Here is a 96,421-nt window from a genome sequence, read left to right as displayed (position 1 = left end):
GGGCCATGCGCGCCGACAAGGCAGCGCGCACGGCCCGCGAACAACAATCCCTCTCGCTGGCCGCTTGACATAGAAGCGTCAACGCGAGAGAGGGGTGGGGCGGGGCGCCGGACCGCTCGCGAGGGGGAGGGTTGTCCACAGGCGGGGAGAACGGTCCGCCGCTGCGGGGACGGCGGGCGCACAGTCGTGGCATGCGCATACGAGAGACCGAGATCAGCAACGTCATGACCACGGCCGCCGCCCAGTACGGGCTGATCAGCCACCGCCAGGCGCTGAGCTGCGGGCTCGACGACACCCGCATCCACCGGCTCCTCCGCCGGCGGGAATGGGTGATCGCCCTGCCCGACGTCTACGCGGTTCGCTCGCTGTCGGCCGGGGCCGAGGGGGCGCGCGGCGCGGACGGCGTCCGGCTGCGGCGGGCGGTCAAGGCCGCGCAACTCGCCCTGGGGCCGGCGGCGGTGGCCTCGGGGCCCACCGCGGCGCGGCTGTGGGGGATCAAGGGGCTTCCCCGCTGGAACGGGCGGGAGGTGCACATCACCCTGCCCGCCCCGTGCGGGGCGCCGGACCTGCCCGGGGTGCGGATCGGCACCCGGCTCGTCGGCCGGCACGAGGCCGCACGCAAGGACCGGCTGCGGGTCACCGCCCCGGGCCGGACCCTGCGCGACACCGTGCTGTGCACCGACCGGGCCACCGCCGTCGCCCTCATGGACTCGGCGCTCAACCGGGGGCTGCTGCCCTGGCGGGAGCTGCTCGCCCAGCCGACGCTCAACGCCTGTCGGCCAGGCGCCGAGGCGTCCGAGCCGTGGTGGAGGCTGGCCGATCCGCGGGCGACGACCCCGCTGGAGACCCGGATCCGCCTGCTGTGCACCGACGCCGGGGTCCCTCCCGACGACCTGTACCCGCAGGGGCCGGCCGAGGGCGGCGACCCCCTGCCGGGCAGGGCGGTACGGGCCCCGCTGTGGTGGAGGAGGGGGCCGCTCATCGTCGACCCGGTCGGGGCCGTGCCGCCCCGCCTGGCCGAGGAGCTGGAGGCGGCCCGTCCGACGGCGACCGTGCTCCGGCCCACGTGGGACGACCTGGCGCGGCCCGAGGTCCTGGTCGGCGCGGTGGCCGGTGCCCTGGGCACCGGGCCCGGGCCGTGACCCGCACCCGGCTCGGGCCGTGCGGGGGGGGGCGACGCCCCGGGCCGGTCGGCGGGGTGCTTCGCCCCGACTCGACCGCCCGCCGCCGCCTCGTCGATGACCGAGGCGGGAGCGCGGTCGTCCTCGCAGGAACGGCGGCGAACGGCAGCGAACGGCGGCACGTTCGCCTGGATCATCGTGCCGGGGGGCTTCGACGCCCCCCCTGCCCGACGGTGTCCGCCGGAGTGGTCGAACCTCCCCGTCCGGGCCGGGACGGGTGCCGCGCCTGAGGTCGGGCATCGTCGGCCACAGGCCGGGTCGACCAGGGATCGCGCCTCCGTCGGGCCGCCGAAGGCCTCCCGGCGAGGGCGGTCGCGCTCGCGGGAGGTGACGCCGCTCCAGCGGACGCGGCCCCTGCTCCGCCGATGCCCTCTCAGCCGCCGGCCTGCACCACCGCGTAGCTGCCACTGGTGCGCCAGCCGATGCCCCCGGCGTCCAGCTCGGCGGCGACCACCGGGTCCAGCCCGGCGACGGTGTCGGACTTGACCGTGCGCAGGGCGACCACAGGGGAGGGGAAGCCGCCCACGGCCTCGGCGAAGGGGGTGGCCGGGTCCCACCAGCGGTCGCCGACCAGGCGCCGGTAGTTCAGGTCGCCCTTGAGCACGGTGAGGGAGGCGGCGCCGAAGTCGGTCTCCAGGTCCTCGGGCATGGCCGAGTACGGCAGGGGCGCACAGGAGAAGGGGTGGGCGCGCACGATGAGCGCGCCGGTGCGCAGGGCCTCGCGGAGCCGCTCGCCGCACGCCGCCGCCTCGCCCCCGGCGCGGCGCAGGCGCCCGAGCGCGGCCAGGACGTCGGCCATGGTCGCGTCGGAGACGAAGTAGGGGTGCGGTTTGAGGTGCAGGACGACCGAACCGGCGCGCCGGGTGGAGAGCAGGAGGTCGATCAGGGCCAGGTCGGGCAGCAGCTCACGGGCGGCGTTGTCGGCGACGAAGCAGACCCGCTCGGCGTCGCCGAGCAGGTCCCACAGGCGCCCGCTCTCGTCGGCGATCAGCCCCGCCTCGGGCCTGCCCGCGTCCGCCGCTCCCGCGGCCTCCGACTCGGTCCCGCCCTGCTGGGACAGGGCGAATCCGAGGTCCGCGCGGTTGCCCCAGAGCGAGGAGAGCAGCAGGGCCCGGTCCCGCTCCTCCTCGGGCAGGCCGGCGACGGTGTCGAGGGCGCGCAGTTCCTCGTCGGCCTCTTCGGAGCGCAGCTCGGCGCTCTTGGAGGGTTCGAAGGGGTCCACCCCCTGCCAGGGCCCGGGCGCGAAGTAGCCGACCGCCCCGAGGAGGCGCCGGTAGAAGTAGCTCTCGGCCCAGAGGAAGGGGAGGTCGGTCCAGGGGACACCGGTGTGCTCGTCCATCCCCCAGGAGACCCACGCCGCGCGGTCGTGGGCCTCGGGCCGCAGGGGCTGGACGTTTCCGGAGGTGATCTCTTCGAGCAGCAGATCGAGGCGGCCCCGCTGCGCCGGCGTATAGGGGTGGGCGTCGCGGACCTTGGCGATCAGCGCGGGGTGGCGCTCGGTGAGCACACTCCGGGCGTAGGACCCCGGCTCCCCGCCCATCACCACGGGTGCGCGGTCGGGCCCGTTGAGAGAAGTGTCGGCCATGCCCCCGGTCTACCGCTCGCGGCCACTCGCCTGCCACCCGCCGCGCGACGTGAATCCGGTCGCAGACGGCGGCCCGGGGCCCGCGCACCCCCTGCGGCCGTCCGTCCGGAGAACGGCCCCGGCCATCGATCGTGGTGGAATCGCCACGCGATCGCACATCGCGTGGCGATTCCACCACGATCGATCGGGGCAGCGGCCTCGTCCGCCGCGAAAGTCGGGGGTAGGGCCTGCCCCCTCTGTAAAGCTCAGTCGTCGACGTGGTGCGGCTCGGCCAGCTCCCGCAGGCGATCGCTCAACGCGTCCTCGTAGCCGTGGAGCACGTCGTCGTAGAGGCCGAGGGCATCGGTGGCGAGCCGGGCGGCCTCCTCCCCGTAGCCGTAGTCGGCGAGGACGTCCAACGTGTCGATCGCCCGCCGGAGACGGTGCGTTCCGCTCTCCTCGGTGTCCCAGCCCTCGTCCGGGGTGAATTCCACGATGGCCTCTTCGAGCTCCGCGTACGCGGTCTCCAGGGCCTCGGCCATGCCTCCGGCGGCTTGCAGGCGGGCCAGCACGACCGGGTCGTCATCGGCGAAGTCGAGGAGTTGATCGACGAGCCATTCGGGTTCCTGAGCCGAGAGGAAGTCCTTCAGAGCCGGACCGGTCCCCCCGGTACCTCCTGTTGCGGGCTCGGGGAGGTCGGGCTGTTCGGCATCGATCCATGCCAGGGCCGTGGCGATGGCGTGCTTGCACCAGGGGGCACCGTCCCGGCCCAAGGGGCAGGTGCAGTCCGCGTGAGGGAGCCCTGCGCCGGTGGGGCGGAGGGTCACGCGGTACGGCCTGGTACCCGAGACGATCGCGGTGACCTGGCCGGGGGCGGTGCGGAGGCGTTGGACGCGTCCGGACTCGAAATAGCGCAGCCCGCGCGTGAACCGGGCGGGGTCGGTGGCGGAGCGGAGGTCCTCGGGGGAGAAGCGGGATCGCGTCACGACGCGAGGCTAACGCGCGGGGCGGAGCTCTCGCCCGGAGGCAGTGGAGAAGAAGGAGAAGAAGGAAAGGGGGACGGTGAAGGCGGGGCCCGCTCAGGCGGTGGTGGGCCTGGGGAAGAGCGGGGATTCGAAGACGGCCCAGACGGTGGTGCCGCCGCGGTCGTTCGGGTCGTATCCATGATGGGCAGGGCTCAGTCGGCGGCATTGAGCCCAGCTGGTTCACTTAGCCTGATCGACAAGGTGATCGAGTCCCTAGAAGAGTGAGCCGAGTGATTGAACGGCGCGGGTGGCGCAAGAGCAGCTGTAGCGGCGCCAGCGAGAACTGCGTTGAGGTCTCCAAGCAAGCCTGGCGCAAGAGCAGCTACAGCGGTGGGCGTGAGAACTGCGTCGAGGTGGCCGACCTCCCCGGGGCCACGGGGGTCCGCGACTCCAAGTTCCCTGAGGCCGCTGTCCTAGCCTTCCCGCCCGCCGAGTGGAGCGCCTTCCTGGCTGGAGTCCGTGAAGGCTGACGCCCCCGGCCCCGTGCGCGCTGAAGGCCCCGCCTGCGCCGGTGGTCCCAGGGGCGGTGGCCCCCGACGGCCGCCGTCCTCCGGTGGGCCCCATCGGTGATAGAGAAGGGTCCGTGAGCATCTCATCCATGCAGGACCTTCTCGCCGACTTCGCCGAGCGCCGGGACTGGGGGCGCTTCCATACGCCCAAGAACCTGGCCATGGCCCTGGCCGGGGAGGCGGGCGAGTTGGCCGCCGTTCCAGTGGCTGGAGCAGGACGAGGCCCGGCGCGTGATGGAGGACCCCGACAAGGCCCATGCGGTCCGCATGGAGATGGCCGACGTCCTCAGCTACCTGCTGCGCATGTCCACGGTCCTCGGCGTGGACCTGGAGGAGGCCCTCAAGGAGAAGGTCGCCATCAACGAGGAGAGGTTCCCCGAGAAGTCGGCCTGAGGCCCCTGCCGGGCGGCCGTGTCGGCGGGGCGGGCAGCGGGGTGCGGTCGGGCGGGCCGTCGAGGCCGTGGGCGGTGTCATGGGCGGCGTCGTCCGCCGTGACGCCGAGGTCTTGGCGCATGAGGGTGCGCAGGACGTCCAGATCGCCCCACAGGTTCTGCAGCTCCCGCTGGGCGCGCTCGACGGACTCCTCCTCGTGTTCGAGGCCGTCGTTCAGTCGGCGGACCATCCCGTAGAGCCAGTTCAACTCGGAATTGACGTCGCCCGCGGCGACCAGGACGCGGTCGGGCGCCGTGAGCTGGATCTCGGAGTAGTCCTCCACGAAGGCCTTCCGCGCCTCGTCCAGGGCCGCCCACGGGTCGTCCGGGCGCTCCTGGCCGTGCAGGGCGTGCGTGCAGTGGCGGATCTGGGCGTGGAAGTGGCGCGCCTCGGCGTTGAAGGCGATGTAGGACGCGCGGCGGGTGGCCATCGCCGCGTCGGCCTGCTGGCGCTCGTGGTCGGCGGCGCGGGCCTGCTGCTCCCGGTCGATCTCCGCCAGGCGGGCCCGGGCCGCCAGGATCTGCGTGAACACGGCCGACCCGAGGGTGCCGGCGATTCCCAGGACGGCGACGATGATTCCCACGTACGGTTCGGACACGGCCTGCGACGGCTCCCTGTTGCGGTGCGGGGCGAGGGCGCTTCCACGGCGCCTCGCATGTGCGGCGAGAGACCCTATAGGAGGCGGGTCGGCGTTCAGCGGCCGACCCAGTCCGGAAGGGGCTCGGCGCGGTCGCGCCACCGGTCGGGGATCCCCTCGATCCCGGTGCGCGCGGCGGCGACACCGCCCGCGATTGCCGACGTCGTGTCGCGGTCGCCCCCGGCCTCCGCACAGGTGCGCACTGTCGCCTCGTAGTCGTCCAGCCGGGTCGCCGCCGTCCACAGCGCGAACGGGACCGTGTCGGGTGCGCTCACCCTCGACCCCGTGCCCAGCGCCCTGGCGGCGGTGTCGGACGGCGCCTGCATCAGGTTCCGGGCGTGGATCAGCCCCTCGCGCACCTGGCCCCCGGGCGTCTGCTCGATCGCGGCCTCCAGGAGCTGTTCCCCGTCCAGGCCCCGGATCCCCGCGGCCGCCGACGCGGCGACCGCCACGGCCACCGCCCCGGCGACCCCCTCGTCGTGGGTGTGCGTCACTCTGGCCGACCGCGCCGCCTCGTCTCTCGCGCGCGCGAGGTCGCCGGCGAAGTACGCCCCCAGGGGCGCCACCCGCATCGCGGCCCCGTTCCCCCAGGAACCGCCGCCGCCGAACTGGGCGTCGGCCAGCTCCTTCCAGTCGGCCCCCTCGCGGACCCGCTCCAGCAGTTCCCGCGTCGCCGCGCCGTACTTGCGCTCCGGGTCGTAGTGCTCGGCGAACGACCGGGCGAGCACATCGCCGTCCACCCGCCCCGCCCGCAGCAGCACGTCGGCGATGGAGCACGCCATGAGGGTGTCGTCCGTCCAGCGCCAGGGCGCGGGGGGCAGCTCCCCCGCGGCGTTCCGTGCCACCGCCGGGGAGAAGTGCCACTCCCCGAAGCCGTCGCCGATCGCCAGGCCCACCAGGGACGAGCGCAGGCGCCCGCACGCCGTCCTCCCGCCGGGCGCGGCGTCGTCCGGCGGGAACGGCACGGCCTCGCCGTAGGCCTGCTGCCGGGTGCCCCTCTTCCTGCTCTGGCTGTGCCCGCTCATGTACGTCGCCTTGGCCGCGCGCGCCGTGTCGTCCGTGCGCGCGCTCCTGGCCAGCAGGTCCAGCTCGGCGATCTGGTCGGCCACCTGGCGGGCGAGGGCCTCGGGCGCGGCGCCCATGTGCGAGCTCAGCTCCTGCCGTGCGCCCTCCAGCTCGGCCGCCGCCCCGCCGCGGTCGCCCCGCCGCAGCGCGTCGCTCGCCCGCCGTTTCGCCTCCTGCGCCTTCTGGTAGGCCTTCTCGGTGCTCACGGCGGGGTCGGCGATGCGGGACGCCGCCTCGTCGCCGGGCACGGCGTTCACCGGCACCGGGAGCGTCACCGTGTAGGTCTCCAGCTCCGCCGGGTCGACGTAGGTGACCTCCAGGGCCGCCACGGTCGTCGGCCCCGGGTCGGTGATGCCGCCCACGTCCATCCGCAGCAGCAGCCGCCGGTGCTCCCCCGAGTAGAAGTCCCCGAGCTCCACCACGACGTCCCCTCCGGGGAGCCGGTCGGAGGGCAGGCCGCCCAGCGGCTCGACCGACCCCACCCGGGGGCCGACCCGCACCCGCAGCGACGCGGCCTGCGCCGTCTTGGCCAGCAGGTGGTCGACCTCCCCCTGCAGCAGACCCAGCGCGGTGTCGGGGTCCTCGGCGAACAGGGCGTCGCCCGCCCCGCCGTCGGCCACCGCCCCCAGCAGCTCCTCGTCGTACCCCAGCCCGTAGCCCACGGTGGTGGTGGCGACCCCGGAGGCGTAGGCGGTCCGGGCGATCCCCGCCAGCCGGTCGTGGTCGGTCACCCCCTGGTTGGCGTGCCCGTCGGAGATGAGCAGCAGCGTGGCGCCCCGGTCCGCCGAGGCCCGCCGCGCCTCCTGCACGCCCCGCAGCAGCCCGCTGGACAGGTCCGTGGAGCCGCCGGCCCGAAGACCGCGGATCCGCTCCTTGACCGCGGCCTTGTCGGTCAGCGGCGCCGCCGGGACCAGCGCCTGGGCCTGGTCGGAGAAGACCACCACGCCGAAGCGGTCGGCCGGGTCCAGGCGGTCCACCAGCGCCATCAGCGCCCGCACCGCCCCTTCGAGCTTGCGCCCGGAGTGCATCGACCCGCTGCGGTCCAGCACCACCTGCAGTGTCGAGGGCGGGCGGCGCCCGCCCCCGGGGCGCTCGGGGGCGGTGATGTCGAGCAGGACCGTGACCTCGTCGCCGGTGTCCAGGGGGACGGCGTCGAATTCGAGGAGGGCGGAGACGTGCACGGCTCGTCCTTCCGGTGGGGCGCTGCCAAAGGGGACGTCACCGACCATCGTGCCCCGGCTCGCGGCCCCCTCGCGCCCGCCGCGGTGGCACGAACCGGCCAGCTCGGCCCTCCGGGCCGCCCGGCGGGCGCTCCGCACCGCCGCGGCCGTCCGCGGTGCGCGCCAGGGGAGAGGAAGGCGAAAGGAGGTGCAGGAGCGCACTTCCGTCCGGAGAAGGAAATTCGGGGAGGGAGGAAAGCCTCTATAAATGAATCGTTCCCCCGGTGCTACGATGCGTCTCCGCGAATCGGCGAGGAGGGTGCATGCACAGCGCTCAAGCGGAACTCGTGTGGCAGGGCCGCATTCATCTCGGGGACGAGCCGGGTGTTTACGGGGACGCGGCGTACTCCGGCCTCGCCATGGAGCTCCCGCTCACTCTGGCCAAGACCGACCCGAGCGGCCCCGACACCACCGCACTGCGCCTGAGGACCGAGGACGTGGCGACGTTCGCCGGATATCCGGGGCACGCCGTCACCGTGATCCTCTACGAAGAGGACCAGCCGAACCACTTCACCGAGACCCTTCTTTCGAGCGCTCTTCTGACGAGTGCCGACAATAATAAGATCAATGTTCCCGTCGATCTTTCCGGTGTCGCGTTTCCGGCGCGGGTGAGTGTCCGGGTGCGCGTCGACACCGAGGTTCCCCCGGGCCTGTACGACGATTTCGTGGTCGTCCGCCTGGAGAACAGGTCGCCGCAGTTCACATTCGTCGCTTCCCTGGGATTCACCGCCTGAGCGGCGGCGGAGGGGAGCCGGCCGCGGGCCCGGTCCCGTATGCCCTGGTGCACACCCACGCCAGCTCGTGGCACGACGGGGGCGCGGCCCTGCTGGACCCCGCAGGGGAGATCACCGCGCTGGCCTCCGAGCGCGTCGGCGACCGGCGCAAGCACAGCTGGGACTCCCGCCTGGCCTACCGGCACCTGCGCTCCCTGCCGGGCTACCGGGCGTTCTTCGGCGGTCCCGGCGACCGCGCGGTGGACAACTCCGGCGGTCTGGTCCGCGAGGGGCACCACCTCTTCCACGCCGCGAGCACCTTCTACGCCTCCGGTCTGCCCGACGCGGCGGTGCTCGTGGTGGACGGCCAGGGCGACTGCGGGGGCCTGCTCACCGGGACCTCCCTATGGCGGGCGGGACCGGACGGCCTGGAGCCGGTGGAGCGGCTCTCCACCGCCGACGGGGGCTTCGTCGCCGACTCGCTCGGCCACTTCTACACGGCGGTCGGCGCGCTGGCCGGTGCGGGCCGGATGCACGAGGAGGGCACCACCATGGCGCTGGCCGCCCACGGGCGGCCCTCGCGCTTCACGGAGCTGGTGCGAGAGTGGGCCGGGACCGCCGCCGACGGCACCTACCGGGTGGACCCGCGCTTCACCCGCGCGGTGCTGGCCAACACGATGGGGCGGTGGTACTTCGGGTGGCCCGCCCCGGCCCCGCGCGAGCAGGCCGTGTGGGACGCCTTCGCCGCCGCGCGCGGGCGGCCCGTGCAGGCCGGGCGGTTCGGACGGGACGACATGGACATCGCGCACGCCGGCCAGGCCGTGCTGGAGGAGATCCTGCTGGGCCTGGTCCGCCGGGCGCACCGGCTGGTCGGCGGCGACCGGCTCTGCCTGGCCGGCGGGGTCGCGCTCAACTGCGTGGCCAACGGCCGGATCGTCCGCGAGGGGCCGTTCGGCGAGGTGTTCGTGGTGCCCGCGCCGGGCGACGACGGCCAGGCCCTGGGCAAGCTGATGCACGAGGTGCGCCGGCGCGGCCTGCCGGTCGACACCGCCCTGCGCACCGCCTACCTGGGGCCGCGCTATGCGCCGGAGGCGGTCGATGCGGCGCTGCGCCGGTTCGGCGACCGCGTGCGGCACGTCCGGCCGCCGGAGGCCGATCTGGTCGAGGAGGCGGCGGAGCGGCTGGCCGCGGGCCAGGTGCTCGGCTGGTGGCAGGGGCGGTCCGAGCTGGGCCCCCGGGCGCTGGGGCACCGCAGCATCCTGGCCGACCCCCGGCGCCCCGGCATGAGCGCCCGGATCAACGGGTCGGTGAAGCGGCGCGAGTGGTTCCGCCCGCCGGCCCCGATGGTGCTCCAGGAGCGGGCCGCCGACTTCTTCGACCTGGACCGGCCCGCCCCCTTCATGGAGCTCGCCGTCCCGGTCCTGCCGGAGCGGCGCGCCCGGATCCCGGCGGTGACCCACGTCGACGGCAGCGCCCGGGTGCAGACCGTCCGCCGCGACCAGGACGAGCGCTGCGACCTGCTGCTCCGGTGCTTCGCCGCGCGCACCGGGGTGCCGGTTCTGCTCAACACCTCCCTCAACCGCAGGCACGAGCCGCTCGTCGAGACGCCGGACGACGCCTGCCGCGCCTTTCTCGCGATGGACCTGGACGCCCTGGTGCTCGGCGACCGCCTGGTGGTCAAACGCGGCTGAGCCGGGGCGCCCGAGTCGGCGGCCCGGGTACTGCGGCCCGGCCGGGGCGGGCGTCGACCGCTCGTGGCGGTCCCCGGAACGGTCCGGGACGATCGCGGGACACGACCAGGCCGCGAGGCCCGGGAGGCCGACTTCGCCCCGCGCCTGTGCGGGGGCTCACGGGGCGGCGGTACCGCGAGGGGCCCGGAGGGCTCCGGCGTGTCCTATCCCGCTGGGGCGCCGATCAGTGAGCGGCGCGCGTCGGACCAGGAGCGCAGCCGCTCGGGCGGCAAGGTCCGCAGGACCAGGGCGTCGGCGTCGGCCGGGGCCGACACGTCGGTGCCGTCGGGCAGGAAGATCGCGCTGCGACCCAGGTAGACGGTGCCGTCGGGGTCGGTGCCGTGCCGGTTGCAGAAGACGCTGACCACCTGGTTCTCCACGGCGCGCGCCCGGTGGAGGATGCGCAGCAGGTCCACCGACACCGCCGACGGGCTCAGGACCGCCGCGGCGCCCTCGGCCGCCGCGGCCCGTGCCGGGCCCGGGTCGGCGATGTCCATGCAGATCTGCACCGTGCAGGGCAGCCCGGCGACGTCGACGACCCGGTGCCGGGCGCCGCCGGCGGTGAAGGCGGCCCGCTCGGGGCCGAACAGCCGCACCTTGTCGTGGACGGCGGACGGCCCGTGCGGACCGATGGCGACCGCCCGGTTGACCCACCCCCGGGAGCACCGCACGGGCAGGCTGCCGACCAGGCGCAGGTGCCGGTCGGCGGCGGCCTCGGTGAGCGGGCGGAGCAGGTCGGCCAGCCCGTCGGCGGGGAAGCGCTCGTCCGGACTCCGGTAGGGGCCGAGGAAGAACTCGGGGAGGACGACGACGGCGCCGTCGAGCCCGTCGGCCGCCTCCGCCCCGCCATCGCCGTAGGTGTCGAGGGCCGTGCGGACGGCGGCGATGTTCCCCCGCGCGCTGCGCGCCCCGGGGGCGAACTGGAAAAAGCCGATCCTGATCGCGGAGGCGGGGCCGCCTGCGGGATCGCTGCCCGGAACATCGGCAGGCCCGGTGGAGCGGCCGGCTGCGGGAGGGGGCTCGGGGTCGGACGTCACGGTTGTCGGGGCCTCGGGGTCGCGGTGCCGGTGTGCGGCACGGGACCGCGGTCGCCGGTGCCCGCGCCCATGGGGGCGCGGAAGGGCCGACGGCGCGGTGGGACGGGTGCGGGACGATGCGGGGATGCGGTCGGGACGGCATGTGCGAAACGGACACCGAGCAGGGCCGTGCCGAGTCGCACCAGGCCGTTCCGGGCCGCCGAGCGGTCGGTCCGCGGCCGGAACCGGCCGTACGGTCGGTAATGCTAGAGCCATCCCGCACCGTGGGCCACCTGCGCACCGCCGGGGGCGCCGGACCGGGCGTGGCGTGGGCCCCGGTGCAGGCTTGCCGGAATCCCCCGCGGGTGCGGGAGCAATCCGGCACACTTGGGCCGGTGCGGACAGATGGTGAAGCCGATACCGAGGCCGAATCCGCCCTCGCCTTCGGTCGCGCCCTGCTGGGCGCCTCAGCAGAGCAGCCGGGAACGGGCGCGGTCGCGTTGCGCCATGCCCGGCTCCGTGTCCTCGGAGTGCCCGCGACGGTCTTCTTCCGGGCGGATGCCGGTGAGCTCGACAGGCGGGCGAGAACAGGGCAGCCGCCGATCCTGAGACTGGGCGTGCTCGAAGCGCTGATGGGCCTTCCCCTGGGGGAGCCGGTTCCGGAGAGCGCCCTGAGCGAGCGGGAGCGCTGTCTCTTGCGGGCCGCCCCGGCGACGGCGGTGAGCAGGCAGGGCGGGTACGTCGTCCGCCGCGCCGCGACGCCCCTGCGCGTAGAGCTCGCCGTGGTCGAGTCGCCCCACTGGCACACCGCGCTCCGCCGTGCGGGACGCTTCCCCCCGACCTGCGCGCGCGCCGCGATCGCCGGTCGCCGCCCTAAGGACGAGACCGTCGCGGCCGCCGAGGCCGACTACTACGGAATCGGCCTCGGGACACGCGGGTGCGGTGCGGAGGGCAGCGGCACGGACGGGGGCGGTGCGCACGCCTGCGGCCGCACCGGATGCACGGGGGTGCACCTCCTCGTCCCGCCGGCCCCCGCGCGGCGCCGCTGGACCCCCGTGGCCTGGAAGCTCGCCGAAACGGTGCTGGGGGCGTCGGAGCGCCGGGGCCTCCTGGCCTCAGAGGCGTCCGCGGCGCGGCTCGCCTCCCGCCCAGACGCGTAGCGCGGCCGAGGGCCCGAACGTGCGCCCGGGGCGTCCCGCGGCCTCATTGAGCCCTGCGATCTCGGTCAGGGCCCGCCGGCAGTACTTCTGCCACCGCTCCTTGGCATCGGCCTCGTCGGCGGCGCGCATGATCCACTCCCACAGCGCCGACCAGACCGCGTGGTTGTGCCGGTGGGCGCCGTGGGTGTCGACCGCGTCGGTGAACGTGGTGAGCGGGCGCCGGCCGTCGGCCGACCCGTTGGCGGCGCCCCACTCCAGGCACGCCCCACAGGGGCACAGGGGGGCCTCGGCGCCGTCGAACGCGGTGGCGATGGTCTCGCCGTAGTGGTAGCTCAGCGCGCGGGGGAGCAGGACGGCCGGGTCGCGCCTGCGGGGGCCGGGGCCCCGGCGGTCGGGGGTGGGGCCGTGCCGGGCGGAGGCGGAGTCGCCGATGGAGGCGAAACCGGCGCCGTGGACCATGGCGTCCAGGGCGGCCAGGTCCGAGCGGAGCAGGCCGATCCCCGGGACCGACGAGACGACCTCCCTGAGGTTGGCCGCCGCCTCGGCGGTCGAGAGCGGGTCGTGGGTCGCGCACAGGACGAGCGCCTTGGGGAGGGGGACCTGGCGGAGCATCGAGATCAGGTCGTGGTGGTGCGGGGCGCGCAGCCAGCGCGCGTCGACGGGCAGGGAGAGCAGCACGTCGTCGTCGCTGATCTCCAGTGCCCGTTCGGCCACGGCTTCGAGCGATGCGAGGTCGCCCGCCGAGAGCAGGGCCGTGGGGGTGACGGCCATGGTCGCCCCCTGCATGCGCTGGCGTTCCAGCTGCTCCTCCAGGCCGTCCGCGGCCATCAGGGAGGCCTCTCCGGCGTCGAAGGGGCGGTCGGGGGTGGCGACGTGCTTCTCGTACGCGGACGGATCGATCAGGACGGGGCCGGTGAAGGGCCGATCGCGCAGGACCGCGGCCTTGTTCTCGGCGGCCTTGAGCCCGCAGAAGACCAGGCCCCCGTCGACGGGGGAGACGTCGTCGAACGGGGCGGGGTCGACCCTCTTGACCTGGAGCATGAGGTGCCCGTCCAGCGCGTGCGGGACGGAGCCGGGGGCGTGGGCGCCGTGCGGGAGAAGGGGCATCAAGGCCTCCTCGCGGGTGCGGGCGGAGGGAGGGCACACGGAGCGGGGGACGGCACACGGAGACGGCACGTGGAGGAGGTTCGGAGGTCGCGTGAAGGGACGGCACAGGAAAGTCGGTCGATGAGGTGATGCCCGAGCGCGCGCGGAAGCCCGGCCGCTGGCGCGATGCGGTCACGACCCGCGACCAAGGTGTGCCTCCGAGGTAAGGTCGCCCTGGATTCCCGGCCGATGCGGCCATTGAGGCGGAATCGGTGCCATGCCCCAGCGGAGGACCCCCCGAAGGAGCGCTATGCGGCAGGGTGGCGAGGACGGGCCGGAGGGCCTCGACGACCCCACGGCGCGCGAGGTGCGCGAGGCGCGCGAGGCGCAGGGAGAGCGTTCGGACGAGCGCACGGGTACGCCCGCTGTGCGGAACGAGCAGTCGGGCCGTGCCGAGAACGTGGTCCAGGTCGGCGCGGTGTACGGAGACGTCCACGTCGGTGCGGGCGGTTTCGGAGGCAGGTCCGAAGGCGGGGACGGTGGCGGGCCCGGAGGCCGCAAGCGCCGTCCCGCCAATGTTCCGCCCGCTCCCGGTGTGTTCGTCGACAGGACGAGCGAGCTGGACGGCATGACCCGCATGTTCGAGGGCTCCGCGGGATCGGGGGTGCTCGTCTACGAGGGGCCGCCCGGGGTGGGCAAGTCCTCGCTCCTCAGGCAGGCGGCGCACCGCCTCGAGCACATGTTCCCGGGAGGACGGGTGTACTACGAGTACCCGCCCGCGGGGACCGGCGCCCGGTCCGACCCCGACCAGGCCGTGACGGAGTGCCTACGCGACCTCGGCGTCCGGGACCGGTTCCTCCCGGACACCTTCGAGGCGCGGGTGGCCGAGTTCCGCGCCCTCACCGCCGAGGCCCCGGTCCTCGTCGTCGTCGAAGGGGCGCAGGAGCCGGCACAGGTCCGGCCCCTCATCCCCGCCGGGCCCGGAGGCGCGCTTCTGGCCAGCAGCGACGGGCCCTCCCTCGCCGAACTCGAATTCGGCCCGGAAGGGGCCGTCCACATGGTGCTCGACCCGCTGGGAGCGGAGGCCGCCCGGGAGCTGCTCTGCCGGGTGTGCCCGGGGCTCGACCCCGCCGACCCCGACGTCGACCGGCTCGCCGAGGCCTGCGACGGCCTCCCGCTCGCCCTGGTCATGGTCGGCGCGCGGCTCCGGAGGTCGGGCGACACCGCCGGGCTCCTGGCGGAGCTCGGCGACGAGAAGCGCAGGCTGGCCGCGATCGGTCTGGGGGCGCACACATTGTCCGCGGCTTTCGGGATCTCCTACGAGCGCCTGTCGGATCGGGCCGCCGCGCTGTACCGGGCCCTGGGCGAATGGCCGGGGGAGGACTTCGAGGTGCCGACCGCCGAAGCGGTCGCCCAGGGCGGCGATGCCCGGCCCCTGCTCGCGGAACTGGTGGATGCCAACCTGCTGGTCTCCGAGCACGTCGGGCGGTACCGCTTCCGGCACCCGCTCATCGCCGCCGACGCGCGGGACCGGGGAGCGGAGTCGGACGGCACACGGAGCCGGCGTGCGGCGCTGGAGGCGATGGCGGAGCGGTTCCTGGCGCGCCTGGCCTTCGCCGACCTGGCCGTCATGGGCACGCGCACCCGGGCGACCGATGTCGACGCTCTCACCGCAGGGAGGGACGACCCCTTCGGAGGCGACGGCAAGGCCAAGGCGCGCGCGCTCGCGTGGCTCAAACACGAGCGGCGCACACTGACCGGGCTCGTCCGGCGCGGAGTCGAGGCAGGGCGCGACGGGCTCAAGGGGCCCGACGGGTTCGACGGAATCGTGTGGCGGACGGCGGAGATGGCGACCGCGCTGTACATGAACGTCCGCTTCGTGCAGGACTGGGCGGAGACCGGCCGGGCCGGAGCCGACGCCGCCGCTAGGGCGGGCGTCCCCGCGGCGGAGATGCGGCTGCGGACCGTCGTGTCGCGCCCGCTCACCGACCTGGGCGACAGGGAGGAGGCGCGGCGGCAGCTGGAGCGCGCGCTCGCGCTCGCCCCCGACGTCGGCGACGTGATGCTGGAGTCCTCGGCGAACGAATTCCACGGTCGCCTCCTCGAAGGGAGCGACCCCGGTGCCGCCGTGTCCGCCTACGACCGGGCGGAGGCGCTGTGCGCCACTCTCGGCGACGACCACAACGGGCGCCGGGGCGGCGCGCTCGCCGTGTACTTCCGCGGCTGTGCCCATGCGGCGGCGGGCCGCGAGGAGCGTGCCCGTGCGGACATGGAGGACGCCCTCGCGCGCTTCCTGGGCCTGCCCGATCCCGACGTCCGCATGGCGGGGCGTGTGCAGGCGAGCCTGGGGCGCCTGCACTTGGGGGCGGGGAGGGTTCCCGAGGCGGTCGGCGTCCTCACGGAAGCCGCCGAGTCCCTGAAGAAGCTGGACGCCACCTACTACGAGGCCGAGGCCCGCGAGGACCTGGCCCGGGCGATGGAGCGGATGAACCTGCGGTCCGAGGCCGAAGGCCAGCTGCGGCGGGCGCTGGAGATCTACCGCGAAGGCGGCTCGCCGCGGGCCCGGGAAGTGGAGCGCCGGCTGTCCGACGAGGACTGAGCCCCTGTCGTTGATCTCGGGGAAGTCGGCCTTAAGAGGACGTTTTTAAGGCCGACTTCCCCGAGATCAACGCGGGGTCGGGTCGCCCCGTTCACCTCCGCGACGTGTGGGCCCGCCACGTCCTCCGCCCGTCGCTGACACGGGTTTCGCCGGTGCCTGCGCCCCTGACGACCGTATAGGCGACGGCCGCCGCGATCCCCAGGGGGACGGCGGCCGACGTGCGGACCGACACGGAGGACCCGTCCCGGAGATGGGCCGTGTACGCGTGGCGATCTGCCGGTACCCCGGCCTCCGCCCCGGTGAGGGGAGGGGCGGCCGACACGGCCATGAGCGCCCCCGGATGGCGCATAAGGGTGTCGGCCGCCCATTTCTCACCGGTTCCGGTCCCGGCCTGCCAGGTGTCCCCAGCGAATCCGGGCCGGGCAGAGGTGTCGGAGCGCTCCTGGCGTTCGGAGGTCGGTGAGCGGAGGATGACGGACGCTGAGCGTGCCAGTGCCTCATCGGGTTCGGCCTCAGAGACGGCGAGATGACGCAGCCGACCGTCACCCGGATCGGCCGGTCCGGCGACCGCGGCAGGGAAGCGTTCCACCGTGATGAACCGTGTGTCCCCGGCCGCCGTGTCCTCCACGTGCTCCACGTCCTGCACGCGCGTCAGCACCTCGAAGGCGGTGACCTCCCGCCACTCCGGCTCCGGTTCGGCGGGCCCCGGCATGGGCGTACGCCGTTTCCTCTCTGGGGGCGGTTCGCCGCCCGCTCCCGGGTTTCCCGAGTCCGAGCCGTCGGAGGTTCCGAAGGGCGTTCGGGTGCGGGGCGTCCTCCCTGCGGCCGGGGGCTCGGGCGGCGTCAGGCCCAGTTCCCGGTACAGGAGCGCGCGCAGCCGGTGCGTCGCGGCGCCCTGGTACGCGAAGGCCTGTTCCGTCGCTCCGTGATGCCTGCCCGGTGCGTGCCCGTCGATCGCGGCGTCGATCTGGCCCCGCAACGGGAGCGCGTGGTCGAGCCGCGGCGCGCTCTCGGCGAGTGCGCCGATGGCGGTTCCGGGAACGGACTCCTCGCCGAACGCTCCGAGGAGCACGGGGGTCCCCGCCCCCGCCGCGTACAGGGTCACCGACCCGTGGTCCCCGATCACGCAGTCGGCCGCCGTGATCGCGGCCTCCCACCCCCGTTCCGGGGGAAGGAGTCGGAGGCCGGCGTCAACGGCGGGTTCGAGGACCTGCCGTACGCCCCAGGGGCCGTGCGCGGTCCAGATGTTGGGGTGGAGGGCGGCGGCGACCCGGTACCGGTCCAGGGGCAGCTCGGCGAGCAGGCGATGCGGGAGCAGCGGCGAGGAACCGAGGAGCCCCTGCTCGCCCCAGGTCGAACTGAGCACGATGAGGCGGTCGCCGGGGCCGGCGTGCAGGCGCTCCCGGTGCAGCGGGCGCCGCCGCAGTCCGGCCACCACGCGGTCGTGCACGTGGTCGCCCACGGCCTCGGCGCGGTCGGCCAGGACGGAGTCCTGCCCGCACGCCTTGCGCAGCTGGTCGCGCTGCGCCGGATGGGTCAGCACCGTGATGACGTTCGGGCGGTCGGCGAACTCGTCGCGGACGACGCCCGACAGGCGGCGCCGGCCGCTTTCGGAGTCCGGAACGTACTTCTGGAAGCCGATGCCGTGCGGGAGGACGACCACGGGCGCGTCCAGGCCGGTCAGGTCGACGTTCTCACTGGCCGTCAGGACGAGCGAGGCCGGGACCCGCCGGGCCTCGTCCCCGTCGACGAGGACGGCCCCCGACTCGGCCAGCAGGCGGCCGGTGCGGCCGCTGAAGGCCGAACCGTCGTCGCAGGTGAAAACGGTCTGCACCCGCGGATCGCCGCGGAACAGGGCCAGCGCGTCGATCAGCCGGATCGTCGAGGTCAGAGTGCGGGCGACCGCGAGGACGATCGCGCCGCGCCACGTGGTCCAGCGCCGGATCTCCTCAGGGGCACGGGCCCAGAGCGAGAGGCCGCCTGGCGGCCCGGTCGTCCGGTCGGAGGGCGGAGACGCGGGGGCCGAGGGCCTGGGGCCTGGGGCCTGGGGCCTGGGCTCATCTCTGATGCTAGTCGGGCCGCGCGCCCCTGTCTCTGAAAAGGGCGAATCCGCGGAAGGGTTGCACATCGGGGCGAGTGTAGCGACCGGACCCCGTCGGAGGCGCCCCGACGGGTCTGTGCCCGCCCCTCGCCGCTGACGGGCGGCCTGCACGCATGAGGACGAGCCCGGCCCCCGAAGGTCGGGCCCGTCCTGGTCCGTGCGGAGCCGTGGGGCTCGGCGCACGCCCTTCGGCCGGCCGGGACCGCGATCAGCGAGCGGCCGCCGTCCTTCGTGCGCCCCCGCGCCTCCGCCGGGCCGTGGCCCCTCGCGCCTCCTTCCCGGCCTCAGAGGAACTCAGGAGCCGACGGCCTCGGGGCTGCCCTCTCCGCAGGCGGAGCACTCCGCGCGGCGGCGGATCGCGTAGGCCGCGGTCGCCACCGCCAGGGCCGCGCCCCACAGCAGCATCGCCGCGAACGCCGCCTCGTGCACCAGGTTCGCCCCGCCCGGGGCCTGGGCGGTGAAGAACGAACCGGTGAGCCAGGCCGCCGGAACCACCTTGCCCAGGGAGACCAGCGCCAGCGCCACCAGCGATGCGGGCACCACCGCCAGCGGGACGGGCACCCTGCGGCCCGCCAGGCCGACCATCCAGCGGGGGAACCGCACGCCCCAGCGCTGCACCAGGCCCAGCATGAGCACGGCACCGCCGACCGCCCCCGAGGCCAGCCCCAGCCCGATGGTCAGCGTCCCCGGATCGGGGGTGAACCCCTGGCCCCCGTCGAGCCCGGGGTAGACGCCGAAGATCCACGGGACCCGGATCGCCGGGTAGACCAGCGAGGCCGCGACCGCCACGGCCACCGCGATCCTGCCCGTGCGCAGCGCCGCCGCCCGCACGCGCTCCTCACGCTCGGCGCTCCAGTCCCCGGTCCTGCCGCACGCGCCGCAGGCGCCGCGCTGGGCGCGCAGGCCGGCCAGGCCGCTCACGCCCCACAGCACCGCCCCCAGCGCCGAGTAGAGCAGGAAGAGGCTCTCCGCCGAGGTCACGTACTCCAGGTAGCTCGCCGGCAGTCCCGGGACCGCCCAGCCCGCGGCGATGACGACCGGGGTGTACCCCAGCAGCGTCAGCAGCGCTCCGTGCAGCGGAACCAGCACGATCATCCCCGCCAGCAGCAGCGCGGTCACCGACGCGGCCCGGGCCGCCACCCCCGAGGGGGCCCGCACCAGCACCGTCGCGCACACGGCCCCGAGCGCCCCGAGGGCCAGCATGAACGCCGAGCCCACCGCCGGGTCGAACGCGTTGAGCACCGCGCCGATGCCCACCCCGTCCTCCCGCGAGAACGGGTGCGGCAGTACCCCCGCCGACCAGGCCAGGGCCAGCAGCGCCGCCCCCGCCGACCAGGCCAGCGCCGCTGGGAACGCCCACCTCCCCATGTCCGTGCGCGCCTTCGCCGCTACCGCCATGGCCGCCTCCCCGAATCCCCGGGTCACCGTCCGGCGGGCCTTCCGCCGGACACCCCCGACACTTCCGGGAACGCGGCCCGGGTGCCTCCCGCCCGGCGGTGAACCGCGTCCCCCGGGAGGGGGAGGCGCATCCGCGGCCCCGCGTGCCACGATCATGGCGTGGGGATCCTCCGCGCCGCCGTCGCGCCGTTCGTCTCCGCCCGGACCTACACCCGATGGGTGTACCTCGTCCTCGGCGGGGCGCTGTTCATGCCCTTCTTCATCGGCGTCCTGGTCCTGATCAGCCTGCTGTCGCCGTGGACCCCGGAGGAGGGGTTCGGCGTCCCGGGCCTGGCCGGGACGCTCGTGGCGGCGGCCCTGGGCGGGCTGACGGGGTTCCTGCCCGGCGTGCACGCGCTCCAGGCGCAGATCGCCCGCAGCCTGCTGGGCGGCCCCCTGGCCGATGAGCCGCCGCTCGCCGGGGCCGACTGGCGCACCCGGGCGCGGGGCTGCTGCTGGCTGGCGCTGCTGTTCGCGGTGGGCCTGGCGGTGTGCGTGCTCACGATGGTGGTGCTCACCGACGCGGCCTCGCTGGCCCTGGTGGCCCTCCTGGGGCAGGCACCGGACATGGGCCAGCGCGTCATCCTGGTGGACTGGGCGCCCCAGGGGAGCCGCCGCTGGCTGTCCCCCCTGGTCGGCGCCCTGATGCTGGCGGCCCTGATCTCCACGATGGCGCTGCTGGGCGCGGGCGCCGCCCGGCTGGCCCGCCCCTTCCTCGGCGCCTCGGCCGCCGACCGCCTCGCCGCGGTGCGGGCGCGCGCCGACGACCTCGGCGAGCGCAACCGGCTCGCCGCCGAGCTGCACGACTCCATCGGCCACGCGCTCTCGGTCGTGGCGCTGCAGGCGGGGGCGGCCTCCCGGGTGATCGACCGCGACCCCGCGTTCGCCCGCGGCGCCCTGGAGGCCATCGCCGAACAGGCGCGCACCGCTACCGCCGAACTGGACCACGTGCTCGGCCTGCTGCGCGAACGCCCCGGCGAGCGGGCCCCGCAGCGCACGCTGGCCGACGTCCCGCACCTGGTCGAAGCGGCCCGGGCCGCGGGCACCGAGGCCGACTACGAGGCGCGCGGGCCGGTGGGGGAGCTGCCCGCGGTGCTCGCGCGGGAGCTGTACCGGATCTGCCAGGAGGGGGTGACCAACGCGCTGCGGCACGGGTCGGGCGGGCCCGTCCGGGTGCGGGTCGACGTCTCCGAGACCGCGGTGCGGGCCGAAGTCTCCAACCCGTGCACCGGGCGCGGCGCCCGGCGCGGGGAGGCGCGCGGGGGCCGGGGGCTGGCGGGCGCCCGGGAGCGGGTCCGCCTCCTGGGCGGCGAACTGCGCGCAGGGGCCGATGACGGGGTGTGGCGCCTGGCGGCGGAGATCCCGTGGACGGGGGGCCGGTGAGGAACGGCGGAGGCTCGGCGGAGGAGGCGGCGGTGATCTCGGTGGCGCTGGTCGACGACGAGGCGCTGGTACGTGCGGGGCTGGGCGCGCTCATCGGCGCCGAGCCCGGCATGGAGGTGGTGGGCGAGGCCGACGACGGCGACGCGGCCCTGGACCTGGTCCGGCGGACCGCGCCCGACGTGGTGCTGATGGACGTGCGCATGCCCCGCCTGGACGGGATCCAGGCCACCGCGGCGCTGGTGCGCCTCGACCGGCCGCCCAAGGTCCTGGTGGTGACCACCTTCGAGAACGACGACTACGTCTACGGCGCCCTGCGCGCGGGAGCGGCGGGGTTCCTGCTCAAGCGCAGCCGGCCGGAGGACATCCTGGCGGCCGTGCGGGTGGTGCACTCCGGCGACTCGCTGCTGTTCCCCGAGGCGATCCGGTCACTGGCGGCCGCGCACGCCGGCGAAGAGGGGCCGGCCGCCCGAGCGGTGGCGGGCCTGACCACCCGCGAGGCCGACACCCTGAAGCGGATGGCCCGGGGCCTGTCGAACGCCGAGATCGCCGCCGAGGCGTTCGTGGGGGTGGAGACGGTCAAGACGCACGTGTCCAACATCCTGGCCAAGCTGGGCGTTCGCGACAGGACGCAGGCGGTGGTCGCCGCCTACGACTCCGGACTGGTCCGCGCAGGCCGACGCTGAGTCCCGGCCCGAGCGGCCGGTCCGCCGCCAGGCGCTCCTCCAGGCGCCCTACCGGGGCGGTGTCACGGGCGCTCGGCCGGCAGCAGGGGCTCGACCGCGGCCAGCACGTCGAGCAGCCGTGCCCGGAGCCCCCGGCCCCGTTCGGCGAAGGCCTTCTGCGCCTCCAGGTACTCCGCCTTGCCCTCGGCCGTCTCGATCCGCACCGGCGTGTACCCGTGCGCCTCGAGCTCGTAGGGGGAGGCCCGCATGTCCAGCTCGCGGATGTCCTTGGCGAAGACGAAGCAGTCGGCGACCAGCTCCGAGGGCACCAGCGGGGACAGCTTGTAGGCCCACTTGTACAGGTCCATGTTGGCGTGCAGGCACCCCGGCTGGTCCAGCTCGGCCTGGCCCTCGCGGGTCGGCCGCAGCCGGTTCAGCGGCCGCGCCTCCTCGGTGAAGAACCGGAACGCGTCGTAGTGCGAGCACGTGATCCGGTGCGACTCCACCACTTCGTCCGTGCCCTCCGCGCCCAGGCGCAGGGGCACCGACGCGTGCCGCACCTGGTCCTGGCCCAGCCGGTACACCATGGCCCACTCGTGCAGGCCGAAGCACCCCAGGTGGGCCTGGCGCCCCTGCACCGCGCGCAGCAGCCGCAGCACGAAGGCGACGGTCGGCCCCTTCTTCTCCAGGAAGGCCGGCACGTCCAGCTCAGCGGCGTCAGGGGAGTCCGCGTCCGACGGGCCCTCCGCGGACCTGTACCAGCGCAGCCCTTCGGGAGACAGCCCCTCCAGGACCACCCCCGCCCCCGGGTGCCAGCGGCGCAGCTGTGCGGGCTTGTGGCTGTAGTAGGTGAACAGGAAGTCCTCGACGGGGTGCTTGATCCCGGCCGCCCTGCGCTCCAGGTGGGCGGAGACGAGGGCGTCCACGCGCGCGTGGTGGCGGGCCTCGCGCCCGCGCCACTCCTGCTCGGGCAGCACGCGGGGGGCCGCTTCCGTCGGGGTTCCCATGTCTACCGAGGGTACGAGTGCTCAGTTGGTGCCCTGCACGGGCAGGTGGCGGCCCAGATAGCCGATGTAGATGCGGTTGGTGGTGCCCGGCCCGAGGTCGCTGTAGAAGTACAGGCGGGGGCAGATCCCGTACTCGCTGTCGAGTTTGATGTGCGCGAACATCGGCACCTCCCCGTCGGGGGAGACCTCGCGCGGGACCTTGAAGACCCGCTTGTCGCTGAGCTTGTCCCGGTTGCGCACGGTGTCGCTCTCCCGGGAGGCCAGCCGCTTGACCGGGACCGCCCGGTACCCGTCCGGCGGCTCGCGCAGGTAGTCGTGGAAGCCCAGCCCCGACTCCGGGTTGGCCAGCTGGTAGCGCGCGTAGTCGTCCAGCGCCAGCAGCGCCTCCCACGCGCGCGTGACCCACAGCTTCTCCTTGCGGCTGCCGGTCAGCTCCCGCACGGTGTCGCGGTCCTCGATGGTGAAGTACAGGTTGGGCAGGTTGCTGCGGTCGGTGATCCGCTCCAGCAGCTCCTCCACCGTGCGGGGCGGTCCCAGGGGCCGGTCGGCCGGGGGGTGTTCGGCGGCCAGCCGGTACAGCCCCTCCTCGTTCAGCCGCTCGCGCAGCCACGCCAGCTCACCGGTGGCGGTGTGCAGGGCGGACCGCGCGTGGTGCAGCTCCTCGGTGACCTCGGTGAGCTCGGCCGCCAGCCGTTCGCGCTCCTTGGCCTGCTCGGTGCCGCGCACACTGAGCCGCTTGGCCTCCGCGCGCAGCCGCTCGGCGTCCCGCGCCTGGTCGGCCAGGCGGGCCTTGAGCATCGGCACCAGGTCGGTGCCGTGCGGCCCGGTGGTGGCCGGTGCGACCGGGGCGGAGCCCGACCCGTTCTCCTGCTCGCGCAGGTAGGCGTCGAGCTCCTCCTCGTTGAGCAGGGTGTCGATGGCGCGCAGCTCCGCGGGCAGCGGGGCGTCGACCGCGTTGTCGCGCACCGACCGGGCCAGCGCCCGGCTCACCCAGGGGCGCACCCGCCCCTCCTCCCGGGCCGAGTCCAGGGTGTGGGCCGACATGCGCGGGTGGCGCTGGGCGTCGGCGCCGTCGTCGGGGTCGACGCCGGGAAGGAAGGTGCGCACCCCTCCGGCGGGGACGTCGGCCCCCCGCGGCAGCAGCGCCGCGAGCCGCTCGTGGGCGGCGGCGTCCAGGACGTACCCCGCGCACATGCCGGCCGACCGGGCGAGCACGGCCGCCATGGTGTCCCGCCAGGCGGCCACGGTCGTGTCGGTCGGCGGGCCGAAGACGACGACGGCGAGTCTGCGGGCCGGGTCGGCGATCGCCGCGGCCAGCGCGCGGACCGCCTCGGGGTCGCGGCCGCGCACGATGGCCGGGTCGGGGCCCAGCCGCTGCCCGCCGTCGCGGCAGGGGAGCCGCTCCAGGAGCATGCGCACCGCGTCCGGCGGCACCACGTCGAGCCGGTCGGGGCCGGACAGCTCGTGCCGGGGGTCGGCGGTCATGTCCACCCAGCTGTAGCCGTGCGGCAGCCGCTGGGGGTCGGAGACGATGGTGGCGGTGGTGCGCCAGCGCCCGTCGGCCTTGTCCGACTCGGTGGTGAGCCGGAGGAAGGAGATGCGGTCCTCGCGGTTGTCGTGGCGCACCACCATGGCTCTGGACCGCCTGCTGAGCTCGTAGGAGCCCGACCGGGTGAAGTCGACCCGCGCACCGGCCGGACCGCGGCGGCTCAGCCAGGCGGCGAGGGCGGCCGCGGCCTCGCCGGTGATGTCGCGGTCCAGGTCCACGGTGGCGATGCTGCGGTAGACGAGCGACACCCTTGCTTCTCTCCCGGTCGGTCGGGCCGGACGCGGGGGTCCGGTCACTGGCCTGTGAAGCGCCGGTGTTCGGGCCTCTGTCCCCCACTTTGGCCCAACCAGGGCGTGCACACCAGCCGTCCCGTCCGATTCGGGACCCCCGGTGAACAGGCCGGTACCGTCCGGAACCGAACGGCGGGCCGACGCGGCCGGGGCGGGCCGCGCCCTCGGTGCGGCGGCGGGCGGGGGAACGGCGGCGGCCCCGCGGACCGGACCGTCCGCGGGGCCGCCCCGGCCGTCACCGGTCTCAGCAGGTGCCGGCCCAGGTGCACTCCCGTCCGCCGTCGGAGGAGTCGGGGCCGGCCGGGGCGGGCGCGTAGGCGGGCGCCGGCGCGGACAGGCGCTGCATCCCCCCGCGCGAGAACTCCGCCAGCCGAACGGCCACGGCGTCCTGCACGTGGCGCGGCGCCGGACCCGTGTGGCCGTTGTTGACCACGGCGAACACCAGCTCCTCGCCGTCCGCGCTCTGCACGTACCCCGACAGCGCGCTGACCCCGGTCAGGGTGCCGGTCTTGGCGCGCGCGTTCTCCTGCGCCGCCGTGTCGCGCATCCGGAACCGGAGGGTCCCGCCGACCATCCGCTCTTCGGCCCCGGCCAGCGGCAGGGAGTCCTCGAACTCCGGCCACCACGGCTCGCCGCGCACCGTCTCCAGCAGGTCGGCGATGCCGTCGGCGGTCATCCGGTTGCTGCGGGCCAGCCCCGACCCGTCCGTCTGGCGGTAGGCACCGGGGTCCAGCCCCATCCGCGCGGTGGCGACCTCCACGGCGGCGGCGCCCGCCTTCCACGAGCCCAGGCCCGCCTCTTCGGCGCCCATGGCCTTGAGCAGCATCTCGGCGTGCCCGTTGTTGGACAGCTTCATGTACGGCACCAGCAGCTCGCCCAGCTCCATGGAGGAGCGCTCGGCCACCGGGGAGGTGCGCCGCGGTGCGGTGCCGAAGTCCACGTCGCCGACGACCTTGACCCCGTGGTCGGCGAGCGCGTCGGCGAACAGGTGGGCGGCGTGGGCCGTGGGGTCGTCGACGGTGCGCAGCGTGGCGTAGTCGCCGCCCCCGGCCGGGAGCGAGCCCGAGAAGGTGAAGGTGTTGGTCCCCCGTTCGCGGGTCACCTCCAGCGAGGGCTCGGACCCGGGCGCACCGGTGACCGCCTCGTTGCGCACCTCCAGGTTGTCGGCCATCGGCTCCAGCCCGGCCTCGACCGGGTCGCCCGGGGCGTTGCCGGGCTCGGCCGAGGCGGTGACGACGCCGGTGTCGTAGTCCTGGTTGGCGGCCACGGTCAGCGCCGAGATCTGCGCCGCGTAGTAGTAGGGCTCGTCGCCCTCCTCCCAGTCCGGGTGCAGCCGCTCGTCGTCGAAGTAGGTGTCGTCGGCGACCAGGTCCCCGGTCACCCTGCGCACCCCGGAGTCGGCCACCTCGGCGGCCAGGTCGTCGTAGGCGTCCGCGGTGAGCGTGGGGTCGCCCCCGCCCACCAGGTACAGGTCGCCGCGGACCACGCCGCCGGGGTTGGGCGCTGTGTCGGCCTGCACGTCGGTGGTGAACCGGTGGCCGGTGCCGAACACGTCCAGGGCGGCGGCCGAGGTCAGCAGTTTCATGTTGGAGGCGGGCAGCAGCGGCGTCCCGCGCTCGTGCCCGTAGAGCGCCTCGCCGGTCTCGGCGCTGCGCACCACGACCCCGGAGACCGCGCCCTCCAGGGCGGGGTCCTCCAGCAGGGCGTCGATGTCGCGGCGCAGCTCGTCCACGGGGTCGTGGGCCGCCGCCGGGGGAGCCGCGGCCGCCAGCAGTGCGCCGGCCATGAGCGGTACGGCCGCGGCGCGCAGGGCGCCGCGGGATCGGAGGATCGCCATCGGGTCGGGTCCCTTCCTTCTCGACGGGGGACGGACGGGGGAAGGAGGTCGGTCGGGAGGGCGGGGCACGGGCGGGGGGATCGTGCGTGACGGCCGGGCGACGGTGCGTAGGCAGGCTACCCCGGCGCGGCCGGGGCGCACGAGAGGCGCGGCCGGATCCGGGCCGCCCGCAACCGGGGAAAGCGGTGGTGGTGGAGGGGCGGGTGCGGCGCTACCCTCGTGGCACCGCAGCCACCGCCCCCTGACAGTCTGCGAGCGACGCCGTGACCGAGCGACCCGACACCGCCCCCGGGTGCCCCCTGCACGAGGCGCCCTTCCCGCTGTACAAGTACGCCGAGCACGGAGAGGCCGAGCACGTCTGGGAGACGCTGCGCGAGCGCTACGGCCAGGTGGCGCCGGTGGAGCTGGAGCCGGGCCTTCCGGTATGGCTGCTGCTGGGGTACGAGGAGAACCTGGAGGTCATGCGGGACTGGGGAGGCTTCTCCCGGGACACCCGCCGCTGGTGCGACGTGCGCGACGGCAAGCGCTCGCCCGGCGACGACCTGCCGATCGGCATGGGGCACAGCAGCAGCGCCCTGTACGCCGACGGCGCCGAGCACGCCCGGCTGATCGCCCCCGTGGCCGACGCGCTCGCCCGGCTCAGCGACGCCCGGCTGCGCGCGGACACCACCCGCGCCGCCGACCGCCTCATCGACGACTTCTGCGCCCAGGGCGACGCCGACCTGATGGCCGACTTCTGCACCCTGATCCCGGCCATGGTGCTCAACCGCCTCTTCGGGCTCGACGACGACTTCGGCTACGCCCTGGGCGACCTGACCGCCGCCATGTGGTCGCACGACGGCGACCGCTCCGCCGAGGCCGCCGCCCGCATGCGCGACTACTTCGCCGGGCTGGTCCGCCACAAGCGCGCCGTCCCCGGCGAGGACCTCACCAGCTGGATGCTGGGGCACGGGCAGCAACCCACCGACGCCGAGACCGCCGACCAGCTGGTCACCATGGCCGCCGCCGCCCACCTGCCCACCGCCAACCTGCTCGGCAACGTGCTGCGCGAGCTGCTCGCCGACGACGCCCTGGCCCGCGACTACGCCGGCGGGGGCCTGCTGCTGGGCGAGGTGGTCGACCACGTGGTCTGGACGGCCCCGCCGGTGCAGGTGCTGCCCGCCCGCTTCGCCACCCGCCCGGCCGTGGTCGGCGGCACCCGGGTGGCCGAGGGCGAGCCGCTGGCGTTCGGCCTGGCCGCCGCGCACGCCGACCCGCGGCTGCGGCGCGGGGACCGGGACGAGGCCGCCGTCCCCTCCGGGCACAACCGGGCCCACCTGATCTGGGGCGCCGGGGAGCACCGCTGTCCGGCGCGGGCGGTGGCCGAGCGGATCGTGGAGATCGGGGTGGAGCGGCTGCGCGCCCGGCTGCCCGGTCTGCGCCTGGCGCTGCCGGCCGAGGAGCTGTGGTGGGCGCCGTCGCTGTTCTACCGGGGCCCGGCCGCGCTTCCGGTGGAGTTCGAGCCCTCGGCGCCGCTGCCCGCCCCCGAGCCGCCGGCGCCCGAACGGGCGGTCGAGGGCACCGGCCCGGAGCCGGCGCCCGAGCCGCCCTCGGACGCCCTGCTGGTGCGGGTGCTGCGCTGGTGGCAGGGGAGCGGTCGGCGGGCACGCCGGAAAGGCTAACTCGGGCACCGTGGTTTGGACGTGAAGGACAACGCCGGGCCGCGATGGGGGCACTAGCGTCACGGACATGTCTACGCGTCCGTTCTGGCTGGCCGGGGAAGCCGCGACCGGCGACACCGAGATCCAGGTGACCGACCCCTACACGGGGCAGAGCGCGGGGGCCGCCGCCGTGCCCTCGCCCGAGCAGATCGAGCAGGCGGTGGCCGCGGCCGACGCCGCGGCGGCCGGGTTCGCCGCGCTCCCGGCGCACGTGCGCGCCGAGGCGCTGATGCACGTCTCCCGGCGGATCGGTGAGCGCGCCGAGGAGTTCGCCGCGCTCATCACCGCCGAGAGCGGCAAGCCCATCACCTGGTCGCGCGCCGAGGCCGGGCGCGCGGTGTCGGTCTTCCGGCTGGCCGCCGAGGAGGCCCGGCGCGACAGCGGCGAGCTGCAGCGCCTGGACACCGACGCCGGCGGTACCGGCCGCGTCGCCCTGGTGCGGCGGGTGCCCAAGGGGCCGGTCCTGGGCATCTCCCCGTTCAACTTCCCGCTCAACCTGGTCGCCCACAAGGTGGCCCCAGCCCTGGCCGTCGGTGCCCCGATCGTCCTCAAGCCCGCCCCGGGCACCCCGCTGACCGCGCTGCTGCTCGGCGAGATCCTGGCCGAGACCGACCTGCCGCGCGGGGCGTTCTCGGTGCTGCCCATGCCCAACGACCGGGCCTCGGGCCTGATCACCGACCCGCGCCTGCCGGTCGTCTCCTTCACCGGCGGCCAGTTCGGGTGGGAGCTGCAGCGCCGGGCCCCGCACAAGCACGTCACCCTGGAGCTGGGCGGCAACGCCGCGGCCGTGGTCCTGGCCGACGCCGACCTGGACCGGGCCGCCGAGCGGATCGCGCTGTTCGGCAACAACCAGGCCGGGCAGGTGTGCATCGGGGTGCAGCGCGTGGTGGTGGACGAGCGGGTCTACGACGACTTCGCCGCCCGCCTGGTCGCCCGCGTCGGCGAGCTGGGCACCGGCGACCCGGCCGACGCGGCCACCCAGGTCGGCCCGATGATCGACGAGGCCGCCGCCGAGCGGGTCCAGGGGTGGATCGCCGAGGCCGAGAAGGCCGGGGCCGCGGTGCTCACCGGCGGCGGGCGCGACGGGGTGAGTGTGGAGCCCACCGTGCTGGCCGACGTCCCCGCCGACGCCCGGGTGGTGCGCGAGGAGGTCTTCGGCCCGGTGCTGGTGCTGCAGCGCGCCGCCGGCACCGACGAGGCGTTCGCCGCGGTCAACGACAGCGACTTCGGGCTGCAGGCGGGGGTGTTCACCTCCGACATCGCCACCGCCTTCCGCGCCCACCGGGAGCTGGAGGTGGGCGGCGTGGTCATCGGCGACGTGCCGACCTTCCGCGCCGACCAGATGCCCTACGGAGGGATCAAGAACTCCGGTGTGGGCAAGGAGGGCGTGCGCGCCGCGATGGACGATCTGACCTACGAGAGGGTGATGGTTCTCACCGGCGTGCAGTTGTGAGCAGGTCCATACGGAGTGGCCCGGCTCTCGTGAGAAGGGCCGCACACCAGGGGACGCGGCCGCGGCCGCGTCCCCGGGGCCGTCCCCGCGCACACCTCCGGGACACCGGGCGTCGCCCCGCCCGGCGTCCCGGGGGTTACCAAGGGGTATCGGAGCGATGGCACACTTTCCGTTGACGATGACTTTGGCCGGTTTTCTACCGGTTTGAGCTTCTTTGGGGCGTTCCCGGCCGCGTCGCGGTGCGGAGCCCCCGGCGCGGGTCCGGCACGGCCCGGCGCCCTCACAGCCACGGCGCCCGAGAACGGGTCGCCCCCCGGGGTCCGCCCTCCTCGCCAGGGAGGGGCGCTTCAGGGTGCGCTCCCCCCGTTCGCGGGCGCGCTCATGCTTCAACGGAGAGGTAAGAGATGTCCCCCGACACCATTGGCCTCGCGCTCCTCCTCCTGGGGGTGTTGCTGCTGGTCGCGAAGTTCGTACGGGTGAAGTCGAAGCTCACGCAGAAGCTGTTCCTGCCGAGCTCGATCATCGGGGGCGGCATCGCGCTGATCCTCGGGCCGGACATCCTCGGCCGCTTCCTGGACAGCAAGTACGCCGAGTATCTCGGCGTGAAGACCGACGCGTTCGCCGGCGGCGGCCTGTTCGGCGAGAACGTCATCGACGTCTGGTCCGCGCTGCCCGGCCTGCTCATCTCGGTGGTCTTCGCCGGGCTGTTCCTGGGCAAGCCGCTGCCGAAGTTCCGGGACGCCGCCCAGCTGGCCGGGCCGCAGCTGGCCTTCGGCCTGACCCTGAGCACCGGCCAGTACGTGATCGGCCTGCTGCTCGCCATTCTGGTGCTGGCGCCGGTGTTCGGCATGCCGCTGCTGACCGGGGCGCTCATCGAGATCGGCTTCGTGGGCGGCCACGGCACCGCGGCCGGTCTGGGCGACACCTTCGAGAAGGCGGGCTTCCCCGAGGGGCAGGACCTGGCCGTGGGCATGGCCACCGTCGGCCTGCTGTCCGGGATCATCCTGGGCATCATCCTGATCAACTGGGGCGTGCGCCGCCGCAAGACCGCCGTGCTGGACTCCAAGGCCGAGATCTCCGACGCCGAGCAGGCCGGGCTGATGGTCGGCGAGAAGCGCGGCCCCGGCGCCATGCTGACCGTCCACCCCTCCTCGCTGGACCCGCTGGCCCTGCACTTCGGCCTGATCGCCATCGCCGTGCTGATCGGCCAGGTCATCCTGTCCGCCATGCAGGCCGTGGAGCAGGTGCTGTGGGCGGACACCATCGAGATCTTCGCCTACGTGCCGCTGTTCCCGCTGGCGATGATCGGCGGCATCCTGCTGCAGATCCTCATCGACCGGTTCGACAAGAACGCCATCGTCGACTCCATGATGATCGAGCGGGTGCAGGGCTTCTCCCTGGACATGCTCATCATCTCGGCCATGGCCACCCTGTCCCTGCAGGTGCTGGCCGAGAACCTGCTGCCGTTCCTGCTGCTGGCGGTCGCCGGCATCGTCTGGGTGGTCTGCGCCTTCCTGTTCCTGGCCCCGCGCATGATGCCCTCGCACTGGTTCGAGCGGGGCATCGGCGACTTCGGCCAGTCCCTGGGCGTGACCGCCACCGGCCTGGTGCTGATGCGCATCGTCGACCCCGAGCTGAAGACCCCGGCCTACCCGGCCTTCGGCTACAAGCAGCTGGTCTTCGAGCCGTTCTTCGGCGGCGGCCTGGTCACCGCCGCGGCCATCCCGCTGATCATCAGCCCGCACGTGGGCGCGGTGCCGTTCCTGATCATCATGGCGGTGGGCCTGGCCGCCAGCCTGTACGCAGGGCTGTTCATCTTCGGCCGCAAGCGCGGCAAGGCGGCCCGCCAGGCGGAGGAGAACGCCGCGGCGAGCGCCTAGCGCAACGGGCACCACCCGCAAGGGGCGAGGGCCGAGACGGCACAGAGAAGCCGGAGGGGGAGGGGCGCACGCCCCTCCCCCTCCCGCGTTCCCGTCTCAGTGCTCCCGGCCCTGCGCTCCCGCCACCGCGTTCCCACTGCCAGGGGCGCGGCGGCCCCGTACAGATCCGTTCACAGCCGCTCAGATCCGCTGGGCCTCGTCGAAGACGCGGTGCTCGGAGGAGCCCAGGACCGGCCCGTACTGAACGCCGGACTCCGAGGCGTACTTGAAGCTGATGACCGAGACCACCGTCCCCCGGCCCGAGTCGGCGTCGAAGCCCGCGAGCCACGGACCGCCGCTGGAGCCCTCGGTCATGTCGCAGTCCATGCCGCGCGCCGAGGTGCCCCCGTGGTCGGGGCGGGTCGGACCGGCGCAGTAGCGCAGTTCCCGGCCGTCGTAGGGCGCGCGGGCCGGGTACCCGAACGCGTGCACCCGCCCGGTGTGGTCGCCGGAGAAGTCGATGCGCTGGGCCCCGGTGCTGTGCTGGACCGGCCCGTCCTCGCCCTCGCGCAGCACGGCGGCGCCGAAGTCGCGGCTGTCGTCGGTGTGCCGCGCCCACTCGGGCGTCACCAGCATCTCGCGCGCGGTGTAGCGGCCGCGGGGCTCCGCGCCGTCGTCGTAGCCGGGGACGAACACCCAGTTGGAGGCCCATGCGCCGGAGCCGTCCTTGAGGCAGTGCCCGGCGGTCACCACCGTGGAGGCGTTGCGCGCGCGCACCACCGAGGCGGTGCAGGTGAAGTCGCGGCCGTCCATGCTCAGGAACACCCGCCCGGTGGCGCGCGTGACGGCCCCGCCGCCGGTCCACGGGCGCGCGTCGCCCCCGTCGGCCTGGTGCCGCACCTCGCCGGGGCGCCCGGTACCGGGCAGGTCCGGCAGGAGCCCGGCGGCGCCGCCGAGCAGCCGGCCGATGGGCCGGGCGGCGGCCATCCGCTCGGCCGTCCAGTAGTCCAGCACCGCCGAGGGCTCCTCGGCCGAGGTGTGGCGGACGGCGCCGGGGCCGTGGTCGGGCGGGGCGGGAGCGGGTGCGGTCGCCGCGGAGGCCCCGGTCGCGGCGGCCACGAGGGCGGCCGAGACCAGGGGTGCGACGAGCATGCGCAGGAGGGGCCGTGTCATGGCACGCGATCCTGCCATACGGAGCGTGTTCCTGTGGCCACTTTCGGTTGAACGACGTGTCGCGGGCGCGGTGTCCGAAACCCCTCCGGAGTGCTCCGTGGCCCTCTCCGCGCCCGCCGGGGTCCGCCTTCCGGGCGCCCTGTCGGTCGGGGCCCGCCTCACGGGGAGTCGCGCCTGCCGGGGAGCGGGCGCTCCCCGGCAGGCGGCGGGGCCTCAGGCCAGGTCGCCGGGGGCCGGGCCGGTGGGCACCGACAGCGCGGCCGGGGCCTGCTCGGTCGAGCCGAACTCCACCCGGTCGCCGCGGGAGCCCGTGTCGGTGTAGCGGGCGTCCTCGGTGTCCACCACCAGCGCCAGGCGGTGTCCGGCCGGGACGTCCCAGACCACCGGCTCCATGCGCACCTCCACCTCGGTCGGCGCGCCCGGTTCGGCGTCGCGCAGCGTGTAGGGCTCGTGCGTGACGAGCGCCCCGTTGCCGTACCGGTCCACCGCGTACAGGTAGAAGTACAGCGACTGGTCGGCGGTCTCGGGGGTGACCACCACGTCCACCTCGGGCGACCCGCTCACCCGGGTCTCCTCGGGCAGCCTGGGACCGGTCCACACCCCGGCGTAGGAGCGGTTCACCAGCGGCAGGGAGACGCCGGTGGGGATGTCGGCGAACTGCTGGAGCGCGCCGCTGAGCAGCAGTGTGCCGCTCTCGGCCACGGTGCCGCGCCCGGCGCCCACCCCGTAGTCCCAGCCGGGCTCGGGCTCCCCGGTCAGCCCGCCGGTGCGCTGCCAGTTGTCCCAGGTGCGGGTGGGCTCGCTCAGTCCGTAGTCCAGGGAGCCGTCGGAGACCGCGTCCCAGTCCGGGAACGAGGCCCAGCCCCCGCCGCCGTTGTTCGGCTTGACCCGCACCGGGTCCTCGGTGTCCACGCCGTTGTCGGCGCCCTTGAGGTGGTGGTCGAACCAGCGGTTCAGCTCCGACCAGGTCTCGTTGGGCAGCCCGACGGCGCCGAAGGCCTCGGGGGTGGCGTGGTCGCCGGCCGAGAGCATCATCCGCTTGGGCCCGGTCAGCTCCCCGTAGAAGTCGGTGAGCTGGCCGGGCGGGAAGATGCCGTCGTTCCAGGCGTGGCCGATCATCACGGCGGTCCCGTTGGCGTTGAGCGCGTCCACCTTGGTGGAGACCGAGCGCTCGGGCGCCAGGTCCAGCGCGGGCTGGACGTTGCCCTTGCGGTACTCGCGCTCCATCTCCAGCAGCTCCTCGCCGGGGGTCCCGGTCAGGTGCCCGGCGGCGATCAGCAGCTCCACCGCCTGGTAGCTGATGGTCTCGTTGGCATAGATCGACTCGGCCAGGTCCGCCCAGCCGCTCATCGCCCCGACCGCCTTGACCCGGTCGTCCTCGGCGGCGGTGAGCATGCTGATCCCGGCGCCGTAGGAGATCCCCGCCATGCCGATGCGGTCGGGGTCGGCGTCGGTGTTCTCCAGCGCCCAGTCGATGACGGCGCGGGCGTCGGCCACGTCCTCGGGGCCGGCCACCTCGATCGCGCCCCCGGAGTCCCAGAAGCCGCGGGAGGTGTAGGAGACCACCTGGTATCCGGACTCGTGGGCGAGCCGCTTGGCCGCGCCCACGTAGAGGAGGTCGTTGGTGGCCCAGGCCGAGGGCATGACCAGCAGCGGGCGCGGGCCCTCGTAGCCGGTGGGCGTGATGACCTTCGCGGGGATGTCGATGCCGCCGTGGCCGGTGATCGTCTCGTGGGTGACGCGCGCTCCCGTCCCGGCGTGTGCGGGGGGTGCGAGCAGTGCCACCATGAGCAGCGGGGCGAGCACGGCGGTGCACAGGGTGCGGAGTCGGCGCATGGCGTCCTCGTTTCCGGCCCTCGGGGGGCCGAGGGGGTGCGGGGGATGCGGCGGCGGTGCCGCGGGCCCCTCGGGGTCGCGCCGTGCCCGGCCGGCCAGGGGGTGCGGCCGGGCTCCCGTCGGGGCCGGGTCCGCCGGAGCGGACCGGTCGTCTTACTGTGAAGTAACTTACATCCCGGTAACTTAGACGCGCCCGGGACGGATGTAAAGAGGGGTGCGGCGCGCCGCCGGACGCGGAACCCCGCGGACCGCCTGACCGCGCCCGTCATGCGCGACAATGGCCGGGTGCGAATCGCTGAACGACTCCTGCAGAGCTCGCGCCCCACCGACACGCGCGAGGTGGTGATCCTCGGCTCCACCGGCTCCATCGGCACCCAGGCGATGGAGGTCGTGCGCGCCGAACCGGGCCGCTTCCGCGTCCGGGCGCTGGCCGCCGGGGGCGGGCGCGCCGGGCTCCTGGCCGACCAGGCCGCCGAGACCGGAGCGGAGGCCGTCGCGGTCGCCGACCCGGACCGCGCCGCCGAGGTCGCCCGGCTGCTGGCCGAGCGCGGCAGCACCGCCAAGGTGCTCGCCGGCCCCGAGGGGGTCGCCGAGGCCGCCTCCTGGGAGTGCGACGTGGTGCTCAACGGCATCACCGGCGCCCTGGGGCTGGAGTCGACCCTGGCCGCGCTGCGCGCCGGACGGCTCCTGGCGCTGGCCAACAAGGAGTCGCTGATCATCGGGGGGCCGCTGGTGCGCGCCGCCGCCCAGCCGGGCCAGGTCGTGCCGGTCGACTCCGAGCACTTCGCCCTGGCCCAGTGCTACCCCCGCGTCCCCGCCGGCGAGCTGGCCTCCCTGGCCCAGGGGCAGGTCCAGGCGCGGGTGCAGGACGTGCGCCGGCTGGTGATCACCGCCAGCGGAGGGCCGTTCCGCGGGCGCGGCCGCGACGCGCTGGCCGGGGTCGGCCCGGAGGACGCGCTGAACCACCCGACCTGGAGCATGGGCCCGGTGATCACGGTCAACTCGGCCAGCCTGGTCAACAAGGGCCTGGAGGTGATCGAGGCCCACCTGCTCTTCGACGTCCCGCTGGAGCGGATCGAGGTGGTCGTGCACCCCCAGTCCGTCGTGCACTCCATGGTCGAGTACACCGACGGCTCCACCCTGGCCCAGGCCAGCCCGCCCAGCATGCGCATCCCCATCGCCTACGGCATGTCGTGGCCGCACCGGGTCGGCGCCGCCGCGCCCCCGGTGGACTGGACCCGCGCCCAGAGCTGGACCTTCGAGCCGCTCGACCACGAGGCCTTCCCCGCCGTCCGGCTCGCCTGCGAGGTCGGGGCCGCCGGGGGGACCGCCCCGGCCGTCTACAACGCCGCCAACGAGGAGGCCGTCGACGCCTTCCTCGGGCGCCGCCTGTCCTTCCCCGCCATCGTGGACACCGTGGCGCAGGTAGTCTCAGAGCGGCACGCGGCGGACGAACCGGAGGAGCTGACCCCCGAGGACGTCCGCGCGGCCGATGCATGGGCCCGGAGCCGCGCCCGGGAGCTGATCGCCCGGGGCGCTTGAGGAGAGGAACATGACCGCACTGCTCACCACCGCGGGGATCGTCCTTTTCTTCCTGGGACTCCTCTTCTCCATCGCCTGGCACGAGCTGGGCCACCTCGGCACGGCCAAGATGTTCGGCGTCCGCTGCACCCAGTACATGGTGGGCTTCGGGCCGACGCTGTGGTCGCGCCGGATCGGCGACACCGAGTACGGGGTCAAGGGCGTCCCGCTGGGCGGCTACGTCCGCATGGCCGGGATGATCCCGCCGGCCGCGCCCGACCTGTCCGGGCGCCCCATGGGCCGCCTGCGGCGGATGATCGAGGACGCCCGCGAGGCGAGCGCCGTCGAGGTGGAGCCGGGCGACGAGGACCGCCAGTTCTACCAGCGCGCTCCCTGGAAGCGGATCATCGTCATGTTCGCCGGGCCCGCGATGAACCTCGTGCTGGCCGTGGGGCTGTTCGGCGTCCTGCTGATGGGCATCGGCGTCCCGCAGCCCTCCACCACCGTCGACTCGGTGGCCCAGTGCGTCATCCCGGCCGACGCCACCGACACCTCCTGCCCCGAGGACGCGCCGCCCACGCCCGCCGCCGCGGGCGGCTTCCGCCCCGGCGACGTGATCGTGGGCGTCGGCGGGGAGCGGGTGGCCGGCTGGAACGACGCCAACGTGCTCATCCGCGAGTCGATGGGCCCCACCGCCTTCACCGTCGAGCGCGGCGGCGAGGAGGTCGAGCTGGAGGCCGACCTCATCGAGAACACCGTGGTCGCCCGGGACGCCGAGGGCGAGATCGTGCTCGAGACCGGGCCCGACGGCGAGCCGCTGACCGACTCCCAGGGCTACCGGATCCCCGAGACCGAGAAGGCCGGGTTCCTGGGCATCACCTTCCAGAACCAGCGGGCGCCGCTGAGCGCGGGCGAGACCGCGGTCTTCATGGGCGACACCATCGTCGGCGTGGGCGAGGCGCTGGTGGCGCTGCCGACCAAGGTGGACGACGTCTTCCGCGCGGCCTTCCTGGGCGAGGAGCGCGGGGTGGACTCCCCGGTGGGCATCGTCGGGGCCTCCCGCATCGGCGGCGAGGTGCTGGCCCAGCCCATCCCGCTGATCGAGCGGGTGTCCTTCCTGATCAACCTGCTGGCCGGGGTCAACCTCTTCCTCTTCGCCTTCAACATGCTGCCGATCCTGCCGCTGGACGGCGGGCACATCCTGGGCGCCCTGTGGGAGTCGGTGCGCCGGGCCTTCGCCAAGGTGTTCAAGCGCCCCGACCCGGGACCGTTCGACGTGGCCAAGCTGATGCCGGTGGCCTACGTGGTGGTCGCCTGCTTCCTGGTGTTCAGCGTCATGCTGCTGATCGCCGACGTCGTCAACCCGCTGCGCGTCATGCAGTGAGGCGCGCCCGGTGACGCCCGGGTGTCGCGCGGGTGTCGGGGGCGGGGCGCCGCCCCCGGCCTGGACCCGGGCCCGCGCGGGGGAGGGTAGCCTAGTCAGCGCATGCGGACGGCGGCGCCACCGCTCTCCCAGGACCCGGTCCTCCGGTCCCGGTGCGCCCGGCCGCCTCCTGCGCGGCGCCCGGTGCGGTGCCCCGAAACCTTCGACTTTTCAACCGAAGCCGCCGGACCACCCCGGCGGTACGCGAGGTGAGACCGTGACCGTCGATCTTGGAATGCCCGTCGCCCCTGCCCGCCCGCTGGCGGAGCGGCGCAAGTCCCGGCAGATCATGGTCGGCAACGTCCCCGTCGGGGGCGACGCCCCGGTGTCGGTGCAGTCCATGACGACCACCGTCACCGCCGACATCAACTCCACCCTGCAGCAGATCGCCGAGCTCACCGCCAGCGGCTGCCAGATCGTGCGGGTGGCGGTGCCCAGCGCCGACGACGCCGAGGCGCTGCCGATCATCGCCAGGAAGTCGCAGATCCCGGTGATCGCCGACATCCACTTCCAGCCCAAGTACGTCTTCGCCGCCATCGAGGCCGGGTGCGCGGCGGTCCGGGTCAACCCGGGCAACATCAAGAAGTTCGACGACAAGGTCGGCGAGATCGCCAAGGCCGCCTCCGACGCCGGGGTGCCCATCCGCATCGGCGTCAACGCCGGCTCCCTGGACAAGCGGCTGCTGGCCAAGTACGGCAAGGCCACCCCCGAGGCGCTGGCGGAGTCGGCGCTGTGGGAGTGCTCGCTGTTCGAGGAGCACGGCTTCCGCGACATCAAGATCTCGGTCAAGCACAACGACCCGGTCGTGATGATCAACGCCTACCGGCTGCTGGCCCAGCAGTGCGACTACCCGCTGCACCTGGGCGTGACCGAGGCCGGCCCCGCCTTCCAGGGCACGATCAAGTCCTCGGTGGCCTTCGGCGCGCTGCTGGCCGAGGGCATCGGCGACACGATCCGGGTCTCGCTGTCGGCGCCGCCGGCCGAGGAGGTCAAGGTCGGCAACCAGATCCTGGAGTCGCTGGGCCTGCGCGAGCGCGGGCTGGAGATCGTCTCCTGCCCCTCCTGCGGGCGCGCCCAGGTGGACGTGTACACCCTGGCCGACGAGGTCACCGCGGGGCTGGACGGGCTGGACGTGCCGCTGCGGGTCGCGGTCATGGGCTGCGTGGTCAACGGCCCCGGTGAGGCGCGCGACGCCGACCTGGGCGTGGCCTCGGGCAACGGCAAGGGCCAGATCTTCGTCAAGGGCGAGGTCATCAAGACCGTGCCCGAGTCCAAGATCGTGGAGACGCTGATCGAGGAGGCCATGCGCCTGGCCGAGGACATGAAGGAGGACGGTACGCCCTCCGGCGAGCCGTCCGTGGCCGTCGGCGGCTGAGCCGGCGCCGCTCGACGGGGGCGGGGTGCCACCGGCACCCCGCCCTTTCGCGTGTCCGGGGTGGATGACGAGCATTCGTTGTGCATATTCGGACAGCTGCGCCACAGAGGTGCGTGACGGAGGTCATCAGGGCCGAATCTGTGAAATGACCCACACGATGCGGCGTTTCATTGCGCGACACCGCAAAGAAAACGGGGAATGCCGGAGCAAGATGCAACGTTCATCGGTTCTGTAGCCCAGGTAACATCGCTACTGTTGCCGAGGCGCGTTTCCCTCCTGTTCGTGGTCCGTACGGAACCCGGTCAGACGCGCGCCCAGAACCTGTCGCCTGACATCCCCCGAGGAGCACGTGGTGGTCGACGAGAAGACGGCCGGCGCCCCCGCGCCGCCGGCGCCGCAGAGGACGGTGAAGCAGCGGCTGATGCGGCGCAAGCCGGTGGAGCGGCTGACCGAGGAGGCCGGCCACGGCGAGGGCGGCAGCCTGCGCCGCACCATGGGCCTGGCCCAGCTCACCATGATCAGCATCGGCGCCACCCTGGGCACCGGCATCTTCGTGGTCCTGGGCGAGGCCGTCCCGGTGGCCGGGCCCGCGGTCGTGCTCTCCTTCGTCATCGCCGGCGTGACCGCGCTGTTCTCCGCGCTGGCCTACGCCGAGCTGGCCGGCATGATCCCGGCCTCGGGCTCGGCCTACTCCTACTCCTACGCCACCATGGGCGAGCTGGTCGCCTGGGTGTGCGGCTGGTGCCTGATGCTCACCTACGGGGTGTCGGTGGCCGCGGTCGCCGTCGGCTGGGGCGAGTACATCAACGAGCTGCTGCGGCTGGTGACCGGCGTGGTGCTGCCCGCGTCGCTGAGCAGTCCGCCCGGCGCCGACGGCGGGATCGCCAACCTGCCGGCCGCCGTCGTGGTGGTGCTGGCCATGGTCGCCCTGCTGGGCGGCGTGCGGGAGAGCGCCTGGCTCAACGGGTTCATGGTGGTCGTCAAGGTCGCCGTCATGGTCATGTTCGTGGCGATCGCCGCCACCGCGGTGCAGGACGGCAACTTCGCCCCCTTCATGCCGCTGGGCATGGCCGGGGTGAGCGCTGCCGGTGCGACGCTGTTCTTCTCCTACATCGGCTTCGACGCCGCCTCCACCGCCGGCGAGGAGGCCAAGGACCCCCAGCGCGACCTGCCGCGGGCGATCATGCTCTCGCTGATCATCGTCACCGCGATCTACTGCCTGGTGGCCTTCGTCGCGGTCGGCGCGATGCCCTGGACCGACTTCGCCGACACCGAGGCCAGCCTGGCGCACATCCTCACCGTGGTGACCGGCACCCCGATCTGGTCGGTGGTCTTCGCGATCGGCGCGGTGATCGCCATCGCCAGCGTCGTGCTGGTGGTCCTCTACGGCCAGACCCGCATCCTGTTCGCGATGTCGCGCGACGGGCTGATCCCCAAGGTCTTCTCCAAGCTGGACCGCAAGGGCAACCCGAAGGCCAACATCCTCATCCTGTCCGTGGCCATCGCGGTGCTGGCGGCGGTGGTGCCGCTGGGCCACCTGGCCGACGCGACCAGCATCGGCACCCTGTTCGCCTTCGGGCTGGTCAACGTCGCGGTGATCGTCCTGCGCAAGCGGCGCCCGGACCTCCAGCGCCGCTTCAGCATGCCGCTGGCCCCGCTGACCCCGGCCCTGGGCGTGCTGTCCTGCGCCTACCTGATGCTCAGCATGGGCGTGGCGACCTGGGTGACCTTCATCGTGTGGATGGCCGTGGGCCTGGCCGTCTACTTCGGCTACTCCATGCGCCGCTCCACCCTGGAGACCGACCCGGCCCCCGCCCTGGACTGACCGGGTCCACCCAGCACGACGAAAGGGGCCGTGCCGCACATGCGGCACGGCCCCTTTCCCGTCCCTGACGGCGGCGCGGTTGTCAGGAGGCGAGGACCTCGTCTGTGCTGTCGGCGGTCACCGCCCGCTTGGTCCAGCGGAGCAGGAGGTCGGTGTCGGTGCAGGAGGTGATGCGCTGGCGCTGTTCGTCCGTCACGTCGAGCCCCCGGGTGGCGAGCACGGCGAGCATGGCGTTGGCTTCGCCTCTCGCTTCGCCTTTCGCTTCGCCTTTCGCTTCGCCTTCCCGGTACCCGGACTGGTGGTGGTAGCGGGCGAATTCGCTTTTGAACGTGTAGGTGCCGGTCGTCATCAGGGTCTCCCAGAAGGCGCGGGCCGTCTTCGACAGGCCGTCGACTACATAGTCATGATAGATCGGTCCGCGGTCGGCGGGCAGTACGCATAGCGACTCGGCGAAGGCGAGCAGGACGTCTTCGCCCGTGTCCTTCCGGCCGCCGTGCGCCAGTGCCGACAGGGCCGAAATCTCCGGCTGGGCCCGCGCCCGGTCGGGGTCGGTCACCACGGGGACCTCTTCGGGGCCGATCACCAGGGGCTTGAGCGCGTACTCGGGGTGCCCGGTATCGATCGGGAGGCGGGCCCACTCGGCGGTGGCGAGGTTCGGGCAATCACCATGAGCGCCGTCGGGCACTCCAGGCGTGCCCGCACCGTGGCGTGGTAGACGGGCCAGGAGAAGCACTTGCGCGAGTCCAAGTCGCGTTGCACCTCGAACACCACGGCGAAGACGTTCCTGCCGTCCCGCTTGGCGAAGCACACCACGGCATCGCCGCGGTAGTCCTTGGGCGCCAGGTCGGCACAGTCGCCGGAGACGGTCTGGACGGTGTCGTAATCGGGGAGTTCGACGTTGTGGGCCTCCTCCAGAAGAACCGCGGTCATCTCGGGGTTGTTGCGGACGAACTCAAGGGGGAGCTCATGCTCTGCGCTGGGCATGGAGGAGAAGCTAACGGTATGTGAGTTGACGCGTGCACACTGTTCGGGATTCCCGGTGAAACGTGCGGACCGATACCGCTATCGCAGCCCTGTGTCGTCTGAGACGCTACGGGACCGCTCATGTCAGGCCAGCCGGAAGAGAAGCGCACCGACCAGTGGTCCGTTCACCGCCTCCGGCCGCTCAGGCAGCGTTCCAGCCGTTCTGCTGACAGGTATCCTTCCTCCAGGGCCCTTGACCAGCCGTCCTGCAGGCGCCGATAGACCCGTTCGACGCCGTGCACGTTCGGCGTCCTCAGCAGCCGGTGCTCCAGGGGCGGCGGTGAGGTGAGGCAGCCGTGGCAGCTCACGGCTTCTTGGGCTGCGAGTGGGCTACGAGGGGGGACGGCCCTTCCGTGCAGTGGATTGGCCACGCAGGGGCGTCCCGGAGGTGTGCCAGGTGCCGCCAGGGCCGCTCGTCGTTCGCGGATCATGGCGATGGCGCAGACGAGCGCGCTGCGGGGCTGGTCAACGCGTTGGCGGATCCGGTTGGCCAGGTCGAGGATCCGAAGGCTCTCCGGGTCGCCCGAGGACTCCTTCTCCAGAGCCATCGCCTCAGCGACCAGGGTCCGTGTCAGCCAGCGTGGTTGGGGGACGGCGGGTGCCCGTCGGGCCCGCACAGGGCCGGGGACGTTCCCGCCGGGGGTGGCGCTCCAAGGCCGCCGAGCAGGAGGACGGGCAGGGAGTACGGCCCTCCGGCCACCTCTCAGGGGCGATAGGAGCGCACTGACCGCCATTCCGGCGACAGCGCAGGGGAGCACGGCGGCCAGGCTTAACGGAAGGCCGATGTACAACGCCGTCTGTACCACAGCGCTGTCGGGTTCATCCAGGCCTGGCGCGTTGCCGGACGCGAATGCATGGGGATCGGGGGTGGGAACCGGGACGGACGGGTCGGCCGCGTCGGCTTCATCGAGAGTGTCGAGGACCTTCTCGATGCGGAAGCCGACGCTTCCGGCGTGATTGCCCGACCCGTTCCAGCGCCCCTCGGTGAATCCGGGGTCCACGGGGACGTCGAAGGGGACCACCGCCATCGGCCCCGACTCCGAGAGTGCGATGTAGACGCCGGGCTCGCTCGTCCGGTCGTACAGGGCGTGCAGGAAGACCGTGGGGTGGCCTGCGCTCTCGTCGGTGGGCAGGGCGGACACGACGGCGACGCGGACCGGGGTGGCGCTGTCCTCGAAGCCGGCGATCCGCTCTCGAAGCTCGTCGACCTCGTCGAACGCGAGCGCGTTGTACTGCTCGGCGTCGATGAACAGCGGGTCGTCCTCCAAAGCCGCCGCCACGCGCTCGATGCGTCCGGTGTCCACGATCTCATCGGGGCGGACGGGCGGCCCGTCCGTCTCTTCCGCGGCTGCCGCAAAGGTGAGCGAGGGGCCAGCGGCGAGAACCGCCGCAGCCAGGGCGGGTGCCAGCGCCCGAGCCAGGGAACGGGGCACACTCAACGGGCCCACCCCCGGCGTCGGTACATACGGCGGAATACCACGGCCCCTGTGACGGCGAGGACGACCGCCACGCCCGAGGCGACGCCGGGAACGAGGGAGCGGTCGAGGACGCCCACGCGCTCACGAGTCGGATCGAGAAGGAAGAGGAATTCCCATGGCTCTCCCTTCTCGATGGCCTTCCGGTGGGCCTGGTCGTCCAAGCGCGCCCGGTTTGCGGCGGCCCTCAGTTCCTCGTCTTCCATACCGGAGACGTCGGCGAGAGCGCGCACGATGTCCGCCGGGCGGTCTCCCGGTAGTGCGAGATTGCGTGCGTAGGTGATGGCCCGTCCTCGCACGGGCCCGTCGTTCACCGCGGCGCCGTCCTCGTAGTATGCGCCGCCGACCGGGCCGGTGACGACCGGTATGACGAGGTAGAGCCCATCGATGCGCAGACGGGAGTGGAGGACGGAGGGCATGTCGATCGCAGTCTGGTCGGGCCAGCCCGGCACAACGAGGATCACGGTGTTCTCCGCGTCCAGTTCTGCGGCCGCCTCGCGAAGATTCAGGGCGGTCGTGCCCCGGTCGACCGTTCCGGCGAGTTCGTCGCTGACGTAGATGTACTCGCTCTGTTCCAGCAGCGATGCGTACACGTCGCCGCGCGAGGGGGCATCATCGTCGGCGTCCACAGGGGCGGCCGGGGCCAGGACCAGAGCGCACAGGAGGACGGTTACGAGGGGAAGGGGGATGGCCATGGGGACGCTGATAGGCCGTCGGGGCACTGGCGGTTCGCCTCCTTTCACGGGGGATCAGGGCGGTCGTTTCAGGGGGTGCCCAGCAGGAAGGGCGGAGCAAGTGTGGCCGCCTGGAACGCTCCGAGTATGAACAGCAGGCGGCCGAACGGAATCGCAATCCATTCGGTCGGCGGGCAGGTTCTCGGACACTCGTGGTCGTCCATATAGAGCAGTGCCGTCCTGATGACCTTCCGGTGCGTCGGATACTTGACCAGCTCACCGATGGGGGCGCCTCCGTACTCGATCGCACCGAACGCCTGCCCGTCTTTCGTACGGATCACGAACTGACGTGAGCGCGGTTCAGCTACTGATACGACAGAGCACCAGGGGACGAAAGCCTCGCTGAAGATGTTGGTGAACCTCACGCCGTCCTTGCTGAAGCCGACCCGTGAATGAATTCCGACCAGCCACATCATGATGAAGGCCGAGGAGAAGACGGTGGCCCCGAGTGTCCCCGCGGGGATCTCGTCAGGGATGGAGATCGGAGCGTCGAATACGGTCCAGGTCCAGGAGGCCCCGGTGAAGTACAGGGTGGCGAGTGCGAATCCATTGAAGGGCTGACGCCGCATGACACGCACGCTTCCGAAACCGACCTGGCGTTGTCGGGGCCCTCGGCCTCGGCACCTCACGATTCGGGCCGGTCCGGGCGATTCCCCGTCTGCGTCGGGGCGGCGTCCAGAACGCTGAAAACGGCCGCGTCGTAGTCCCCGATCTTCTCGGTGCTGAACACCTCCTTGATGGAGTGCTCCGTACCGTCCCGCATGACGATCTTCGCCCGGAGGCCGGTCCAGCGGGGGTTCCAATCCACCGCGGCGATCTCCTCCCTCGGCAGGAACAGCGCGCCGCGCTTGTCCAGCAGGTCGGAGGCTCCGCTCGACGCCTGCAGTTCACGCGCCACCCGTCGCCCCGGCTTTGCCGGGACGAGGAATCGGTACGGCACGACGATCAGACCGTCCCGGGAGGTATAGACGTCGCACCTGCGGCGGTCGAACTCGACCAAGCCCGCACCGCCCCGGATCTCGATGTCAGTGGAGGACTCCAACACGGACTCACCGGTGGTGGCGGCCCAGTCCACACCGGCATCCTCAAGGCGGGCGAACGCCTTCTCCACGGCATCGAGAGGGCCTTCGAGGCAGGCCTCGGCCACCGCGTCGAACGCCGCCTCGAATTCCTCACCGGATGCGGTGCCTTCGGCGGCGACCGTCCGGGCCGGGGGATCGTTCTTCCAGTCGTGCTCGAAGGCGATCGCCCCGCAATCGACGGCCGCGATGGTGGCCATGGCACGGAACGCCGTGCGTGTGGCTCCGGACTCACACAGGGAGTCGGCGAATGTGTCGGGGGCGCTCCGGAACCCTTCCAGGAGATCGCTCATAGAAGGGGACGGCGTCCCCAGCGCCCGGGCCAGGGAGCGGTAGCCGGCGGCCGCTTCGCGGCGCAGTTCGCGTATGCGGACCTCCGACGTGAATTCGTCCCAGGTCACCCGGGGACTGTCGGAGGAGAAGAAGTCCGACTCGGCGTCGGCCGCGATCGCCGGGAAGCCGATGACGGCCTCATGTGCGGGGTGGTCGCCGTCCTCTGGTGCCGGGAACTCGGCGGGCCCCAGGGCGGAGCGGCGCTCGGACGCCGTCGGGGTCGGGTCCCAGGTGGCCGGGTCGGCGGGCTCGGCGTCCTCGGTCAGCTCCTCGCCGTTCTCGGCCAGGGCGGTGGCGAAGGCGGTGCTGACGCCCTGGGGCACCGGTTCTCCCGGGTCGATGTCGCCCAGGTAGGAGTGGTCGAACACGTCGAAGGCGTGCTCGATGACGGGGAAGCGGTCGATGAACGCGAGCGCGTTCTGTGTCCCCGCCTCACGGGCGGCGAACGCGTCGGCCTCCAGCGCCACCCGGCGGCTGTGCGGGCGCTGGACGGCGAGGAGCAGGCGTGCGTAGGGCCACATGAGCAGCAGGGAGATGCCCGCCCCGCCCGACGCGGTCCTGCGCATGAGGTCGTGCAGGGCACGCAGGGACCGGTGGCAGTACGCCTCCATGCGAGGAACCTGCGGGGACTCCTCGGCGAGGGCGCGCGCGACGGCGGCGCGCAGTTCGCCGCGCGTGGCGACCGCCATCAGCGGCGCCCCGACGGCCAGGCACCGCTCGCCGCGGACCAGGCCGCCGAGGCGGAACCGCTCGTCCATCTGCACCGTGGTGTGGATGCCGATCCGGACGGTGTCGGGCGGGGCGGCGCCGAGCCGCTGCGCGATCGTGTGCACTTCGGCCCACAGGTCGGGGGCCTCGGCCTCGCTTACGGCACGTCCGGGGATGCGCGGCCCGGAGGCGATGAGGGCGGGCAGCATGCTCCACAGCAGGACGATCGCGATGAAGAGACCGGCGTAGATGTTGCCCAGGGCCCACAGCGCCGCGACCGCGGCGGCGGAGAGGACGAACGGGTACAGGACGACGCCCGGGAAGAGCAGGGCGCTGAGGTAGGGGCGGGATCTCGGCATGGGGCGGCTCCGGGGGGCTGTGGGGGCGTGTCAGCGGAAGGCGGGGCAGGGAAAGGGTGCGCGGTACGGCCGGAGCCGTGCCGCGCGGGTGTGCGGGGGAGAGGGCGGTGACCGCCGGGGCCTGAAGGGCCCGGGGTGTCGCGCGGGTGCGCAGGGAGGAGGGGCATCCGTCCCGTCAGGCCGTGCGGCTCTCTCCGCCGTTCGTCGCCCTTCTGCTGCGCGAGCCCTGGAGGGCCATCGCGCCCACGGCCGCTGCCGCCGCGCCCACGACCACGAGTCCGGCCAGGGCGACGCCCGTCATCGGGAGTGTCGAGCCGTCCGCGGCCGAGGATCCCCCGTCGGAGGCGTCGCCGGTGCTGTCATCGGCGCCATCGGCGCCGTTGTCCGAACCGGCGCCGGGTCCTCCAGCGGAGTCCTCGCCGCCGTCACCGGAGCCGGCGCCGGGGGTGCCGTCCTCGTCGGTCGCGCCGCCGTCCTCGCCGTCCTCGCCGTTCTCGCCGTTCTCGCCGTCAGGGCGGCCGTCCTCGTCGTCCCCGCCGGTCCCGTTCTCTCCGCCGTCGTCACCGCCGTCCCCGGAGCCGTCCTCGTCGGAGCCGCCGTCGCCGCCGGGTTCGGGGAAGCCGCGCGTGTTCGTGTAGGTCTCACCGAAGTCGAGCCAACCGATCTTCTGGCCGTCGGCGAGCACGATGACGTGCACGCCCGCCTTGGCGATGGCGACGTCCTTCTCACGTTCGCCGATGTCCTGGGTGGAGCGGTAGGTGGAGAAGCGGAGGGTGATCTCCACCGCCTCGCCGTCGACCTCGACCTCCGTGCGGGCCCGGCCGTTCTCGGCGACCTCCTCGCCGAACGCGCGGATGCCCTCCACGGTCAGCTCGCTCGACGCCTTGCCGTCCGTGTCCACGGAGGTGGCCGCCTCCAGCCCGGTGACCTCGACGTCGATCACCGGGGCGCCCTCCCCCGCCTCGGGGGCGTCGGGGGATTCGCCGGCCGGGGCGCCGAGGTCGGCGAGGTCGCCGGTGGTCACCAGGATGTGCGCCTCGTCCAGGGTCACGCTGGTGCTCCCGGACTCCTCTTCGGACAGGACCGAGGTCCGCCCGGTCACGTCCATGTAGTCGGCGAACGATCCCCGGGCGGTGCCGTCGGCGCTGTCCGAGCCGAGTTCCGAACCTGCCCCGCCTGCGACTCCGCCCTGGGAGGAGGTGCCCAGGACCTCGTTGGGCAGCAGGTCGGCCTCGGCAAGGGCGGCGGAGGCGTAGGTCTGGTAGCTGTCGTACTCGTCGGCCGAGGCCGCGGGGGCGGCGGTGAGGGCGGTCGCGGCGGTCAACGCGGCGGCGCCGACGGCGGTGAAGGGGCGTCGGGGGATGTGCATGGCGGAGGCCTTTCAGACACGGTCACCTGGGAGTACGCCCTGACGGCGCCCCGGTCGTCCGCTTCGTCCCGGGTGATCCCAGCAGTCCGAGGCGACGTTAAAGGCCTGACATGAAGCCGACATAACGGTCATAACTATTCGGTTTCCGCGCTGGCCGGGTGCGGACACATGTTTCTCAGGGGTGGGGTGTGTGCAGCTGGGAGGGGTCACAGGTGCCCTGGTGAGGCGGGGGCGGCGGGCACGGGAAAGTTTGTTGGTGATGTGTGCCACATCGTGGCGTCCGGGGGTTCTCTGCGGGATCCGGGTTTGGGCGTGCTGGCGCACGGCTCCGAGGGCGTTCCGTGGGCCCGCGCTCCACTGTCGCCGGGTGGGCGCCTGTCGGGGTGATCGTACCGGCGATGTGCAACGAAGAAGCGAGTCCGCGCGAAAATGCGCAAGATATCGCCGGTATTTATGCAACGAATCGCCGGATCAGTGTGCCTACAGTGGTGAAGTGCTGCCGGACACAGTGGAAGGGGTGTGCATGCGGCCCACCGAACCCGCCCTCAGGGTCGCCCTGGACCAGGGCACCGGGCGCAGCGGCGACGCCGCCGACGGCCTGGCGCGGCTGGAGCGCGTCGCCCGCGCGGCCGCCGACGCCGGGGCCGACCTGCTCATCGGCCCGGAGTGCTCGCTCACCGGCTACAACCTGGGCCCGCGCACCGCCGAGGCGGCCGAACCCCTGGACGGGCCGATCGGGCGCCGCGCCGCGCGGATCGCCGCCGAGGCCGGGATCGCCCTGGTCCACGGCCAGCCCGAGCGCGACGGAGAGGCCGTGTACAACACGGTCCGCCTGGTCGGCGCGGACGGCGCGCCGCTGGCCGCCTACCGCAAGGCCCACCTGTTCGGCGACCTCGACCGGGACGCCTTCCGGCCCGGCCGCGACGCGGTCGTCCAGGCCGAGGTGCGCGGCGTCCGGGTGGGCCTGCTCATCTGCTACGACGTGGAGTTCCCCGAGGCGGTCCGGGCGCACGCGCTGGCCGGCACCGAGCTGCTGGCCGTGCCCACCGCGCTCATGCACCCGCACACCGGCGTGGCCACCGCCCTGGTCCCGGTCCGCGCCATGGAGAGCCAGCTCTACCTCGCCTATGTGAACCGCTGCGACACCGAGGGCGCGCTCGACTACTGCGGGCTGAGCACCCTGGTCGCCCCGGACGGCACCGAGGTGGTGCGGGCCGGGGCCGGCGAGGAGCTGCTCGTGGCCGACCTGCACCGGTCGGCCCTGGAGGCCGCCCGCGACGCCACCGCCTATCTGCGCGACCGCCGGCCCGATCTGTACGGCTCGCTCGCCGTGTGAGCCCCGGGCCCCGCCCCGCGGGGCCCGTCCCGCCGGCCCGCCTTGCCGACCCCGTCCCACCCGTCCCGCACCGCATCGGCCTCGCCCTTCCGGCGCCGCCGGCCCACCGCCGCCATCCCGAGGAGGACCCCCGCATGACGTCCGCCGTGCCCACCGCCGTCCCGGAGGAGCGCACCGAGAGCCGCCCGCTCACCATGTGCGGCCCCGACTTCCCCTTCGGCTACGACGCCTACCTGGAGCACCCCGCCGGTCTGGGCGCGGTGCCGCCCGAGGCGCACGGCACCGAGGTCGCCGTCATCGGCGGCGGCCTCTCCGGCCTGGTCACCGCCTACGAGCTGATGAAGATGGGGCTGCGCCCCGTCGTCTACGAGGCCGACCGGCTCGGCGGACGCCTGCGCACCGAGCGCTTCGACGGCCACCCCGACGACGTGGTCGCCGAGATGGGCGCCATGCGCTTCCCGCCGTCCTCCACCTCGCTGTTCCACTACATCGACCGGGCGGGGCTGGGCACGGTGCCCTTCCCCAACCCGCTGGCGCCGTCCACGCCCAGCACCGTGGTCGACCTCAAGGGCGAGGCGCACTACGCGCGCACCACCGACGACCTGCCGGAGGTCTACCAAGAGGTCGCGCGCGCCTGGAACACCACCCTGGAGGAGGGGGCCCGGCACTCCGAGATGCAGCGCGCCATCCGCGAGCGCGACACCGACGCCATGAAGAGCATCTGGAACGAGATGGTCGAGCGCCTGGACAACCAGACGTTCTACGGGTTCCTGTGCGACTCCCCGGCGTTCTCCTCCTTCCGGCACCGGGAGATCTTCGGCCAGGTCGGGTTCGGCACCGGCGGGTGGGACACCGACTTCCCCAACTCGATCCTGGAGATCCTGCGCGTCACCTACACCGGCGCCGACGACGACCACCTGAGCATCGTGGGCGGGAGCGACCGGCTGCCGCAGTGGCTGTGGGAGCACGCCCCCGACAAGCTCGTGCACTGGGAGCAGGGCACCACCCTCTCCTCGCTGCACGGCGGGGCCCCGCGCCCGGGGGTCACCGCGCTGCGCCGCACCGCCGCGCCGGGCGACCCCGCCGGCAACGTCACCGTCACCGACGCCGACGGCTCCATCCGGACCTACCGGGCGGCGGTGTTCACCGCGCAGAGCTGGATGCTCCTCAGCAAGATCGCCTGCGACGAGGCGCTGCTGCCGATCGACCACTGGACGGCGATCGAGCGCACCCACTACATGGAGTCCTCCAAGCTCTTCGTCCCGGTGGACCGCCCCTTCTGGCGCGACACCGACCCGGCCACCGGCCGCGACGCGATGAGCATGACGCTCACCGACCGCATGACCCGCGGCACCTACCTGCTCGAGGGCGAAGGCGAGGGCCCGGCGGCGATCTGCCTGTCCTACACCTGGTGCGACGACTCGCTGAAGTGGCTCCCGCTCCCGGCCAAGGAGCGGATGGAGGTCATGCTCAACTCGCTGGCCCAGGTCTACCCGGACGTGGACATCCGCGCGCACATCACCGGCGACCCGGTGACGGTCTCCTGGGAGGCCGAGCCGTACTTCATGGGCGCCTTCAAGGCCAACCTGCCCGGCCACTACCGGTACCAGCGGCGGCTGTTCACCCACTTCAAGCAGGACCGGCTGGACCCGCGCCACCGCGGGCTGTTCCTCGCCGGGGACGACATCTCCTGGACCGCCGGCTGGGCCGAGGGGGCGGTGCAGACCGCGCTCAACGCGGTGTGGGGCGTGATGAACCACTTCGGCGGCGCCACCGACCCGGCCAACCCCGGCCCGGGCGACGTCTTCGACCGGATCGCCCCGGTCGAGCTGCCCGAGGACTGAGCCGACGCCGCCCCGCGGCGGGGGAGCGGCCGCCGGCGCCTCAGGCCGGCCGCTCCTCCGCCGATCCGGCCGGCATGGGCTGGTCGACCAGGCGGGACAGCACCAGCGTGCTCTTCGTGCGCACCACGAACGGCTCGGCGCAGATCCGTTCGATGGTCTCCTCCAGGTGCTGCATGTCGCGCGCCCGCACCTGCACCATCGCGTCGGCCTCGCCGGTCACCGTGCAGGCCGAGGTGACCTCGGCGTAGCCCGACAGGCCGGCCCGGATCTCGGACGGGGAGGTGCGGGGGCGGCAGTACACCTCGATGAACGCCTCGGTGGTCCACCCGATGGAGGAGGGCTCCAGGACGACGGTGAAGCCGCGGACCGCACCGGACTCCACCAGGCGGTCGACGCGGCGCTTGACGGCCGAGGCGGACAGGCCCACGGCGGCCCCGATGTCGGCGAAGCTCGCGCGCGCGTCGGCGCCGAGAATGGCGATGATCCGCTCATCGACCCGATCCAACCGCACTGCCCGCTCCTCACACGTCGCGCCGGGCGCGTCCGGGCCCGGCCAGAACGATGCTACCCACCGGCGCCGGGGGCCGGGTCCGGCTGCCGCCGCCGATCCGGCGCCGGGCCGCCGCCGATTCGTCCCCGTTCTCCCGTGTCGCTTCGCCCGATCCGGCATGATCACAGGGATGATCGGAACCATCACCGAGGGTGAGGGGTGTGCGGTGGGGGCGAAGAGTGTTTCCGCGGCCGTGCCGGCCGCGCTGCTGCTCGCGCTCGCGGCGCCGGCGCAGGGGGCCGCGGCGCAGGGCACGGCTGCTCAGGGAGCGATCGCTCAGGGCGCAGGGGCCCAACGGGCGACGGACGCCTCAGGGCGGGAGGACCGGGAGCGGAGGACCGTCCTGGACTGGGGCGAGTGCACCGGCCTGGACGCCGAGACGGTCGAGGGGACCGGGACGCAGTGCGCCGGGCTCGACGTGCCTCTGGAGACACAGAGGACCGGCGGCGCCGCTGCGCGCACGGCCGAGACGGTGCGCCTGGCCCTGGCGAGGATCCCCGCGCGCACCGCCGACGGCGAGCCGGCCGAGGCCGACCGCGTCCTCGTGGTGAACCCCGGCGGCCCCGGAAGCCCCGGGCGCGAGTGGGCGGTCCGCATCGCCGAACAGCTCCCCGAGGACCTGCGCGAGCACTACGACGTGATCGGCTTCGACCCCAGGGGGACGGGGGCGAGCACACCCGCTGTCGCCTGCGACCCCGCCCACTTCGACCCGGTCCGGCCCGACACGGTGCCCGCGTCCGCCGAGGACGAGCGCGCGCTGGTGCAGCGGGCACAGGGGTACGCCGAAGCGTGCGCCGAGAACAACGGCGACCTCCTCAGGCACATGCGGACCGAGGACAGCGCGCACGACATGGACCGCATCAGGCGCGCGCTGGGCCAGAGCCGCATCGACTACCTGGGGTACTCCTACGGGACCTATCTCGGCGCGGCCTACGCGACGCTGTACCCGGAGCGCACCGGGCGCATGGTCCTCGACAGTGTCGTCCACCCGGGGCGGCCCTGGTACGAGAGCAACCTGAGGCAGAGCCGCGCTCTGGACGAGGCCATCGGCAACTTCTTCGCCTGGACCGGGCGCCACGACGACGTCTACGGCCTGGGCGCCGATGCGGACGCGGTCGAGGAGACCTACTCCGCGGTGCGCGAGCGGCTGGCGGAGGAGCCGGCCGGCGGCATCGTCGGGCCGACCGAGTTCGAGGGCGCCTTCATCCCCGCCGCCTACGCGTCGGCGGTCTGGCCGCGGCTGGCCGAGGCGCTCTCCGACCATGTGTCCGGCGAGGACGAGGGGGCCCTGGTCGGCGCCGCCGAGCGCTTCGGCGAGGGCCCCGACGACGAGCCGGGGTACGCCGCCTACCTGGCCACCCAGTGCACCGACGCCCCGTGGCCGTCGGCCTGGCCCCTGTGGCGCGACGCCGCCGAGCGCTCGCACCGCGAAGCGCCGCACACCGGCTGGAACAACATCTGGTACAACGCACCGTGTGCGTTCTGGCCCGCGGAGGCGGACGCCTGGATGAACGTCGGTGCCGCGGCCGGGGCCCGGACCGGGTCGGCCCAGGAGGGGCCGCTGCTGGTGCACGCCACCGAGGACGGGCCCACCCCGGTCGAGGGCGCGTACGCCATGCGCGAGCGCTTCCCCGGGTCGCGCCTGGTGATCGAGGAGGGCGGCCTGAGCCACGGCGTCTCCTTCGGCGGGAACACCTGCGTGGACGAGGCGGTCGCCGACTACCTCCGGGACGGGACGGTGCCCTACACCGGCTCGGTCGGCGACGCCGACCTGGTGTGCGAAGCGGGCCCCGAGCCCGAGCCCAAGGTGCCCCAGAGCGCCGTCGAGCGCGACGCCGAGGAGCGCGGCGCGCTGATCGGGCCTTAGGGTCGTGACCCCCGGAGCGGTTTCGGCCCGCGGCCGCGCCCCTACTGCGCCCTTACCGCGCCCCCTGCTGCGCCGCTGCGCGACGACCGCACAGCGCCATGGGAGGCCGGCAGCGGCTCAGGCGGAGGGACGGCCCCCGCCTCCCGAAGAGTGCCCGGGGGACACGCCCCGGGCGCGGTATCCGACACGTCGGGACCGGCGGGGCGGTGGGCGACCGGAAACGGTCGGTCGCATAGTCTTGAACCAGGGACGCGGCGCAGTCCGCCGCGGGCGCGGACCCGTGCGCACGACGGCGCCCGTCGTCCGCGAGAGGCGGCCTGTGGGCGGTTGGCGGCTGATGGCAGACGGGGTGATTCGGGTGCTGCGAACCTCCTCTGTCCGTGTGCTCGACCGGCGCGACGCCGAGGACGTGCACGCCCTGCTCGACCGCGACCCCGTCGGCAACGTCTTCGTCAGCTCCCGCCTGCGCTCCTCGGGCCTGGACCCGGGCCGGCTCGGCGGGGAGGTGTGGGGCTACATCGAGAACGGCCGGCTGAGCGCCCTGTGCTACTCGGGCGCCAACCTGGTCCCGGTGGACGCCGGCCCGACCGCGGTGCGGCAGTTCGCCGAGCAGGCGCGCTGGCGCGGCCGCCGCTGCTCCTCCATCGTCGGCCCGGTCCCGGCCGTGACCGACCTGTGGGAGCGCCTGGGCCCGACGTGGGGCCCGGCCCGGGCGGTCCGCGACCGCCAGCCGGTCCTGGAGCTGATGGGGGCGCCCCGCCCGGCCGCCGACCCCCGCGTGCGCCGGGTGCGCCCCGAGGAGCTCGACGTGCTGCTCCCGGCCTGCGTGGCGATGTTCACCGAGGAGGTGGGCGTGGCCCCGGACGCCGGCGACGGCGGCGCGATGTACCGGGCGCGCGTGTCCGAGCTGGTGCGCTCCGGGCGCGCGTTCGCCCGCATCGAGGACGGCCGCGTGGTGTTCAAGGCCGAGGTCGGTGCGGTCACCCCGTACGCCTGCCAGGTCCAGGGCGTCTGGGTCCACCCCGACCTGCGGGGGCACGGCTACGGGGTGGCGGGCATGGCCGCGGTGGCCCGCCTGGCCCGCGAGTACATCGCCCCGCGGGTGACCCTGTACGTGAACGACTACAACACCGCCGCCCGGGCCGTCTACGACCGCGTCGGCTTCCGCGAGGTCGGCGAGGTCATGTCGATCCTGTTCTGAGGCCCGGTCCCGCTCAGCGCGGGGGGCTCTCCGGCGATCGCCGTGAGCGGCGGCTCGTCGGCCCCCGCGGGGGTCAGGGGCGACCGGCCCACCAGGTGCTCCATCAGGGCGTTGATGTCGGCGATGTCCTTGGCCCGGCCCAGGCGGCGCTTCCAGCGCAGGACGCGGTCGAGCGGGGCGAAGGGCAGGCCGTCGATGTACTCGCGGGTCTCGATGAACTCGTCCAGGTCCCACATCGAGGGGAACCAGCCGTTGAGCACGTCGAGGCTGCCGCCGTAGAGCACCACCCGGCGCACCCCCTCCCAGGGGGCGGTGACCACCGGGCCCAGCCGGCGGGCGATGTCCCAGGCCCGGCCGCGGACCACCACGTCCAGGTCGGTGATGTCGGCGCGGATCCCGCGGGCCAGGAGCGGGCCGCTTCCGGCGAGGATGTAGTCCTCGTCCGGCAGGTCGAGCCGGGCGAGTTCGACGAAGAGGGGATGGCTGTGGAGGGACGCGTGCTGCTGTGTCACCCGAGTGCCTTCTCTCCTAGGACGATGCGGACCACCGCGGCGATCAGAAGGGCCAGGCCGATGCTGCTCATGGAGCCGATGAGGAAGTATTCGGCGAAGCGCTTCTGATTGCTCTGCAGTTCGGGAAAGCGCGCCAGCGCCTTGATGCCGACCACCACGACGATGGCCTCCGGGCGCCCCGCGACGGCGAGGGCGTAGGTCATGGACCGCTCCAGCCACCCGATGGCCGTCCCCGCTCCCTTGAGCGGCTCCATCTCCTCCGCTTCGGCCTTCTTCAGCTCTGCGTAGAACGGGTGGAGCGTGTGAGTGACGACCTCCCCTCCGATGAACGTGGCGACCAGGAGCCCCGACACCACGATCGCCGTCCTGTCGTCCAGGATAAGATCACGCGCCCCGCTGAGGACCCCTGTCCCCGTGTGCAACGCCGCGGCGGCCCCCGCGACGGCCAGGGAGAAGCCCAGCGGGGCGAAGATGGTCCCGGCCACGGAGCGGGAGATGAGGATGTGCGGGGACCCCTGCATGTGGGCGTCGGTGCGGGCCAGGCGCCACAGGCCCCAGGAGGCGGCCACCGTCGCCGGCAGAAGGACCCCGGCGGTGGCCGACGCCAGCACGGGCGCCAGGGCGTAGGCGGCGTAGATCGCCGTCAGGGGCAGGGCGATCCCCGCGCGCGGGCGGACGGCCGGGATGGAGTACGGGAGCAGGAGCGCGGCGACGAGTCCGATGATGACGCGTTCGAGCTCCATACCCCTCCCTCTTCAGTTGTCCGGCGGCCCTCCCGCCCGCTCTCCACGGGCGGGGCAGTCGATTATCGCCCGCAAGGCGACGCGGAAAACAGGGGCAAGTGGACCCATTTCCGGCATGAGAGGGCCCGGTCCTCAGAAGGCCGTCGGACTCACGTCCGAGAGGAAGGAGGGAGGGAAGGGGACGTTTCGGACCGCGGTCCGGCGCGGCCCCGGGCACGGCGCCGCTCGGGGGCCGACGGCCGGGGCGGACGCGCCGGCCGGGCATGAGCGGACGCGGCCGGGCACGGCCGGTCCGGGTGGGGCGGCCGGAACCGGCCGCCCCACCCGGACCGGCCTCCGCCTCCCGCAGGGGCCCGCCTCCCGCAGGGGCCCGGGGGCCGGAGGCGGAGGAGCCGGATCAGTCGCGGAACTCGGGGATCACCTCTTCGGCGAACATCTCCAGGTTGCGCTTGACCGTGTCGAGGGGGAGCACCCCCTGCTGGCCCTGCATGAACAGGCCGAACCACTCGAGGTCGGGGATCTCCTTCAGTACCGCCTCGATGCCGCGCTTGACGTCGTCGGGGCCGCCGATCAGCGCCATCTGGACATCGGCCATCCGCTTGAAGTCGCCCTTCTCCGGGCTGATGGGGGCCGAGGAGTCGTCCTCCTTGGTGCGCAGCACCTCCAAGTACCCGAAGGGGCCGAAGAAGGAGGCGAAGTCCTTGTGCATCTTCGCCCCGTACGTCGCGACCGCCTCCTCGCGGGTGGCGGCCATGCCCACGATCTTGAGGATGCCGGTGTGCTCGCCCAGCCGGTAGCGGCGCCCGTGCTCGGCGGCCGTGTCGCGGTACAGCTCGGCCTTCTTGCGGTGCTCCCCGGGCAGCGGGGTGAACATCCACGGCAGGATGTCCTCCTGCGCCGCCCGCACCACCGACCGGTCGCTGACGGTGAAGGGCTGCCACAGCTCGGGATAGGGGTCCTGGTAGGGGCGCGGGACGACGCTCACCCGCTGGATGCGCCCTTCGTCGTCGAGCTCGTCCGGGGCGCCGAACGTGCGCGTCCACTCCTGGGCGGGCCAGCCCTCGATGCCCTCGTAGGGGAAGGGCACCTGGTAGTCGATCACGTCGCTCTTGTAGCGCAGGGTCTCCTGCGTCCAGGCCATCTTCATGATCTTCAGCAGCTCGCCGAAGACGTCGAAGTTGCGGTCGTCGGTGCGCGACCCGTCGCTGCGCGCCGCCTGCGACTTCCACCGCTGCCCGAGCACGTCGGCCCACCGGGACTGGTAGCCCCGGGCCACGCCCAGGCGCAGCCGCCCGCGGCAGAAGTGGTCGAGCAGGGCCACGTCCTCGGCGGCGCGGACGGGGTCCCAGGCCGGCAGCACCAGCCCCAGCGGCGCCAGGAGGATGCGTTCGGTGCGCGCCGCCAGGTCGGCCAGGACCATCAGGGGGTTGACCGAGAACTCGAAGCCCTCGGAGTGGAAGTGGTGCTCGGTGAGCATCAGGGCGTCGAAGCCGATCCGGTCGGCGTGCACCGCGATCTCCCGCACCTCGTCCAGCAGCCCCTGGTAGGAGGCGCGGTCGCGCCCGATGGGGCGCAGTGCGCGGGCGTTGTCCTCGGCGGCGTATCCGGACCCGGGGATCTGGGGGTTCATGAACAGGCTGAACTTCACGGCGGTCTCACCTCTCGTGGTCGGTTCCGGCCAGCCAGTCCTCCAGCTCGCGGAGGAAGTCGGCCGGCCGCTCCTCGTGCAGCCGGTGGCCCGCGCCCTCCCAGCACACCACCCGCGACCCGGGCGGGAGCAGGGGCCGCTCCCAGGCGGCCCGACCCGGGTGGTGCCAGAACGACAGCGCGGGCTGGGCGCGCCCGGCCAGGTGCTCCCGGGCGGCGGGACGGGGGCCGATCGCCCCGGGGTCGGTGAACATCCCGGCGAAGGCCTCGGCGAGGACGCGGGGGCGGGCGGCGCGCAGCCGCCGCTCGTGCCAGGTGCGGATCCAGTCGGGGGTGGCGGGGGTGGTGCTCCAGGAGTCCAGGGCCAGGGCCGTGCCCACCGGGTCGGGGCCGTGCAGGGCGCGCACGGCGGCGGGCAGCGGATCGGTCTCGGCCGGGTCGAACCCGTAGCCGGGGTCGACGGTGACCACCCGGTCGACCAGGTCGGGGCGGTCGGCGGCGAGCAGGCCGACCACCTGTCCGCCCATGGAGTGGCCGACGGCGGTCACCGGGCCGGTGCCGGCGCGGCCGAGCAGTGCGGCCAGGTCGGCGGCCATGGCCCGGGGGGTGCAGGGGGTGTCCGGGACCGAGGAGGCGCCGTGTCCGCGCAGGTCGGGGGCGAGCACCCGGTGGCGCCGGGCGAGCGGGCGGATGTGCTGCACCCACTCGTGGGAGTCCGAGCCCCAGCCGTGCACCAGCAGCAGCGTCCGTGCGGGGGCGGCGGGGCCGTCGTCGGTGTGGAAGAGCCGCACATCGGTCAGGTCGGTGAAGGCCATGGACGCTCCCGCGGGGGACGGTGCGGGCAAAAAGCAGAACATGTTTCAGTTTTTCGGACCCGTTCACGGTAACCCCTTCCGACCGGGGGATCAATCGCCGCACCGACCCGTTCTCAGCGGCGGGGAGAGGGCGTGGGCGGAGGGGGCACGGCCCGCCGCCCGCCGTGCCCCCCGCCCCCGGCAGAGGAGCCCCTCAAGCCCCGGGAACGACCAGGGCGCGCGCGGCCTCGCCCCTTCGGACACGGTCGATGGCGCCCTCGACCCCGTCCAGGCCCACGCGCTCGGTGATCAGCTCCTCCAGACGCAGCCGCCCCGCCTTGTACAGGTCGACCAGGCGTGGCAGGTCGGTGTGCGGCGACGCGTCGCCGCCCTGGCAGCCCATCAGCCGGCGGGAGGCGAACAGCGCCCCCGCCGGAACGGACGCCTCGGCGCCCGGGGGCGGGCTGCCGACCATCACGGTCGTGCCGCCCGCGCGCGTGGCCCCGAACGCCTGGGCCAGCACCCCCGGCACCCCCGTGGCCTCGAAGGCGTAGTCCACCCCGCCCGGCACCAGCTCCCGCACCCGTTCGCCCAGCGCCTCCCCGGCGGTGACCGTGTCCGTGGCGCCGAAACGCTCCGCCGCCTTCGCCTTGGCCTCCACCACGTCGGCGGCGATGATCCGTGCCGCGCCGGCGACCGCGGCCCCCTGAACGGCGTTCAGGCCCACGCCCCCGCACCCCGCCACCAGTACCGAGGAGCCGGGCTCGACGCGCGCCGTGGTGAGCACCGCCCCCACCCCGGTGACCACCGCGCAGCTCAGCAGGGCCATCGGTTCCAAGGGAACGTCCCGGGGCAGCGGGACCAGGGCCCGCTCGGAGACCACCGCGTACTCGGCGAAGGAGCCGATTCCCAGATAGGGCCGCAGCCCGGCGCCGTCCATCCGCAGGCGCGTCCCGCCGTCGGGCGTGAGTCCCATGATCGCCTTGAGGCGTGCATCGTCCGTGCACAGGTGGGCCTGCGCGCGGGCGCACATCCGGCACCTGCCGCACGGGCGGTTCATGGCGATGAGCACCGGGTCTCCGGGGGCGATCCCTTCCGCCCCGGGCCCGACCGCCTCGACGGTCCCCGAGCTCTCGTGCCCGCAGACGACCGGTGTGTGCGGCACGACGGGGCTGTGTCCGTCGATCGCCTTGAGGTCCGAGCCGCACACCCCCGAGGCGGCGATGCGCACCCGCGCCTCGCCGGGGCCGGGGTCGCCCGCCTCCACCTGGCGGATCTCCAGCGGGGAGCCGAAGGCGGTCAGCACCGCCGCGCGCATCAGCATCCGTCACGTCCTTCCTGTCCGGGCCGGGTTCGGGCATGTTCCGGGTCGGTATCTGAGGCGACGGGGCGCGGACGTGCGCCCCTCCCGCCTCACCCCGGCTCGATCCAGGCGGTCTTGAGGGTGAGCCACTCCCGCAGCGCGTCTCGACCGTTGGAGGGCAGGTTGCCGCTCTGCTTGCGGCCACCGAAGGGCACCGCCCAGTGCAGGCGGCGGAAGGTGTTGATCCACACCGTCCCGGCGTCGATCGCGGCGACGGCCCGCCGCGCCCGTGCCAGGTCGCGCGTCCAGGCGCCGCCGGCCAGCCCGTACCCGGTGTCGTTGGCGACGGCGTAGGCCTCCTCCTCGGTGGAGAAGGGCAGGGCCACGGCCACCGGGCCGAAGATCTCCTCCTGGCAGATCCGCAGGCCGTTGTCCTCGGCGGCGAACAGGGTCGGCTCGACCCAGTAGCCCTCGGACAGGTCCGGGTCGGGCTCGCTGAGCGCGTCCGGGCCGTGGCGGCCGCCGAAGACCGTCTCAGCGCCCTCCTTCGGCCCCAGTTCGAGGTAGGAGAGCACCTTGCGGTACTGCTCGGCGAAGGCGATGGGGCCCATGTCGGTGCCGGGCGAGGCGGGGGCACCCACCCGCAGCGCCCGGGCGCGGTCGCGCAGCCGGGCCGTGAACTCCTCGAAGACGGAGTCCTGCACCAGGAGGCGGGAGGCGGCGACGCAGGACTGGCCGGCGCCGCCGGTGTAGATCGCCCCGGCGGCCCCGTCGGCGGCCGCGTCCAGGTCGGCGTCGTCGAAGACGATGCACGGCGACTTGCCGCCCAGTTCGAGGGAGAGGTCGGTGAGGCCCTCCGCGGACAGCTCGGTCACCCGCCGCCCGGTCGCAGTGGACCCGGTGAAGTGCACCTTGGCAACGTCGGGGTGGAGGACCAGGGCCTCCCCGGCGCGTTCGCCGGTGCCGGCGACCACGTTCACCGCCCCGGGCGGCAGCCCCGCCTCCTCCAGCAGCGCGCACCCGGCCAGCACCGAACAGCAGGCTTGCTCGGCGGGTTTGACCACGACCGTGTTGCCCGCGGCCAGGGCGCCGGAGACCTTCGCGAAGAACATGGCCAGCGGGGCGTTCCAGGGCAGGATCACGCCGACGACGCCGTAGGGCTCGTAGAAGGTGGAGACCGAGGCGGTGCCGCCGAGGTCGACGGTCTCCCCGGCGGTCTTGTCGGCGAGGCTCGCGTTGTACTCGATGTGCAGGGCGCCGCCGGGCAGGTCGGCGCCGCGCGTCTCGCGCAGGACGCGCCCGTTGTCGCGGCTCTCGGTGCGGGCCAGGTCCTCGGCGTGCTCACCGACGGCCTGGGCCCACCGGTGCAGGGCGGCGGCGCGCCGGGCGGGGGAGTGGGCCCGCCACTCGGGGAAGGCCCGGCGGGCGGCGGCGACGGCCTCGGCGACGTCCTCGGGCCCGGAATCGGGCACGCGCGCCCAGACCCGCCCCGTGGCGGGGTCGGTGCTGTCGAGCCACCCGCCGCCGATCGCGGGCCGGGACGCGCCACCGATGTGGTTGGAGTAGGCGGGCAGGGCTGCCGTCATCGGTGTGTCCTTTCGCGGCCGCCCCCCGTCCGGACCGGCGAGGGGCCGGGGGAGAGGGGGTGTTTCGGTGAGGTCGTGCGCGGCACCGGAATCCTAACCCGCACACCAAGCGAGCGCTAGGTTGTAGATGGGGCTTGGTGGGGGCGCCCCTGCTTGCCGGGCGGCGGGCCGCCGGTGGTCGGGGGCGGGAGGGCGGCGACGATGAAGCCGGGCGGTTCCCCGACTGCTGGTCGGCCGCCGGGTCACCGCCGGTCCAGGTCAAGGGCGGCGACGGCGCGGCTGGTGCCCCGTTGGAGGGGGTGTCGGTACCGAATCCCGTTCCGGTCTGGCCGCCGCCGCGCCCCGCCCCCTTCCCGGCGCCCCACCCGGCCCCGGGCGCGGGCCCGCGAGGGGCCCCGCACCGCCCGCGAGCCGGGCGAACCGGACACCGATCTTGATGCGGCGGACCGGAAACCAGGGTTACGGTCCCCGAAGGGGCTCCGGCCCGCCGGTCAGGGCGCGCGAGCCCCTCTGGGGCGCCTCGGACCGGACATCTCGTGGCGCATCGGGCACAGGCCAGGGGGTGGGCGCATCGATAGTGGTGGTATTGCCACCCGATGTGCAGTTGAGTGGTGATTTCGCCACTATCGATGCGTTGGCCGCTCCTCCCGGCCCGACCGGCGGCGGCCCGCCGCCCGGCAAGCGGGCGCGAGCGGGGTACCAGCTGCTCCGTCGCCGCCTCTGGCCCGGACCGCGAGGGGCCCGACAGCCGACCGACAGGGCCGGGGAACCGCCCGGCTCCGTCGTCGCCGTTCCTCTGCCCCGACCGGCGCGGACCCGGCGGCCGGGAAGCGGGCGCGAGTGGGGTACCTGCCGATCCGTCGTCGCTGCCCCACCCCTGACCGGCGCGGACCCGGCGGCCGGGAAGCGGGCGTGAGCGGGGTACCTGCCGATCCGTCGCCGCTGACGCCTGGACCGCGAGGGGCCCGGCGGCCGACAAGCAGGAGCGGGGACCCGCCCGACTCCCTCGTCGCCGCCGCTTCCGGGCGGTCCGCGCCCTCTGCGCTCGATGCCGCTTCCCGCTGGAGCGCCGCCCCGGCCGACTCACCGCCTCTCGCCGCATTGGGCGAAGCTTTGCCTTTCGAAATCCCCGGTCGGGGTGGACCTGCCCGAGGGGGCCCGCTTGTCCGGCTTACCGTGGTGCGGGGGCCTTTGTTCTCACGGGCCCCGTTGGACGCGGGCCACGGCCCCGGCGTGCCTGGGGGCCACGGCCCCTCGCGGCGCATGGGGTCATGGCTCCGATGGCGCGTGGGCAGGACTTCGAAAGGCGGGGCGCATGACGCGGGGCGTCTACATCGCGGCCACCGACGCCGACAGCCAGCAGGCGGTCGTCGCGCTCGGGACCGCCGAGCAGCTCTCCAGCACGGTCCACTCGGTCGGGGTGTTCCGGCCCGTCGCCGGCGGGCACGGGCGCGACCGCGACCCCATCGTGGAGACCCTGCGCACCCGCTTCGACCTGCAGGACGCCTACGAGGAGTGCGTCGGGGCCGAGTACGCCGACGTCCGCGCCGACCCCGACCGGGCCATGGCGCGCATCGTCGAGTCCTACCACGAGGTCGCCTCCCGGCACGCCGCCATGGTGGTCGTCGGCTCCGGCTACACCGACGTCGGCTCGGCCACCGAGTTCTCCTTCAACGCCCGCGTCGCCGCCAACCTCGGTACCCCCGTGCTGCTGGTGGTCTCCGGCGCCGGGCGCGGCGAGGCCGAGGTCCGCGACGTCATCGCCATCGCCCGCCAGGAACTGGACCGCGAGCACGCCTCCCTGCTGGCCACCGTGGTCGACCGGGTCGACCCCGACCAGGCCCCCGGCCTGCGCGAGCGCCTGGACGGTGAGGGCTACGTGCTGCCCGAGGTCCCCCGGCTGCGCGCCCCCACGCTGCGCGACCTGCAGCACGCCTGCCAGGCGCGGCTGCTCTTCGGCGAGGAGAAGCGGCTCGGCCGCGAGGTCTCCGGACTGCTGGTCGCGGCCATGTCGCTGCCGAGCATCCTGGACCGGCTCGAACCCGACCACGTGGTGATCATGGCCTCCGACCGGGCCAGCGCCCTGCTGCCGGCGATCGACGCCGCGCACACCTCGGCCGACTTCCCCCCGCTGGCCGGGGTGGTCCTCACCGGCGGCGCCGACCTGCCCGAACCGGTGTGGCGGCTGCTCACCGGCATGGACATCCGGCTGCCCGTGCTCGCCACCGACCTGGACACCTTCCCCACCGCCACCCGGGCCGCCGGCACCCGCGGGCACATCGCCCCCGGCGCCGGGACCAAGATCGAGACCGCGCTGGGCGTGTTCGCCGAGGCGGTCGACGGCCGCGACATCGTCGAGCGGCTCCAGGTGGCCCGCTCGCCGGTGGTCACCCCGCTCATGTTCGAGCACACCCTGCTGCAGCGGGCCCGCGCCGACCGCCGCCGCATCGTGCTGCCCGAGGGCACCGAGGAGCGGGTGCTGCGCGCCGCCGACCTGCTGCTCCGGCGCGACGCCGCGGACCTGGTGCTGCTCGGGTCGCCCCGGCAGGTCGGCGCCCGCGCCGCCGACCTGGGCCTGGACCTGTCCGCCGCCGAGGTGGTCGACCCGGAGGCCGCCCCCGGGCTCGTGGAACGCTTCGCCGAGGAGTACGCCCGGCTCCGCGCGCACAAGGGCGTCAGCAGGGAGCTGGCCCGCGACACCGTCCGCGAGCTGTCCTACTTCGGCACCATGATGGTGCAGTGCGGGATGGCCGACGGCATGGTCTCCGGCGCGGTGCACACCACCGCCCAGACCATCCGCCCCTCCTTCGAGGTCCTGCGCAGCTCCCTGGTCTCCAGCGTCTTCTTCATGTGCCTGGCCGACCGGGTGCTGGTGTACGGCGACTGCGCGGTCAACCCCGACCCCGACGCCGAGCAGCTCGCCGCCATCGCCGTCGACTCGGCCCGCACCGCGCGCGGGTTCGGAGTGGAGCCGCGGGTGGCCATGCTCTCCTACTCCACCGGCGCCTCGGGCACCGGAGCCGACGTGGACAAGGTGCGCCGGGCCACCGCGCTGGTCCGCGAGCGCGCACCCGAGCTGGCCGTGGAGGGGCCGATCCAGTACGACGCGGCCATCGACCCCGGCGTGGCCCGCACCAAGCTCCCCGACAGCGAGGTCGCCGGGCGCGCGACCGTGTTCATCGTCCCCGACCTGAACACCGGCAACATCCTCTACAAGGGGGTGCAGCGCAGCGCGGGCGCCGTCGCCGTCGGCCCGGTCCTGCAGGGGCTGCGCAAGCCGGTGAACGACCTGTCCCGCGGTGCGCTGGTCGGCGACATCGTCAACACCGTCGCCATCACGGCCGTCCAGGCCCAGCAGGCGGACTGACCGCGATCGGGGGTGCCGGAGGGCCGGAGCCGCCGACAGGCGCCGGGGCGCCCGGCCGCCGGAACGGCGAAGGGGCGGCGGGGAACACCCCGCCGCCCCCGCGGACGCCTCCGCCGTGCTACTGCCCGGCGGCCTCCGGCAGCTGCGTGTCCGCCGCCCGCGCCTCGTCGGGCAGCGACAGCTCGAAGTCGGGGGTGTCGGCGATCAGCGCGCGCGTGTACTCGTGCCGCGGCCGCGCCATCACCTCTCCCACGTGCCCGTACTCCACGATCTCGCCCTTGTTGAGCACCGCCACCTTCTGCGCGATGTTCGACACCAGGGCGATGTTGTGGGTCACGAACAGCAGCGCCATCCCCTCGTCCTGGAGGTTGCGCAGCAGCTCCACGATCTCGGCCTGCACCGAGACGTCCAGGGCCGAGGTGATCTCGTCGCAGATCAGGAGCTCGGGCCCGGTGGAGATGGCGCGGGCGATGCTCACCCGCTGCCGCTCACCGCCGCTGAGCTGCTCGGGGAAGCGCGCCGCGTACTCCGCGGGCAGCGCCGCCCGCTCCAGGGCGTTGGCCACCACCGCGTCGGGGTCCCGGGGCCGCCCCGCCAGGTGCGTGTACGGCGCCAGGATCAGGTCCCGCACCCGCTTGCGCGGGTTCAGCGCCTCGTAGGGGTTCTGGAAGATGTACTGCACCCGGCGCCGCTGGTCGGCGGTGCGCCGGTAGCTGCTGTGCGCCAGCGGGGCGCCGTCGAACAGCATCTCGCCGGAGAACTGCGTGTGCAGCCCGGCGACCGACCGCGACAGCGTGGTCTTGCCCGACCCGGACTCGCCCAGCAGGGCCACGCACTCGCCGCGCTGGACCTCCAGCTCGATGTCGTGCAGCACCGTGGTGCGCCCGTAGCCGGCCTGGAGCCCGGAGATCCGCAGCACCGGTTCGGCGTCCGGCTCCCCGGGCTCGGGGTGGCCCTCGGTGCGCAGCAGCGGCACGGCGCGCAGCAGCCGCCGCGTGTAGGGGTGCTCCGGCTCGGCCAGCACCCGCGCCGCCGCGCCGCGCTCGACGACCTCGCCCTTGAACATCACCGCGATGTCGTCGGCCAGGTCGGCGACGACCGCCATGTCGTGGCTGATGTACACCCCCGCGATGCCGTAGTCGCGGGTCATCGAGCGGATGGTCGCCAGCACGTGCGCCTGGGTGGTCACGTCCAGGCCGGTGGTGGGCTCGTCCATGACGATCACGTCGGGGTAGCCGGCGAAGGCCATGGCGATGGCGACCCGCTGCTGCTGGCCGCCGGAGAGCTGGTGCGGGTAGCGGGAGAGGAACGCGTCGTCGTCGGGCAGCGCCACCTCCCGCAGCACCTCGCGCACCCGGTCGGCGCGCGGCCCGCGCTCCTGCTCGTCCCACTCGTGCAGCGCCTCGATGAGCTGGGTGCGCAGCCGCAGCGCCGGGTTGAGCGCCGAGGCCGGGGACTGCGGGATGTAGGCGACCGCGCGGCCGCGCAGCCTCCGCACCCGGGCCTCGTCGAGCCCGGTCAGCGGGGTTCCCGAGACCTCGATGGCGCCGTCGGCGACCTCGGTGCCGCGCTTGCAGTGCGCCAGCAGCGACAGCCCCAGGGTGGTCTTGCCCGACCCGGACTCGCCGACCAGGCCCAGGATGTGCCCGCGCCGCAGGGTCAGCGACACCCCGGAGATGATCCGCACGTTCGAGGGGTGGCCGACCACGGCCAGGTCCTCCACGCGCAGCGCCGCGGCGCCGTCCCCTTCCGCCTGTTCGGTTCCGGTCATTGGTTCGGAGCCGGTCATTACTTCTCCACCCCCCGGTCGATCCCGATGGAGGCCCGGGAGAGCCCGTCGGTGATGAGGTTCGCGCCGATGGTCAGCACCGCGACCGCCGCGACCGGCAGCACGACCGCCCACGGCTGGATGGTGATGGCGGTGCGGCCCTCGTTGATCATCAGGCCCCAGTCGGCCGTCGGCGGCTGCAGGCCCATGCCCAGGAAGCTGAGCGTGGCGATGGTGCCCACCGAGTAGGTGATCCGCAGGCCCAGCTCGACCAGCAGCGGGCTGGTGATGTTGGGCAGGATCTCGGCGGCCATGATCCGCCACCGGGGGACCCCGATCGCCTCGGCGGACTTGACGAAGTCCTGCTCGACCACCTTGAGCGTGGCCTCGCGGGTCACCCGGGCCACCCGGTTGGCGTGCGACAGGGCGATGATCACGACGATCAGCCACACCTGCGGCCCCAGGATGGACAGCAGCAGCAGGGCCAGCACCAGCTGCGGGAAGGCCAGCAGCATGTCGTTGGTGCGCATGATCAGCTCGTCGGCCCAGTTGCGCAGGTACCCGGCGACCAGGCCGAGCACGGCGCCTCCGACCACGCCGGCCAGGGCGGAGAGCACGGCGATGCTCACCAGGGTGTAGCCGCCGTGCAGGAACCGGCTGAAGACGTCGCGGCCGACCTCGTCGGTGCCCAGCAGGGTGTCCTCGGCGTCGGCGGAGTTGGGCAGCCCGGCCATCTCCGTCGGGGAGAACGGGCTCAGGAACGGTCCGGCGACGGCGACCAGCAGCACGGCGCCGGCCAGCACCACGCCGATCTTGGTGCGGTGGTAGCGCCAGGCGGTGCGCAGCAGTCCGGGGCGGCGGACGGGCCCGGCGGGCGCCGCGGCGGTGCCGCCGGTGCGCGCGGTGTCGGCAGTGCTCATCTCGACGACACCCTCACCTTCGGGTTGGCGGCCAGTCCGACGACGTCGGCGACCAGGTTGACCAGCACGTACACCGCGGCGATCAGCAGCGTGACGGCCTGGATGACCGGGAGGTTGCGGGCCTCGATCGCGTCCATCAGGGCCTTGCCGATGCCCGGGAAGTTGAACAGGAACTCGATCGCGACCACGCCGCCGGCCAGCCAGCCCAGCTGCAGCGCGATCACCTGGGCCACCGGCCCGATCGCGTTGGGCGCGGCGTGCCGCCAGATGACCGTCCGCTCAGGCAGGCCCTTGAGCCGGGCCTGCTGGACGTACTCGCTCTCCAGCACCTCGATCATCGAGGCGCGCATCATCCGGATGATCGGCGGGCTGACCGCGATGGCCAGCGTCAGCACCGGCAGGACCAGCTGGTCGGGGTTGGAGAGCACCTCGGTGGAGCTGCCGGCGTAGACCGCGGGCAGCAGCTTCAGCCCGCCGGTGGACAGCAGCAGGATGGCGACGATACCGACGGCGAACTCCGGGACGGCGGCCAGCACCAGGGTGATCATGGAGGAGGAGTGGTCGAAGCGGCGGTCGCGGCGGAGCGCGGCGAAGGCGCCGATGGCCATCGCGATGGGGGCGGCGATGACCGCGGTGATCAGCATCAGGGTCAGGCTGGCCTGGATGCGCGGGCCGAGCAGCTCGGAGACGGGCATGCCGCCCGAGAGCGAGGTGCCGAAGTCCAGCACCAGGACGCCGCTGAGCCAGCTCCAGTACTGCAGGGCCAGCGGCTGGTCGAGGTTGAGCTCGCGGCGCAGGGCCTCCAGGCGGGCCGGGTCGGCGGCCTCGCGGCCCAGGATGGCCTGGGCCGGGTCGCTCGGCAGCGCCTGGGTGGCCGCGAAGACCACGAGCGAGACCACGAAGAGGGTCAGCAGCCCGTAGCAGAGGCGGTACAGGATGAGTCGAAGCATGGTGACCTTCGGAGTCGGCGGGAGCGGGCGTTCGGGAGGGCGGCGCGCCGGCGCGCCGCCCCCGTCCGGTCAGTGCTCGACGGTCAGCCCTCGATGGTCACCGAGCGGAAGTTGTAGCCGCCCAGCGGGTGGCCCACCACGGAGGGCTCGAAGCCCTTCACCTTGGTGCTCATCCCGTCGATCATGCTCGGGAAGCCCCAGACGATGTAGCCGCCGCGCTCGTACTCGATCTCCATCGCCTTCTGGACGAGCTCCTTGCGCTCGTCGTCGTCGGTGGTCTGGCGGGCCTCGTCGACCAGCTCGATCCACTCCTCGTCCTCCCAGTGCGTCTCGTTGAAGGGCGCGCCGGGGTAGGAGCCCTGGGCGGCCTGGGAGAGGTAGTGGCGGGCGCTCCAGAAGTCCTGGGCGAAGGTCCACTTGAGGTAGTTGTCGCCGTAGAACTCCTCGCTGGTCACCCGCTTGAGCTTGACGGTGACCCCGGCCTCCTTGGCCTGCTCCTGGAAGACCTGGGCGGCGGCCTCGGCACCGGCGTTGATCGGGCCGGTGACCAGCTCGACCTCCAGGTCGTCCTCGTAGCCGGCCTCCTTGAGGAGCTTGCGGGCCTCCTCGATGTCCTGCTCCCGCTGGGGCAGTTCCTCGTTGTAGAAGGGGTCGAACCGCGAGTACATGTCGTTGCCGACCAGGCCGTAGCCGTTGAGCGCCTGGTCGATCATCTTCTGGCGGTCGACGATGAGCCGGAACGCCTGGCGCACCTTGACGTCGTCGAAGGGCTCCTGGTCCACCCGCATGGTGAACGGCAGCCACATGCCCGACTCCGACTCCATGATCTGGAGGTTGTCGTTGGACTCGACGACCTCGATCTGGCTGTGCGGGACCTGGGCGATGACGTCCACCTCGCCGCTGACCAGGGCGTTGACCCGGGCGCTCTCGTCGGCGAAGTTGATGATCTCCACCTCGTCGATCTTGGGGCGGCCGTCCCAGTAGCCGTCGAAGGCGGTGAACAGGCTGCGCTCGCCCTTGGTGAACTCCTTGAAGGCGAAGGGGCCGGCGCCGACGGGCTTCTCGGGGTCGTAGCCCTCGGGCACCACGCCCATGGCGTACTCGGCGCACAGCTCCTTGAAAGTGACGTAGGGCTTCTCGAAGGGGATCTCGACCGTCAGGTCGTCGACCTTCTTCAGCTCGTCCCGCTTCATCGTGGACAGCTGCTCGGCGCTGGTGCCCGGCTTGTCGGGGTCGGTGATGCGCTTGAGGGTGAAGATGAGCGCATCGGCGTTGACCGGGGACCCGTCGTGGAAGGTCAGGTCCTTCTTGAGCGTGGCGGTCCACACGTCGGCGGCCTCGTTGGGCTCCAGCGACTCGGCCAGCGCCAGCTCGATGCTGAAGTCGGCGGCGAACCGGCACAGGCCCGCGTACAGGTTGTAGACGCGGGCGATGTCGGGGTTGTCCGTGGGGTCGTGGGCGTCCACGGTGTCATTGGAGGAGCCGCCGGCCACACCGACCCGGAGGCGCCCGCCGCCCTCGCCGCTCCCGCCGCTCGAGCCTGAACCGCAGGCGGAGAGCGCGGGGACGACGACGGCGCCGGCCGCACCCGCCATGAGGACGGAGCGGCGGCTGGGGGCCGCCGCCGTGTCCTGGGCGGTGGGCCGATGGTCGGACTCGCTGGGCAGGGACGACACGTGACACCTCGGTTCGGGCTGGGGTCAGGACAGGGTGCGTTCCGGCGCCGGGACCGGGGGAACGGCGACGAGGGGGGAGGCACCCGCGGCGCACGCGTGGCGCGCACCGACCTGATCGATAGTCATCACCGTGAAGATGCACGTCAAACCGTGGTCAATCGATGACAGGGGGTGAAACCGGGTGTGAGGGAGGTCTTATGGCATTTCGTTACGTAACGTAGCTAAAATGGGCGTGACCTGCGGTGATGCGATTATCGCAAGTTGCGTCAGGCGCACCGGCGTCCGGATGGTGCGAGTGCGTCTCACGGTCCCGGAAGCGCCTTCCGGGGCCGTGATGTCGTGATCGAATCGATGCCTGCGGTTCCCGAAAACGTGTTGTTTGAGGTAAGTTTCGCCCGTTTTGGCTTATATCAAGCGCATGCTTGGTAAAGGGAGGGTCAGGAGGCCGCGGGGCGACGGGACGCGGCCAGCGCCGACGGCCCCATCGTGAAGTCCGGGTCGACCTGCCCCCGCAGGTCGCGCCCGGTGGCCGCCTCCGCCCACGCCTCGGCGTTGCGCAGGTGGAACTCCACGCCCTGCCGGGTGAAGGCCTCCCAGTCCTTGGGGGTCGCGTCCACCGCGTCGCGCATCCAGGCGAGCACCTTGAGGTTGTCGTCCTCCAGCTCGTCCAGGCGGGGGTGGCGCCCCTTCTCCATGGCGCGCACGAAGCGCGAGTGCCCGAAGGCGGCGACCAGGGCGTCCCCGACGTGCTCGCGCAGGAACTCCAGGTCCGCACCGTCCTCGACCTTGTTGCCGATCACCATGATCCGCACGCCGTGCTCGCGGGCGTAGTCGGCGTACTGGCGGTAGACCCCCACGCCGCGCAGCGTCGGCTCGGCGACCAGGAAGGTGACGTCGAACCGGGTGAACAGCCCCGAGGCGAAGGAGTCGGCGCCGGCGGTCATGTCCACGACCGCGTACTCGCCCTCCCCGTCCACCAGGTGGTTCAGGTACAGCTCCGCCGCGCCGACCTTGGAGTGGTAGCAGGCCACCCCCAGGTCGTCCTCGGTGAAGGGGCCGGTGGCCATGAGCACCGCGCCGCCGGCCGTGCGCAGGCCGAACCGCCGGTGCACCGGGTTGTCGCCGTCCAGGGCGAGCAGGCGCGACCCGCGGCCGGGCGGGGTGGTCTTGACCATCGCCTCGGCGGAGGGGATGCGCGGGTTGGTGCCGCGCAGCAGGTCCTTGATCTCGGTCAGGTGCCCGCCGAGCGGGGGGAGTGCGGCCAGCTCGTCGGCGGGCACGCCCAGGGCCTGGCCGAGGTTCTGGTTGATGTCGGCGTCGATGGCGGCCACCGTGTGCCCCGACTCGGCGAGGAACCGGGTGAACAGGGCGGACAGGGTGGTCTTGCCGCTCCCGCCCTTGCCCGCGAACGCGATCTTCATCTGGTGCCTTCCGAACGTTGTCCCTGGATGGTCGAAGGCGCCCCGGGGAAGAAAGAGGGGCGCGTGGTGATGGTAACGATTATCGTTCTTGAAGGCGGCCGTGTCAGGGATTTCACCCTCGTGTCCGCCCCGCCGCGCCGCGTGGGCCCCCGGTCCGCGGGGCCCGGGGAATGTGCAGGTGGAAAGGGGTGTTTACGGGCGGGCCTGTTCTTTGTCGTATCGGGACCGGACACGGAGACGTGTTTTGTGGGGTTGCCGCCGCCGACCGGGCCCGGGTGTGCTGTCCTGGTCATGGTGCGCCTTTGTCTAAGGTGAGGCCAGCGGCTACCGTCGGCCGGTGATGGGAGTGACACGGGGATGACCGAATCGCAGCGACTCCAGGAGTACGCCGCTGCCGACCCCGTCGCCGCGCCCGGCCTGGCCGAGGACGAGTTCGCGGCGGCCGCGACCGACCACACCGTGTGGAGCTGCGTGGGCAACCTGACCGCCGTGCGCTCGATCCGCGCACGCGTTCGGGACGTCCTGGAGCAGGCCCGACCGCCGGGCGGCCCGGTGCCCGGCGAGGCGGTCGACGACGCCGAGCTGGCCGCCAGCGAGCTGGCCACCAACGCGCTGCTGCACTCCCGCTCCGGCCAGATCGGCGGCGTGATGACGCTGTCCATCCGGATCGAGCGCGGCCGGGTCCGGGTGGCCGTGGCCGACCAGGGCGAGAAGAGCCGGGACGCCGGCCCGGACGGGGAGCTGCGCGAGGCCGACGGGGACTACGGCCGCGGCAAGCTGATCATCGAGAGCTGCACCACGCGCAGCGGCGAGTACCGGAGCGACGCCACCCACGTCGCCTGGTTCGAGATCGACCTGCCCGAGGAGTGACCCTGCGTTCCCGCCCCGACGGTCACCGTCGGTCGTATTCGCATTTCATCCCCGGTGTGAGTGGTATCGGCCCGGGTGTGTAGATTCGCCGTGGCCGGGGGCCGTCCCCGGCCGGCGCCCCGAGCGCCCGGCGAGCGGAATCAGGAGGCGGGCGGCATGGCGGTCGACCCCGAGCTTCAGGAGTACCTCGGCACCCTCACCGAGGTCGTCTTCGACGACGCACTCGACGTCCCGGCGGAGCGCGCCCGCGAGCGGGCCGAGGCGCTGGAGGCGCCGCGCCTGGCCGACCTGCACTCCGTCGAGGACCGCCGCGTCCCCGGCCCCGAGGGGGCGCCGGAGGTCCCGGTGCGCATCTACCGGCCGACCGCCCGGCAGGACCTGCCGGCGGTGCTCTACCTGCACGGCGGCGGGTTCGTCGTCGGCGGCCTGGACACCCACGACAACGCGGTCCGGCTGCTGGCCGAGCAGGCCGGGGCGCTGGTGGTCTCGGTCGACTACCGGATGGCGCCCGAGCACCGCTACCCGGCCGCGCTGGAGGACTGCTTCGCCGCCTACCGGTGGCTGCGCGCGAACGCCGCCGCCCTGGGCGCCGACCCCGGGCGGATCGCGGTCGCCGGGGACAGCGCCGGGGGGTTCCTGTCGCTGTGCACCGCCTTCATCGCCGCCGAGCGCGGCGTCCCCGGGCCGGTCCACCTGGGCCTGGTCTACCCGGGCACCGGTGCCGCCCTGGGCGAGGGCTTCGCCGCCGCCTCCGGCACCTCCGGCGGGGACGCCGACGACTCGGGCGGCATGAGCGCCGACGAGCTGGGGTGGTACATGGCGACCTTCCTCGGCGGCTTCCCGGTCTCCGAGCTGCCGCACTACGTGCCCCCGGCGCGCGCCCGCGACCTGTCGGTGCTGCCGCCCGTCTTCGTCCTCACCGCCGAGCACGACCCCCTCAAGGAGGACGGCGCCGCCTTCGCCGAGCGCTTGGAGGAGGCCGGCGTCCCGGTGGAGCGGTGGGACGCCCCGGGCATGGTCCACAGCTTCCTGCGCTGGATGCACGCCGTGCCCGCCGCGCGGGCGTCGGCGCAGCCCTTCTACGACGCGATGAAGAGGGCCCTGGCCGTGCCGCAGGCCTGAGGCGCGCCGCCCGGCCCGGGTCCCGCCGCCACCGCGCCCGTTCGGGCCGCTCGGACCGCTTGGACCGCTCGGGCTGCTCGGACCGCTCGGGCTGCTCGGACCGCTCGGGCTGCTCGGGCCGCCCTGTGCCGGTACCGCACCGTCGGCACCCCCGCCGCGAGGCACCGGGGCCGGCCCCGGGCAGGTGCGCCGGCGGAACGGACGGGAGCCGGCGCACCTCCCCGGGACCGCGGGGGCGGCCTGTCAGCCGATGCGTGCGGGACCCGGCGAGCCCTGGACGGTGACGCCCAGGGCGGCCAGGTCAGTGTCGGCCTCGCCGGGGGAGGCCACCACGGAGGCGCCGCGCCACAGAGCGACCGCCGCGAGCACCACCCGTTCGGCCTCGGGCATGGACGCGTCCAAAGCCACCGTGTCCTGGTGGGTCAGGGCGAGGTCGGCATCGAGCGCGCGAAAGCGGCCCAGCAGCTCCTCCTGGCCGTGCAGGGCGGTGCGCACCGACCGGGCGTCGGCCACGTAGGTCATCAGCCCGGACTCCCCGGCGCCGTCGCCGCGGTCGGGCTCGGCCCCCTCCGGGCCGGGCAGCAGCAGTTCGTCGAACGGCGTGGTCTCGGCGGCCTGCCCGAAGGCGACGACCTGGCGCACCCGGGACCGGTCGGCCAGCTCCAGCGCCTCCGGCGCGAGTTCCTCGGCGGCCAGCAGCAGCCGGGCGTCGGTGGTGGTGAGCACCTCGGCGGCGGCCGAGCGGTCGTCCTGGACCAGCGGCAGCACCACCGCCCCCGCGGCCAGCGCGGTGAACACCGCCAGCAGCCGGTCGGGCGAGGGCGGGGCCAGCACGGCCACCACGTCCCCCGGGTGGACGCCCCGGCGCACCAGCCCCGCCGCGGCCCGCTCGGCGGTGGCGGCGAAGACGATCGCCGGGGTCCGCGCGCCGTCGGCCGCGCCGATCGCGGGGGTGCGGGCCGAGCTCTGCAGCCGCTCCAGCAGCCCCTCGGTGAGCGAACCGGACGGAGCGCCGTGCGCGGTCCGATCACTCATCCCGTCCCCCACATCGCCTCGATCGCCTGCCGGTGAGTCCGGCGCCATCGCTTGCCGGGCTCGTCACGCCCCCTCCACGTGGCGAGCCCGGTAGCGCCGTGCCCGTCGGCGCCGCGGGTGCCTCCCCTCTCCGCACCCGCGGCCGCACGGTCCTCCAGCGATTCCGCGGTGCCGCCGCCGGGCCCTGCTCCGCCGCCCCCGAGGGGGCGGAGCGGGTCCGCCGGGCGGATGGCTCCGCACGGCCGCTCCGCGGTGCCCTGGAGACTCGCACCTCCAGGACCTCCGAGGGGCGTCGCCCCTCCGCCTGACGTCGGCGGGGTTCCGCGTCCTCGTTGTGCACGACACTAGCGCGCGAATCGGCGTTTGCACATGCATTCACGTGTGCAGCTGCATATGTATTTTCTGCACCCAGGGTGTTCGTGATCCTGAAATAGCAGGTCGTAGCGCTGCTATCGGGACAGGGGGCGACTCACCGCCGGGGTCGGGCGTCGCCGACCCAGGCCGCGATCTGCTTGCGGGAGTGGAACCCGAGCTTGCGGTTGATGTTGGCGACGTGCCGCGCGACCGTCGCCGGGGTGATGAACAGCTTCACCGCGATGTCCCTGTTCCCCAGGCCCCGGCTGACCAACCGGGCCACCTCCAGCTCCCGCCGGGTGAGGTCCTTGCGCTCGGGGACCGTCTCGCGCGGGGGCGTCCGGGGCCGGGGCAGCCGGCCGGTCTCGGCGACCCGCAGCGCCAGCGCCGCCGCCGCGCTCGGGTCCGTCCGCCGCCCCTCGTGCCACCAGGCCGCCGACGCCGCCGCGTCCACGCCCAGCTCCTCGGCCACGCGCGCCCACGAGCGGACGGGCAGGTGCGGGGCCGAGCGCTCGCGGAGCGCCGCGGCCGCCCCGGCCAGCCGGCACGCCTCGGCCACCTCGCCGTCCGCGGCCGCGACCCGGGCGATGGAGGCCAGGCCCACCGCCACGCCGGCCCGCTGGCCGGTGCCCTGGCTCAGCACCAGCCCCTCGCTCAGGTAGTCGTAGGCCTGGGCGGACGAGCCGAGCACGCGCGCCACCCGGCCCACGCCGTACAGGCACCGGGCCAGCTCCGGCGCCGCTCCGATGTCGCGCTGGATGTCCAGCGACTCCCGGTAGCAGCGGTCGGCCGCGGCCACGTCCCCCTGACGCTCGGCGGCGGTGGCCTGCCCGATGAGCACCACCCCCACGCCCCAGCGGTGGTCCATCCCGCGCAGGATCATCAGCGCCGCGCTGTAGCGGGCGTCGGCGGTGGTGAAGTCGCCCCGGTGCGCCGCCACCGCTCCCTGGCCGCTCAGCGCCAGCGCCTCGTTCCACAGGTCGCCGGTGGACCGGGCCAGCACCAGCGCCTCCGACAGCCGTACGTCGGCGGAAGCGCGGTCCCCCGCACGGACGTCCAGCAGGGCCAGCAGGTTCAGCCCCATGGCGACCGCGGCCGTGTCCCCGCTGGCGCGGCACAGGTCCAGCCCTTCCTCGGCCAGGCGGCGCGCGCTCCCGTCCCCGCCCCGCGCCCACTCCAGCTCGGCGCGGCACAGCAGCGCCCGCGCGCGGGCCCAGGAGTCCTCGCCGGTGTGCTCGGCGGCGTCCTTGCCGGAGGCCGGTCCAGGGGCCAGGAGACCCGGCTCCTGAGGCGCTGCGCCGTCTCCACCGTCTGCACGGGCCGCGCAGTCCGCGCCGTCCGCGCCGTCCGCGCCGTCCGCGCCGTCCGCGCCTGCCGTGCCTTCCGCGCCGCCCTCACCGTCGGGGCCGGAGCCGCCGCGGGAGCGCTCCCCGGGCGCGCATCCGCCGAGGAAGGCGCCGCTCCACACGGCGCCCTCGGTGAAGTGGTAGCCGGTCACCCAGTAGGCGCGCAGCGCCGCGCAGAACCGCAGTCCGGCCCCGGTGTCGCCGCGCCGCGCCGTCCAGTGCAGCGCCGCGCGGACGTTGTCGTACTCGATGGCCACCCGCTGCCAGCCGCCGAACCGCTCCGCCCACGGCACCAGCCGCCCGGCCACCGCCGCCGCGCCCAGCTCCTCGGCGGCCGCGAGCATGTGGTCCCGGTGGCGCAGCCGCACCCGGTCCTGCTCCCCGGACTCCGCCAGCCGCTCGGCGGCGTAGGCCCGCACCGCGCCGGGCAGGCGGTAGCGGACCCGCTCCTGCAGCTCGGCGGTGAGCGCGATCAGCGACCGGTCCACCAGGGAGGAGACCAGGTCCAGCACCGCCCCCTCCTCGACCGGCCCGCCCGGGCACACCCGCTCGGCCGACTCCAGGTCCCAGTCGCAGAAGACCGAGAGCCGCCGCAGCAGCACCCGCTCCTGTTCGCCGAGCAGGCCGTGCACGTGGTCCAGCAGGGTGCGCAGCACGGCCTCACGGGAGGCCACGGGGCGCGGCCGCCCGCGCCTCGGCACCGGGGCCGCACCCGTGTGCTCCCGCAGGCATGCGGTGACCTGGACGGCCACCTCCTCGGGGGTGTTCCTGCGCAGCCAGGCAGCGGTGAGCTCGACCGCCAGCGGGATGCCGCCCACCGCCCGGCAGACCGCGGCGGCGGCCGCCACCGCGGCCGGGGTCGGCGACAGGTCGGGGCGGGCCTCGCGGCCGCGCTCCAGGAACAGCCGCACCGCCTCGCTGGAACGGGCGTCGGAATCGGCGTCCGGCCCGGGCAGCGCCAGCGGCGGCACCCGCCAGATGGCCTCGCCCGGAATCCGGACCGGCTCCTCGGAGGTGATCAGCAGCGACACCTCGGGACAGGACTCCACCAGCGAAGCGCCCAGCCGGGCCACCGGCCCGGCCACGTGCCCGCAGTCGTCCAGGAGGAGCAGCACCCGGCGCGCGCGCAGGGCGTTGCGCAGCGTCTCCTCCAGCGGCCGCCCGGCCTCCTCGGTGACCCCGACCGCCGCCGCCACCCGGGCGGCGACCTCGTGCCCGGTGGCCGTGCCCGCCATGTCGGCCAGCCAGACCCCGTCGGTGAAGGACCCGGTGGCGTGCGCCGCCACCCGCAGCGCCAGCCGTGTCTTGCCGATCCCCCTCACCCCGCACAAGGTGATCACCCGGTCGGCCTCCAGGAGCCGGAGCAGATCGCTCAGGTCGCGCTCGCGGCCGACGAAGCTGTCGGATTCCAGGGGGAGGTTCTGCCGCGCCGGCGCGGTACGAGGTGCCATGGCCATCACGCGATCAGGCGGTCGGGGGCCGCTCTCACCTTGCCTGAGGGTAAGGGCGTTGAGTGGGGGTCGTGGATCCTGCGAGCGTGGCTTGGCTCTGTTCTTAGTAGGTGTGCACGGCACGTGCAAGCGGTACCGGGGAATCGGGGGCGGCCCGTTTCCACCACGCCCCGTGTCGGCGGGGCTTCCGGGGGTGTCCGGCGCCGGGCCGGGCGTCCGCCTCACGGGTCGAGCCGGTGCTCGCGCGCCCAGTCGGCCAGCTGGGCGCGGGAGGTGAAGAGCAGCTTGCGGAAGATGTTGGCGATGTGCCGGGCGGCGGTGGCCTGGCTGATGGTCAGCCGCTCGGCGATCTCCCGGTTCGACAGGCCTCGGCTGACCAGCACCGATATCTCCCTCTCGCGTCGGGTCAGCAGGGAGGGCAGCGCCTTGCGCGGGGAGGGGAAGTAGAGCGCGTTCTCCACCACGTGCTCCAGCGGCAGCCCCCGCCAGGAATGCCAGGCCTTGTTCGCGGCGTCGTCGCTGAGCACCGCCCGCGCGTCGGCCAGCAGCGCCTCGGCGTGCGCGGCCGGCACGCCCAGCGACTCGCGCAGCAGCGCGCCGGACCCGGCCAGCGAGGCGGCCCGCTCGGGCTGCTCCTCGGCCAGCGCCAGGTCGCCCAGGGCCTCCAGGGCGTGCGCCACCGACAGCCGGCGCCCGCTGGCCACGCTCATCCGCAGGCCGGAGGAGAGCCGCCGCCGCGCGCCGGACACGTCGCCGCGCACCAGGTCCAGGTAGCCCAGGCCGGCGGTGCAGCGGGCGATGTCGGGCACCAGCTCCATCTCCACGAAGACCTGGAGCGCCTCCTGGAGCTGGCGGGCGGCGGCGTCCAGGTCGCCGCGCCGGGTGGAGAGCATGCCCAGTGCGTTCAGGCAGCGGGCCACGCACCACCGGTCCCCGATCTCCTGCCCGATGCCGATGCTGCGGGTCAGGAACACCTCCGAGGAGTCGTCGTCCCCGCGCGACCGGGCCAGCTGGGACAGCGCTCCCAGCGAGCAGATCTCGGTGAAGCGCTCTCCCGAGGCGATCGCCAGCCGCAGCGCCTCCCGCCCGTGCCGCAGCCCCTCCTCCCCGGCCCCGCGGCGCAGCGCGGTCATCGCCAGCGTGGTGCGGGCGATGCCGGCGCCGGGGCCGTCTCCGGAGGCCTCGGCGGCCTCCAGCGCCGACCGGGCGGCGGCCTCGGCCTCCTCGGGGCCGTGCAGCCCGAGCATCAGCTCGGCGCGGACCGCGGCCGCGCGGGCGCGCAGCGGAGCCGCCCCCTCCCCGCTCTCCAGCAGGTGCTCGATCGCCCGGCAGGCCGGCTGGTGCAGGTCCCGCACGTACCAGTAGCTGCGCAGCGCCGCGCAGATGCGCAGCCCCTCCTCGACCATGCAGGCGCCCACGGCCCGGTCGAGCATCTGCAGGGTGTTGTCCAGGCAGTGGTCCAGGACCCGGATGTGCGCCAGCCGCTCCCGCCAGTCCAGCCGGTCGGCGAGCCGGCCGGCCAGGGCCTCGTACCACTCGGCGGCGGTGGCCAGCATGCGGCGCCAGACCCGGTGCTCCTCCCCGGCGGCGTCGAGCTCGGCGGCGGCGAAGGCGCGCACGGTGTCGGTCAGGCGGTAGTGCCGCTCGGAGCCGACCACGGCGTCCAGGGCCACCAGGGACTTGTCCACGAGCCAGGCGTGCGCGCGGCGGGCCTGGTCGGGGTCGAGGTCACCGAAGGAGCACACGTGCACGGCCTTGTCCAGGCTCCAGGTGCAGAACACCGACAGCCGCCGCAGCAGCAGCTGCTCGGCGGGGCTGAGCAGGCCGTGGCTCCACTCCAGGGCCGCCCGCATGGTGCGCTGGCGGGCCGGCACGCCCGGCTCGTCGGTGGCTAGCAGCCGGAACCGGTCGTCCAGCCGTGCCAGCACCTGCTGGGCCGAGAGCACCCGGATGCGCGCCGCCGCCAGTTCGACGGCCAGCGGCACCCCCTCCAGCATCCGGCACACCGCCGCCACCGCGGGGGTGTTGGCCGGGGTCAGCTCGAAGCCCGGCCGGGCGGCCAGGGCGCGGGAGAGGAACAGCCGGACCGCCTCGCTGGCCAGGGCCCGCTCGGGGGTGAGCGGCGGGGCGCCGGCCCGGGTGAGCGCGGCGGGCTCGGGAGGCACCGACAGCGGCGGAACCCGCCACACCGCCTCCCGCTCCACCCGCAGGGGCTGGCGGCTGGTGGCCAGGATGTGCACGCCGGGGCAGTGCGCCACCAGCTCCGCGCACAGCCGCGCGGCGTCGGCGGCCACGTGCTCGCAGGTGTCGATGACCAGCAGGGTGCGGCGCGAGCGCAGGGCCATGACCACCGCGTCCAGCGGCGAGCGGTGCCCGCTCTCGGACACCCCGGTGGCCAGGGCCGCCGCGGAGACCACCTGCTCGGGGGAGGAGACCTGGCCCAGGTCGATGAAGCGGGCGCCGTCGGCGAACTCGGCGGCGGCGTGCCCGGCGACGTCCACCGCCAGCCGGGTCTTGCCGATGCCGCCGGTGCCGACCAGGGTGACCATCCGCGTGCAGGCGATGATCCGGCGGAGGTCGGCGACGTCGCGCTCGCGGCCGATGAGGTCGTTGGGGGGCACGGGCAGGTTATGGCGAGGGTCTGACATGGCCTCGTTCACTGGGCGATGCGCAACTGAGGGATGCCGCTCCGCCGTGCCGACCCGGGACCGGCACACGTGAGCCCTGCTTCAAGTGTTCCACGCGGGGCGGCCCGTGTCCGCGAAACTGGCCGGTTCCGGCAGCGGCGCAAGGGCACCGGGTCCGGGGCTCCGCGGCCCGGTCCGGCCGCGGAACCCGGGCCGCGCGACGGGGAGGCGCCCGCCCTAGGAGGCGGGGCGCTCCCACAGCGCGGGGTCGGCCTCGCCCTGCTCGCCGGTGGCCATGTCCTTGACCTCGTGCGGGCGGCCGTCGTCGAACGGCGGGAACCACACGAAGGGGATGCCCTTCTTGGAGGCGTACTGCAGCTGCTTGCCCACCTTGGAGGCCTGGTGGAAGACCTCGGTGTTGAACCCGCGTCCGCGCAGCAGCGCGCCGGTGCGCAGGGCCTCCTCGCGGCGCTCGTCGGAGGGCACCACCACGAGCACGTCGGTGGGGCAGGTGCGGCCGGCGGGCAACCGGTCCTCGGCCGCAAGCTTGGCGAAGATGCGGGTCAGTCCGATCGAGATGCCCACGCCCGGCAGGTTGCGGCGGATGAACTGCCCGGCCAGGTTCTCGTAGCGGCCCCCGGCGACGATGCTGCCGTAGCCGGGGTCGTCGTCGAAGGCGGCCTCGTAGACGGTGCCGGTGTAGTAGTCCAGGCCGCGCGCGATGGACAGGTCGGCCACCACGCTTCCCTCGGGCAGGTCGGACAGGGAGTCCAGGACGAAGGCGAGCTCCTCCAGGCCCTGGGAGAGCAGTTCGGACTCGGCGCCGAGCTTGGCGACCTGCTCCACCACCGACCGGTCCGCGCCCTTGATCCGGGCCAGCTCCAGGCAGGAGTCGATCTGGCCGCCGGACAGGCCCTCCTCGGTGAGGATCTGCCGCACCCCGTCGTCGCCGATCTTGTGCAGCTTGTCGACAGCGCGGATGACGGCGAGCGGGTCGGAGATGCCCAGGCCCTCGTAGAAGCCCTGCAGCACCTTGCGGTTGTTGATGCTGAGGGTCCAGGCGGGCAGGTCGAGTCCGGCCAGCACCTCGTGCACCACGCGGGGCATCTCGGCGTCGAAGTGCAGCGGGACGCCGTCGACGTTGATCACGTCGATGTCGCACTGGGTGAATTCGCGGTAGCGGCCCTCCTGGGGGCGCTCGCCGCGCCAGACGCGCTGGATCTGGTAGCGCTTGAAGGGGAAGGCCAGCTCGTTGAAGTGCTGGGCGACGTAGCGGGCGAACGGCACGGTCAGGTCGAAGTGCAGCCCCAGCCGCGCCTCGGAGTCGTCGCCGTCCTCCTCCTGCACCCGGTGGAGCGTGTAGACCTCCTTTGAGGTCTCGCCCTTGGCCATCAGCACGTCCAGGTTCTCGACCGAGGGCGTCTCGATCGAGGCGAACCCGTAGCGCTCGAAACCGGCGCGGATATGGTCCAGCCAGCGCTGCTCCACGGACCGAATCTCCGGCAGCCACTCGGGGAAGCCGCTGATGGGGGTCGGGCGGATGACGCGCTGTTCGGACATCGGTTCGGCTGGCTCCTTAGGCCGGTACAGGGATCGGACCAATGGTAGGCCCTGGCGGGGGGTCGGACCGAACCGCGCGCCGGGGAGCGGGGCACGCCTCAGATGCGGTGAGCGGGCGCTGAGTGAGCGGGCGCTGAGGGGGAGAACGCCGCCACCGGCCCACCTGGACGGTGAGTGGGCCGGTGGGGCCACCGTGCGCCTCGGGGGAGCGGGACTGAGCCGTCCCGGCGCCCCCGTGCGTCGGTGAGGACCGTTCCTATGCGGCGGCCTCGGGCTTCGCTGTGCCAGGAATGCGAATCGGCCGCCGCGCCGAAGGCCTCTCCTCCACGGTAGTCCGCGGGCGAGCACCGCCGACAGCGTTCGCGGCGGCCGAAACGGGCCGCTCACAATGTCGTAAAGTCCGCGTGCTGCGGTGGCCTCAGGGGTCCTCCGCCGCAGCGCTCACGGCCGTCCCTGCTCCGGTCGCCCTAAACATCCGGCATTCTTGATATTCGGCACGAATCGGGTGGCACGCCGGGGAGGGCGCATGAAGCTGGGATGGACGCTGTACGGAGACGGGAGCGCCCCGCCCCCGGGCGCCTCCGTGGCACCCGGCGAGCGGCTGTCCTGGGGGCGCACGGTCGGCCTGGGCGCCCAGCACGTGGTGGCCATGTTCGGGGCGACCTTCGTCTTCCCGGTGCTCATGGGGCTGGACCCGAACCTGGCGATCATGATGTCGGGCCTGGCCACCATGCTGTTCCTGCTCATCGTGCGCGGCCGCATCCCCAGTTATCTGGGCTCCAGCGCCTCCTTCGTGGGCGCCTCGGCCGTCATCGCCGCCGGCGGGGGCGGACCGGCGGTGCTCACCGGCGCGGTGTGCGTGGCCGGGATCGTGCTCGCCCTGTCGGGGTTCGCCGTCCACCTGCTGGGCCCCCGGGTGATCACCGCCGCCTTCCCGCCCGCGGTCACCGGGGCGGTCGTCCTGCTCATCGGCTTCAACCTGGCCCCGGTGGTCGCCGAGAACTACTGGCCCTTCGACCAGTGGACCGGCCTGGCCGTGATGGTGTTCGTCATCCTGGCCACCGTGCTGCTCAAGGGGTTCCTCGGGCGCATCGCCATCCTGCTGGGCCTGGTCTTCGGGTTCGCGCTGTCGCTGGCGGCCGACCTGCTCCTGGGCCCGGTGGCCGACCCCGGAGGCGGGGCCGCCGCCCCGCGCGTGGACCTGTCGGCGGTCCGGGACGTGCCCTGGGTGGGCCTGCCCGAGCTGCACGCCCCGCAGTTCGAGGCCTCGGCGGTCCTGGTGGTGCTGCCCGCCGTCATCGCCCTGGTCGCCGAGAACGCCGGGCACGTCAAGGCGGTGCAGGAGATGACCGGCGAGGACCTGGACCCCTACATGGGGCGGGCGATCGCGGCCGACGGCATCGCCACCGCGCTCTCCAGCGCGGTCGGCGGCGCCCCCACCACCACCTACGCCGAGAACATCGGGGTCATGGCGGCCACCCGGGTCTACTCCACCGCGGCCTACTGGGTGGCGGCGGCGGTGGCGGTCCTGGTGGGGCTGTGCCCCAAGTTCGGGGCGCTGGTCGCGGCCACCCCGGCGGGTGTGCTGGGCGGGGTCACCGTGGTGCTGTACGGGATGATCGGGCTGCTCGGCGCCAAGATCTGGGTGGAGAACCGGGTCGACTTCGGCGACCCGGTGGTGCTGGTCCCGCTGGCGGCCGGGCTGGTCGCCGGGATCGGCGGGGTGAGCCTGGAGATCACCGAGGGGTTCTCCGTCGAGGGCATCGCCCTGGGCACGCTCATCACGCTCGGCGGCTACCACGCGCTCGCCCGGCTGTCCCGCCGCACCGGCGGCGGGGCGCAGGCGGCCGACTGACGCCCGCGGCCGCCCCGCCCCGACCTGGGGCGCGTCCGCGAGCCCGACGATCCGGTCACGCGGCGCGACCGGTCGGTGCTAGGTTCACTGCATGGTCCCCGGGCGCAGCCGTGAGGGCCGTATCCCTTTTGCGGCGGGCCATCCGGTTCGATCGAGCGCCCCCCGTGAACCCGGAGTCGTGAGGACTTGAACAGACAGTGAACGAGTCACCGAAGCTCTCTACGAAGATCATCGTCGCCGGCGGGTTCGGGGTCGGCAAGACGACGTTCGTCGGCGCGATCTCGGAGATCCCGCCGGTGCGCACCGAGGCGGCGGTCACCGCGGCGAGCGCGGGCATCGACGACCTCTCCAAGACGCCGGACAAGGGCAGCACCACGGTCGCCATGGACTTCGGCCGGATCTCGCTCGACACCGACCTGGTCCTGTACCTGTTCGGCACGCCGGGGCAGCAGCGCTTCTGGTTCATGTGGGACGACCTGGTGCGCGGTGCGCTCGGCGCGGTCATCCTGGTCGACGTCCGCCGCTTGGAGGACTCCTTCCAGGCGCTCGACTACTTCGAGAAGCAGTACCGGCTGCCCTTCCTGATCGCCGTCAACGACTTCGACGATCCCGGCGGCCACACCGACGAGGAGCTGCGCGACGCCCTGGACCTGGGCGCGGGCGTGCCGATCGTGCACTGCGACGCCCGGGACCGCCAGTCGGTGCTGAACGTGCTGGTGTCCCTGGTCAAGCGCGCGATGGCGGTGGAGGCGCTGGGGCAGGGCCAGCCCGCCTGACCGCCCCTTCCGAGCCCCCTTCGAGTCGGCCCCTTCGAGTCGGCCCCGAGCCGCCTGCTCCGCCGCCGGTGGAGTTCGGGGGGCGTCGCAACGCGTGAGGTCGGTCGGCTGCCGCGGCTCGGCCGGGGCGTCCCCGCCGGGCGTCCTCCGCGGCCGTGAGTCGGGCCGTGCGGCGATGGCGGACCGTTCTCCGGCCGAGTGCCGGGAGAGGCCGCTCCGCTTCGGTGAGTGCGGCCTGAGCAGACCGTTCGTCTCCTCGTTCGAGCCGCGCCGCCCGGGGGCTCGCAGACGCGCAGAAGAACGCAGAAGAACAAGGGCCCGGGCGGGCGGCGCGGGTGCGTCCCGGCCGTGGAACGGCCGTGAAATGGCGGAGCCCCGCCGTCCCCCGAAGGGCCCGGCGGGGCTCCGCTCGCTTCCGCGCGAGGTGTCAGCGCTCGGCCAATAGCGCGTCCACACGCGCGCGGACGTCATCGGTGTCCAGCCCCCGGACGGTGACGGTGGTGCGCCGCCGCAGGACGTCGTCCGCGGTCTCGGCCCACTCGTTGTCGCGGGCGAAGACGGCCTGGGCCCAGATGTCCGGGCCCTCGGGGTGGATCCGCTCGGCCAGGGCGGGGTCCTCGCGCACCAGGTCGGCGATCTCCAGCGCGACGCTGCCGTAGTGCGTGGCCAGGTGGCGGGCGACCAGCGGGTCCATCCGCTGCGGCGGCTCGGCGTCGGCGGTCAGCCGGTGCGCCACCGCCTCGGGGCGGGCGATGCCGGGCAGCGGCACCGTCTTCAGGGTGGGCGTCATGTCCTCGGCCAGCGGCACCGAGCGGCTGCGGCGCAGCCGGTCGATCACGGTCCGGCCGATGTGCCGGTAGGTGGTCCACTTGCCGCCGGCCACCGACAGCATGCCCCCGCGCCCGCGGGTCACCACGGTCTCGCGCTTGGCGGCGCTGGTGCCGCCGGGGCCGCCGGGCAGCACCCGCAGGCCGGCGAAGGAGTAGGTGATGTTGGCCGGGTCGAGCACGTCGGAGCCGACCGCGGTGCCCGCCTCGCCCAGGATCTGGTCGATGTCGGCCTGCCCCGGGGCGACCTCGGCCGGGTCGCCGGTGAACTCCTCGTCGGTGGTGCCCAGCAGCAGGTGGTCCTCCCACGGGATGGCGAAGGAGACGCGGTACTTGTCGACCGGGACGGTCAGCGCCGCGTGCCAGGGCCGGTTCGGCCGGACGACCAGGTGGGCGCCCTTGGACAGGCGGATGCTCGGCTCGGCGGAGGGGTCCTCCATGCGGCGCAGGTGGTCGACCCAGGGGCCGGTCGCGTTCAGCACCAGGCGTGCGTCGATGCCGAACTCGGTTCCGTCGACACCGTCGCGCAGCTCGGCGCCGCTGACCCGGCCGTTGGTGGTGCGCAGGCCCTGCACCCGGGCGTGGTTGAGCACCACGGCCCCGGCCTCGGCGGCGGCGCGCACGGTCATCACGGCCACGCGGCTGTCGTTCATCTGGTGGTCGTGGTAGGCGGCGACCGCCTTGAGGCCGTCGGTGCGCAGGTCGGGCACCAGGCGGCGGGCGTGCGCGGGGGTCATCACCCGGCCCACGCCGTCGCCGAAGGCCGACAGCGCCGAGTACAGGAAGACCCCGGCGCCCATCTTGGCGGCGCCGTGCGGGCCGCCCTTGTACACCGGGACCAGGAAGGGCATCGGGTTGACCAGGTGCGGGGCGACCTCGCCGGACAGGGCGCGGCGCTCGCGGTGGTTCTCGGCGACCAGGCCCACGTTGCCGGTCTGCAGGTAGCGCAGCCCGCCGTGGACGAGCTTGGAGGAGGCGCTGGAGGTGGCCCCGGCGAAGTCGCCGGCGTCCACCATCGCCACCCGCAGGCCCGCCTGGGTGGCCATCCAGGCGACCGAGGTGCCGAGGATGCCGCCGCCGACGACCAGCAGGTCGAAGGTGCCGCGGCTGAGCTCGGCGCGGGTGTGCTCACGGGCGGGCGCGGTGGGGCGGGTCACGGTGGAGGTGCGCATCGCTGGGTTCCTGACTCTCCTGATGTCGACCGTCGTACGACAATGCCGAACGCTGTGCCCAGATTGCCTGCGCCACGTTCGTGTGTCAACTCCCTCTCACCGCCCTCCGCGCCGCGGTATCGGCCCCCGGCGGGGCGGTGGGCGGAATGTGCCGGAACACACATCCGGGCGGGCGCGTTAGTCTTGCGTGGTGTTCGGACGAATGGCGGAAGGCGTCCGCAGGCTGCTGGGCAAGCCCGGAGCGGTGGACATCAGGCCCTATGGCAAGCTGCTGGAACAGATCGAGGCCCGCGAGGAGGGGCTGCGCGAGCTGGAGGACGCGGAGCTCACCGCGAAGGCCACCGAACTCGGCGACGCCGAGCTCCCCTACGACAAGGCCGACCTCGTCGAGCTGTGCGCGGTGGGGCGCGAGGCCGCACGCCGCGCGCTGGGCGAGCGCCCCTTCGACGTCCAGCTGATGGGCGTCATGGCGCTGCTCGACGGACGCATCGCCGAGATGGCCACCGGCGAGGGCAAGACCCTGACCGGCGCGCTGGCCGCGGCCGGCTTCGCACTGCGCGGCAAGCGCGTGCACCTGCTCAGCGTCAACGACTACCTGGCCCGGCGCGACGCCGAGTGGATGCGGCCCCTGTACGAACTGCTGGGGGTGGCCACGGCGTGGATCGCCGAGGACTCCACCGCCGAGGAGCGCCGCACCGCCTACTCCGCCGACATCACCTACGCCTCCGTCAGCGAGCTCGGGTTCGACGTGCTGCGGGACCGCATGGTCACCGACGCCGACGAGCGCGTGCTTCCCGCCCCCGAGGTCGCCATCATCGACGAGGCCGACTCGGTCCTGGTCGACGAGGCCCGGGTCCCGCTGGTGCTGGCCGGGGCCGCCGAGGCCTCCGACGCCGACGCCGAGATGGCCGACCTGGTGCGCACCCTCACCCCCCGCATCCACTACGAGGTGGACGCCGAGGGGCGCAACGTCCAGCTCACCGACGCCGGCATCGACGCGGTGGAGAAGGCGCTGGGCGGCGTCGACCTCTACGACGAGGACGACACCTCGGTGCTGCCCCGGGTCAACCTGGCCCTCCACGCCCACGTGCTGCTCCAGCGCGACGTGCACTACGTGGTCCGGGACGGCCAGGTGCGGCTGATCAACGAGTCGCGCGGGCGCATCGCCCTGCTCCAGCGCTGGCCGGACGGGCTGCAGGCGGCCGTGGAGGCCAAGGAGAAGGTCGCCGTCTCCGAGACCGGCGAGGTCCTGGACTCCATCACCGTGCAGGCCCTGGTGCTGCGCTACCCCACGCTGTGCGGCATGACCGGCACGGCCATGGCCGTCGCCGAGCAGCTGCGCGAGTTCTACGAGCTCGAGGTCGCCCAGATCCCCTCCAACAAGCCCTGCGTGCGCGAGGACGAGCCCAACCGGCTCTACGCCACCCGGGAGGAGAAGGAGGACGCGCTGGTCGCCGAGGTGGCGCGGGTGCACGAGACCGGGCGCCCGGTGCTCATCGGCACCCAGGACGTGGCCGAGTCCGAGCTGCTCGCCAAGCGCCTGGCCGACGAGGGCCTGGAGTGCACGGTCCTCAACGCCAAGAACGACGCCGACGAGGCCGCGGTCATCGCCGAGGCCGGCACCTACGGGGCGGTCACCGTCTCCACCCAGATGGCCGGGCGCGGCACCGACATCCGGCTGGGCGGCAGCGACATGGCCGACCGGGACCGGGTGGTGGAGGCCGGCGGGCTGTACGTGCTGGGCTTCGGCCACTACCCCAGCAGCCGCCTGGACGACCAGCTGCGCGGCCGCGCCGGGCGCCAGGGCGACCCCGGCGGCTCGGCGTTCTTCGTCAGCCTCGACGACGAGCTGATCACCACCGCGGGCGGGGAGACCACCGGCTACAAGGCCGACGCCGAGGGGCGCATCACCGACGAGAGCTGGCTGGCCATGGTGGACCACGCCCAGCGGGTCGCCCAGGGGCGGCTGTTGGAGGTGCACCGCAACACCTGGCGCTACAACCAGATCATCGACGTCCAGCGCCAGGTGGTGCTGGAGCACCGCGAGGCGGTGCTCACCCAGGGGCTGGGCGACCGGCAGCTGGCGGTGGACTGCGCCGCGCGCCACGCCGAGCTGGTCGAGGAGGTCGGCGAGGAGGAGACGGGCCGCGCCGCGCGCCTGATCACCCTGTACCACCTGGACCGCGGGTGGACCGACCACAACGCCTTCCTGGCCGAGCTGCGCGAGGGCATCCACCTGCGCTTCCTGGGGCGGCGCGACCCCCTGGACGAGTTCAACCGGGACGCGGTCCCGGCGTTCAAGGGCTTCCTGGACGAGGCGCGGGCCAAGGCGGCCCAGACCTTCGAGGACGCCGAGGTGGAGGACGGCGCCGTCGACGTGGCGGCCGCGGGCGTCAAGCGCCCGTCGATGACGTGGACCTACATGGTGCACGACCACCCGTTCTCCTCCGGCATCGAGACGGTCGTGGGCCGGCTGAAGGGCCGCCGGGCCTCGGACTGAGGCGGCCCCCCGGGGTAGGGCAGGCCCTACCCCGGGAGTGGCCGCAGGCCCATTACCGGGGACGACGGCACGGCATAGCGTTGAGCCGTGTCCCGCACCCCGCCCCGAAGCCTGCTCCACGCCCTGGCCCGGCCCCGGTTCCTGCTGAGCCCCTGGCCGCTGCGCGCGCTCCTGTACGCCGCCGCCACACCGGTCGCGGCGCTCCTGTGGGGGCCGCCGCTCCTCCTGCTCGCCCTGCCGTGGCTCCTGCTCATCGCCGCCGTCGCGGACTCCCCGCAGGGCTCCCTTCCCCCGCCCGGCCCCACCGTCCTGCTCATCGCCGTCGGCACGGCGCTCCTGGCCGGGATCGGGCCCTTCGCGGCCCTGCCCGGAGCGGCGCTGGAACGGCTGCGGGTGCGCTTCATCGACGACCGGCCCCTGCCCGGCCCGCACCGCGCGCCGCGCAGGCCCGGCCTGGGCGCCTGGATCGCCGCCCGCTACACCGAGGGCGCCACCTGGCGGGGGATGGCCGTGCTGGCGCTGTCCGCGCTGCTGTTCCTCCCGCTCACCGCCGGGGTGGGCATGCTGCTGGTGATCGGGGCGGCGCTGGTCGCCACGCCGGTCATCGTCGCCGTCGACGGCGGGACCGTCAACCTGGGTGTGTGGGAGTTCGACGGCCTGGCACACGCCTGGATCCCCGCCCTCGCCGGAGTCGCCGTGCTCGCGGCGGGGGCCTACGCCTGCGGGGCCACCGCCGCGGCCCAGGGCGAGCTCGTGCGGTTCATGCAGCGCGACCGCCCGGAGGAGACGCTGCGCGCCGAGCTCACCGAGGTGACGCGCTCCCGGGCGCGGCTCGTCGACGCCTTCGAGGCCGAGCGCCGCAGGATCGAGCGGGACCTGCACGACGGCGCCCAGCAGCGGCTGGTGGCGCTGTCGGTGAAGCTCGGGCTGGCACGGCTGGACCTGCCGGAGGGGTCGGCGGCCCGGGAGAGCCTGGCCGAGGCCCAGGAGCAGGCCAAGAGCGCGCTCGTGGAGCTGCGCGAGCTGGTCCGCGGCATCCACCCGCAGGTGCTGACCGACCGCGGGCTCCCGGGCGCACTGCCGGAGCTGGCCGACCGGTGCGCGGTCCTCGCCAAGCTCGACCTGCCCCCGGACGACGACGTCAATCGCAGGGTGATGGCCGTTCTGGCCTACCTCCGCGACGCGTGAGACGGACGGGACCAAAGTCCCGACCGTGATCCCGTATCCGACCGTTCACGAATCGGGCGCCGAATACGTGTGCGGACATAGGCAATGACATTCCTTGGGGGTAGAGTTCGGAGAATCCTCGCGGGGGCCTCAGAGGGCCGCCGCGTTGCTCTTTCGGTCGCGTTCGGCAGGCGGCCGCCGACGGAACGGAGACGGATCGGTCTTGGTCCACGAGGTCGGGGCGCAGGAGAAGATCACCTACGGCCGCAACGACCGCTTCAAGGGCGGCCCGGTCGGGGGAGGGAGGTTCTGGCGCGATGACGACGGACGCCCAACGGCCAAGCTCGGCGGACCCGAGGAATGGCGTCCCAATGGAATGCTGGTCGTTCGCGCCGGCGACATCTTCACCGTCGGCGGGCAGACGTGGAAAGTGACCGAGATCGGTGAAGAGGAGACCTCGAAGGCCTATCTTCTCTGCGTCCGCGTGAGCTGATTCGGCCCGCCCGATTCCGTGCGATTCCGGCCGAATGGCGCCGGGGTGGAACGGCCGTTCGGCCCCGCCCCTTCGGGCAGCGGACGCCATCGTGCCGTGGACCGGCGGTCGACGGTCACGACCGCGGGGAGCCCTACCGCTCCGGCGAGGGCGCCCCCTGCTCGTCGTCCCTCGCCGCGGCGAAGGCCTTGGCCGCCCTGACCGCGGCCGCGGCCGTCTCCATCGACAGGAAGCAGGGGATCCCCGCCTCCCGCGCGGCCGGGCGCAGGGCATCCAGCAGGTCCGGCGGCCCGCACTCGGTGTTGCGCAGGACCAGCGACACCCGGGTCTCGGCGACCTCCTCCTGCAGGGCCGCCAGGTGCCCCACGAACTCCAGCAGGCCCCCGCGCACGGCCTCGGCGTGCGCGACCCCCTCCCCGGGCCGCGCGAACGCCGCGAAGCTCTGCACGTTGGCGTGCGCGACCACGTCGGGATAGGGCGGCCGCCCGCACACCGCCAACACCGCCCGGTGCGCCAGGTCCTTCGGTCCCAGCGGCCCGAGGGGGATCTCCAGCGGGTTGCCGGGCGCCGCCTGCGGCACGGCCGCGTGCAGGGCCGCCCGCGCCCCGGGGCCGAGCGCGGGCAGCGCGGCCCCGGCCGCGTCGAAGGCGTCGGCGGCGAGCACCCCCGCCCCGCCGCTCGGACCCACGATCAGCACATCGGCCCCTCCGCCCGCCGGGCGTCCGGCGTGCAGGTCGAACACCTCCAGCGCAGCGAGCAGTTCCTCCTGCCCGCGCACCAGGGCGAACCCGCACCGCGCGGCCAGGCCCTCCCAGACGCGCGCATCCCCGGCCATGGCGCCGGTGTGCGAGGCGGCGGCGCGGCCTCCCAGCCGGGTGCGCCCGCCGACCAGCACCGCGACCGGCAGGCGCCCGCGCACCTCGCGCAGGGCGCGCGCCAGGTCGCGGCCGTCCGGCGGCCGCTCCAGGTAGAGCCCGAGGACGCCGGTGTCCGGGTCGGCGGCCAGGTGCCGGACCAGCTCGGCCGGCCCCACGTCGGCGGCGTTGCCGACGGTGACGGCCGTGGAGAAGCCCAGCCCGCGGCGCTCGCCCACGCGGACCACCTCGCCCGCCAGGCCGCCGCTCTGGGCGACCAGGCCCACCCGCCCCGGCGTCCCGGGCCCACCGCCCAGGAACGTCTGGCCGCCGGCGGGGGAGTACACGCCCATGCAGTTGGGGCCCAGCAGCCGCGCCCCGCTCTCCCGCGCGGCGGCGACCAGTTCGGCCTCCAGGGCGGCGCCCTCGGGCCCGGTCTCGGCGAAGCCGCCGCCGACCACCTGCACGAACGGGATCCCGTGGGCCTTGCGCACGGCGTCGGCGCAGGCCGCGGCGGGCACGGCGACCAGCGCGTAATCGGTCTGCGGTGGCGCCTCGGCCAGGGACCGGACCGCGGGGACGCCGTCCACCCGGTCGGCCTCGGGGTGCACGGCGACCAGCGATCCCCGGTGGCCCGAGGAGCGGTAGTTGGCCAGGAACATGCTGCCGAACCCCCGGCCCCGGGCGGAGGCGCCGACGACGGCGATGCCGCGCGGGCGGGAGAGGCGGGTGAAGTCGGTGCGGGGGACGGGCGGACCGGCGGCCGGGGCCGGGGGACCGGGCAGGCCGGTGGGCACCGGGCGGCCCTCGGCCACGAGCAGCCGGGCGTCGGCGGCGACCGCCCTGTCCGGGCCGGCGATCACGGGGTTGAGCTCGAACGCCGCCAGGGTGTCGCCGAGGCGTTCCGCCAGGCCGCCGGGGCCGCCGACCGCCTCGACCACGGCGGCCAGGCGCGCCGCGTCCACCGGCGGGGCGCCGCGCGCGCCGCGGAGCAGGACGGCGCCGCGCAGGCCGGAGAGCATCCGCTCGGCCTCGCCGGGTTCGAGGGGGCAGGGGAGCACGGCGGTGTCGTCGAGGGCCTCCGCCCAGACCCCGCCCAGGCCGACCAGCAGCAGGGGGCCGAAGGAGGGGTCGGCGACGGCGCCGACGATGACCTCGGCTCCCGGCGGGCACTGCTCTTCGACGAGGAACCCGTCCGGGGGCAGGCCCTGGGCCTCCAAAGCGCCGCGCATGTCCTCCGCGGCCGCGCGGACCCGTTCCGGCCCGTCGAGGCCGAGCCGGACGGCGCCCGCGTCGGACTTGTGCACCAGTCCGGGGCCGAACGCCTTGAGGACCAGCGGGGGCCGCAGCGCCCCGGCGCCGGCGGCGGCCTCGTCGGGGGTGCGGTGCTCCGTCCCGCGGGGTACGGGGATCCCGGCCTGCGCGGCGAGCCGTTTGGCCTGCATCTCGGTGGCGGCGGAGGGTGCCACGGGCGCTCCCTGGATCGGTGATGGGGGGTGTGCGGACGGTGTCTGCCGGAGTGGTGCGATCTCCGGCGGCAAGGGCCGCCGGTGAGGAGCCGAAGCCGGACCGCCCTGGTCCGGAGCCGTAGCGGCCGCACTGAACCGGTCGAACGGAAGTGACACTACACCAACGGACACGACCTTTGTGCGTCGAGGTCGGTGCAGGTCGGCGTCCAGGGCCGCTCGGTCGGTCGTGCCGGGTCCCGGCAGTGGAGGGGGTGGGCCCGGCCGCCTCGGCGCGGGCCTGGGGCACGGGGAGCGCTCTGCACTCCGGACGGACACGGGACGCGGACCGGCTTCCGGGCCTGCAGCGGCGGGCCTGCCGAGGCCGCCCATCGCCGCACCCTGCGGCGTTCCAGGAACCACCGCCAACGATCCAGGACGGCGTCCGCGAGAGCGGTGTGACTTCCGGGCGGCCCGGCCCGCCGCCGGCGGGCGGCCGAGAGCCGCCTGCCGAAGTTCGGGGGCCGATATGGACGGCGAAGGCGGGTCGCGCCCGGTCCCGGGGCGTAACGGCCACCACTCCCATGGGCGTGACCCGATCCGGGGGTCATCGGGCCGCGTCCTCGGGACGCGCCGCCGGAGGTCGGGGCGGTGTGTTGGGTCCGTGGGCCCTGGTCAGGGTCCAACGGCCCAAATCGGAATCCGGGCCTGGACTGGGCCTGTCGGGGACGAAGTCGGCAGCGGCAGAATCCTCGGTGAGCGGCTCGGAGCCCGGCCCCCGCCGGTCGTGCTCCGGGGCCCGGCGCTCGTGGACGCCCGCGCCCGCTCCGCGGGCGTGCGCTGGATGCGGGCGCCACAAGCGGAGCGGCGGTCGGGCCGCCGAACAACGCACCACCACCCCCGTCGGCCCGCCGCCGGTCCGCGCGTCCCCTCCCTCCCTGCCCCTCCCTGCGGAGGGCGGGGACGCAGGACCGCCGCGGCGCACGCGCGGACCCGGCCGGGGTCCCGGTGGCCCGTCGGATGCACACGCCCTTGTGCGGACGGGGGACCCCCGTCCCGGAGTGTGCGTCCACGACGATGGGGAGCCACCGGGGCCTCCGGTCCGGCCCGCTCCGGTCGACCGGGGACCGGCCGCGCCGCACGCGACGATGCCCGCGTTCGGGGGAACGCGTCCGTCGGGGGCCGTCGCGTGCGGCGCCTGCGCCGCTGGGGGCAGGGGCGGCCGGGGGAGGCAGGGTTCTGACGGAGCCTGCCTCGCGGCCCCGGTCGTCCCGGCCCGGGCGCCGCGTCGGCCGGCTCCTCCTCCCCGACGGACACGGGCCCGTGTCCGGTCGGCGGTCATCCGGCGCGGTGGCCGTAGAGCTCCCGGAGCCTCCGGCGCAGCAGCTTCCCCGGGCCGCCCGATGCGTCCCGGGTGCGGGGAAGGTCCCTAGCCACGACCACCGCGTCGGGGCGCCGCTCCTCCGGCAGGCGCTCGGCCAGCGCCCGTGCGACCCCCTCGGACGTCACCTCGGCGCCCGCACGCGGGACCACGGCCAGCACGATCCGCTGCTCCACCGCATCCGCTCCGTCGGGGTTCTCCGGGACGCCCACCGCACCGCACTCGGCCACCCCTTCCACCTCCAGGGCCGCCTCCTCGACCCGGGCCGGCTGGGTCCACCTGCCGCCCTTGAGGATCGCGTCCGACCGCCGACCGAGCACCCGCAGGTTCCCCTCGGCGTCCAGCACGCCCAGGTCGCCGCCGACGTACCAGACGCCCCGCAGCACCTCGGCGGTCTCCTCCGGGAGCCCGTCGTACCCGGCCATCCGGTGCGGGCCGGCCAGGTTGATCTCGCCGGCCTCGCCCACCGCCGGCGCGCCGTCCGGGCCGGTCACCCGGACCGCGAACCCGGTGCGGGCCCGGCCCGAGGACCGCCGGTCCCAGGCCTCGTCGTCGATCCGCCCGCACACCGAGTACGGGGCCTCGGTCTGCCCGTAGTACCCGTAGACCCGTGCCTGCGGCAGCCGGTCCTTGATCCGCTCGAGCAGCGCGGGGGCGATCGGCTCCCCGCCGAGGACCACCGTGGTCAGCGACGACAGGTCCGCCTTCTCGTGCCCGGTGTCCGCCAGCAGGGCGCTGAAGAATCCGGGGATGAGGCTCACGTGCGTCACCCGCTCCCGGGGTACGACCCGCAGGAAGTTCTCCGGCCCCCAGTCCTGCTCCAGCACCAGGTGCATGCGTCCGTACAGCGCCGGCCCCGCGATGGCGGGGAAGCCGATGCCCCAGATGATCGCGCCGGTGCCGAAGACGCCGTCCGGGCCGCCGGGGATGTCCTGCCACAGCCGGGCGGTGGCGAGCGCGCTCGCGTGGGTGTGCACGACCGGCTTGGGCAGGCCGGTGGATCCGGAGGTGTAGAACAGCGCCAGCGGGTCGTCCCCGGAGCCGTGGACGGGCGGCTCGGTGTCCGGCGCGTCGGCGCCCAGCGCGTCCAGGTCGGCACCGCCGACCGCGCCGTCGGGAGGGCCGCCGGCCCGGATCCAGGCCGTGACGCCGGGCAGGCGCGGCCGCACCGCGCGCACCAGCTCCTCGGCTCCGGCGTCGTAGACCAACGCCGAGGCGCCCGACCGGGCCACCACCCCGGCCAGGACGTCCGCCTCCCAGTAGGGGTTGAGCGCCGCCGTGACGGCGCCCGACTTGAACAGCGCGGTGTAGACCTCGGCCACCGTCACCGTCTCGGTCAGCAGGGCCGCCACCCGCTGCCCGGGCGCCACGCCCGCGCGGGCCAGGGCGTGGGCGCGGCGGTCGACGGCGCGGTTCAGCGCGTCGTAGGTGAAGCGGCGCTCGCCCCGGTAGGTCAGGGCCATGCGGTCGGGGGCGGCCAGCGCGCCCGCGGTCAGGATCGCGTATCCGTAGTTGCCGAAGGGGTCGGCGGCGGGGGCCGCCTGCGGGTTCTGCTCCACCTGGCCTCCTGGGGTCGGGCCCGCGGGGTGCCCCGGCGCTGGGCCGGGGCGGGGTGCGGTCAGGTCCGGGCGTCGGGGACGGGGGCGTAGAGCACGACGGGGTGGCCGTCGGGGTCGGCGACCACGGCCCGCACCTCGTGCGGGCCGGCCTCGGCGGGCCGCAGCACCCGCGCGCCGCGGGCGGCGGCCGTCCGCACCGCTGCGGCGACGTCGCCCACCCGCACCGACGCGGCGGGGACGTCGGCGGCGGCCTCCCCGTCCGAGGCCAGGGCCAGCGTCGCCGAGGCGCCGTCGCCGAGGGCGGCATAGCGGCCGCCGTCGGCGAAGCGCACCGGCAGTCCCAGGACGTCCCGGTAGAAGGCCGGGGACGCCCGCAGGTCCCGGGCCGGGTAGACGACGCCGCGCACGCGTGCGGCCCCGCCATCCGCGTCGGCACGGCCTGCTTGACCGGCTCCATCGGTTCCGTCAGCGGTCATGGGGCTCCTCGCCGCCGTCGGGGCGGAAGTCGGGGATCGGGCCGAAGCCGGGCAGGTCGGTGAAGACGACCCGTACCGGCAGGCCCACGCGGACGCGGCCGGGCGGGCAGTCCCGGAGGCCGCCGAAGGCGCGCAGCCCCGGCTGCTCGGCGAGTTCCACCCAGGCCAGGGTGTAGGGGGCGGCTCCGGAGAAGCCGGGGGCGAACGAGCGGTGCACGGTGGTGTGGGTGACGATCCGGCCGCGCCCCGACACCGGCTCGAAGGCGAGCCGGGTCCCGCCGCAGAAGGGGCAGGCGGGCTCGGGGAAGTGGACGAACCGGCGGCAGGCGGCGCAGCGCTGGATCGCCAGCACGCCCCGGCGGCACGACCGCCAGTAGGGCTCGGTCAAGGGGGTGGGCACCGGGTGCGGGCGCCCGCCGTCCGCGTCCATGGCCACCGTGACCTCCCGGGTCCCGTGACAACCGCGTGCAGTCAAGCTAGCGTATGCTTGGTCGACCGGCAAGGGCGGTCCCCGCGCCGCCGGAAGGAGGCCCCGTGCAGGAACGGCCGCGGTCCGGGACCGCCGGGGACGCCGAGCCGCGCAGCGGCGGACCGGGCCTCCTCGGCCTCGAAGGGCGG

General features: G+C 74.2%; 69 protein-coding genes and 1 pseudogene (1 of these 70 cut by a window edge). 29 read left to right on the top strand and 41 right to left on the bottom strand.

The window, feature by feature from the left end:
* Positions 1-191: 191 nt before the first annotated feature.
* On the top strand, positions 192-1,142 hold the full coding sequence (locus C892_RS0120755; RefSeq protein WP_017558756.1) for a hypothetical protein: 951 nt from the start codon (positions 192-194) through the stop codon (positions 1,140-1,142).
* Positions 1,143-1,554: 412 nt separating this feature from the next.
* On the opposite strand, the gene C892_RS0120750 is transcribed toward C892_RS0120755, so the two are convergent.
* Together C892_RS0120750 and C892_RS0120745 are read right to left on the bottom strand one after the other, a co-directional pair.
* Entirely contained in the window at positions 1,555-2,766 is a 1,212-nt protein-coding gene (locus C892_RS0120750) for a damage-control phosphatase ARMT1 family protein (protein ID WP_017558755.1), read from the bottom strand.
* A gap of 245 nt (positions 2,767-3,011) precedes the next feature.
* On the bottom strand, positions 3,012-3,731 hold the full coding sequence (locus tag C892_RS0120745) for an SWIM zinc finger family protein (RefSeq protein WP_017558754.1): 720 nt from the start codon (positions 3,729-3,731) through the stop codon (positions 3,012-3,014).
* Between the two features lie 260 nt (positions 3,732-3,991).
* On the opposite strand from C892_RS0120745, the gene C892_RS30800 reads away from it, so the two are divergent.
* Both C892_RS30800 and C892_RS29325 read left to right on the top strand, forming a co-directional pair.
* Complete coding sequence (locus tag C892_RS30800) at positions 3,992-4,240, top strand: DUF397 domain-containing protein (protein WP_338040875.1); 249 nt, start codon at positions 3,992-3,994, stop codon at positions 4,238-4,240.
* A 128-nt stretch (positions 4,241-4,368) separates the two neighbouring features.
* A pseudogene (locus C892_RS29325) lies at positions 4,369-4,672 on the top strand (nucleotide pyrophosphohydrolase).
* Here the strand turns inward: C892_RS29325 and C892_RS0120730 are convergent.
* A complete protein-coding gene (locus tag C892_RS0120730) occupies positions 4,638-5,309 on the bottom strand; it encodes a hypothetical protein (RefSeq protein WP_017558751.1) in 672 nt (223 codons plus the stop codon). The pseudogene C892_RS29325 and the gene C892_RS0120730 overlap by 35 nt on opposite strands.
* A 95-nt stretch (positions 5,310-5,404) precedes the next feature.
* Complete coding sequence (locus C892_RS0120725) at positions 5,405-7,594, bottom strand: ADP-ribosylglycohydrolase family protein (RefSeq protein ID WP_017558750.1); 2,190 nt, start codon at positions 7,592-7,594, stop codon at positions 5,405-5,407.
* Positions 7,595-7,896: 302 nt separating this feature from the next.
* Between C892_RS0120725 and C892_RS0120720 the strand changes: the two genes are divergently transcribed.
* Positions 7,897-8,367, top strand: a complete 471-nt coding sequence (locus C892_RS0120720; protein WP_017558749.1) for a hypothetical protein — start codon at positions 7,897-7,899, stop codon at positions 8,365-8,367.
* A 47-nt stretch (positions 8,368-8,414) separates the two neighbouring features.
* Positions 8,415-10,037, top strand: coding sequence for a carbamoyltransferase family protein (locus C892_RS0120715; RefSeq protein ID WP_017558748.1), 1,623 nt, complete (start codon positions 8,415-8,417; stop codon positions 10,035-10,037).
* 203 nt (positions 10,038-10,240) lie between these two features.
* Here the strand turns inward: C892_RS0120715 and C892_RS0120710 are convergent, their stop codons facing one another.
* Positions 10,241-11,113, bottom strand: a complete 873-nt coding sequence (locus C892_RS0120710) for a carbon-nitrogen hydrolase family protein (RefSeq protein WP_017558747.1) — start codon at positions 11,111-11,113, stop codon at positions 10,241-10,243.
* Positions 11,114-11,487: 374 nt separating this feature from the next.
* Here C892_RS0120710 and C892_RS0120705 point away from each other — a divergent pair, with 374 nt between their 5' ends.
* Complete coding sequence (locus C892_RS0120705; protein WP_239647464.1) at positions 11,488-12,252, top strand: hypothetical protein; 765 nt, start codon at positions 11,488-11,490, stop codon at positions 12,250-12,252.
* Here the strand turns inward: C892_RS0120705 and C892_RS0120700 are convergent.
* The gene (locus C892_RS0120700; RefSeq protein ID WP_017558745.1) at positions 12,208-13,359 is read right to left on the bottom strand and encodes a hypothetical protein; all 1,152 of its coding nucleotides are present in this window, start codon (positions 13,357-13,359) and stop codon (positions 12,208-12,210) included. The two genes, C892_RS0120705 and C892_RS0120700, sit on opposite strands and share 45 nt — an antisense overlap.
* 289 nt (positions 13,360-13,648) lie before the next feature.
* On the opposite strand from C892_RS0120700, the gene C892_RS31875 reads away from it, so the two are divergent.
* Positions 13,649-15,937: an ATP-binding protein gene (locus tag C892_RS31875; RefSeq protein WP_017558744.1), complete on the top strand. Its 2,289-nt coding sequence runs from the start codon at positions 13,649-13,651 to the stop codon at positions 15,935-15,937.
* A 91-nt stretch (positions 15,938-16,028) separates the two neighbouring features.
* Here the strand turns inward: C892_RS31875 and C892_RS0120690 are convergent, their stop codons facing one another.
* Together C892_RS0120690 and C892_RS0120685 are read right to left on the bottom strand one after the other, a co-directional pair.
* Positions 16,029-17,771 carry a hypothetical protein gene (locus tag C892_RS0120690; RefSeq protein WP_017558743.1) on the bottom strand — a complete coding sequence of 581 codons (1,743 nt, stop codon included), beginning with the start codon at positions 17,769-17,771 and terminating at the stop codon, positions 16,029-16,031.
* Positions 17,772-18,332: 561 nt separating this feature from the next.
* Positions 18,333-19,436 (bottom strand): hypothetical protein, encoded by a 1,104-nt coding sequence (locus C892_RS0120685; RefSeq protein ID WP_017558742.1) that lies wholly within the window; start codon positions 19,434-19,436, stop codon positions 18,333-18,335.
* Positions 19,437-19,595: 159 nt separating this feature from the next.
* On the opposite strand from C892_RS0120685, the gene C892_RS0120680 reads away from it, so the two are divergent.
* Both C892_RS0120680 and C892_RS0120675 read left to right on the top strand, forming a co-directional pair.
* Positions 19,596-20,858, top strand: a complete 1,263-nt coding sequence (locus C892_RS0120680; protein ID WP_017558741.1) for a sensor histidine kinase — start codon at positions 19,596-19,598, stop codon at positions 20,856-20,858.
* Positions 20,859-20,890: 32 nt separating this feature from the next.
* Entirely contained in the window at positions 20,891-21,541 is a 651-nt protein-coding gene (locus tag C892_RS0120675; RefSeq protein ID WP_026124523.1) for a response regulator transcription factor, read from the top strand.
* 62 nt (positions 21,542-21,603) lie between these two features.
* On the opposite strand, the gene C892_RS0120670 is transcribed toward C892_RS0120675, so the two are convergent.
* The 3 genes from C892_RS0120670 to dacB form a co-directional block, all read right to left on the bottom strand.
* Positions 21,604-22,527 carry a hypothetical protein gene (locus tag C892_RS0120670; protein ID WP_026124522.1) on the bottom strand — a complete coding sequence of 308 codons (924 nt, stop codon included), beginning with the start codon at positions 22,525-22,527 and terminating at the stop codon, positions 21,604-21,606.
* A gap of 21 nt (positions 22,528-22,548) precedes the next feature.
* On the bottom strand, positions 22,549-24,324 hold the full coding sequence (locus tag C892_RS0120665; protein WP_017558738.1) for a coiled-coil domain-containing protein: 1,776 nt from the start codon (positions 24,322-24,324) through the stop codon (positions 22,549-22,551).
* Positions 24,325-24,610: 286 nt separating this feature from the next.
* Positions 24,611-26,203: a D-alanyl-D-alanine carboxypeptidase/D-alanyl-D-alanine endopeptidase gene (dacB, locus tag C892_RS0120660; RefSeq protein WP_017558737.1), complete on the bottom strand. Its 1,593-nt coding sequence runs from the start codon at positions 26,201-26,203 to the stop codon at positions 24,611-24,613.
* Positions 26,204-26,466: 263 nt separating this feature from the next.
* On the opposite strand from dacB, the gene C892_RS0120655 reads away from it, so the two are divergent.
* The 3 genes from C892_RS0120655 to C892_RS0120645 all read left to right on the top strand — a co-directional run bounded on the left by C892_RS0120655 (position 26,467) and on the right by C892_RS0120645 (position 31,236).
* Entirely contained in the window at positions 26,467-27,864 is a 1,398-nt protein-coding gene (locus C892_RS0120655; RefSeq protein ID WP_017558736.1) for a cytochrome P450 family protein, read from the top strand.
* Positions 27,865-27,931: 67 nt separating this feature from the next.
* The gene (locus C892_RS0120650) at positions 27,932-29,356 is read left to right on the top strand and encodes an aldehyde dehydrogenase family protein (protein ID WP_017558735.1); all 1,425 of its coding nucleotides are present in this window, start codon (positions 27,932-27,934) and stop codon (positions 29,354-29,356) included.
* A gap of 404 nt (positions 29,357-29,760) precedes the next feature.
* On the top strand, positions 29,761-31,236 hold the full coding sequence (locus tag C892_RS0120645; RefSeq protein ID WP_017558734.1) for a sodium/glutamate symporter: 1,476 nt from the start codon (positions 29,761-29,763) through the stop codon (positions 31,234-31,236).
* A gap of 180 nt (positions 31,237-31,416) precedes the next feature.
* On the opposite strand, the gene C892_RS0120640 is transcribed toward C892_RS0120645, so the two are convergent.
* Both C892_RS0120640 and C892_RS0120635 read right to left on the bottom strand, forming a co-directional pair.
* Positions 31,417-32,388, bottom strand: coding sequence for a trypsin-like serine peptidase (locus C892_RS0120640; protein WP_017558733.1), 972 nt, complete (start codon positions 32,386-32,388; stop codon positions 31,417-31,419).
* Positions 32,389-32,601: 213 nt separating this feature from the next.
* Entirely contained in the window at positions 32,602-34,224 is a 1,623-nt protein-coding gene (locus C892_RS0120635) for a CocE/NonD family hydrolase (RefSeq protein WP_017558732.1), read from the bottom strand.
* A 342-nt stretch (positions 34,225-34,566) separates the two neighbouring features.
* Between C892_RS0120635 and dxr the strand changes: the two genes are divergently transcribed.
* The 4 genes from dxr (at position 34,567) to C892_RS0120615 (ending at position 40,368) form a co-directional block, all read left to right on the top strand.
* Positions 34,567-35,766, top strand: a complete 1,200-nt coding sequence (dxr, locus tag C892_RS0120630; protein WP_026124521.1) for a 1-deoxy-D-xylulose-5-phosphate reductoisomerase — start codon at positions 34,567-34,569, stop codon at positions 35,764-35,766.
* A gap of 10 nt (positions 35,767-35,776) precedes the next feature.
* Positions 35,777-37,129, top strand: coding sequence for a M50 family metallopeptidase (locus C892_RS0120625; RefSeq protein ID WP_017558730.1), 1,353 nt, complete (start codon positions 35,777-35,779; stop codon positions 37,127-37,129).
* Positions 37,130-37,385: 256 nt separating this feature from the next.
* Positions 37,386-38,543, top strand: a complete 1,158-nt coding sequence (gene ispG, locus C892_RS0120620; RefSeq protein ID WP_026124520.1) for a flavodoxin-dependent (E)-4-hydroxy-3-methylbut-2-enyl-diphosphate synthase — start codon at positions 37,386-37,388, stop codon at positions 38,541-38,543.
* A 352-nt stretch (positions 38,544-38,895) separates the two neighbouring features.
* Entirely contained in the window at positions 38,896-40,368 is a 1,473-nt protein-coding gene (locus tag C892_RS0120615; RefSeq protein ID WP_026124519.1) for an amino acid permease, read from the top strand.
* A gap of 82 nt (positions 40,369-40,450) precedes the next feature.
* Here C892_RS0120615 and C892_RS32365 read toward each other — a convergent pair whose 3' ends face one another.
* The 7 genes from C892_RS32365 to C892_RS30115 form a co-directional block, all read right to left on the bottom strand.
* A complete protein-coding gene (locus C892_RS32365) occupies positions 40,451-40,927 on the bottom strand; it encodes a hypothetical protein (RefSeq protein ID WP_239647463.1) in 477 nt (158 codons plus the stop codon).
* 20 nt (positions 40,928-40,947) lie between these two features.
* On the bottom strand, positions 40,948-41,352 hold the full coding sequence (locus C892_RS32360) for a hypothetical protein (RefSeq protein ID WP_051060576.1): 405 nt from the start codon (positions 41,350-41,352) through the stop codon (positions 40,948-40,950).
* A gap of 164 nt (positions 41,353-41,516) precedes the next feature.
* Positions 41,517-42,695: a hypothetical protein gene (locus C892_RS0120605; protein WP_152513442.1), complete on the bottom strand. Its 1,179-nt coding sequence runs from the start codon at positions 42,693-42,695 to the stop codon at positions 41,517-41,519.
* 131 nt (positions 42,696-42,826) lie between these two features.
* On the bottom strand, positions 42,827-43,561 hold the full coding sequence (locus C892_RS0120600) for a hypothetical protein (protein ID WP_040685532.1): 735 nt from the start codon (positions 43,559-43,561) through the stop codon (positions 42,827-42,829).
* 68 nt (positions 43,562-43,629) lie between these two features.
* Positions 43,630-44,169: a hypothetical protein gene (locus tag C892_RS0120595; RefSeq protein ID WP_017558726.1), complete on the bottom strand. Its 540-nt coding sequence runs from the start codon at positions 44,167-44,169 to the stop codon at positions 43,630-43,632.
* A 56-nt stretch (positions 44,170-44,225) separates the two neighbouring features.
* Complete coding sequence (locus C892_RS0120590; RefSeq protein ID WP_017558725.1) at positions 44,226-46,079, bottom strand: M48 family metalloprotease; 1,854 nt, start codon at positions 46,077-46,079, stop codon at positions 44,226-44,228.
* Between the two features lie 175 nt (positions 46,080-46,254).
* Complete coding sequence (locus C892_RS30115) at positions 46,255-47,448, bottom strand: hypothetical protein (protein ID WP_026124518.1); 1,194 nt, start codon at positions 47,446-47,448, stop codon at positions 46,255-46,257.
* Positions 47,449-47,971: 523 nt separating this feature from the next.
* Between C892_RS30115 and C892_RS0120580 the strand changes: the two genes are divergently transcribed.
* Both C892_RS0120580 and C892_RS0120575 read left to right on the top strand, forming a co-directional pair.
* Positions 47,972-48,784: a carbon-nitrogen hydrolase family protein gene (locus C892_RS0120580; protein ID WP_017558724.1), complete on the top strand. Its 813-nt coding sequence runs from the start codon at positions 47,972-47,974 to the stop codon at positions 48,782-48,784.
* Positions 48,785-48,918: 134 nt separating this feature from the next.
* Positions 48,919-50,628, top strand: a complete 1,710-nt coding sequence (locus C892_RS0120575) for a flavin monoamine oxidase family protein (RefSeq protein WP_017558723.1) — start codon at positions 48,919-48,921, stop codon at positions 50,626-50,628.
* Between the two features lie 40 nt (positions 50,629-50,668).
* Here the strand turns inward: C892_RS0120575 and C892_RS0120570 are convergent, their stop codons facing one another.
* On the bottom strand, positions 50,669-51,139 hold the full coding sequence (locus C892_RS0120570; protein WP_017558722.1) for an Lrp/AsnC family transcriptional regulator: 471 nt from the start codon (positions 51,137-51,139) through the stop codon (positions 50,669-50,671).
* 169 nt (positions 51,140-51,308) lie between these two features.
* Here C892_RS0120570 and C892_RS0120565 point away from each other — a divergent pair, with 169 nt between their 5' ends.
* Together C892_RS0120565 and C892_RS0120560 are read left to right on the top strand one after the other, a co-directional pair.
* Entirely contained in the window at positions 51,309-53,045 is a 1,737-nt protein-coding gene (locus C892_RS0120565) for an alpha/beta hydrolase (protein ID WP_017558721.1), read from the top strand.
* A gap of 358 nt (positions 53,046-53,403) precedes the next feature.
* Positions 53,404-54,246, top strand: coding sequence for a GNAT family N-acetyltransferase (locus C892_RS0120560; protein WP_026124517.1), 843 nt, complete (start codon positions 53,404-53,406; stop codon positions 54,244-54,246).
* Here C892_RS0120560 and C892_RS0120555 read toward each other — a convergent pair.
* The 6 genes from C892_RS0120555 to C892_RS0120530 all read right to left on the bottom strand — a co-directional run bounded on the left by C892_RS0120555 (position 54,192) and on the right by C892_RS0120530 (position 60,831).
* A complete protein-coding gene (locus tag C892_RS0120555; RefSeq protein ID WP_017558719.1) occupies positions 54,192-54,758 on the bottom strand; it encodes a hypothetical protein in 567 nt (188 codons plus the stop codon). The two genes, C892_RS0120560 and C892_RS0120555, sit on opposite strands and share 55 nt — an antisense overlap.
* A complete protein-coding gene (locus tag C892_RS0120550) occupies positions 54,755-55,501 on the bottom strand; it encodes a hypothetical protein (protein WP_017558718.1) in 747 nt (248 codons plus the stop codon). The genes C892_RS0120555 and C892_RS0120550 overlap by 4 nt, the downstream gene beginning before the upstream one ends.
* Positions 55,502-55,898: 397 nt before the next feature.
* On the bottom strand, positions 55,899-57,149 hold the full coding sequence (locus C892_RS0120545) for an LLM class flavin-dependent oxidoreductase (protein WP_017558717.1): 1,251 nt from the start codon (positions 57,147-57,149) through the stop codon (positions 55,899-55,901).
* A gap of 7 nt (positions 57,150-57,156) precedes the next feature.
* A complete protein-coding gene (locus C892_RS0120540; protein WP_017558716.1) occupies positions 57,157-57,963 on the bottom strand; it encodes an alpha/beta fold hydrolase in 807 nt (268 codons plus the stop codon).
* A gap of 193 nt (positions 57,964-58,156) precedes the next feature.
* Complete coding sequence (locus tag C892_RS0120535; protein ID WP_017558715.1) at positions 58,157-59,266, bottom strand: alcohol dehydrogenase catalytic domain-containing protein; 1,110 nt, start codon at positions 59,264-59,266, stop codon at positions 58,157-58,159.
* 89 nt (positions 59,267-59,355) lie between these two features.
* Positions 59,356-60,831 (bottom strand): aldehyde dehydrogenase family protein, encoded by a 1,476-nt coding sequence (locus C892_RS0120530; RefSeq protein ID WP_017558714.1) that lies wholly within the window; start codon positions 60,829-60,831, stop codon positions 59,356-59,358.
* A 1,315-nt stretch (positions 60,832-62,146) separates the two neighbouring features.
* Between C892_RS0120530 and pta the strand changes: the two genes are divergently transcribed.
* Entirely contained in the window at positions 62,147-64,198 is a 2,052-nt protein-coding gene (pta, locus tag C892_RS0120525) for a phosphate acetyltransferase (RefSeq protein WP_017558713.1), read from the top strand.
* A gap of 118 nt (positions 64,199-64,316) precedes the next feature.
* Here the strand turns inward: pta and C892_RS0120520 are convergent, their stop codons facing one another.
* From C892_RS0120520 to C892_RS0120500, 5 genes are all read right to left on the bottom strand, one after another.
* Positions 64,317-65,969: an ABC transporter ATP-binding protein gene (locus C892_RS0120520; protein WP_017558712.1), complete on the bottom strand. Its 1,653-nt coding sequence runs from the start codon at positions 65,967-65,969 to the stop codon at positions 64,317-64,319.
* A gap of 17 nt (positions 65,970-65,986) precedes the next feature.
* A complete protein-coding gene (locus tag C892_RS0120515) occupies positions 65,987-66,886 on the bottom strand; it encodes an ABC transporter permease (protein ID WP_017558711.1) in 900 nt (299 codons plus the stop codon).
* Complete coding sequence (locus C892_RS0120510) at positions 66,883-67,836, bottom strand: ABC transporter permease (RefSeq protein ID WP_017558710.1); 954 nt, start codon at positions 67,834-67,836, stop codon at positions 66,883-66,885. Before C892_RS0120510 ends, C892_RS0120515 begins: the two co-directional genes overlap by 4 nt.
* Positions 67,837-67,919: 83 nt before the next feature.
* On the bottom strand, positions 67,920-69,512 hold the full coding sequence (locus C892_RS0120505) for an ABC transporter substrate-binding protein (RefSeq protein ID WP_017558709.1): 1,593 nt from the start codon (positions 69,510-69,512) through the stop codon (positions 67,920-67,922).
* Between the two features lie 437 nt (positions 69,513-69,949).
* On the bottom strand, positions 69,950-70,933 hold the full coding sequence (locus C892_RS0120500; protein WP_017558708.1) for an ATP-binding protein: 984 nt from the start codon (positions 70,931-70,933) through the stop codon (positions 69,950-69,952).
* A 357-nt stretch (positions 70,934-71,290) separates the two neighbouring features.
* On the opposite strand from C892_RS0120500, the gene C892_RS0120495 reads away from it, so the two are divergent.
* A complete protein-coding gene (locus C892_RS0120495) occupies positions 71,291-71,803 on the top strand; it encodes an ATP-binding protein (RefSeq protein ID WP_017538950.1) in 513 nt (170 codons plus the stop codon).
* Between the two features lie 156 nt (positions 71,804-71,959).
* Positions 71,960-72,925, top strand: a complete 966-nt coding sequence (locus tag C892_RS0120490) for an alpha/beta hydrolase (protein WP_017558707.1) — start codon at positions 71,960-71,962, stop codon at positions 72,923-72,925.
* A gap of 243 nt (positions 72,926-73,168) precedes the next feature.
* Here C892_RS0120490 and C892_RS0120485 read toward each other — a convergent pair whose 3' ends face one another.
* From C892_RS0120485 to hisS, 4 genes are all read right to left on the bottom strand, one after another.
* Positions 73,169-73,960, bottom strand: coding sequence for an AMP-binding protein (locus C892_RS0120485; protein WP_239647462.1), 792 nt, complete (start codon positions 73,958-73,960; stop codon positions 73,169-73,171).
* A 469-nt stretch (positions 73,961-74,429) separates the two neighbouring features.
* Positions 74,430-77,117 carry a helix-turn-helix transcriptional regulator gene (locus tag C892_RS0120480; RefSeq protein ID WP_017558705.1) on the bottom strand — a complete coding sequence of 896 codons (2,688 nt, stop codon included), beginning with the start codon at positions 77,115-77,117 and terminating at the stop codon, positions 74,430-74,432.
* Positions 77,118-77,332: 215 nt separating this feature from the next.
* Positions 77,333-79,732: an ATP-binding protein gene (locus C892_RS0120475; RefSeq protein ID WP_017558704.1), complete on the bottom strand. Its 2,400-nt coding sequence runs from the start codon at positions 79,730-79,732 to the stop codon at positions 77,333-77,335.
* Positions 79,733-79,975: 243 nt separating this feature from the next.
* Entirely contained in the window at positions 79,976-81,298 is a 1,323-nt protein-coding gene (hisS, locus tag C892_RS0120470; RefSeq protein ID WP_017558703.1) for a histidine--tRNA ligase, read from the bottom strand.
* 526 nt (positions 81,299-81,824) lie between these two features.
* Here hisS and C892_RS0120465 point away from each other — a divergent pair.
* Both C892_RS0120465 and C892_RS0120460 read left to right on the top strand, forming a co-directional pair.
* Positions 81,825-83,153 carry a uracil-xanthine permease family protein gene (locus tag C892_RS0120465; protein ID WP_017558702.1) on the top strand — a complete coding sequence of 443 codons (1,329 nt, stop codon included), beginning with the start codon at positions 81,825-81,827 and terminating at the stop codon, positions 83,151-83,153.
* Positions 83,154-83,350: 197 nt separating this feature from the next.
* A complete protein-coding gene (locus C892_RS0120460) occupies positions 83,351-83,929 on the top strand; it encodes a GTP-binding protein (RefSeq protein ID WP_017538957.1) in 579 nt (192 codons plus the stop codon).
* 427 nt (positions 83,930-84,356) lie between these two features.
* On the opposite strand, the gene C892_RS0120455 is transcribed toward C892_RS0120460, so the two are convergent.
* Positions 84,357-85,928 (bottom strand): glycerol-3-phosphate dehydrogenase/oxidase, encoded by a 1,572-nt coding sequence (locus C892_RS0120455; RefSeq protein WP_017558701.1) that lies wholly within the window; start codon positions 85,926-85,928, stop codon positions 84,357-84,359.
* 202 nt (positions 85,929-86,130) lie between these two features.
* Between C892_RS0120455 and secA2 the strand changes: the two genes are divergently transcribed.
* The 3 genes from secA2 (at position 86,131) to C892_RS0120440 (ending at position 90,088) form a co-directional block, all read left to right on the top strand.
* On the top strand, positions 86,131-88,428 hold the full coding sequence (secA2, locus tag C892_RS0120450; RefSeq protein WP_017538959.1) for an accessory Sec system translocase SecA2: 2,298 nt from the start codon (positions 86,131-86,133) through the stop codon (positions 88,426-88,428).
* A gap of 87 nt (positions 88,429-88,515) precedes the next feature.
* On the top strand, positions 88,516-89,616 hold the full coding sequence (locus tag C892_RS0120445; RefSeq protein ID WP_017558700.1) for a sensor histidine kinase: 1,101 nt from the start codon (positions 88,516-88,518) through the stop codon (positions 89,614-89,616).
* A gap of 202 nt (positions 89,617-89,818) precedes the next feature.
* Positions 89,819-90,088 (top strand): DUF6406 domain-containing protein, encoded by a 270-nt coding sequence (locus C892_RS0120440; RefSeq protein WP_017538962.1) that lies wholly within the window; start codon positions 89,819-89,821, stop codon positions 90,086-90,088.
* Positions 90,089-90,221: 133 nt separating this feature from the next.
* Here the strand turns inward: C892_RS0120440 and C892_RS0120435 are convergent, their stop codons facing one another.
* The 4 genes from C892_RS0120435 to C892_RS0120420 form a co-directional block, all read right to left on the bottom strand.
* Positions 90,222-92,411 carry an acetate--CoA ligase family protein gene (locus C892_RS0120435; RefSeq protein ID WP_017558699.1) on the bottom strand — a complete coding sequence of 730 codons (2,190 nt, stop codon included), beginning with the start codon at positions 92,409-92,411 and terminating at the stop codon, positions 90,222-90,224.
* A gap of 1,314 nt (positions 92,412-93,725) precedes the next feature.
* Entirely contained in the window at positions 93,726-95,327 is a 1,602-nt protein-coding gene (locus tag C892_RS0120430) for a class I adenylate-forming enzyme family protein (RefSeq protein WP_017558698.1), read from the bottom strand.
* 59 nt (positions 95,328-95,386) lie between these two features.
* Positions 95,387-95,803: a VOC family protein gene (locus tag C892_RS0120425; protein WP_394296680.1), complete on the bottom strand. Its 417-nt coding sequence runs from the start codon at positions 95,801-95,803 to the stop codon at positions 95,387-95,389.
* Complete coding sequence (locus C892_RS0120420) at positions 95,793-96,233, bottom strand: OB-fold domain-containing protein (RefSeq protein ID WP_017558696.1); 441 nt, start codon at positions 96,231-96,233, stop codon at positions 95,793-95,795. The genes C892_RS0120425 and C892_RS0120420 overlap by 11 nt, the downstream gene beginning before the upstream one ends.
* A gap of 104 nt (positions 96,234-96,337) precedes the next feature.
* On the opposite strand from C892_RS0120420, the gene C892_RS0120415 reads away from it, so the two are divergent.
* Positions 96,338-96,421: the beginning of an SDR family NAD(P)-dependent oxidoreductase gene (locus C892_RS0120415; RefSeq protein ID WP_017558695.1), read on the top strand. 723 nt of this gene lie beyond the right edge of the window; 84 of the gene's 807 nt are visible here — the first part of the coding sequence; the start codon lies at positions 96,338-96,340; the stop codon falls past the right edge of the window.

It is taken from the genome of Nocardiopsis baichengensis YIM 90130, assembly GCF_000341205.1.
GTDB classification, from domain to species: Bacteria; Actinomycetota; Actinomycetes; order Streptosporangiales; family Streptosporangiaceae; genus Nocardiopsis_A; species Nocardiopsis_A halophila.
Note: the sequence above shows the minus strand (reverse complement) of the source record. Positions and strands in the feature narration are given on the sequence as shown.

Coding starts and splice junctions, on each gene's coding strand:
- C892_RS0120755 (WP_017558756.1), top strand. CDS start 192: ATGCGCATACGAGAGACCGAGATCAGCAACGTCATGACCACGGCCGCC.
- pta (WP_017558713.1), top strand. CDS start 62,147: ATGACGCGGGGCGTCTACATCGCGGCCACCGACGCCGACAGCCAGCAG.
- hisS (WP_017558703.1), bottom strand. CDS start 81,298: ATGTCCGAACAGCGCGTCATCCGCCCGACCCCCATCAGCGGCTTCCCC.
- C892_RS0120565 (WP_017558721.1), top strand. CDS start 51,309: ATGATCGGAACCATCACCGAGGGTGAGGGGTGTGCGGTGGGGGCGAAG.
- C892_RS0120635 (WP_017558732.1), bottom strand. CDS start 34,224: ATGCGCCGACTCCGCACCCTGTGCACCGCCGTGCTCGCCCCGCTGCTC.
- C892_RS0120590 (WP_017558725.1), bottom strand. CDS start 46,079: ATGCCGAGATCCCGCCCCTACCTCAGCGCCCTGCTCTTCCCGGGCGTC.
- C892_RS0120685 (WP_017558742.1), bottom strand. CDS start 19,436: ATGGCGGTAGCGGCGAAGGCGCGCACGGACATGGGGAGGTGGGCGTTC.
- C892_RS0120495 (WP_017538950.1), top strand. CDS start 71,291: ATGACCGAATCGCAGCGACTCCAGGAGTACGCCGCTGCCGACCCCGTC.
- C892_RS0120520 (WP_017558712.1), bottom strand. CDS start 65,969: ATGACCGGAACCGAACAGGCGGAAGGGGACGGCGCCGCGGCGCTGCGC.
- C892_RS0120420 (WP_017558696.1), bottom strand. CDS start 96,233: ATGGACGCGGACGGCGGGCGCCCGCACCCGGTGCCCACCCCCTTGACC.
- C892_RS0120480 (WP_017558705.1), bottom strand. CDS start 77,117: ATGGCCATGGCACCTCGTACCGCGCCGGCGCGGCAGAACCTCCCCCTG.
- dacB (WP_017558737.1), bottom strand. CDS start 26,203: ATGGCGATCCTCCGATCCCGCGGCGCCCTGCGCGCCGCGGCCGTACCG.
- C892_RS0120485 (WP_239647462.1), bottom strand. CDS start 73,960: ATGAGTGATCGGACCGCGCACGGCGCTCCGTCCGGTTCGCTCACCGAG.
- C892_RS0120530 (WP_017558714.1), bottom strand. CDS start 60,831: ATGACGGCAGCCCTGCCCGCCTACTCCAACCACATCGGTGGCGCGTCC.
- C892_RS0120640 (WP_017558733.1), bottom strand. CDS start 32,388: ATGACACGGCCCCTCCTGCGCATGCTCGTCGCACCCCTGGTCTCGGCC.
- C892_RS30115 (WP_026124518.1), bottom strand. CDS start 47,448: ATGCACATCCCCCGACGCCCCTTCACCGCCGTCGGCGCCGCCGCGTTG.
- C892_RS0120750 (WP_017558755.1), bottom strand. CDS start 2,766: ATGGCCGACACTTCTCTCAACGGGCCCGACCGCGCACCCGTGGTGATG.
- C892_RS0120595 (WP_017558726.1), bottom strand. CDS start 44,169: ATGCGGCGTCAGCCCTTCAATGGATTCGCACTCGCCACCCTGTACTTC.
- C892_RS0120575 (WP_017558723.1), top strand. CDS start 48,919: ATGACGTCCGCCGTGCCCACCGCCGTCCCGGAGGAGCGCACCGAGAGC.
- C892_RS0120670 (WP_026124522.1), bottom strand. CDS start 22,527: ATGGGAACCCCGACGGAAGCGGCCCCCCGCGTGCTGCCCGAGCAGGAG.
- C892_RS0120650 (WP_017558735.1), top strand. CDS start 27,932: ATGTCTACGCGTCCGTTCTGGCTGGCCGGGGAAGCCGCGACCGGCGAC.
- C892_RS0120535 (WP_017558715.1), bottom strand. CDS start 59,266: ATGCTGATGCGCGCGGCGGTGCTGACCGCCTTCGGCTCCCCGCTGGAG.
- C892_RS0120540 (WP_017558716.1), bottom strand. CDS start 57,963: ATGGCCTTCACCGACCTGACCGATGTGCGGCTCTTCCACACCGACGAC.
- C892_RS0120550 (WP_017558718.1), bottom strand. CDS start 55,501: ATGGAGCTCGAACGCGTCATCATCGGACTCGTCGCCGCGCTCCTGCTC.
- C892_RS0120465 (WP_017558702.1), top strand. CDS start 81,825: ATGAAGCTGGGATGGACGCTGTACGGAGACGGGAGCGCCCCGCCCCCG.
- C892_RS0120500 (WP_017558708.1), bottom strand. CDS start 70,933: ATGAAGATCGCGTTCGCGGGCAAGGGCGGGAGCGGCAAGACCACCCTG.
- C892_RS0120425 (WP_394296680.1), bottom strand. CDS start 95,803: ATGACCGCTGACGGAACCGATGGAGCCGGTCAAGCAGGCCGTGCCGAC.
- C892_RS0120645 (WP_017558734.1), top strand. CDS start 29,761: ATGTCCCCCGACACCATTGGCCTCGCGCTCCTCCTCCTGGGGGTGTTG.
- C892_RS0120455 (WP_017558701.1), bottom strand. CDS start 85,928: ATGCGCACCTCCACCGTGACCCGCCCCACCGCGCCCGCCCGTGAGCAC.
- C892_RS0120625 (WP_017558730.1), top strand. CDS start 35,777: ATGACCGCACTGCTCACCACCGCGGGGATCGTCCTTTTCTTCCTGGGA.
- C892_RS31875 (WP_017558744.1), top strand. CDS start 13,649: ATGCGGCAGGGTGGCGAGGACGGGCCGGAGGGCCTCGACGACCCCACG.
- C892_RS0120580 (WP_017558724.1), top strand. CDS start 47,972: ATGCGGCCCACCGAACCCGCCCTCAGGGTCGCCCTGGACCAGGGCACC.
- C892_RS0120490 (WP_017558707.1), top strand. CDS start 71,960: ATGGCGGTCGACCCCGAGCTTCAGGAGTACCTCGGCACCCTCACCGAG.
- C892_RS0120720 (WP_017558749.1), top strand. CDS start 7,897: ATGCACAGCGCTCAAGCGGAACTCGTGTGGCAGGGCCGCATTCATCTC.
- C892_RS0120700 (WP_017558745.1), bottom strand. CDS start 13,359: ATGCCCCTTCTCCCGCACGGCGCCCACGCCCCCGGCTCCGTCCCGCAC.
- C892_RS32360 (WP_051060576.1), bottom strand. CDS start 41,352: ATGCCCAGCGCAGAGCATGAGCTCCCCCTTGAGTTCGTCCGCAACAAC.
- C892_RS0120510 (WP_017558710.1), bottom strand. CDS start 67,836: ATGCTTCGACTCATCCTGTACCGCCTCTGCTACGGGCTGCTGACCCTC.
- secA2 (WP_017538959.1), top strand. CDS start 86,131: ATGGCGGAAGGCGTCCGCAGGCTGCTGGGCAAGCCCGGAGCGGTGGAC.
- C892_RS0120515 (WP_017558711.1), bottom strand. CDS start 66,886: ATGAGCACTGCCGACACCGCGCGCACCGGCGGCACCGCCGCGGCGCCC.
- C892_RS0120600 (WP_040685532.1), bottom strand. CDS start 43,561: ATGGCCATCCCCCTTCCCCTCGTAACCGTCCTCCTGTGCGCTCTGGTC.